This is a genomic window from Thioclava sp. GXIMD2076 (genome assembly GCF_037949795.1).
Taxonomy (GTDB): domain Bacteria; phylum Pseudomonadota; class Alphaproteobacteria; order Rhodobacterales; family Rhodobacteraceae; genus Thioclava; species Thioclava kandeliae.
This window is the reverse complement of the sequence record NZ_CP149932.1, coordinates 964,467-1,078,783: the sequence shown is the minus strand read 5'-3', so window position 1 is coordinate 1,078,783 and position 114,317 is coordinate 964,467. Positions and strand designations below refer to the sequence as shown.

General features: G+C 61.1%; 106 protein-coding genes, 5 tRNA genes and 3 rRNA genes (1 of these 114 only partly in view). 49 read left to right on the top strand and 65 right to left on the bottom strand.

All coding sequences use genetic code 11. The features are described 5' to 3' along the window. Window positions 1-149 precede the first annotated feature (149 nt). The 3 genes from WDB91_RS05295 to WDB91_RS05285 all read left to right on the top strand — a co-directional run bounded on the left by WDB91_RS05295 (window position 150) and on the right by WDB91_RS05285 (window position 2,943). Complete coding sequence (locus WDB91_RS05295) at window positions 150-512, top strand: hypothetical protein (protein ID WP_339114094.1); 363 nt, start codon at window positions 150-152, stop codon at window positions 510-512. Window positions 513-1,441: 929 nt separating this feature from the next. Then, a complete protein-coding gene (locus WDB91_RS05290) occupies window positions 1,442-1,741 on the top strand; it encodes a hypothetical protein (protein ID WP_339114093.1) in 300 nt (99 codons plus the stop codon). Between the two features lie 230 nt (window positions 1,742-1,971). Continuing rightward, complete coding sequence (locus tag WDB91_RS05285; protein ID WP_339114092.1) at window positions 1,972-2,943, top strand: hypothetical protein; 972 nt, start codon at window positions 1,972-1,974, stop codon at window positions 2,941-2,943. 355 nt (window positions 2,944-3,298) lie between these two features. On the opposite strand, the gene WDB91_RS05280 is transcribed toward WDB91_RS05285, so the two are convergent. Continuing rightward, complete coding sequence (locus WDB91_RS05280; protein ID WP_339114091.1) at window positions 3,299-5,041, bottom strand: Hint domain-containing protein; 1,743 nt, start codon at window positions 5,039-5,041, stop codon at window positions 3,299-3,301. Between the two features lie 129 nt (window positions 5,042-5,170). Then, window positions 5,171-5,722: a hypothetical protein gene (locus WDB91_RS05275; RefSeq protein WP_339114090.1), complete on the bottom strand. Its 552-nt coding sequence runs from the start codon at window positions 5,720-5,722 to the stop codon at window positions 5,171-5,173. A gap of 594 nt (window positions 5,723-6,316) precedes the next feature. Here WDB91_RS05275 and WDB91_RS05270 point away from each other — a divergent pair. Next, window positions 6,317-9,055, top strand: a complete 2,739-nt coding sequence (locus WDB91_RS05270; protein ID WP_339114089.1) for a DUF3427 domain-containing protein — start codon at window positions 6,317-6,319, stop codon at window positions 9,053-9,055. 283 nt (window positions 9,056-9,338) lie between these two features. On the opposite strand, the gene WDB91_RS05265 is transcribed toward WDB91_RS05270, so the two are convergent. From WDB91_RS05265 to murI, 6 genes are all read right to left on the bottom strand, one after another. After that, window positions 9,339-10,250: an integrase arm-type DNA-binding domain-containing protein gene (locus WDB91_RS05265; RefSeq protein WP_339114088.1), complete on the bottom strand. Its 912-nt coding sequence runs from the start codon at window positions 10,248-10,250 to the stop codon at window positions 9,339-9,341. Between the two features lie 247 nt (window positions 10,251-10,497). Further along, window positions 10,498-10,974, bottom strand: a complete 477-nt coding sequence (locus WDB91_RS05260; protein WP_339114087.1) for a holin family protein — start codon at window positions 10,972-10,974, stop codon at window positions 10,498-10,500. Further along, window positions 10,965-11,576, bottom strand: coding sequence for a holin-associated N-acetylmuramidase (locus WDB91_RS05255; protein ID WP_339114086.1), 612 nt, complete (start codon window positions 11,574-11,576; stop codon window positions 10,965-10,967). Before WDB91_RS05255 ends, WDB91_RS05260 begins: the two co-directional genes overlap by 10 nt. An 85-nt stretch (window positions 11,577-11,661) precedes the next feature. Further along, on the bottom strand, window positions 11,662-12,105 hold the full coding sequence (ccmE, locus tag WDB91_RS05250; protein WP_339114085.1) for a cytochrome c maturation protein CcmE: 444 nt from the start codon (window positions 12,103-12,105) through the stop codon (window positions 11,662-11,664). Between the two features lie 24 nt (window positions 12,106-12,129). Further along, window positions 12,130-13,158 carry an N-acetyl-gamma-glutamyl-phosphate reductase gene (argC, locus tag WDB91_RS05245; RefSeq protein WP_339114084.1) on the bottom strand — a complete coding sequence of 343 codons (1,029 nt, stop codon included), beginning with the start codon at window positions 13,156-13,158 and terminating at the stop codon, window positions 12,130-12,132. A gap of 147 nt (window positions 13,159-13,305) precedes the next feature. Further along, entirely contained in the window at window positions 13,306-14,118 is an 813-nt protein-coding gene (murI, locus tag WDB91_RS05240; RefSeq protein ID WP_339114083.1) for a glutamate racemase, read from the bottom strand. A 245-nt stretch (window positions 14,119-14,363) separates the two neighbouring features. Here murI and WDB91_RS05235 point away from each other — a divergent pair, with 245 nt between their 5' ends. The 6 genes from WDB91_RS05235 to grxD all read left to right on the top strand — a co-directional run bounded on the left by WDB91_RS05235 (window position 14,364) and on the right by grxD (window position 20,678). Next, window positions 14,364-15,266: a LysR family transcriptional regulator gene (locus WDB91_RS05235; protein ID WP_339114082.1), complete on the top strand. Its 903-nt coding sequence runs from the start codon at window positions 14,364-14,366 to the stop codon at window positions 15,264-15,266. 413 nt (window positions 15,267-15,679) lie between these two features. Further along, entirely contained in the window at window positions 15,680-16,306 is a 627-nt protein-coding gene (locus tag WDB91_RS05230; RefSeq protein ID WP_339114081.1) for a hypothetical protein, read from the top strand. Window positions 16,307-16,471: 165 nt separating this feature from the next. After that, window positions 16,472-18,637: a phosphoribosylformylglycinamidine synthase subunit PurL gene (gene purL, locus WDB91_RS05225; protein ID WP_339114080.1), complete on the top strand. Its 2,166-nt coding sequence runs from the start codon at window positions 16,472-16,474 to the stop codon at window positions 18,635-18,637. Window positions 18,638-18,816: 179 nt separating this feature from the next. Then, window positions 18,817-19,833 (top strand): FUSC family protein, encoded by a 1,017-nt coding sequence (locus tag WDB91_RS05220; RefSeq protein ID WP_339114079.1) that lies wholly within the window; start codon window positions 18,817-18,819, stop codon window positions 19,831-19,833. Window positions 19,834-19,905: 72 nt separating this feature from the next. After that, window positions 19,906-20,148, top strand: coding sequence for a BolA/IbaG family iron-sulfur metabolism protein (locus tag WDB91_RS05215; RefSeq protein WP_339114078.1), 243 nt, complete (start codon window positions 19,906-19,908; stop codon window positions 20,146-20,148). A gap of 170 nt (window positions 20,149-20,318) precedes the next feature. Continuing rightward, on the top strand, window positions 20,319-20,678 hold the full coding sequence (gene grxD, locus WDB91_RS05210; RefSeq protein WP_339114077.1) for a Grx4 family monothiol glutaredoxin: 360 nt from the start codon (window positions 20,319-20,321) through the stop codon (window positions 20,676-20,678). A gap of 53 nt (window positions 20,679-20,731) precedes the next feature. Here grxD and WDB91_RS05205 read toward each other — a convergent pair whose 3' ends face one another. Continuing rightward, window positions 20,732-21,100, bottom strand: coding sequence for a hypothetical protein (locus tag WDB91_RS05205; RefSeq protein WP_339114076.1), 369 nt, complete (start codon window positions 21,098-21,100; stop codon window positions 20,732-20,734). A 162-nt stretch (window positions 21,101-21,262) separates the two neighbouring features. On the opposite strand from WDB91_RS05205, the gene WDB91_RS05200 reads away from it, so the two are divergent. Then, window positions 21,263-21,634, top strand: coding sequence for a hypothetical protein (locus tag WDB91_RS05200; protein ID WP_339114075.1), 372 nt, complete (start codon window positions 21,263-21,265; stop codon window positions 21,632-21,634). Window positions 21,635-21,649: 15 nt separating this feature from the next. On the opposite strand, the gene WDB91_RS05195 is transcribed toward WDB91_RS05200, so the two are convergent. The 6 genes from WDB91_RS05195 to WDB91_RS05170 form a co-directional block, all read right to left on the bottom strand. Beyond that, window positions 21,650-22,282, bottom strand: a complete 633-nt coding sequence (locus WDB91_RS05195; protein WP_339114074.1) for a DUF1523 family protein — start codon at window positions 22,280-22,282, stop codon at window positions 21,650-21,652. Window positions 22,283-22,386: 104 nt separating this feature from the next. Further along, window positions 22,387-22,695: a hypothetical protein gene (locus WDB91_RS05190; RefSeq protein ID WP_339114073.1), complete on the bottom strand. Its 309-nt coding sequence runs from the start codon at window positions 22,693-22,695 to the stop codon at window positions 22,387-22,389. Between the two features lie 16 nt (window positions 22,696-22,711). After that, complete coding sequence (panC, locus tag WDB91_RS05185; RefSeq protein ID WP_339114072.1) at window positions 22,712-23,551, bottom strand: pantoate--beta-alanine ligase; 840 nt, start codon at window positions 23,549-23,551, stop codon at window positions 22,712-22,714. Next, window positions 23,548-24,372: a 3-methyl-2-oxobutanoate hydroxymethyltransferase gene (gene panB, locus WDB91_RS05180; RefSeq protein WP_339114071.1), complete on the bottom strand. Its 825-nt coding sequence runs from the start codon at window positions 24,370-24,372 to the stop codon at window positions 23,548-23,550. Before panB ends, panC begins: the two co-directional genes overlap by 4 nt. 176 nt (window positions 24,373-24,548) lie before the next feature. Next, window positions 24,549-25,424 carry a L,D-transpeptidase gene (locus WDB91_RS05175; RefSeq protein ID WP_339114070.1) on the bottom strand — a complete coding sequence of 292 codons (876 nt, stop codon included), beginning with the start codon at window positions 25,422-25,424 and terminating at the stop codon, window positions 24,549-24,551. 326 nt (window positions 25,425-25,750) lie between these two features. Then, window positions 25,751-27,907 (bottom strand): esterase-like activity of phytase family protein, encoded by a 2,157-nt coding sequence (locus WDB91_RS05170; protein WP_339114069.1) that lies wholly within the window; start codon window positions 27,905-27,907, stop codon window positions 25,751-25,753. A gap of 159 nt (window positions 27,908-28,066) precedes the next feature. On the opposite strand from WDB91_RS05170, the gene WDB91_RS05165 reads away from it, so the two are divergent. After that, window positions 28,067-29,083: a Hint domain-containing protein gene (locus WDB91_RS05165; protein WP_339114068.1), complete on the top strand. Its 1,017-nt coding sequence runs from the start codon at window positions 28,067-28,069 to the stop codon at window positions 29,081-29,083. Between the two features lie 68 nt (window positions 29,084-29,151). Here WDB91_RS05165 and WDB91_RS05160 read toward each other — a convergent pair whose 3' ends face one another. Continuing rightward, on the bottom strand, window positions 29,152-29,916 hold the full coding sequence (locus WDB91_RS05160) for a cell cycle transcriptional regulator TrcR (protein WP_339114067.1): 765 nt from the start codon (window positions 29,914-29,916) through the stop codon (window positions 29,152-29,154). A 132-nt stretch (window positions 29,917-30,048) separates the two neighbouring features. Between WDB91_RS05160 and WDB91_RS05155 the strand changes: the two genes are divergently transcribed. Then, window positions 30,049-30,702 carry a ribonuclease T2 gene (locus WDB91_RS05155; protein ID WP_339114066.1) on the top strand — a complete coding sequence of 218 codons (654 nt, stop codon included), beginning with the start codon at window positions 30,049-30,051 and terminating at the stop codon, window positions 30,700-30,702. Window positions 30,703-30,786: 84 nt separating this feature from the next. Here WDB91_RS05155 and rpsU read toward each other — a convergent pair whose 3' ends face one another. After that, window positions 30,787-30,993 carry a 30S ribosomal protein S21 gene (rpsU, locus tag WDB91_RS05150; RefSeq protein WP_083217574.1) on the bottom strand — a complete coding sequence of 69 codons (207 nt, stop codon included), beginning with the start codon at window positions 30,991-30,993 and terminating at the stop codon, window positions 30,787-30,789. A 111-nt stretch (window positions 30,994-31,104) separates the two neighbouring features. Between rpsU and WDB91_RS05145 the strand changes: the two genes are divergently transcribed. From WDB91_RS05145 to lpxK, 3 genes are read left to right on the top strand one after another with little or no spacing between them, the layout of a single operon-like run. Next, window positions 31,105-31,782, top strand: a complete 678-nt coding sequence (locus tag WDB91_RS05145; RefSeq protein ID WP_339114065.1) for a COQ9 family protein — start codon at window positions 31,105-31,107, stop codon at window positions 31,780-31,782. After that, entirely contained in the window at window positions 31,779-32,765 is a 987-nt protein-coding gene (locus WDB91_RS05140) for an NAD(P)H-quinone oxidoreductase (RefSeq protein WP_339114064.1), read from the top strand. Before WDB91_RS05145 ends, WDB91_RS05140 begins: the two co-directional genes overlap by 4 nt. Window positions 32,766-32,825: 60 nt before the next feature. Next, a complete protein-coding gene (lpxK, locus tag WDB91_RS05135; protein WP_339113853.1) occupies window positions 32,826-33,803 on the top strand; it encodes a tetraacyldisaccharide 4'-kinase in 978 nt (325 codons plus the stop codon). A gap of 71 nt (window positions 33,804-33,874) precedes the next feature. Here the strand turns inward: lpxK and WDB91_RS05130 are convergent. From WDB91_RS05130 to msrP, 8 genes are all read right to left on the bottom strand, one after another. Next, a tRNA-Met gene (locus WDB91_RS05130) sits at window positions 33,875-33,951 on the bottom strand. A 58-nt stretch (window positions 33,952-34,009) separates the two neighbouring features. Then, a 5S ribosomal RNA gene (gene rrf, locus WDB91_RS05125) occupies window positions 34,010-34,124 on the bottom strand. Between the two features lie 78 nt (window positions 34,125-34,202). Next, window positions 34,203-37,033: ribosomal RNA gene (locus tag WDB91_RS05120) — 23S ribosomal RNA — on the bottom strand. A gap of 372 nt (window positions 37,034-37,405) precedes the next feature. Continuing rightward, window positions 37,406-37,481, bottom strand: a tRNA-Ala gene (locus WDB91_RS05115). Window positions 37,482-37,496: 15 nt separating this feature from the next. After that, window positions 37,497-37,573, bottom strand: a tRNA-Ile gene (locus WDB91_RS05110). A gap of 143 nt (window positions 37,574-37,716) precedes the next feature. Then, window positions 37,717-39,184, bottom strand: a 16S ribosomal RNA gene (locus WDB91_RS05105). Together the 16S, 23S and 5S rRNA genes with 3 tRNA genes alongside form the textbook arrangement of a ribosomal RNA operon. A gap of 608 nt (window positions 39,185-39,792) precedes the next feature. Next, on the bottom strand, window positions 39,793-40,401 hold the full coding sequence (gene msrQ, locus WDB91_RS05100) for a protein-methionine-sulfoxide reductase heme-binding subunit MsrQ (protein ID WP_339114063.1): 609 nt from the start codon (window positions 40,399-40,401) through the stop codon (window positions 39,793-39,795). Further along, a complete protein-coding gene (msrP, locus tag WDB91_RS05095) occupies window positions 40,401-41,309 on the bottom strand; it encodes a protein-methionine-sulfoxide reductase catalytic subunit MsrP (RefSeq protein WP_339114062.1) in 909 nt (302 codons plus the stop codon). The genes msrQ and msrP overlap by 1 nt, the downstream gene beginning before the upstream one ends. Window positions 41,310-41,461: 152 nt before the next feature. Here msrP and smpB point away from each other — a divergent pair, with 152 nt between their 5' ends. The 4 genes from smpB (at window position 41,462) to WDB91_RS05075 (ending at window position 44,658) form a co-directional block, all read left to right on the top strand. Beyond that, window positions 41,462-41,938: an SsrA-binding protein SmpB gene (gene smpB / locus WDB91_RS05090; protein WP_339114061.1), complete on the top strand. Its 477-nt coding sequence runs from the start codon at window positions 41,462-41,464 to the stop codon at window positions 41,936-41,938. Window positions 41,939-42,040: 102 nt separating this feature from the next. After that, on the top strand, window positions 42,041-42,892 hold the full coding sequence (gene sseA / locus WDB91_RS05085; protein ID WP_339114060.1) for a 3-mercaptopyruvate sulfurtransferase: 852 nt from the start codon (window positions 42,041-42,043) through the stop codon (window positions 42,890-42,892). Then, window positions 42,892-44,073, top strand: a complete 1,182-nt coding sequence (locus WDB91_RS05080) for an amino acid aminotransferase (protein WP_339114455.1) — start codon at window positions 42,892-42,894, stop codon at window positions 44,071-44,073. The genes sseA and WDB91_RS05080 overlap by 1 nt, the downstream gene beginning before the upstream one ends. 147 nt (window positions 44,074-44,220) lie before the next feature. Beyond that, window positions 44,221-44,658, top strand: a complete 438-nt coding sequence (locus WDB91_RS05075) for a MarR family transcriptional regulator (RefSeq protein ID WP_339114059.1) — start codon at window positions 44,221-44,223, stop codon at window positions 44,656-44,658. Window positions 44,659-44,757: 99 nt separating this feature from the next. Here the strand turns inward: WDB91_RS05075 and WDB91_RS05070 are convergent, their stop codons facing one another. Together WDB91_RS05070 and WDB91_RS05065 are read right to left on the bottom strand one after the other, a co-directional pair. Then, window positions 44,758-46,107, bottom strand: a complete 1,350-nt coding sequence (locus WDB91_RS05070; protein WP_339114058.1) for an ammonium transporter — start codon at window positions 46,105-46,107, stop codon at window positions 44,758-44,760. A gap of 27 nt (window positions 46,108-46,134) precedes the next feature. Next, window positions 46,135-46,473, bottom strand: coding sequence for a P-II family nitrogen regulator (locus tag WDB91_RS05065; protein ID WP_339114057.1), 339 nt, complete (start codon window positions 46,471-46,473; stop codon window positions 46,135-46,137). A gap of 266 nt (window positions 46,474-46,739) precedes the next feature. Between WDB91_RS05065 and WDB91_RS05060 the strand changes: the two genes are divergently transcribed. The 4 genes from WDB91_RS05060 (at window position 46,740) to WDB91_RS05045 (ending at window position 53,572) form a co-directional block, all read left to right on the top strand. Continuing rightward, the gene (locus tag WDB91_RS05060; protein ID WP_339114056.1) at window positions 46,740-48,956 is read left to right on the top strand and encodes a transglycosylase domain-containing protein; all 2,217 of its coding nucleotides are present in this window, start codon (window positions 46,740-46,742) and stop codon (window positions 48,954-48,956) included. 118 nt (window positions 48,957-49,074) lie between these two features. Further along, complete coding sequence (locus WDB91_RS05055) at window positions 49,075-50,832, top strand: type I secretion system permease/ATPase (RefSeq protein WP_339114055.1); 1,758 nt, start codon at window positions 49,075-49,077, stop codon at window positions 50,830-50,832. Continuing rightward, window positions 50,832-52,238 (top strand): HlyD family type I secretion periplasmic adaptor subunit, encoded by a 1,407-nt coding sequence (locus tag WDB91_RS05050; protein ID WP_339114054.1) that lies wholly within the window; start codon window positions 50,832-50,834, stop codon window positions 52,236-52,238. Before WDB91_RS05055 ends, WDB91_RS05050 begins: the two co-directional genes overlap by 1 nt. Before the next feature lie 956 nt (window positions 52,239-53,194). After that, window positions 53,195-53,572 carry a hypothetical protein gene (locus tag WDB91_RS05045; RefSeq protein WP_339114053.1) on the top strand — a complete coding sequence of 126 codons (378 nt, stop codon included), beginning with the start codon at window positions 53,195-53,197 and terminating at the stop codon, window positions 53,570-53,572. Between the two features lie 42 nt (window positions 53,573-53,614). On the opposite strand, the gene WDB91_RS05040 is transcribed toward WDB91_RS05045, so the two are convergent. Next, window positions 53,615-54,793, bottom strand: coding sequence for a MalY/PatB family protein (locus WDB91_RS05040; protein WP_339114052.1), 1,179 nt, complete (start codon window positions 54,791-54,793; stop codon window positions 53,615-53,617). 135 nt (window positions 54,794-54,928) lie between these two features. On the opposite strand from WDB91_RS05040, the gene def (WDB91_RS05035) reads away from it, so the two are divergent. The 6 genes from def (WDB91_RS05035) (at window position 54,929) to WDB91_RS05010 (ending at window position 57,696) form a co-directional block, all read left to right on the top strand. Next, window positions 54,929-55,471, top strand: coding sequence for a peptide deformylase (gene def, locus WDB91_RS05035; RefSeq protein WP_339114051.1), 543 nt, complete (start codon window positions 54,929-54,931; stop codon window positions 55,469-55,471). Continuing rightward, window positions 55,471-55,971 carry a peptide deformylase gene (gene def, locus WDB91_RS05030; protein WP_339114050.1) on the top strand — a complete coding sequence of 167 codons (501 nt, stop codon included), beginning with the start codon at window positions 55,471-55,473 and terminating at the stop codon, window positions 55,969-55,971. Before def (WDB91_RS05035) ends, def (WDB91_RS05030) begins: the two co-directional genes overlap by 1 nt. Before the next feature lie 4 nt (window positions 55,972-55,975). Further along, window positions 55,976-56,872, top strand: coding sequence for a methionyl-tRNA formyltransferase (fmt, locus tag WDB91_RS05025; RefSeq protein WP_339114049.1), 897 nt, complete (start codon window positions 55,976-55,978; stop codon window positions 56,870-56,872). Window positions 56,873-56,876: 4 nt separating this feature from the next. Beyond that, complete coding sequence (locus WDB91_RS05020) at window positions 56,877-57,086, top strand: hypothetical protein (RefSeq protein ID WP_339114048.1); 210 nt, start codon at window positions 56,877-56,879, stop codon at window positions 57,084-57,086. Window positions 57,087-57,108: 22 nt separating this feature from the next. Continuing rightward, window positions 57,109-57,312 carry a hypothetical protein gene (locus WDB91_RS05015; RefSeq protein WP_339114047.1) on the top strand — a complete coding sequence of 68 codons (204 nt, stop codon included), beginning with the start codon at window positions 57,109-57,111 and terminating at the stop codon, window positions 57,310-57,312. Between the two features lie 120 nt (window positions 57,313-57,432). Next, complete coding sequence (locus WDB91_RS05010) at window positions 57,433-57,696, top strand: hypothetical protein (RefSeq protein ID WP_339114046.1); 264 nt, start codon at window positions 57,433-57,435, stop codon at window positions 57,694-57,696. Window positions 57,697-57,752: 56 nt separating this feature from the next. Here WDB91_RS05010 and pyrF read toward each other — a convergent pair whose 3' ends face one another. After that, a complete protein-coding gene (pyrF, locus tag WDB91_RS05005; RefSeq protein ID WP_339114045.1) occupies window positions 57,753-58,463 on the bottom strand; it encodes an orotidine-5'-phosphate decarboxylase in 711 nt (236 codons plus the stop codon). Between the two features lie 465 nt (window positions 58,464-58,928). Between pyrF and clpB the strand changes: the two genes are divergently transcribed. Together clpB and WDB91_RS04995 are read left to right on the top strand one after the other, a co-directional pair. Next, window positions 58,929-61,541: an ATP-dependent chaperone ClpB gene (gene clpB, locus WDB91_RS05000; RefSeq protein WP_339114044.1), complete on the top strand. Its 2,613-nt coding sequence runs from the start codon at window positions 58,929-58,931 to the stop codon at window positions 61,539-61,541. Between the two features lie 214 nt (window positions 61,542-61,755). Next, a complete protein-coding gene (locus tag WDB91_RS04995; protein WP_339114043.1) occupies window positions 61,756-63,021 on the top strand; it encodes a DNA polymerase IV in 1,266 nt (421 codons plus the stop codon). A 1-nt stretch (window position 63,022) separates the two neighbouring features. On the opposite strand, the gene WDB91_RS04990 is transcribed toward WDB91_RS04995, so the two are convergent. Further along, window positions 63,023-63,886 carry an N-formylglutamate amidohydrolase gene (locus WDB91_RS04990; RefSeq protein WP_339114042.1) on the bottom strand — a complete coding sequence of 288 codons (864 nt, stop codon included), beginning with the start codon at window positions 63,884-63,886 and terminating at the stop codon, window positions 63,023-63,025. Between the two features lie 192 nt (window positions 63,887-64,078). Here WDB91_RS04990 and WDB91_RS04985 point away from each other — a divergent pair. From WDB91_RS04985 to WDB91_RS04975, 3 genes are all read left to right on the top strand, one after another. Then, window positions 64,079-64,153, top strand: a tRNA-Val gene (locus WDB91_RS04985). A gap of 83 nt (window positions 64,154-64,236) precedes the next feature. Further along, complete coding sequence (gene ykgO, locus WDB91_RS04980; RefSeq protein ID WP_096433353.1) at window positions 64,237-64,362, top strand: type B 50S ribosomal protein L36; 126 nt, start codon at window positions 64,237-64,239, stop codon at window positions 64,360-64,362. A gap of 163 nt (window positions 64,363-64,525) precedes the next feature. Beyond that, a complete protein-coding gene (locus tag WDB91_RS04975; RefSeq protein WP_339114041.1) occupies window positions 64,526-64,759 on the top strand; it encodes a WGR domain-containing protein in 234 nt (77 codons plus the stop codon). A 6-nt stretch (window positions 64,760-64,765) separates the two neighbouring features. On the opposite strand, the gene WDB91_RS04970 is transcribed toward WDB91_RS04975, so the two are convergent. Further along, a complete protein-coding gene (locus WDB91_RS04970; RefSeq protein WP_339114454.1) occupies window positions 64,766-65,416 on the bottom strand; it encodes a pseudouridine synthase in 651 nt (216 codons plus the stop codon). 177 nt (window positions 65,417-65,593) lie between these two features. Here WDB91_RS04970 and WDB91_RS04965 point away from each other — a divergent pair, with 177 nt between their 5' ends. Beyond that, window positions 65,594-65,941, top strand: coding sequence for an STAS domain-containing protein (locus tag WDB91_RS04965; protein ID WP_339114040.1), 348 nt, complete (start codon window positions 65,594-65,596; stop codon window positions 65,939-65,941). Further along, the gene (locus WDB91_RS04960; RefSeq protein ID WP_339114039.1) at window positions 65,931-66,443 is read left to right on the top strand and encodes an ATP-binding protein; all 513 of its coding nucleotides are present in this window, start codon (window positions 65,931-65,933) and stop codon (window positions 66,441-66,443) included. Before WDB91_RS04965 ends, WDB91_RS04960 begins: the two co-directional genes overlap by 11 nt. A gap of 6 nt (window positions 66,444-66,449) precedes the next feature. On the opposite strand, the gene hspQ is transcribed toward WDB91_RS04960, so the two are convergent. Beyond that, a complete protein-coding gene (gene hspQ / locus WDB91_RS04955) occupies window positions 66,450-66,776 on the bottom strand; it encodes a heat shock protein HspQ (RefSeq protein WP_339114038.1) in 327 nt (108 codons plus the stop codon). A 191-nt stretch (window positions 66,777-66,967) separates the two neighbouring features. On the opposite strand from hspQ, the gene WDB91_RS04950 reads away from it, so the two are divergent. Further along, window positions 66,968-67,549: a lytic transglycosylase gene (locus WDB91_RS04950; RefSeq protein ID WP_339114037.1), complete on the top strand. Its 582-nt coding sequence runs from the start codon at window positions 66,968-66,970 to the stop codon at window positions 67,547-67,549. Between the two features lie 9 nt (window positions 67,550-67,558). Here WDB91_RS04950 and WDB91_RS04945 read toward each other — a convergent pair whose 3' ends face one another. The 4 genes from WDB91_RS04945 to WDB91_RS04930 form a co-directional block, all read right to left on the bottom strand. Continuing rightward, window positions 67,559-68,161 carry an outer membrane lipoprotein carrier protein LolA gene (locus WDB91_RS04945; protein ID WP_339114036.1) on the bottom strand — a complete coding sequence of 201 codons (603 nt, stop codon included), beginning with the start codon at window positions 68,159-68,161 and terminating at the stop codon, window positions 67,559-67,561. An 89-nt stretch (window positions 68,162-68,250) separates the two neighbouring features. Further along, window positions 68,251-71,604, bottom strand: coding sequence for a DNA translocase FtsK 4TM domain-containing protein (locus WDB91_RS04940; RefSeq protein WP_339114035.1), 3,354 nt, complete (start codon window positions 71,602-71,604; stop codon window positions 68,251-68,253). Between the two features lie 13 nt (window positions 71,605-71,617). Next, window positions 71,618-72,796, bottom strand: a complete 1,179-nt coding sequence (locus WDB91_RS04935; protein WP_339114034.1) for an aminotransferase class I/II-fold pyridoxal phosphate-dependent enzyme — start codon at window positions 72,794-72,796, stop codon at window positions 71,618-71,620. 120 nt (window positions 72,797-72,916) lie between these two features. Beyond that, window positions 72,917-74,236 (bottom strand): amidase, encoded by a 1,320-nt coding sequence (locus WDB91_RS04930; protein ID WP_339114033.1) that lies wholly within the window; start codon window positions 74,234-74,236, stop codon window positions 72,917-72,919. 124 nt (window positions 74,237-74,360) lie between these two features. Here WDB91_RS04930 and WDB91_RS04925 point away from each other — a divergent pair, with 124 nt between their 5' ends. Then, window positions 74,361-75,587 (top strand): UbiH/UbiF/VisC/COQ6 family ubiquinone biosynthesis hydroxylase, encoded by a 1,227-nt coding sequence (locus tag WDB91_RS04925; protein WP_339114453.1) that lies wholly within the window; start codon window positions 74,361-74,363, stop codon window positions 75,585-75,587. On the opposite strand, the gene WDB91_RS04920 is transcribed toward WDB91_RS04925, so the two are convergent. The 8 genes from WDB91_RS04920 to WDB91_RS04885 all read right to left on the bottom strand — a co-directional run bounded on the left by WDB91_RS04920 (window position 75,584) and on the right by WDB91_RS04885 (window position 81,517). After that, a complete protein-coding gene (locus tag WDB91_RS04920) occupies window positions 75,584-75,742 on the bottom strand; it encodes a Trm112 family protein (protein ID WP_339114452.1) in 159 nt (52 codons plus the stop codon). The genes WDB91_RS04925 and WDB91_RS04920 overlap by 4 nt on opposite strands. Window positions 75,743-75,801: 59 nt before the next feature. Next, window positions 75,802-76,440: an LON peptidase substrate-binding domain-containing protein gene (locus WDB91_RS04915; protein ID WP_339114032.1), complete on the bottom strand. Its 639-nt coding sequence runs from the start codon at window positions 76,438-76,440 to the stop codon at window positions 75,802-75,804. 27 nt (window positions 76,441-76,467) lie between these two features. Continuing rightward, window positions 76,468-77,385, bottom strand: coding sequence for a thioredoxin (gene trxA, locus WDB91_RS04910; protein WP_339114031.1), 918 nt, complete (start codon window positions 77,383-77,385; stop codon window positions 76,468-76,470). 84 nt (window positions 77,386-77,469) lie between these two features. Beyond that, complete coding sequence (locus WDB91_RS04905; RefSeq protein WP_339114030.1) at window positions 77,470-78,258, bottom strand: exodeoxyribonuclease III; 789 nt, start codon at window positions 78,256-78,258, stop codon at window positions 77,470-77,472. Window positions 78,259-78,381: 123 nt separating this feature from the next. Continuing rightward, window positions 78,382-78,464 (bottom strand) — tRNA-Leu (locus tag WDB91_RS04900). Window positions 78,465-78,516: 52 nt separating this feature from the next. Continuing rightward, a complete protein-coding gene (locus WDB91_RS04895; protein ID WP_339114029.1) occupies window positions 78,517-78,981 on the bottom strand; it encodes a cytochrome c-type biogenesis protein in 465 nt (154 codons plus the stop codon). Between the two features lie 9 nt (window positions 78,982-78,990). Further along, on the bottom strand, window positions 78,991-80,949 hold the full coding sequence (locus WDB91_RS04890; RefSeq protein WP_339114028.1) for a heme lyase CcmF/NrfE family subunit: 1,959 nt from the start codon (window positions 80,947-80,949) through the stop codon (window positions 78,991-78,993). A 103-nt stretch (window positions 80,950-81,052) separates the two neighbouring features. Next, entirely contained in the window at window positions 81,053-81,517 is a 465-nt protein-coding gene (locus tag WDB91_RS04885; RefSeq protein WP_339114027.1) for an Lrp/AsnC family transcriptional regulator, read from the bottom strand. Window positions 81,518-81,705: 188 nt separating this feature from the next. Here WDB91_RS04885 and WDB91_RS04880 point away from each other — a divergent pair, with 188 nt between their 5' ends. Then, window positions 81,706-82,119, top strand: coding sequence for an META domain-containing protein (locus tag WDB91_RS04880; RefSeq protein ID WP_339114026.1), 414 nt, complete (start codon window positions 81,706-81,708; stop codon window positions 82,117-82,119). Here the strand turns inward: WDB91_RS04880 and WDB91_RS04875 are convergent. Beyond that, a complete protein-coding gene (locus WDB91_RS04875) occupies window positions 82,103-82,582 on the bottom strand; it encodes an Lrp/AsnC family transcriptional regulator (protein ID WP_339114025.1) in 480 nt (159 codons plus the stop codon). The genes WDB91_RS04880 and WDB91_RS04875 overlap by 17 nt on opposite strands. A gap of 108 nt (window positions 82,583-82,690) precedes the next feature. Between WDB91_RS04875 and putA the strand changes: the two genes are divergently transcribed. From putA to WDB91_RS04855, 4 genes are all read left to right on the top strand, one after another. Then, window positions 82,691-86,086, top strand: coding sequence for a bifunctional proline dehydrogenase/L-glutamate gamma-semialdehyde dehydrogenase PutA (gene putA, locus WDB91_RS04870; RefSeq protein WP_339114024.1), 3,396 nt, complete (start codon window positions 82,691-82,693; stop codon window positions 86,084-86,086). Between the two features lie 87 nt (window positions 86,087-86,173). Beyond that, window positions 86,174-86,554 carry a GFA family protein gene (locus WDB91_RS04865; RefSeq protein ID WP_339114023.1) on the top strand — a complete coding sequence of 127 codons (381 nt, stop codon included), beginning with the start codon at window positions 86,174-86,176 and terminating at the stop codon, window positions 86,552-86,554. Further along, complete coding sequence (locus WDB91_RS04860; RefSeq protein WP_339114022.1) at window positions 86,551-87,246, top strand: YafY family protein; 696 nt, start codon at window positions 86,551-86,553, stop codon at window positions 87,244-87,246. Before WDB91_RS04865 ends, WDB91_RS04860 begins: the two co-directional genes overlap by 4 nt. A gap of 43 nt (window positions 87,247-87,289) precedes the next feature. Beyond that, entirely contained in the window at window positions 87,290-87,646 is a 357-nt protein-coding gene (locus WDB91_RS04855) for a VOC family protein (RefSeq protein ID WP_339114021.1), read from the top strand. Here WDB91_RS04855 and WDB91_RS04850 read toward each other — a convergent pair whose 3' ends face one another. The 10 genes from WDB91_RS04850 to pyk all read right to left on the bottom strand — a co-directional run bounded on the left by WDB91_RS04850 (window position 87,647) and on the right by pyk (window position 96,564). Further along, entirely contained in the window at window positions 87,647-87,916 is a 270-nt protein-coding gene (locus tag WDB91_RS04850) for a DksA/TraR family C4-type zinc finger protein (RefSeq protein WP_339114020.1), read from the bottom strand. A gap of 143 nt (window positions 87,917-88,059) precedes the next feature. Further along, window positions 88,060-90,468 carry a phenylalanine--tRNA ligase subunit beta gene (pheT, locus tag WDB91_RS04845; RefSeq protein ID WP_339114019.1) on the bottom strand — a complete coding sequence of 803 codons (2,409 nt, stop codon included), beginning with the start codon at window positions 90,466-90,468 and terminating at the stop codon, window positions 88,060-88,062. 72 nt (window positions 90,469-90,540) lie between these two features. After that, window positions 90,541-90,834 (bottom strand): YrhK family protein, encoded by a 294-nt coding sequence (locus WDB91_RS04840; RefSeq protein WP_339114018.1) that lies wholly within the window; start codon window positions 90,832-90,834, stop codon window positions 90,541-90,543. Window positions 90,835-90,844: 10 nt separating this feature from the next. Continuing rightward, complete coding sequence (locus tag WDB91_RS04835) at window positions 90,845-91,342, bottom strand: hypothetical protein (RefSeq protein WP_339114017.1); 498 nt, start codon at window positions 91,340-91,342, stop codon at window positions 90,845-90,847. Between the two features lie 222 nt (window positions 91,343-91,564). Next, window positions 91,565-92,647, bottom strand: a complete 1,083-nt coding sequence (gene pheS / locus WDB91_RS04830; protein ID WP_339114016.1) for a phenylalanine--tRNA ligase subunit alpha — start codon at window positions 92,645-92,647, stop codon at window positions 91,565-91,567. 89 nt (window positions 92,648-92,736) lie between these two features. Continuing rightward, entirely contained in the window at window positions 92,737-93,870 is a 1,134-nt protein-coding gene (locus WDB91_RS04825) for an acyltransferase (protein WP_339114015.1), read from the bottom strand. A gap of 158 nt (window positions 93,871-94,028) precedes the next feature. Beyond that, a complete protein-coding gene (rplT, locus tag WDB91_RS04820; RefSeq protein WP_339114014.1) occupies window positions 94,029-94,388 on the bottom strand; it encodes a 50S ribosomal protein L20 in 360 nt (119 codons plus the stop codon). A gap of 18 nt (window positions 94,389-94,406) precedes the next feature. Further along, window positions 94,407-94,607: a 50S ribosomal protein L35 gene (rpmI, locus tag WDB91_RS04815; RefSeq protein WP_339108460.1), complete on the bottom strand. Its 201-nt coding sequence runs from the start codon at window positions 94,605-94,607 to the stop codon at window positions 94,407-94,409. Window positions 94,608-94,741: 134 nt separating this feature from the next. Beyond that, a complete protein-coding gene (locus WDB91_RS04810) occupies window positions 94,742-94,978 on the bottom strand; it encodes a hypothetical protein (RefSeq protein WP_339114013.1) in 237 nt (78 codons plus the stop codon). A 131-nt stretch (window positions 94,979-95,109) separates the two neighbouring features. Beyond that, the gene (gene pyk, locus WDB91_RS04805) at window positions 95,110-96,564 is read right to left on the bottom strand and encodes a pyruvate kinase (protein ID WP_339114012.1); all 1,455 of its coding nucleotides are present in this window, start codon (window positions 96,562-96,564) and stop codon (window positions 95,110-95,112) included. A 155-nt stretch (window positions 96,565-96,719) separates the two neighbouring features. On the opposite strand from pyk, the gene WDB91_RS04800 reads away from it, so the two are divergent. Then, window positions 96,720-97,475 (top strand): N-formylglutamate amidohydrolase, encoded by a 756-nt coding sequence (locus WDB91_RS04800; RefSeq protein ID WP_339114011.1) that lies wholly within the window; start codon window positions 96,720-96,722, stop codon window positions 97,473-97,475. 125 nt (window positions 97,476-97,600) lie between these two features. After that, the gene (locus WDB91_RS04795) at window positions 97,601-99,157 is read left to right on the top strand and encodes a hypothetical protein (RefSeq protein ID WP_339114010.1); all 1,557 of its coding nucleotides are present in this window, start codon (window positions 97,601-97,603) and stop codon (window positions 99,155-99,157) included. A 77-nt stretch (window positions 99,158-99,234) separates the two neighbouring features. Here the strand turns inward: WDB91_RS04795 and WDB91_RS04790 are convergent, their stop codons facing one another. From WDB91_RS04790 to dgcN, 3 genes are all read right to left on the bottom strand, one after another. After that, window positions 99,235-100,098, bottom strand: coding sequence for a D-amino-acid transaminase (locus WDB91_RS04790; protein ID WP_339114009.1), 864 nt, complete (start codon window positions 100,096-100,098; stop codon window positions 99,235-99,237). 20 nt (window positions 100,099-100,118) lie between these two features. Beyond that, window positions 100,119-101,084 carry an N-acetyl-D-Glu racemase DgcA gene (dgcA, locus tag WDB91_RS04785; protein ID WP_339114451.1) on the bottom strand — a complete coding sequence of 322 codons (966 nt, stop codon included), beginning with the start codon at window positions 101,082-101,084 and terminating at the stop codon, window positions 100,119-100,121. Window positions 101,085-101,202: 118 nt separating this feature from the next. Continuing rightward, window positions 101,203-102,228, bottom strand: coding sequence for an N-acetyltransferase DgcN (dgcN, locus tag WDB91_RS04780; protein ID WP_339114008.1), 1,026 nt, complete (start codon window positions 102,226-102,228; stop codon window positions 101,203-101,205). Between the two features lie 302 nt (window positions 102,229-102,530). Here dgcN and WDB91_RS04775 point away from each other — a divergent pair, with 302 nt between their 5' ends. Beyond that, entirely contained in the window at window positions 102,531-103,487 is a 957-nt protein-coding gene (locus tag WDB91_RS04775) for an L-malyl-CoA/beta-methylmalyl-CoA lyase (RefSeq protein WP_339114007.1), read from the top strand. Here the strand turns inward: WDB91_RS04775 and WDB91_RS04770 are convergent, their stop codons facing one another. Further along, on the bottom strand, window positions 103,488-103,955 hold the full coding sequence (locus tag WDB91_RS04770) for a GyrI-like domain-containing protein (protein WP_339114006.1): 468 nt from the start codon (window positions 103,953-103,955) through the stop codon (window positions 103,488-103,490). It abuts the gene before it with no gap. A gap of 123 nt (window positions 103,956-104,078) precedes the next feature. On the opposite strand from WDB91_RS04770, the gene WDB91_RS04765 reads away from it, so the two are divergent. Next, on the top strand, window positions 104,079-105,038 hold the full coding sequence (locus WDB91_RS04765; RefSeq protein WP_339114450.1) for an acetyl-CoA carboxylase carboxyltransferase subunit alpha: 960 nt from the start codon (window positions 104,079-104,081) through the stop codon (window positions 105,036-105,038). Window positions 105,039-105,124: 86 nt separating this feature from the next. Here the strand turns inward: WDB91_RS04765 and WDB91_RS04760 are convergent, their stop codons facing one another. Genes WDB91_RS04760 through WDB91_RS04750 form a run of 3 tightly spaced genes read right to left on the bottom strand, consistent with a single transcriptional unit; the run spans window position 105,125 to window position 107,426 of the window. Beyond that, complete coding sequence (locus tag WDB91_RS04760) at window positions 105,125-105,868, bottom strand: lysophospholipid acyltransferase family protein (RefSeq protein WP_339114005.1); 744 nt, start codon at window positions 105,866-105,868, stop codon at window positions 105,125-105,127. Beyond that, window positions 105,868-106,755, bottom strand: a complete 888-nt coding sequence (locus WDB91_RS04755; RefSeq protein ID WP_339114004.1) for an FtsX-like permease family protein — start codon at window positions 106,753-106,755, stop codon at window positions 105,868-105,870. Before WDB91_RS04755 ends, WDB91_RS04760 begins: the two co-directional genes overlap by 1 nt. Beyond that, on the bottom strand, window positions 106,755-107,426 hold the full coding sequence (locus WDB91_RS04750) for an ATP-binding cassette domain-containing protein (RefSeq protein ID WP_339114003.1): 672 nt from the start codon (window positions 107,424-107,426) through the stop codon (window positions 106,755-106,757). The genes WDB91_RS04755 and WDB91_RS04750 overlap by 1 nt, the downstream gene beginning before the upstream one ends. Window positions 107,427-107,583: 157 nt before the next feature. On the opposite strand from WDB91_RS04750, the gene WDB91_RS04745 reads away from it, so the two are divergent. Further along, window positions 107,584-109,098 carry a zinc-ribbon domain-containing protein gene (locus WDB91_RS04745; RefSeq protein WP_339114002.1) on the top strand — a complete coding sequence of 505 codons (1,515 nt, stop codon included), beginning with the start codon at window positions 107,584-107,586 and terminating at the stop codon, window positions 109,096-109,098. A gap of 25 nt (window positions 109,099-109,123) precedes the next feature. On the opposite strand, the gene WDB91_RS04740 is transcribed toward WDB91_RS04745, so the two are convergent. The 3 genes from WDB91_RS04740 to argH all read right to left on the bottom strand — a co-directional run. Continuing rightward, a complete protein-coding gene (locus WDB91_RS04740) occupies window positions 109,124-111,667 on the bottom strand; it encodes a TIGR02302 family protein (protein ID WP_339114001.1) in 2,544 nt (847 codons plus the stop codon). A gap of 45 nt (window positions 111,668-111,712) precedes the next feature. Next, on the bottom strand, window positions 111,713-112,978 hold the full coding sequence (lysA, locus tag WDB91_RS04735) for a diaminopimelate decarboxylase (protein WP_339114000.1): 1,266 nt from the start codon (window positions 112,976-112,978) through the stop codon (window positions 111,713-111,715). Window positions 112,979-113,122: 144 nt separating this feature from the next. Then, on the bottom strand, window positions 113,123-114,317 hold the 3' portion of the coding sequence (argH, locus tag WDB91_RS04730; RefSeq protein WP_339113999.1) for an argininosuccinate lyase. Its footprint extends 212 nt past the window's final position; the window shows 1,195 of its 1,407 coding nt (coding positions 213-1,407); its start codon lies off the right edge, out of view; its stop codon occupies window positions 113,123-113,125.

Here is a 114,317-nt window from a genome sequence, read left to right as displayed (position 1 = left end):
CAACATTTACGATAAATCTCCACTGGCCATATCCTTTCAGATCGTTTTGATGAGGATCAGTCGAACTCATGTGGCACGATGCCCTCAGAATCGGCCAATCCCTTGGACACAAGATGTGACCGAGCGCCTACCTTAATAGGGGCGTCGTCATGTCTTATGACACCTACCAATTCAGCCTTTTCCCTACTCCAACTCGCGCGAAAGAGCCGTCTCGTGCCACGCCCCAGCCTAGCGCTGTAGCAGGTGCCAAATCGCGGCACATCACGCCTTCCGCACCGCAAGAAACCCGAAAGCAAGCCAACGCTGCTCTCCCTGTGGCCGAAGCGAGCCCGCGCTTTATCTCCGTGGGTGAAGTGGCCCAGCGCTATTCGGTTTCCGTGCGGACCATCTGCCGCTGGCTCAAGATCGATAAATTTCCGCAGCCCTACCGGTTTGGGTCCGGCATGACCCGCTGGGCAATTACGGATCTCGATGCGCATGATCTCCTGCGGGCACAGGAGCGCAAGCAATGAGCCGCAACTATACCAGTATCCGCCCGAAGCTTGATCGCGTTTACAGCGTCGAGCAGGTGGTCTCGCTCTACAGTATCTGTCGCAACACGTTGGGAAATTCGATCGCCAGCGGCCTACTCCCCCCCTGATGCAAATCAACCGCGCATTTTTCGTGGCGCGGAGCTCGCGCGCTTCCATCAGGAGCGCGCTGGGATCAAGACACCGCTCCGGCGCGGCAAATTCAAGTGCATGAGCTGCAAGGCCCGTGTCTTCCCTGACCTCTCGACGCTCCGCTTTCTTGATGCCAAGACCGGCACCGCGTAGGCACTCGCGACCTGTCCGGACTGTGGCGGCGAGATCTCGAAGCTACTGAATAAGACGGATCGAGACGCTTTCGAAAACAGCCTCAAATCCAATACGAGGCTCGTGGCGTTAGACGAAGGAAATGCAGACGCCCAAGCTGGTATTGCGCAAAGTGAAGCCATCCTGTCGCCGCTCACCTCCGCGCCATCCGTCAGTTCGAGATCTATTGCGGGCTCAAGCTCTTTACCGACATCAGTAAAGGAGATGCTGCGGCTTGGCGCGACGCGGTGATTGCCGGGACTTGCGGGCGAATGCACTGGTTATCCTTCGTCCACGCCATGTCGATATGGAGAGGCGGTAAGTCCGCCACGACGGCACAGAGCTGCGCGCCAAAAACGGCAAGAGCTTTGTCGTGAACTGGTTTCCTAGCACAGATGCCTTTCAAACCCTGCTGCTTACATGGCTTACCGACATGAACCGGATCGGCTTGGGACCGGAAGACGCACTGTTCCCTGATCTTGCAGATTTGAAACGAGCGCCCGAGCCAGACCGCCCACCGCTACGCCCCATGCAAAATCGCTCGAGCCGCTACGGAAGCATTTTCGCTCGCGAGCAAACACGCAACAGAACCCTATTCGCCGCATTCGGTGCGCCATACCCTCGCCCAGCTCGGGGATCGCATCTGCCGCAATTCAGAAGAGCGCAAGGCTTGGTCCTTGAACCTTGGTCATAGCACGGAAGAAATCACCTGGACCTATTACGGCAAAGTCCCAGATGTGCGCCGGAGCGAAATCTTCGGACTCCTCGAGAATGAGCACCCCGCCGGTTCGCCGGAGATAGAACTGGTGCTGGCATATCACGAGCATAGCCTGATCTTGGGCGCGCCGGAGTTCAAGCAAGCCGAAAAGCTGGTCGAGCAGCGTCGAAAGGTGTTCAGAAAGAAATAGCAACATAACAGACAAGGACCGACGGTGTGACGATAGCACCTTCGGCCCCAAGCCGACACTCGTCCGAGTAGCCATGCTGGTCGCAGTTTCTCCATACCGGACATCTGTGGTATCCTTCAGCGAGATGTGGCACGCCCAGGTCAGCTCCCCGGACGGAGCGGTCATTGCCCGTTTTTAGTAAGGCCACAATAAAAGAACACAGTCTTTTGGTCCGCACGGGGAGTTCCGGAATGAAATTTGGTCTGTCTTTGTTTCTTATCCTGGTCGCAGGGCCTTCTCTTTCTCAAACCGTTCCAGGACTTGCCCATCTCCTGGACACATCCGAAGACGCGCGCCCTCTGTTCGTGTCGATCTGGTATCCGTCCGAGGCAAAAGCATCGGGCTCTGTCGGTGGAAATCCCGTGTTCGAGGGGGTTACAGCAGCACCAAATGCGGAGTTCACGCATAGCGCGCTCCCGCTGGTGATTGTGTCACATGGCGGCCTGCGATCCGCGACTGATTCAGGTGCCTGGCTCAGTTCCGCCATCGCTCGGGCAGGCTTCGTTGTGGCCGAAGTCAATGCACCGCACCTGGACAACGCGGCTGCTGCCCTGAATGCAATCTGGCAAAGACCCCGGGACATCCGCCGCGCGATTGGCCTGGTGCTGACCGATATGACTTGGGGGCCGCGAGTTAATGAAACAATGGTGTCAGTCGCTGGATTCGCACTTGGCGCGACCGCTGCCCTGTCCGTCGGCGGAGCAGATCTTGATGTCGCCAGCTACCTTCACTCTTGCGCGCCAGACAGGAAACAGCACGGACCGGATTGCGGGTGGTTCGCTGCCCAACGGGTCAACATGTCGGCCACCAATCCGGACGGCCTGGCTGGGATGGCGCGAGACCCCCGCGTGACTTCGGTAATAGCCATAAACCCGGAATATCCGGAAGACCTGGGCTCGGTGCCGGCGGGTGTGCGGGCGCTATCGATTTCCCTCGGCAAACCCGAGAGCACATCGGCTAATGATCAGCAGACTCCGTCCTTTGTCATGCCCCAAGCATCGATATTCGATGCCTTCTCCGTTTGCACGCTCGCCGGACCGAAGATCCTAATGGAGGAAGAAGGTGATGCATCGATCTGTGGTGTCTCTTCGGACGCACGCCGGGCGATCCACCAGGACGTCTCCGACGCAGTCATATCCTTCCTGAATGGCGGAGCCAAATAAGCTGAAGCTGACGATCAGACCAGCCCTTAAGCCGCCGTTTACAAGAAGGTCTATCGCTGCTTAGCAGCTTATTCAAACCGGCCATCGGCAGAGAATGCAGCGTGGTCTGGCACGCCTAGGTCAGCAGTGCGGCACAAGAATTGACACTCAAGCTGCGTAACTGCCCCCTGCGTATCATGGGGAGAGCTTGCGGCCCAAAAACCAGTTCCGTTGGAACCTTACCAGCTAGTGCGGGTGCCAGCTGCGGACAGCTCCCCGCGATCTCGCGGCAGGTCTCTGGGCCCAGTGACTTTGCCGCAAGATGGCCAGGCCACAGGCTTTCAACAAGGGCGCCTTCGGCACGGATGATCGCATGTCAGGTCAGCAGAAGGTGACGATAGGAAACTTTGCGGCATCCTTTAGCGATCCGAGCGCCAAAACCCCTCGCTGCCGCCAGCCCCCCCGCGGCAACAAGGCGCGGCCCCTCGATTGTGTCGACCACGACCCTGTGCTGGCGCGAGAGACGGAGTTCTCTGGCATTCCCGATGCTGCTAGGGCGGAACACAATCGGCTTGAGCCGCTCACATGTGGCCAGATCGGCGGCGTCGAATGTTTTCCCACCGGCCCATATCACCGTAATGGGCTGGCCCTCGGCGGTCAGGACCTCGTCGCCGGTCCGGATGGTCTCGACCGCTCTGGGGCCCGAGGGGGTATCGATCATTGTTCCCGCGACAAAGCAGGGGATGCCGATGGAATGCAGTTGCGGGGCTGTCGTGACGCTTGCGGGCGCCACGCCGTTGAGCAGGATCGAGGTGCCGTCGGGAAAGGTCAGCAGCGCGTTGCCGCCCACATCCGAAACCGTCACATCCCACGCATTGACCGGATTGCCATCGGCACCGGTCAGACCGGACACATCCAGCTGATCGGTGGTGGTGCTGCCCACCAGCGTTATGTCGAAATCCGCGACAGTATCCGCCCCGCCACCATCGCTTAGGGCATAGGTATCAGCGCCGGCGCCCCCCGATAGGGTGTCATTGCCCGCGCCACTTGCAAGGGAGTCATTGCCGGTGCCGCCGTCGAGATGATCCGCGCCAGAGCCGCCGATCAGCGTATCGGCGCCACTTCCCCCGTGGAGTTCTATCCCCGAAGTGTCGGCGCTGGCATCGATCGAATCGGCGTAATTGCTGCCAACGATCCGTTCGATCTCGGTGAAGCTACCTGTTGAATCTGTGGTGGCGGAGGCGAATGAGCCGGCTTCGGCGCCACTGAAGGTGACCTTGAAGCCCTGATCGGCATTCGAGAAATCAAGCGCGTCGGTATCGCTATTGTCCGGGTCCTCTCCGCCCTGAACAACGTCGATGCCATCACCGCCGTAGAAAGAGAACGTGTCGCTGCCGGTGCCGCCCTTGAGCGTGTCAGTGCCGGTCCCGCCGGAAATCAGATCATTGCCCGCCCCACCATCGACGAGGTCATTCCCGGCCTCACCAGCGATAATATCATTGCCGTCATCCCCATAGAGCGCGTCGTTATCGTCGCCGCCCCAGATCAGGTCATCACCGGTGCCGCCTCTGACAGTATCGGCCCCCGCGCCCCCGTCGATGGAGTCGTTCCCGGCCTCACCGGCCACGATGTCATTACCGGTGCCACCCAGGATCGTGTCATCTCCGGTGCCGCCCCAGATGATGTCATCCTCGGAACCGCCGTCGATATAGTCATTGCCGTCGTCGCCCGCGATGCTATCGGCACCGGTCCCGCCATAGAGCGTGTCATTGCCCATGCCGCCAGCGAGCGTATCGGCGCCCGAGCCGCCGGTGATACTGTCCGCGCCGCCGCCCCCCGAAAGCGTGAGCCCCGAGCTATCGGCCGCCGCATTGAAGGTGTCATCGCCCGAACCACCCTGCACCGCCTCGATATTGTCGAACGTCAGGCTGTCGCTGCCCGAGGCCGCCGTGCCATCCTCGGAGCCGGTGAAGGTGACCGAGACCCCGCTGGCCATGCCCGAGAAATCGAGCATGTCTTTACCGCCATCCTCGGTGCTATCACCCTGATCGCCAAGGATCGTGTCCTGTCCCCAGCCGCTTGCAAAGGAAAAGAGGTCGTTGCCATAACCGCCGATCAACAGGTCGTTTCCGGCGCCGCCGATCAGGCTGTCATTGCCCGCCCCGCCCTGGATCGAGTCGTTGCCCGCTCCGCCATCGACCGTGTAATTGCCGGCGCCCGCATTGATCAGACCGCCGCCGGTCGTGATCTAGTCGCCGTCGCCATCAGTATAGCCCACGCCCATGCTATCATTGCCCGAGGTCCCATCCACGGGGTTCATGAAATGCATGTCAAAGCGGTCGGCCGCCATATTGCTGTCATTGACCAATAGGCTGTTGAAGGTCATGGACCGGATTGGCGCCGCATTAAGGACCGCAACATCGGCGTTATTGGTCATCTCGGGCATCAGATACAGGCGACCGGCCGTATCTTGCATGATGACCGCGCTGATCGTGCCCGTGGTGCCGTCTATATAAGTGACGGTGGCCTGATAGGAGACGACGGAATCGAAGATCTGCGCGGGGCCGCCATCAATGGAAAACGTATCGTTGGTAAGGTTGTTATCGGTGTCATAGACGGTGGCATCCCCCCCCGAATAATTGACCGCAGAAAAATTATGGACCTGCGCATAAAGCGGGCTGTTGGCCGCGCCATATGTCGTGCCGACCAGCGAGCTGGCATTGCCCGCGACTGCATTCCCTTCATTGATGTCAATGTCAGCTGCCGTGCCGAGGAAGATGACTTCGAAAGACGTCGCCATATCAACCGCCAGACATCGCCGACGTCCCTGTCACGCGCGAGGCCTTGTGCAGGCGATGAAGGGTAAACCTGCCGCGTGATCCCATTGTCCACCACCCGCATTCTGAAGCACATGTCACCCGGATAATTTGGTAAAACGCTGCGAATCGGGCGTGCATCCGTGACACCCCCCATCATGCGCGTTGAAACGTTAAGGTTTACGTTAAAGGGCTGACTGCGCGTGCATGGAAATGGATAAGATTGAAACAAGCCCGCTCGGCCTGAGCAGGAGGGCAACCTGTTCACGGCACAAGTCTGTAGAGAGCGCCCGGTTCTAAGATGCGGCGCGTGATCGAAATGTCCGTTTATGGATATATCGAGATTGATTTTCCCACGTGCAGTGAGCGACCGCTTCCCGCCCATCATGTTTGCACTCGTTCCTCCTGGACAGTCGCGGTGCGTTAGGTCAAGCTTCCTCTCGATTTAAACGTCCGGTTTCAGCTTGAGCTCCTTATCCACACTGTGCCCTGTTTGCGCGAAAACCGTGGTCGGCATCATTCCTGCCCCGCGCCATGTACCTGAGTGGGGCGGCCTGAATGCAGCGGAGCAAATGCAGATGCTCGCATCTGTCGCGGATGCGTTGTCGAATGGCGTTTCAAGGCTTAGGACCTCTACCGCCTATGACCATTTCCACTTCGTTCTAAACGAGCAAGATCGCCTGACGACCGGCGGGACAGACCCTTTACTGCCACTCCTAGGCGAGCATATCGACAAGGCAATCTCGGTCGATCTGGCTGTCGCCTTCGCGATGGATAGCGGCGTCTCGCTCCTGGAGCCTTGGCTGCGGGAGCTTCTTGAGCGTGGCGGGCGCCTGAGGATCATCATTGGCGATTATCTCGACACGACCGACCCAGCCGCACTCCGTCGGTTGATGGATCTGGAGGGCGCGGAGCTTTATGTCTTCGAGACAGGCGGGCTCAGCTTCCATCCCAAAGCCTGGCTTTTCAGAGCCGCCGATACCTCGGGAATGGGGGTGGTGGGCAGCTCCAATCTCTCGAGATCTGCGCTGGAGACGGGTGTGGAATGGAACCTGCATTCCGAAGCCGCCAGTGATCAAGTCGCAGAGGCCTTTGAGGACTTGCTTTCCCGTCCTCAGGTGTCGCGCCTGACAGCCGACTGGATCGAAGTCTATGCCAAACGCCGACGCGCCCGGCCTCTGCCGGATTTCTCGCGCGGCATTGTCGAAGCAGAGGGCCCGCCGCCCGAACCACATCCGATCCAGATCGAGGCGCTCGATGCTCTGCGTAGAACGCGCCAGACTGGCCACCGTGCGGGGCTCGTCGTGCTAGCAACGGGCTTAGGCAAGACCTGGCTCGCGGCGTTCGACACCATACGCGCCAAAGCTGCGCGCATTCTCTTCGTGGCGCATCGGGACGAGATCCTGACCCAAGCCATGTCCGCCTTCCGCAAGGTCCGGCCCGATGCGTGCATGGGGCGTTATACGGGCACCGAGAAAGAAACCGAGACCGAGATCCTCTTTGCCTCGATACAGACCCTTGGCCGCGTCGAGCATCTGCGCCGCTTTGCGCCGGACCATTTCGATTACATCGTTGTGGATGAGTTTCACCACGCGGCAGCCCGCACCTATCAGAACCTGATCGAGCATTTCACTCCGCGCTTTCTTCTCGGCCTGACAGCTACCCCCGACAGGACCGATGGCGGTGATTTGCTGGGGCTTTGCGGCGAGAACCTCGTCTATCAATGCGACCTCTTCCGCGGGATCGATGCCGGCCGCCTCGCGCCGTTTCACTATTTCGGCGTACCGGACAATATCGACTATGCGCAGATCCCGTGGCGCTCGGGGCAGTTCGACCCGACCGAGTTGGAAGCGCAGCTCGCCACACAAGCTCGCGCCGAAAATGCGCTGGAGCAATTCCGCAAACGCGCCAGAGGCCCAGCCATCGGCTTTTGTTGCTCCAAGCATCACGCCGACTACATGGCGCAATTCTTCCGCGAAGCCGGGCTGCGGGCGGTGGCTGTCCATTCGGGCGACGCTTCCGCCCCGCGCGCCTCTTCGCTGACACAACTGGGCGCGGGCGAGCTGGATATCCTCTTTGCGGTCGATATGTTCAACGAAGGTGTCGACGTGCCCGAGATCGGCACCGTCCTGATGCTGCGTCCGACCGAGAGCGCGATCATCTGGCTGCAACAGCTGGGCCGCGGCTTGCGCAGGGTCGAGGGCAAGACCCTGCAAGTGATCGACTATATCGGGAACCACAGATCTTTCCTTACGAAAGTCGCGACGCTGACACGCGCGGGCAGTGGCGATCGCTCGATCACCCAGAAACTCGACGAATGGGAGCGCGGTGCTTTGGTGCTGCCGCCAGGCTGTGAGGTCACTTACGAGCTCGAAACCATCGATATCCTCCGTGCGCTCCTGAAACCGAAAGACGGCGCGAGCGAGCTCGAAGCCTTCTATCTGGAGTTCAGGGCACAGCAGGGCATCCGCCCACAAGCCATCGAGATGTTCCGCAACGGGTTCGATCCGCGGGCAACAGGGCATGGCGGCTGGTTCAATTTCGTGCGGGATATGGGCGATACATTACCCGAAGACGCCTTCACGACGCATGCCCGCCTTCTGGCGGATATCGAAAAGCCGAAGCGCTATGCGCCCGAGACACTCAAGGCGCTTGAGGCGATACTTGCCGGCAGGCAGCCGACCGGCAGCACCGAAGCACTGGCCTTCGATCCGCATGTGAGGAACGGCCACAATGGCTGGCAGCTCGCCCGCCCCACGCGCGGTGCGGCGCTGCAAGACCTTGCCCAAGAGCTCATCGAGTGGCGGCTGGCAGAGGTGCCCAATACGCGGCCCGAGGCCGATGACGGCGCCACGCCATTTGTGCATCGCTCCAAAGTCTTGCAACTCTGGCAGCGTTATCTTGCCCCCGAGATCGCAGAAGCCTTCGGGGTCGCGTACAAGCAGAATGTCTGGCGCACCGGCATTCTCCCGATCCTCGAGAAAAACGCGCTCATTCTTCTGGCAAATGTCTCGACACAGGATCTTGTCTACGAGAACGGCTTCCTCGCGCCCGACCGCATGCGCTGGTTCAGCCAGAACCGCACGACGCAGGACGGTCGGCATGGCCGGATCATTTCGGGCAAAGAACGAGACACTGTCCATCTCTTTGTCCGCCGCGGCAACAAGCTGAACGGCAAGGTCAATCCATTCATCTACTGCGGCCAGCCGCGCTTCCTTGCGTGGGAGGGCGAAAAGCCGATCACGGTAACATGGCAACTGCCCGAACCCGTGCCGCTGGGGTTGCAAGCCGAGCTAGGCGTGCCGAAGGCCTTCTAACCGCAGAGAACCTCCGTCCTCGCCCCCGTAGCCAGCGAGGCGACAACCAAGCCGCCCCACCACCATCTCGTTGCCAGATAAAATCTGCCCAAGCCTGCTTCATCGCGCGACGCTGCTCAAGTTGATCCGTGCGGTGATAGGCCGCCTCAACAGCATTCGCGACAGAATGGGCCAAGGCGCGCTCGGCCACATCACGCGAATATCCGTTCTCCGATGCCCAATCTCGGAAGCTGGACCGGAACCCATGCGCCGTTGCGTAGCGACCTGGAACATCACTTTGGAACTATTGAAGGCGCAGAACCTTGGTCAAAGTCATGTCGCTCATCTGCATCATAACGCGTGCCGAGAAGATCCAATCGCCACCAAGCCGCAAAGACGATTGGGCCGTAAGTAGATCAATCGCTTGTCGCGAGGGCGGAACACGATTCTGTTGCCCCCCTTTCATCCGCTCGGCTGGAATGGTCCAGATGGCCGCATCAAAATCAATCTCATCCCAAATTGCCCCGCGGACCTCTCCAGAACGCGCGGCCGTCAGGATGAGAAACAGGAGAGCTTGGCGACTGATAGAGAGCTTATTCTGACCAGTAAGGGTCGATATCAACTCGGGCATGTTGCGCCACGGTGCTGCCGGATGGTGCTGCACACGATCTGCGGTCCCACGCTGCTTGGGCAGTAGCGCCTTCACGGCTGAAAGCGGGTTCGCATCACAAGAGCGATGCGCCACAGACCAAATCATGACGCTCTCGCACCGCTGCTTCACACGCTTTGCGGTTTCTTCTTTGTCGAGCCAGATCGGTTTAAGAACTTGCGCAAAATCACCGATGGTCAAGCTATTCACCTCGCGCGCCCCAAGCTTTGGGAGGACGTAAGCCTGTAGGGGTGAAATCCACTGATCACGGTGCTTGGCGTTGCGATATCCTGGCGCCAAGGTTTCAAACACTGCGCGAGAGGCCTCTTCAAAGCTGGGCATACGACGCGCCGCTTGCTCTTGCGCCAAACGCCGTTCTTCTATCGGGTCGAAGCCGTTGACGATCTGACCACGCGCCTCCATCGCCAGGCGGCGTGCATCAGCCAACCCGAGTTCAGAGAAAATCCCCAGCCCCATATCGCGGCGCCTACCGGAAACCGGCGACTTGAACCGAAACGTGAATTTTCCGGTCCCACTTTTCGCATTTGCCGAAATGTAGAGGCCCAACACACCTCCCACAGCGACCACCCTTCTTCAGGTTTGAGCCTCTTCGCTTGCGCATTGGTCAGCAACTCTCATGCCTCCGCCATACTTTCCAGCCCCACACGAAACACGGGATTGGATGATACGGGTTGAAACAGATAAAAACCGCTGCGTGAATATTTTCATTTTTATATCAGAAACATACGCGACAATTGAAGCCGAGATGATTTTATATGAGACGTTTATAGGTCGCCCCCCTCCGCCATATACCCTACACCTTTTTCCATTCCTCCAGCGCAGGGTTGGACGGCACTGCCTCTGCCTTGGCCGCCGCTGGTGGCGTGGCCGGTTTGGGCGTGCGGAAGTAATGGGCCTCGCGGGCGCCGAAATAGAACCCCACGATCGCGGCAAGCAGCCACCAGAGCGGCTCCGGCACATAGGACAGTCCCACCATCCGCTCCGCAAAAGACTGCGGATTGACCATCGCATAGATGAAAAGCCCGAGCGTCCCGAGCGCAAGAAACGGGCGGGGCAGACGGTTAAGCCCGTTCACGAAACTGTCGAACCAGCAGGCGGGCTTGGCAGCGAATTCCTCGCCATAGGCACGCTGCGTCGCCGAGAAGGCCTCATGCGAGGCCTCCATCTTCTTGGTCGCGTTCACGTTGAAGATTTCGGCCATCTCGCTGGCCGCCTGACCGATGGCCGCCACGCCTCCCGAAGCGCCAAATACCTTACCAATCAACCCCATGCGGCCACCCTTGCGCGATGCTCGGCCTCACTCAGATGGAACCGCGCCGAGATGAACTCTTCAGAACGCGTGATCCATCCACCCTTGCGCCCCTTGCGGGTGGTGGCATATTTGCGGCTCGCCGGACGGCTATCCGCCAGTGAATAATAATAATTCCGGCGCGCAATCCCGTAAGCATCGGCGATCAGCTCGGGCGATTTGCGCGCAGCGGCCTGCGCGGCGGCCGCCGTCCGGGGCCCCAGAACCCCGTCGACACTGACCTCCTGGCCCATATCGTTCAGGAGCCGTTGCAGGATCTTCACCGCATTGCGGCCCGCATTCACATACATATCGAAAACGGAAGCCTGCAGCGCCTCCGGCAACTGCCCGAGACCGGGTTCGTCGAAATAATGGCGGATGAAGATATCGACGGCCTGCTCACGGGTCAGGCGGCGGACATCGGCCTCGGTGATCTTGCCGTCACGATCCAGATCCAGACCCAGGCGGCGCATGGTGTGAATCGTCACGCCATAATTGGTCGCACCGCCCGGGTCGGAGGGGTCATTCACATAGCCGCCTTCGCGGGCAACGATGGCTTCGGCAATCTCTCTAACATTGGGCATGGATTTCTCCCGATTGATCTATCGGGAGAAATCCTCACAGCCGGAGGTTAAGCACCGGCAGCCGCAACGTCCGCCGGCATCCGCATCAGCTTTTGGGCGGCTCGTAAACGCCCTGTTCCTTCAGTGCGTCAACCACTTCCTTGGGCATGTAATTCTCGTCATGCTTGGCAAGGATCTCGCTGGCCACGAAGACACCGTCTTCCATCTCGCCGGTGCCGACCATGCCCTGCCCTTCCTTGAAGAGATCGGGCAGGACGCCGTTGAAACGTGCGGGCACCGTGGCCCCCCCATCGGTCACCTCGAAATGGATGGTGCCATCGGGATCGCGCTTGATCGACCCGTCGGCGACCAGCCCGCCCAGACGAAACACCTCCCCCGGCTTGACCGGCTCGCTGGCCAGCTGCGAAGGCGCACGGAAATAATTGATCCCGTCGCGGAACGCATAGCCGATCATCGCGACCGCCACGACAAGCGCGACAGCGGCGGCAACCAGAACCTGAATGCGGCGTTTCTTCTTGAGGCTTTTCATCGCGTCCCCGTTTCTCCGCTCCCCTTACGGGAAGAGCGGTGCCAGCGTCAGGCCGGCCATTTCATCGTTACCAAGCATGAGGTTGGCGTTCTGCATCGCCTGCCCCGAAGAGCCTTTGCACAGGTTGTCGAGCGCCACGACCACCATCGCGCGGCCCGGAATACGGTCCGCACTCACACCGACATGCACATAGTTCGAACCGGCGATCGAGCGGGTCGAGGGCAGGCCACCAAAGGGCAGAACCTCGATGAACGCCTCGGATGCATAACGGTCAGAGAGCGCCTTATAGACCGCCTGCGGATCGCCTTTCACATAGGCCGAAGCCAGAATACCGCGGTTCATCGGTGCCAAATGCGGGGTGAATTGCACCAGCACCGGACGACCGGCCAGCTTCGAGAATTCCTGATCGAATTCGCCTAAGTGGCGGTGTTTACCGCCCGCCGAGTAGGGATAGGTGCCGCCCGACAGCTCGGCATGCAGAAGGTTCTCCTTCAGCGAGCGCCCTGCCCCCGACACACCGTTTTTCAGATCCAGCAGAATGTCATCGAGATCGATCACTCCCGCCTCGATCAGCGGACGGATCGCATACTGTCCTGCCGCCGCGTTACAGCCCGTGCCCGCGCAAAGCCGCGCGTTGCGGATCTCGTCGCGGTAGAATTCGGTCAGGCCATAGACCGCCTCTTTCTGCATCTCCACGGCGCAATGCGGTTTGCCATACCATTTCTCGTATTCCGCCGGATCGCGCAGACGGAAATCGGCCGAGAGATCGACCACTTTCAGATCGAGCGGCAACTCGCGGATCACCTCCTGCGAGGTGGCATGCGGCAGCGCGCAGAAGGCCAGATCGACGCCGGAGAAATCGATCTCCTCGATTTTCACGAGAGCCGGAAGATTCAGATGGCGCAGATGCGGGAACACATCCCCCATCGCCATGCCTGCCTTGCGCTCGCCCGACAGCGCCACGATCTCCATGCTTGGATGGGTAGCGATCAGGCGGACAAGCTCGGCACCGGTATAGCCCGAGGCTCCGAGGATGGCGATTTTCTGGGTCATATGCGATCCTTTCAGCAGGTGATCCATGCAGGCAACAAGCCACGAAGACACCCCGAGCGGCACATCCGCGCGGTTTGATGCTGTTTTCTGCGCTCGGGCCCCTCGCGTCAAGCTGCCACGCGGGAAATTTACCAGCGCGGGTGGGCCTCAGGCCCGCTCGAACACCACCTTGCGGCGCAAGAAACGGGTCGCGTTATTGGCTACATGCGCCGGATCACCGGTGGTCAGGAATTTCGTCTCCGTGCCCGCGCCGATAAATTCGGGACGACGCTCCAGGTAATCGGCCAGACTTTCGGCGACCAGATTGGCCTGACTATAGACCTTCACATCCGGTCCCAGCCCTTCCTGGAAGGCTTTCTGCATGATCGGGTAATGGGTGCAGCCCAGAATCGCCGCATCGGGGCGCGGCATCCGGCGGCGCAGTGCCTCCACATGGGATTTCACCAGCGCCTCGGCCAGAATGTCATCGCCATCCTCGATCGCATCAACCACGCCGCCACAGGGCTGCGCCTCGACATCGACACCGATCGCACGGAAGGCCAGCTCGCGCTGGAAGGCGCGGCTTGCAACGGTCGCGGGCGTGGCAAAGAGCGCCACATGTTTCACCTCGACCTCGCGCGGCGGCGAATTATCGCCCCACTGGCGCTCGGTCAGAGCCTCGATCAGCGGGACAAAAACCCCCAGAACACGCTTGTCCTTGGGCAGCCATGTCTCCTGCATCCGCTTGAGTGCCGCGGCGGACGCCGTATTGCACGCCAGAATGACCAGATCACATCCTTCGGCCCAGAGACGCTCGACCGCTGCGGTGGTCAGCTCGTAGATGTTATCGGCATCACGCACCCCGTAAGGCGCATTGGCGTTATCACCCAGATAGACGAAGGGCACGTCGGGCAGGCGCCGCGAGACCGCGTCCAGAACCGTCAGCCCGCCAAGACCACTATCGAAAATGCCGACCGCCATTGATATTCCTCCCGCTCTGCCCGCTGCGTCTTGCAGTTGTTTTACGCCTGCGCAAGCCCGGATGAAAAGACGTAATCATGCAAGGCACCGACAATCGACCAATTAACGGAACCGACCTAAAGGACACGGTTTTTCGATAGTTTGCAGCTGCGGCATCGTTTCCCTTGGAGAACCCCCTGCCCTGCCTTTAAAAGCATAGCTGTTATGCGTATATAGTAAGACGGACCAAGAAGGCAGAGGGCGCGATGGACTGGGACAAACTGCGAATCTTTCACGCGGTTGCGGATGCAGGGTCGCTGACCCATGCAGGCGATGCGCTGCATCTGTCGCAATCGGCCGTCAGCCGCCAGATCCGGTCGCTCGAGGAAATGCTCGGCACGACCCTTTTCCATCGACATGCGCGAGGGCTGATCCTGACCGAACAGGGCGAGCTTCTGTTTGATGCCACGTCCACCATGGCCAAGAAACTCGACGCCGCCTCCGCCCGCATCCGCGATTCGGAGGAAGAGGTCTATGGCGATCTGCGTGTCACCGCGACGACCGGTTTCGGCACGATGTGGCTCGCGCCGCGGCTTAACAAGCTTTACGATAAGTATCCCGAACTGAAGATCGACCTGATGCTCGAGGAGCGCGTGCTCGATCTGCCGATGCGTGAAGCCGATGTGGCGATCCGCATGAAAGAACCCGCACAGGCCGACCTGGTCCGCAAGCGCCTGCTCAATATCCGGATGCGTTTCTACGCGACCCCGCAATATCTGGAGCAGCACGGTCATCCGCAAACGCTGGAAGACCTGAAGAACCATCGGCTGATCTGTCAGAGCCCGTCTGTGCCGCAAGTCGCGGCAGGAGCCGCCTTGGCACAGCGCGCACTTGCCCATGAGATGCCCAACACCCTGACAGTGAACAACTATTTTGGAATCCTTCAGGCGGTTCTCAATCATGTAGGCATTGGTATCCTGCCCGATTACCTTACCGTCGATAATAATATCGAACGCGTGCTGCCCGATATCGATTCGAATGAGGTGCCGGTCTTCCTCGCCTATCCGGAAGAACTACGCCAATCACGCCGCGTGACGGCCTTCCGTGACTTCATTCAGGAAGAGATCCAAGCCTATCGCCGCATACAGGCAAACGACAACCAAAGCTAAACTGCTGAAATAAAGCACATGTTCAGGCGCTCTCGCCGACACATGCCTTGGGCGCATAGCGGCTCTGCAAAAACTTTCTCAGAAATCCCTTGAACGGTTTATAAACTGCACATATTTGAGGCGCAGAAGCAGATGATTTGCGGAAACGCTCATCAGCTTCTACCTCCCTGTTGGACTATGGCCGAGCTCTGCTCGGCCTTTTTTTTGGGCCAAAATTCCAGACTATGGAATATGCCAGAGTCCAGAGGGCTAACCAGCCTGAAAAAACCGACACTGCGTCAAAGGGTTAGCGCCGTCACGTCAGGCGACTGGCAAAAAATCACGGATTTTCCGGAACTATCAGGCGGCTCTCTAAGTTGATTAGCCATGAACCGCAACGGTTGAAAAACACGACTTCCGATAGGAGCCACGCTATGAAAACCACTAACAAATTCCTGACCGGCACCATTCTGACCGCAACTATGGCATTGCCGATGGGCGCATTCGCCCAGTCCGCGCCGGATGCTGCAGATACGCAGGCCGATAGCCCTGCAGGCTTGATCGACTATAAAATGGGTATCGTCGAAATGCAAGACGGCTCGACCTCGGCAGATGCCGCCGCAGCCGCGACCGCGAGCATCAACCAGACCGGTGGTCCCGATGGTCGCAAGGGTCTGGCCGAGATCAAAACCGAAGCCAATTCCGGTGTAACGACGGCCAATGCAGGCACCATGGGCACCATGGAAGACAACAACACCGAAGCCTCGGTGCCTGCCGAGTATGAATACAAGAACGGCCTCGGTATCGCCGAGAGCAAGACCGCCGCGATGGACATGGGGTCGGCCATGTCGAGCGATGGCGAGAATATCGGCCAGATCGAGCGCGTTGAAAAAGGCGACGCAAGCGACACCGTCTACATTCGCATCTCGGACAAGCTTGATACGCCTGTTTCGATGTTCAAAGTCACCGTTCCCTCGTCGGATCTCGAGGATGGCATCGTGACCCTGCCATGGACCCTTACCGGTCTCCTCAGCTCGCTTGAAGAGCAACAGGACGCCTGATTTCGGCAGACTCATCCCTAGAAAGAGCCAGCCACGCGCTGGCTCTTTTCGTATTTCGTCCCCGAACACCGCATTTCGGGCGGCACTTGCGGCAGAAGAGGCCTTCCCCCAAGCCGCTCAATGTTCTAATGCATGCGCAACCGATGCGCCCGCCGGAGAACATTTATGACCGAACCCGCACTCACCCCCGACCTGATCGCCGCTCACGGGCTCTCGCCCGACGAATATGAGCGTATTCTGGAAATTATCGGGCGTGAACCGAGCTTCACAGAACTTGGCATCTTCTCGGCCATGTGGAACGAGCACTGCTCGTATAAATCATCCAAGAAATGGCTGCGCACACTGCATACCAAAGGCCCGCAGGTCATCTGCGGTCCGGGCGAGAATGCAGGCGTTGTGGACATTGGCGACGGTCAGGCGATCGTTTTCAAGATGGAAAGCCACAATCACCCCTCCTATATCGAGCCGCACCAAGGCGCGGCGACCGGCGTGGGCGGCATCCTGCGCGATGTCTTCACCATGGGTGCGCGCCCGATTGCCGCGATGGACAGCCTGTCGTTTGGCATGCCCTCGCACCCCAAGACCAACCATATCGTCAAGGGCGTGGTCGAAGGCGTGGGCTCCTATGGCAACTGCTTTGGCGTGCCGAATGTGGGCGGCGAAGTCCGCTTCCACCCCTCCTATAACGGCAACTGCCTCGTGAACGCTTTTGCTGCGGGTCTCGCGGATGCCGACAAGATCTTCTACTCGGCCGCATCCGGCATCGGCATGCCCGTCGTCTATCTGGGCGCCAAGACCGGCCGTGACGGTGTGGGTGGCGCAACCATGGCCTCCGCCGAATTCGACGACACAATCGAGGACAAGCGCCCGACCGTGCAAGTCGGCGACCCCTTCGTCGAGAAATGCCTGATGGAAGCCTGCCTCGAGCTGATGGCGTCGGGGTCGGTGATCTCGATTCAGGATATGGGGGCTGCCGGCCTCACCTGCTCGGCTGTGGAAATGGGCGACAAGGGCGGCCTCGGTATCCACCTCAAGCTGGAAAACGTTCCCCAGCGCGAGACCAATATGACCGCCTACGAGATGATGCTCTCGGAAAGCCAGGAGCGGATGCTCATGGTGCTCAAGCCCGAGAAAGAGGCCGAGGCCCGCGCCATCTTCGAGAAATGGGATCTGGACTTTGCCATCGTGGGCGAGACCATCGCCGAAGATCGCTTCCTGATCGAGCATAACGGCGCGATCAAAGCCGATCTGCCGCTGTCGAAACTGTCCTCGACCGCGCCCGAATATGACCGTCCGTGGGTCGAGACCCCGAAACCTGCTCCGGCCGCCGCCCTGCCCGCAATCGGCGCAATGGATGCGCTCAAGGCGCTGATCGGCTCGCCGAACTACGCGGCCAAGGATTGGGTCTTCGAGCAGTATGACACGCAGGTGATGGGCGACACCGTCCGCCGCCCCGGCATGGGCGCAGGCGTGGTGCGCATCCATGGCACACCGAAAGCCGTGGCCTTCACCGCCGATGTGACCCCGCGCTATGTCAAGGCCGATCCGTTCGAGGGTGGCAAACAAGCGGTCGCGGAAAACTTCCGCAATCTCTGTGCCGTGGGCGCACGCCCCTTGGCCACCACCGACAACCTCAACTTCGGCAACCCCGAGAAGCCCGAGATCATGGGTCAGTTCGTGGGCGCGATCAAAGGCATCGACGCAGCCGTGAAAGCGCTCGACATGCCGATCGTGTCGGGCAACGTCTCGCTTTATAACGAGACCGACGGTCAGGGCATCCTGCCGACGCCGACGATCTGCGCCGTGGGGCTCTTGGAAAACCTCGAGGACGAGCTGATCGCGGGTCTTCCGTCGGAGGGCGATATCGCACTGGTGATCGGAGCCACCAAAGGCCATCTGGACCAATCCGCGCTTGCCTTCGAGGCCTTTGGTATCGAAGCCGGTCAGGCACCGGAAGTCGATCTGGACGAAGAGCTGAAAAACGGCACCTTCCTGCGCGCCAACCGCAAATCGCTGACCTCGGCGACCGACCTTTCGGATGGTGGCGTGGCTCTGGCAGCCTTCGAGATGGCCGAAAGTGCCGCTCTGGGCGTCTCGCTGGACAGCGCCGAGATCGGCCTGCTCTTCGGCGAGGATCAGGCGCGCTATCTGGTCACCGCGACCGAAGCCGGCGCAAGCGCCCTTGAGGCCGCCGCTGCCAGCGCAGGCGTGACCATCGCCCGCGTCGGCCGCTTTGGAGGTGATACGGTCAGCTTCGGCGGCGACAAAGCCCCGCTTGCCGATCTGGCCAAGCTCTATCGCAGCACCTTTGCCGCAGCGATCAACGGCTGAGCCTTACAACAGAGCTGACAAAAAGGCCGCCTTCGGGCGGCCTTTTGCATGTTCATAGTTCTGCGCGCCAGATCGGCGAGGGTGCGACACCAACGCACAGCCGAATACCCATGCCTGCCTTTTGCCCGCCACCCACCACCGCTATGATGCCCTAAACACAAGCAAAGCACTGATCTTCCATGCCCCAACTCACCGCAGATAGCGTCCTTCCCAAAGCGTTCAGACTGTTCATCGCCGCTCTGATCGCACTGAGCCTCTCCGAGCTTCTGGGCTTTCACAATACCTACTGGGCGGCAATGCCGGTCTTCGTCATCGCCCAACCTGTCCGTGAGGATATGCTGATCCGCGGGCTCTTGCGTGTGGCGGGAACGATCGCCGGTGCGGCCATTGGCATTCTGACCCTACTCTATCTGCATAACCCGCTCTCCATCGGGCTGGCCGTCGGTGCGACAGTCGCCATAGGCACCGGCATCGCCTATCGGATCGGCACGACCTATAGCTACGGCTTCACGCTCATGGCCTTCAGCTGCGGGGTGATCGTGATGCCCTCACTCGGGCTGGGCGCAGACGGCGTCACCCTGGCGCTCGAGCGGTTGTGGTCCACCCTGATCGGGGTGGCCTCCATCACGCTGGTTTCGTGGTATTTCACCCCGAGCCGCAACGGGCCAGTTCCACCGCGCCCCGTGCCCCACTCGACGCGCCAGATGCTGATGCGCATGGCCTTTGTCGGCGGGCTCTGCACGCTCACCACCACCGCCACCGGTCTTGCCCCGCATTTTGCCGTGATGTCGGCTGGGCTTGCGACCTCGGTCTTCTGCGCGGTGATCGGTTCGATGAACGACCCGCGCCCGATCATCCGCTGGCTGGTGCCCGGCGTTTTCATGGGCGTCTGCGCCGCCATCCTCTACCGGTTCATCATCAGCCAGTTCGGGCTGGATCACACCCAGATCTACATCCTCGCGATCATTTTCATCGCCATCGGCAGCCTGATCCGCGCCCATCCCAAGACGGCTGCACCGGGGCTCGATATCAATATGTGCTTCCTGCTGGCGGGCGAGGCAGGGGCGGTCGGGCATTCCTTCGAGCTGACCGCCTATGGCGCGTGCGGGTTGATTGCGGGCAACCTTCTGGTGGCAGGTGTGCTGCATCTGATCGCCTCGCTGCGCGACCGCGAGGGTAAATCCGCGCTAAGCTGAATGGGGGATGCCCCTTGCAGCGGCCCAACCCAAGGCTTAGTTTACAAGGGAAGCAGTAGGAGTGCCTATTTTATGCCCATGGAAGCCCAGGACATCGAACACCTGATCCGCGCGTCGTTCCCCGAGGCCCAGATCACCATTACCGACCTTGCCGGTGACGGGAACCACTGGGCCGCCGAGGTGATCGACGAATCCTTCCGCGGCAAGAACCGTGTGCAACAGCAACGTGCCGTCTATGCCGCCCTGAAGGGCGCGATGGACGGCCCGAATGGCGCTCTGCATGCGCTGGCGCTGACGACCAAAGCGCCGGACTGATCGCATCCCTTGCGCCATCACGGGTTTATGGATGGCGCGGGACACGGGTTTTATGGCATTCTACCGGCAATCTTAGACCGGACCGCCCTCCCCATGGGCGCCATGCCAGAACCTTGGCAAAACTCAGACATGGCCTGCCCCTCCGCAGCGCCCCAGAAAGGACCTTCGCCATGAGCGCGCAAGACCAGATCCAGAAAGACGTCACCGAAAACGACGTGGTGCTTTTCATGAAAGGCACCAAGGAAATGCCCCAATGCGGTTTCTCCAGCCGTGTCGCTGGCGTGCTGAACTTCATGGGGGTGAGCTATAAGGACATCAACGTCCTCGCCGATGCCGAGATCCGTCAAGGCATCAAGGACTTCTCCGACTGGCCGACCATCCCGCAGCTTTACGTCAAAGGCGAATTTGTCGGCGGCTGCGATATCGTGACCGAAATGACCCTCTCGGGCGAGCTGGACCAGCTCTTCGCCGATAAAGGCATAGCCTATAACAAGGACGCAGCAGACCAGATCCGCGCTGCAAACGCCTGATCCAGCAGCAAAATCATAAGAGAGCCCCGCCTGTCCCGCGGGGCTTTTTCGTGTCAGGCGGGATCCAGAAACGGGGTCTCGCGCCAAATCGCCAGGAGCTCTGCGCAGGTGACAACAGGTATCCCTTGGAGGGCCAATGCCTTCATCTCCAAAAGCAGAAGCGCTGCCAGCTTGTAGCCATGGCGCGCTGCATCCATCGAGGGGCTACTCGGGACAAAACTCTGCTCGATTTCGGTGGCGGCACGAGTCAGGGCGATCGCGATATCGGTCGGGTCCGCTTCTGGGCCCAGCTGCGCGAGTTCGGGCACCAGCCCGACCCATCCGGCTTCACGGGTCAGCAACGCATCCAGAGCATAGGCCAGAAGCCTGTCGGGCATCTGTTCTGCGACACTTTCTGTTCCCAATGCCGAATCGTCTTTCATCTACCCGCCATACCGTTAACGGCACCATCATATCAGATTATGTCCGCAACGTCGTAGAAAGAAAGTTCTGGACTTTGTGATCGTTCGAGCCAGTTGGTATTGTTTATTTGAAAACCCTTTTCTGCTATTCAACTGGGACCACAGCCCCATATGAGCAGAAAAATGCCCTATATTCCCCAAGCCCGTGAACTCGCGCTCGGCCTGTTCACCGCCATTTTCGCCATGATCATCTTTCAGGCCGCACGCGGCGCCGGCCAGTTGACGCCGCCGGAACTGGTGCTGCTGTCCACCGCGGCCGCCTGTGCCCTGCGTGGTTTTATCGCCAATTTGCGCGAGACCGTGGCCGCCCCGCTGCGAGCCGATTGCTGGCGCACTACGTTCATTTGCGCGGCGCTGACGACCAAGCTGGTCTGGGCCGAGGCCTTGACGCGCCATACCGATGGCGCGGTGACCGCGGCAAGCCTTGCGGCCATCCTGCTCGCCCTGACCCACAACCTGATCTGCCAGTCGCGCGGGGCAATGCGCGGCAACTGAGACCGGAAGGGCGGGTTATTTCCCGCCCCGACGCCGCCTCAGCCGCGTCCAGAGCCCTTCGGCACGATCCTCGACACCATCCCAGGCCTCCTCCATATCCTCCAGCACCGGATCGATTGAACGGCGGCGGAACTGCTTCCACAACGCGCGCAGGAACAGGATCACGACCACGAGGAAAACCAGGATGATGATGTTCGCCCACGGGATGATCGTTGCATCCGGCCCCGAGACGACCTTGATTGCGACCGCATTCGGGTAGATCGAGATCCATTCATTCCGCCAGCCGTAATGGGTGATCGACACCCAGACCGGATCGGCCTTGGTCGAGATCAGATCCTGTGCCACCGCCTGCAGGTTCGAGCTGTCAAACTTGAAATAGGGCGGCCAGCGCCAGCCGGTATCCTCGTTACGATAGACCATCGGCCTGCCATTCGGGCGCTGGGTTTGGATGAAGAACACATCGCGGCTGCCTGCGGCCAGCGCGGTCTGGCTGGGTGACGCCCAGAAGATCGAGTGCTCGCCATAATCGATACGGCGGTTCTCGGTGCCGACGATGCGGACGATATCGTGCTGCGGCAGGGTGTAGTGGAAGAAGGCGAAACCCAGCAGCGCCAGCACTGCGAAAAAGCCCCATTTGAAATACCGCATCAAAGCCTCATGTGTCGTTCATCAGATAGACGATAGAGATGACCACGCGCACCGGCAGAATAGAGACCAGCACCAGCAATCACTTGGGTAAACTGCGCCCCCCCTCAGGACGCGCGCGAACCGCGCCACAGCTTGAGGGCCCGCAGGACCAGCCCCGACAGGAGCACGGGGATCAGCGCGACCACATAGGCACCCGCAAAGGTCTGCGCTGCGCTATGGTTGTTCTTGCACATATAGGTAGGGTCGGCCAGATGCAGCGGAAAGCCCGCGCCACACAGGGTCCCTGCCCCGTAGAAGACCGGCACCAGCGTAGCCAGCGGCACCAGCATCAAAAGCGTGGCAAAGGGACGTTTGGACAGCCAGCCGCCCATCGCGATGCACAGGATCAGGCCGAAAATCAGAAAGAAATTCATCAGGTCATTCCTCGGGTTACACGGCGATATTGTCGATCATGCGCACCTGACCAAGCGACAGAGCCACCAGCAGCCGCCCGTTCTCGGCAAATGCCTCAAGCGGCGCAAGGCTCTCGCCCGACCGGAAATCAAGATAATCTACCGCACCGAAACCTTTCGCGGCGAGTTCGGCGCGCGCTTCGGCGAGCGCGCTTTCCACGGCATGTCCCGCGCGTAGTTTGGCAGCAACCTCCTGCAATATCCGGTGCAACTCTGGGGCAAGCGCGCGTTCCTCGGCGCTCAGGCGGACATTGCGCGAGGACATCGCGAGCCCGTCCTCCTCGCGGATGGTCGGACAGCCCACAACGTTGATCGGCAGATTGAGATCGCGCACCATGCGTTTGACCACCTGCAATTGTTGCCAGTCCTTCTCGCCGAAGAAGGCAGACCCTGCCTGTGTCATTCCGAACAGCTTGGCCACCACCGTGGCCATTCCGTCGAAATGGCCCGGACGATGCTCGCCCTCCATCGGAGCGGTCACACCGCTGACAGAAACGGTCGTGGCAAACCCGTCCGGATAGACCTCGGTCACATCAGGCGCAAAGAGCACATCGACCCCTGCCGCCTCCAGAAGCGCCAGATCGCGCTCCTCATGGCGGGGATATTTTGCCAGATCGTCGGTATTGTTGAACTGCATCGGGTTCACGAAAATCGTCACGATCACACGGTCCGACTGCGCCCGTGCGGTTTTCACAAGGCTCAGATGGCCATCATGCAGCGCACCCATGGTAGGCACCACGCCAACCAGCATCCCCGAGCGCTTCCACGCGGCCACTTTCTCCTGTAATTCCGTGGAGTTACGGATGACCAGCGTCATTTCTTCACCTCATCGGCAAACATATGTTCGGGTGCGGGAAACTGGCGCGCGCGCACCTCTGCCGCATAGGCAGCCACGGCTTGGCCCGCATCATCGCCCAGTTGCGCATAGCGTTTGACGAATTTCGGCTTGAACGCGGTGAAGAGGCCCAGCATGTCATCCACCACCAGAACCTGCCCGTCGCAGTTCACGCTGGCACCGATCCCGATCGTCGGCACGGCGATTTCCCGGGTGATCCGCTCGGACAGCCCCTGCGGCACTTTTTCGAGCGTGACGGCAAAGGCCCCTGCCTCTGCAACGGCCTTCGCATCGGCCATCAGCCGCGTGCCGGCATCTCCGCGCCCCTGCACCTTGTAGCCACCAAACACATTCACCGATTGCGGCGTCAGCCCGATATGGGCCACCACCGGAACGCCGCGCGCCACGAGGAAGCCGATCGTTTCGGCCATATGCACGCCGCCTTCCAGTTTCACCGCCTGTGCGCCGGTCTCGGCAAGGATACGGGCCGCGTTGCGGAAGGCCTGCGCGGGGCTTTCCTCATAGGATCCGAAGGGCATATCGACCACGACACAGGCCGCATCGGACCCGCGCATCACGGCCTGCCCATGCAGGATCATCATCTCCATGGTCACGCCCAGAGTGCTCTCGAGCCCGTGCACCACCATGCCGAGGCTATCGCCAACCAGCACCAGATCGCAATGCGGATCCATGATACGGGCCATCGGCGTGGTATAGGCTGTCAGACAAACGATAGGGCTTTTGCCCTTCATTGCAGCGATATCGCTTGGCATCTTGCGCGAGATCTTTGCAGCGGCGCTCATGGGCGATCCTCCTTTGCCCTGCGCATCCTTTGGCGCAGGTGCCAGAGCAATAGCCCCCAAGTTGCGCAATTGCAAAGAAAAGAGGACAACTCTGCCCGCGCAAACCAAAGCGCGGCAGACCATCTGGCCTACCGCGCTTCGCCTTCCCCACCCAAGGGAAATTCCTATTTGGAGATTCAGTTGCCGGACAACGCCGCGTCGCGCTCGGCCTCGGTGGTGGTCGCAGGGTAGATCTGCGCGTCAGCTTCCTCGGCAGCCTCGGCAGCCGCAACAGGGTCCTCGCCTGCCGCCTGCGCCTTGGCGGCGGCTACTGCGCGGTCATGCGCCTCGGCATCCGAGATCGCGGGATCCTCGATCTTGCCCTCGTCCCATGCCTTGGCATCCGCCTCGATGGCGGCAGTGTTGGAGGACGATACCACATAGCCCGAATGCAGCTGTGTGACGGGGCCTTCATATTCGAGGCTCTCGGCGAGGGTGCGGACCTTCACCTTGGTGCCGATCTCGGTCTCGTCGAACATGTCCATGATGTCCTGATTGAAGAACCGGATACAGCCCGCGGAGGTCGCCTTACCGATGGAGGATGGGTCCATCGTTCCATGCAGGCGGTAATAGGTATCGCGGCCATTCTTGTAGAGATAGAGCGCGCGCGCACCGAGCGGGTTTTCCAGACCACCCTTCAGACCACCGGCCAGCGGACCGTAAAGATCGGGATCGGTACGGATCATGTTATTTGTGGGCGTCCAGCTGGGATAGACTTCCTTACGGCGAATCGTTGCGGTCCCGGAGAAGCCCTTGCCGGCCTTGCCGACGGCCACACCCATGCGCATCGCGCGGCCGGGTTCCTTGATGTGATAGGCAAAGCGCGCATAGGGGTCGATCACAATGGTGCCGACGGGTTCGGGACCGTTGTAATCCACCCATTGGCGCCGATTGCGATCGTTGAGATATTTGGCGGAAATCGCAGGTACGGTAATGTCGGGTTCCAGCTCGTCCTTGCGGGCGCGGTAGACGGCGGGCACAGAGGCCGTCGATACGGTAGGCGTCGGGGACATGCCATCATGTGGTTGTGCCGCACAACCGGCCAAAGCAATCAAACCCGCAGCCGCGATTACCGGCAAACGAAAACGAACAAGTGTAGTCGACACGACAGCAAATCCTTTCGGAACTTCTCTATATACCCTCACTTTACCGGGCAGATCGGCAAGCGTCGGGCAGACTGAAACCAGTTTTCAAAGCTCCAGTAAGCTGACAAGGCGCGAAACCTCAAGTCGGTTCCCTGTTCCACGAGAAAAAATAAGCCAGATTGCGAATAAACGACAACAGCACCGGAAATCCGGTGCTGTTGGGGTCACGAAATAGAGAGAACGGTTTTTTATGTTCAGCCCTGCGGGTCGATCTGCCCCAGAGGCAGGAACAGGGTCTCGCCAGAGCTATCATCGACACCGTCATTATCGGTCACGATATAGGTCAGCCCCTGCGCATCCATGGCCATCCCTTCCACCTTATCAACGACAAAGCCACCCGTAGACCGCAGATCGGGGATCAGATCACGGACCTCTTCCTTGGTCACGACCGGCAGCTCCCCGCCCAAGGGTGCGGGCTGCAGCTGGTCCAGCGCAACGCGGGTGATTTTCTTGATTCTGGCGTCTTGCGCGATCTGGTTATCACGCTCGATGAAATAGGCGTAATCTCCATGCACGGTGATTTCCGAAAGGCCGACCCAGCCCTTGCCCTTGGGGTCGAGCGGGTAATGCACCGCGCCCCACTCCTCGGTCTCGGTGTTATAGGCCACCAGTTTCACCAGCCCCGCAGGGTCATCGCCCCATTCACGCTGGGTCGCCATCCAGAGCGTATCACCGACTTTCGCCACGCCTTCAAAGCCGTAGCGGGTCGCCTGCGTGGCCAGTTCCGGCGGCAGACCGATCTGTTCCTCGATCTCGCCCTTGGCATCCACATGTAGCAAACCATGCGGGACCATCTTGGCCGCGTTACCCTCGGAGGCGAGCCAGAAGCCGCCCGCCCCATCCAGCGTGATCCCTTCGAGATCGGTGAGCTGCGCCGGCGCCCCGTTAAGGTTGATATCGATTGCGCCAGTGATCTGCGCGGGCTGCTGGCGGACATCGATGGTAAAGATCCGCGGCGCGGCCCCGTAGAAGCTGTCAGCCACGGCAAAGAGCTGCCCCTGCCCGCCTGCGGCCAGCCCCGAAAGCGCACCCCAGCCGATCAGCGGGTCGGTGCCTGCGGAGGTGATCATCGGATAGGCGGCGGGCTTGTCACTGCGCTCGTAGATCATCACATGGGCGGGGGCGTTACCATCCTCGCGCGCATCGGTCTCGTTGGCCGAGACCAGCAGATTGCGCTGCGGGATCGAGACATAGCCCTCCGGCCCGATCCCCGAGGGCAGCATCTGCAACAGCTCGGGCGCTGCGGGATCGGTCACGTCATAGACCCCCACAACCGAGCCCCGCTCGGACCCGATGAACAGAAGCGGCGTGCCGCCATAAATGTTGAATTCGACCGATTCAGGCTCGACGCCCTTCTTGCCCGCGCGTTTATCGGGGAAATGGCCGATGGCGGCGACAGCGCGCTCGAAGCTGTTGCCGCTGTCATAGACGATGGTGCCGTCTTTCCTGAAAATTGTGAAGCCGCGCGAGCCACCCTTCCAGTCGCCCTCGTTGGCGGTCGCGAAATGATCGTCGTCGATCCATTTCACGGCATCGGGCTCCCGTGGGATATCGCTCAGCGTGCCGGTAAACTCCAGTTTTCCGTCTTTCTTGGTATCGACGCCATCGAGTGAGACCTTGCCCGCCGAGAAATGGCTGGCCACCTTGCCATCCGCGCCGATCACGACGAGATGGTTGTTTTCCTGTAGCGTGACCACGATCTCGCCCGCTCTGTTCACATCGACGAATTCCGGTTCGGGATCGGTGCCGCCCACCTCCGCCAGACCGGTCAGGTCGATCTTCTGCAGGCCGTCGCAGGCCAGAGTGCCATCCCGCACGGGGATCTTCACCACGAAACCGGCGGGCATCTGCGGCAGATCGCCATCGCCCAATTCCTCGTCGCGTTCGTTCTCGATCGCCACGGTGACAAAGCTGCCATCCTTGGCCACCGCCACCGAATCCGGCTGGCCGCCCAGATCGCAGGTCGCAAGCTGCGTGCCTTGCGCCATGTCGATCACATGCATCTTGCCCGAGGGTTTGGTGTAGCTTTCGGAGGTGTTCACGCCCACAAACGCCGTCTGGCCGACGACTGCGACCGAGGTGGGTTCGCCCTCCATCGCGATCGTGCCTTTGGGCGCGGGATTGGCAGGGTCGGTAATATCGATCAGCCCGATCACGCCTAGCGGGCTGTCGGTATAGACGAGCGTATTGCCATCGGCACTCGCCGCGATGATCTCGGCAGAGGTCTCCTCATCGGTATTGTCGGCATTCGACATGACCGGAAAGGCGGCAATACGGTTGAAGGTCATCTCGGCCAGAGCAGGCAGAGCGGTGGTCAGTGCCAGAACAGCACCCAGCGATAGTCGCAGCATGGAAATCTCCCCAGATATTTCCCCCTGCTTTCCAACGGAAAGGTAACGCCCGCGCGACCCGAGCGTGACGTTTCCGTGAAGCCATCCGCTCAGCCGGAATAAACCTTACCTAAAACAATCTGGCAGATACTGGGCGACAATCCGCAAACCGAGCATGCCATGGCCATTTTCGACCTCAACTTTTTTGACCTCAGTTATGCGTCCACCACTGCGGCGACCTTTGCGGATAATGGCGGCTATCAGTTCAATCTGGGCGTTGACACGATTACCCTCTCTCCGTCATCGACCAGTTCGCTTGTGCAAGTCGATGATGTCGACAACACGACCTTCGACGATGATAACACCACTCAGACTCTCGCCAATGACTACACTCTGAACGGCATATTCTACGCCGCTGGCACCGAGATCGAATCCGAATATGAAGTGACGGTGCAGGACAGTTTCGGCAATAACTATGTGCTGCAATTTGTCTCGCTCAACAATGATGCGTGGAACATCCAGGGCTTCATCATTCAGGGGACGCCGCCCCCCTATGGCGAGGCGCTGACGGTTGTCGGGCGACAGGACATGACCTATGGCAGCTATGCCTACTCCACCTCCACGCCCTCCTGTTTCGGGCCCAAAACACGCATCCTGATGGCCGATGGGCGCGAACGACCGGCCGAGGCGCTCAGATCCGGCGACAGGCTGCGGCTGGCCGATGGATCGGTGGCGCCGGTGATCATGGTCCTGCGCGCGCGCGTTCCGCTGGAAGCGGGCGGTAACAAGCGCCCGATCCGCATTCAGGCAAACGCGCTCGGAGAGGGGCTCCCCCGACAGGCGCTGATCCTTTCGGCCCAGCACCGTATCTATCTCACCGACGCCGATGCGCTCGCTCCGGCGGTCGCGTTTCTGCCGCGCCCCAGGGTCGGCCGGATCGCCCCGCTGTCAGAGCCCTATGTCCATATCGTGCTGCGGTGCCATTCCCTGATCGTCGCGAATGGCCTGCCCTGCGAGAGCTTCTGGCCCGGCCCGGTCGCGCTCTCGCTTTTGCCGGGGTTGGTTGCGCGGCGCATCAAGCGGATCATGGGGCAGGCCCCCACGCCGGCGAAGCCTTTGCTGCGGATGCGCAATGCGCAAGGGATGGTCCTGCAGGCGCTGGCGCGGGAACTCTCGATCACGCTGCCCCGTCTCTAGGAGGCCATATAAAAAAAACCGCCACAGAAGATGTGGCGGTTTTCATATCCCGAAGAGGCAGCGCGGAATTAACGGCGCTCGTCCTCATCCTCATCATCATCCTCGCCATGCGGCAGGTTGAAGAAGCTGTCGGCGTCCGAATAATCGGCGGGCGATTTATCGTCTTCGGTCTCGTCCGATTTCGACAGCGAGAAGTTCTCGAGGCCCGCGATCGACGAGGGCAGACGCGGCTCGTCCGACATCTCGAGCGATTGCTCGGTCGACACCAGCTTGCGGCGCTCGTCATCGGTCATGACGCCCATCGCAGCGGCCTTCTTCGCGGCCTTCTGCACTTCCATATCCAGCTCGGTCTGGCGGCAGAGCCCCAGCGCCACCGGATCGATGGCGGTCATGTTCTGGATGTTCCAGTGCGTGCGCTCGCGGATCGAGGCAATCGTCGGCTTGGTGGTTCCCACGAGGCGCGCGATCTGGGCATCCGCCAGCTCGGGGTGGAATTTCACCAGCCACAGGATCGCGTTCGGACGGTCCTGACGCTTGGATAGCGGCGTGTAGCGCGGGCCACGGCGCTTGTCCTCGCCAACGGCCGCCTTGTTGAATTTCAGCTTCAGCTTGTAGAGCGCGTCTTTCTCGCCCTTCTCGATCTCGCTGGCATCCAGCTGGCCATGCGCCACCGGGTCCTGACCCTTCACGCCTACCGCCACATCACCATCGGCGATGCCCTGGATCTCCAGCTCGTGCATACCGGTGAAGTCACCGATCTGCTTGAAGCTCAGCGTGGTATTGTCCACGAGCCACACGGCGGTCGCTCTTGCCATCAGGGGCTTGTTGGTCATCTCAGCCATCCTTTACAAATCTCTCCCGTGCCGAGAAATCGGCTGCGGGCGGGGATTCCCTGCGCCGCGATCCATTTCTGGTGGGGAATTGGAGCCGTATATACTCAAATCCACAGCTCGGGAAAAGAGAAAATGACGAAACTTCGCGCATTCCTGATGATCATGGCCCTGTCGGGGCTGGCTCTGCCCGCACGGGCCGAGGGCGAGAAGGCGGGGCAATTCGATTATTATGTGCTCGCGCTCAGCTGGTCCCCTACATGGTGTGCGCTGACCGGCGATGCCCGCAACTCGCCCCAATGCGACACGGCCCGCAACGGAGCGCATGATTTCGTCCTGCACGGGCTCTGGCCGCAAAACGAACAGGGCTGGCCCAGCTATTGCACCACACCCGCCCGCGATCCGTCCAAGCGCCAGACAGCCGCGATGGCCGATATCATGGGCACAACAGGGGCCGCATGGTATCAGTGGAAAAAGCACGGGCGCTGTTCGGGGCTCGGGGCGCAGGCCTATCTGGATCTGGCACGCCGCGCCTATGACGGCGTGGAAATCCCCGATGTGTTCGAAAAGCTTACCAAGGATGTCACCCTGCCCGCCCATGTGGTGGAGGAGGCCTTCCTCGAAGCCAATCCCGCGCTCACCGCGAATGGCGTGACGGTGACCTGTCAGGCAAACCGCATTCAGGAGGTCCGCATCTGTCTGGATAAGGATCTCTCGCCGCGCAGCTGCGGTGCCGATGTAATCCGCGATTGCACCCTGACGGATGCGCAGATGGACGGGATCCGCTGAGCCCGAGACACCAAAAAACCCCCAAGGAAACCGAGGGGGTTCAAGGTGCGGGCAAACCCGCCAGCTTTCTCAACACGTCGAAACTCAGAGAGCCCCTTCACGCTGTGCTTTTTTACGCGCCAGTTTACGGGCACGGCGAACGGCTTCCGCCTTCTCGCGCGCTTTCTTCACGGACGGCTTCTCGAAATGTTGCCGAAGCTTCATTTCACGGAAAACGCCTTCACGTTGAAGTTTCTTCTTCAGGGCACGAAGCGCCTGATCGACGTTGTTATCGCGAACGCTGACCTGCATGGTGTCACCACCTTCCTAAGTTAGAGTTGCATCGGTTTGCAGGAGCGCTTCATATAGCTATAAACCTTCCATTTGTCTACCACCTGAAAGGGGGCCCGAAAGGGAAAGGCCATGAAAAACGATCATCTCGACGTCGATCGCGCCAAGGCAGAGCTGCTGGAGGCCATCCTGCCGCATGTTCCCTTCGATGGTTGGGCCAAACCCGCCTTCGATATGGCGGTAAGTGATTCGGGTATGGATGCGGGTGTGGCGAAGCTGATCTGCCCGCGCGGCGCGATGGATCTGGCGGTGGAATATCATCGCCAAGGCGATCGCGCGATGGTGAAGGCGCTGCAAGAGGCCGACCTTGGCGAGATGAAATTCCGCGAGAAGGTTGCTTTTGCGCTGCGTGCAAGGCTGGAGGCAGTTGACCCCGAACTGGTGCGCCGCGGGGCGGCGCTTTTTGCACTGCCGCAAAATGCCGCCACCGGCACCAAACTCGTCTGGAATACCTGCGATCTGATCTGGACCGCCCTTGGCGACAGCTCCACGGATTATAACTGGTACACCAAGCGCATGACCCTGACCGGCGTCTACTCGGCCTCCGTGCTGTTCTGGATGGGCGATGAAAGCGAAGACCATGCCGAGACATGGGCCTTCATCGACCACCGCATTGGCGATGTCATGCAATTCGAGAAAGTGAAGGGCAGCGTCATGAAACTCCCCTTCCTCAAGACGATGCTGTCGGGCATCCGCGCGCCCAAGGGTTGCGACGACCTGCCCGGCCGCACGGAAAGGACAAACGAATGAGCCTCCCGCATGAAATGCAGGTGATGGAGATCACCCAATCCGGCGCTCCCGAGGTGCTGAAACCCGCCCATCGCGCGGTGCCCGTTCCGGGCTATGGCGAGATCCTGATCGAGGTGGCCTATGCGGGCGTCAACCGTCCCGATGCGCTGCAACGGGCCGGTCTCTACGACCCGCCGCCCGGTGCCTCCGACCTGCCCGGCCTCGAGGTCTCGGGCCGCGTGGCGGCCTGCGGACCGGGGGTCAGCGACTGGACGGTAGGAGATACGGTCTGCGCACTCGTGCCGGGTGGTGGCTATGCCGAATATGTCACCTGCCCTGCCGCCCATGCGCTGCCGGTGCCTGCGGGTCTGGACCTCCAGCTCGCGGCCTGCCTGCCCGAGACCTGTTTCACGGTCTGGTCCAATGTGGTGATGCGCGGCGGACTAAAGGGCGGCGAGCGGTTTCTGGTGCATGGCGGCTCGTCCGGTATCGGCACGACCGCGATCCAGATCGCGCGCGCCCTCGGCGCGACCGTTTATGCCACGGCAGGTTCGGAGGCCAAATGCGAGGCCTGCGCGGCATTGGGCGCCAAGGCCATCAACTACCGCGAAGAGGATTTCGTGAAGGTTCTGGCGGCGGATGGCGGTGCCGATCTGATCCTCGATATGGTGGGGGGCGACTATATCAAGCGCGATCTGAAGGCGCTTGCGATGGATGGCCGTCTGGTTTTCATCGCCTTCCTGCAAGGCCCCAAAGCCGAGATCAACTTCGCGCAGGTGATGACCCGCCGCCTGACGATCACCGGCTCAACCCTGCGCCCGCAGACAGACGCGCAAAAGGCCGCCATTGCTGCGGAGCTGCGCGAGAAGGTCTGGCCGATGGTCGAGACCGGCAAGCTGAAGGTGCTGTTGGATTCGACCTTCGAGCTGACAGAGGCGGCCAAGGCACATGCGCATATGGAAAGCTCGACCCATATCGGCAAGATTGTCCTGCGGGTAAAGTAACATGGCGCCAATTCTTTACGTCCCGCACTGCACAGCGTGCAACAGCTTGCGATCATTCTGATGCGTGCTCCGTTATTCTGGGAGTCCAAGCGCTCCCTATTGTCACTTGCTTTGTCCCCGCTTGGTTTGGTTACGGCCTATGCGACTTCTCGTCGCGTTTGTCGTGAGGGGTTGCGTTTGAATATTCCGGTTATCTGCGTTGGTAACATCAATGCGGGCGGGACGGGGAAGACGCCGACGGTTATGGCGGTTGTGCAGCTCCTTCAGGCGCTCGGTCACGCACCGCATATTGTTTCTCGCGGGCATGGTGGGCGGTTGATTGGTCCTGTGCGGGTTGATGCGCGTGTGCATGATGCCTCGGCTGTCGGGGATGAGCCCCTTTTGTTGTCGTCCTTCGCGCCTGTCTGGGTGTCGAAGGACCGTGCGGCGGGCGGTGTTGCGGCCTGTGCTGCGGGGGCGGATGTGATTGTGCTTGATGACGGTCACCAGAACCCTGCGCTTGTGAAGGATCTGAGCATTGTGGTTGTGGATGCGGGTCGAGGTTTTGGGAACGGGCTTTGCCTTCCAGCGGGTCCGTTGCGGGAGCCTGTATCTGCGGGTCTTTCGCGGGCTGATCTTGTTGTTTCGATCGGGGAGGCTGCGGCGCAAGAGCGTTTTGCGTCGCGCTGGGGCGCTTATCTTCCCTGCCCTCATTTTACTGGCCACCTGGCCCCGTTGCCGACGGGTATGGACTGGCGTGGATTGCGGTGTTTGGCGTTTGCGGGGATTGGTTATCCAGAGAAGTTTTTCGATACGCTACGAGGCTTGGGTGCGTCGGTTGTTCGGACGGAGTCACTTGGTGACCACCAGCCTTTCACGGCTGCGCTGTTGTCGCGTCTTTTGCATGATGCGCAGGCGGATGGTTTACAGCTTGTGACGACGGAGAAGGACGCTGCGCGTTTGCCTTCATCCTTGCGTGGTGAGGTGCTGACATTGCCTGTGCGTCTGGAGATTTTGCAGGCGGAGGCTCTTGATGCCCGTCTTCATTCGCTCTTCTGAGCGGATTTTCCGGTCTATTTTTGCTGTGTCAAGAATGCGCGAAGCCGCCTCTGATGAGACGGCTTTTTATTTGGTTGCGGGAGTAGGATTTGAACCTACGACCTTCAGGTTATGAGCCTGACGAGCTACCGGGCTGCTCCATCCCGCGTAAGGATGTGTCTGATTGGGGGGGTATCGTTATAGAGATGATTGACGCTCTTTATTAGGTTTGGCGGTGACCTACTCTCCCACGTCTTGAGACGCAGTACCATTGGCGTGTTGGCCCTTAACGGCCGGGTTCGGAATGGGACCGGGTGTATAGCCAGCGCTATGACCACCAAACCGAATAAAGAGCGTCCAAGTCAAGTTGTGTTCGTATGCATGATTTTGATCTGTAGGAGTGTCTGTCTACTACTGGATCAAATCAAGCCAATCGGGCAATTAGTACTGGTCAACTGAATGCATTACTGCACTTACATCTCCAGCCTATCGACGTGGTGGTCTTCCACGGCCCTCAAGGGATACCTAGTTTTGAAGGGGGCTTCCCGCTTAGATGCTTTCAGCGGTTATCCTGTCCGGACATAGCTACCCAGCACTACCGTTGGCACGATAACTGGTCCACCAGTGGTCCGTTCACCCCGGTCCTCTCGTACTAGGGGCAACTCTTCTCAAGTATCCTACACCCACGGCAGATAGGGACCGAACTGTCTCACGACGTTCTAAACCCAGCTCACGTACCTCTTTAAACGGCGAACAGCCGTACCCTTGGGACCTGCTCCAGCCCCAGGATGAGATGAGCCGACATCGAGGTGCCAAACGGTGCCGTCGATATGGACTCTTGGGCACCATCAGCCTGTTATCCCCAGAGTACCTTTTATCCGTTGAGCGATGGCCCTCCCACTTGGGACCACCGGATCACTATGGCCGACTTTCGTCTCTGCTCGACTTGTCAGTCTCGCAGTCAGGCAGGCTTTTGCCATTGCACTCAACGACCGATTTCCGACCGGTCTGAGCCCACCTTCGCGCGCCTCCGTTACTCTTTGGGAGGCGACCGCCCCAGTCAAACTACCCGCCACACAGGGTCCCGGATCCGGATAACGGACCGCGGTTAGACATCAAGAGTGCGAAGGGTGGTATCTCAAGGATGCCTCCACCGGAACTAGCGTTCCGGCTTCAAAGGCTACCACCTATCCTGCACATCACAATCCTGATGCCAGTGTGAAGCTGTAGTAAAGGTTCATGGGGTCTTTCCGTCTAACCGCGGGTAGTGTGCATCTTGACACACAGTTCAATTTCGCTGAGTCCACGTTTGAGACAGCGGGGAGATCGTTACGCCATTCGTGCAGGTCGGAACTTACCCGACAAGGAATTTCGCTACCTTAGGACCGTTATAGTTACGGCCGCCGTTTACCGGGGCTTCAATTCAGAGCTTGCACCCCTCCTTTTAACCTTCCGGCACCGGGCAGGCGTCAGACTGTATACGTCGCCTTACGGCTTCGCACAGCCCTGTGTTTTAAGTAAACAGTCGCCACCCCCTAGTTTGTGCCCCCCACCTATAGTTGCCTACAGATGGGGCCTCCTTCTCGCGAACTTACGGAGGCATTTTGCCGAGTTCCTTAAACGTGGTTCTCTCAAGCGCCTTGGTATTCTCTACCAGTCCACCTGTGTCGGTTTCGGGTACGGTCTTATAGAGAGGCTATTTCCAGGGACCTGTAGGCTGCCCGACCAATCCGATAAGGTCGAACAACGGTTCAGATCCGTCACCATCTCACGGCCCAGGAATATTAACCTGGTTCCCATCGACTACGCCTTTCGGCCTCGCCTTAGGGGCCGGCTTACCCTGCTCAGATTAGCTTTAAGCAGGAACCCTTGGACTTTCGGCGACAGGGTCTCTCACCCTGTTTGTCGCTACTCATGTCAACATTCTCACTTCTGATCACTCCACCGGATGCCTTACAGCCCGGCTTCACAGTCAGAACATTGCCTCCAATACTCCCGAAGGAGATAAGGAGGCAGCGTTCTATATCACAGAACGCTCCGCTACCACGCACTTCACAGTGCATCCAAAGCTTCGGCTCGTGGCTTGAGCCCCGTTACATCTTCGCCGCAGGACCTCTTAACTAGACCAGTGAGCTGTTACGCTATCTTTAAAGGATGGCTGCTTCTAAGCCAACCTCCTGGTTGTTTTGGAAGTCCCACATGCTTTCCCACTTAGCCACGAATTGGGGGCCTTAGCTGTTGGTCAGGGTTGTTTCCCTCTCCACGACGGACGTTAGCACCCGCCGTGTGTCTGCCGATCAGTTCTTCCCGGTATTCGGAGTTTGCTTAGACTCAGTAAGGCTGTGGGCCCCCATCATCCATGCAGTGCTCTACCCCCGGGAGAATACAATCGACGCGCTACCTAAATAGCTTTCGCGGAGAACCAGCTATCTCCGAGTTTGATTGGCCTTTCACCCCTAGCCACACGTCATCCGGACCCTTTTCAACGGGTGTCGGTTCGGACCTCCAGTTGGTGTTACCCAACCTTCATCCTGCACATGGCTAGATCACTCGGTTTCGGGTCTGATCCCACGAACTCGACGCCCTGTTAAGACTCGCTTTCGCTGCGCCTACACCTATCGGCTTAAGCTTGCTCGTAAGACCAAGTCGTTGACCCATTATACAAAAGGTACGCCGTCAGAGCTCGAGGCTCCTCCGACTGCTTGTAGGCGTCCGGTTTCAGAAACTGTTTCACTCCCCTCGTCGGGGTGCTTTTCACCTTTCCCTCACGGTACTGGTTCGCTATCGGTCAGTAAGGAGTACTTAGCCTTCGAAGGTGGTCCTCCGATCTTCAGACAGGATTTCACGTGTCCCGCCCTACTTAATTCGTCCCGTTGAGCTTCGTATACGGGGCTATCACCCATATTGCTGGACATTCCAGACCATTCTACTCACTCTCAAGGCTCGGCTGATCCGCGTTCGCTCGCCACTACTAGCGGAGTATCATATTGATTTCCTTTCCTCCGGGTACTTAGATGTTTCAGTTCCCCGGGTTCGCTCTTAAAACCCTATGTATTCAGGTAATAAGTCCCTGGTTATGCAAGTTGTAAGCTACCGAAGTAATTACAACGAACATTCAGGTGGGTTTCCCCATTCGGAGATCCATGGATCAAAGCTTATTCTCAGCTCCCCATGGCTTATCGCAGAGTATCACGTCCTTCATCGCCTCTTACTGCCAAGGCATCCACCAAACGCCCTTCTCGCGCTTGATTTGATCCAGAAGAAGATAGACTTCTTCCTGTATCAAAAGCATGCATACTATATCCCGCTGACGATCCCGAAAGATCATCAACATTGGTTAGTGTACTTGACTTGAACAACATCGTTGCTTGCAGATCAAACTGCTGTCACCCGTACTTGGGCGACCCACGATGCTGATGTTTAATTTCATCTCTATATACGATATCAAACCGTCCAATCGGACGAGCAAACCGTTCAAGCTGAACGTCTTGCTGATCTGATTGGATCCAGGCCATTTTCTGGTTTCTTGCGTCGGAAGTTATGGTGGAGCCATCCGTCCAATCGTCTTGACGATTGGCGAAGCATAACTCTTAGGCTTCATCATAACAAAGCGTAGCGAGTTATGGTGGAGCCTAGGAGGATCGAACTCCTGACCTCCTGAATGCAAATCAGGCGCTCTCCCAGCTGAGCTAAGGCCCCATAAACTGTGGAAAGTGGTGGGTCGAGGAGGACTTGAACCTCCGACCTCACGCTTATCAGGCGTGCGCTCTAACCACCTGAGCTACCGACCCATTCCTGGACCGAAGCCCTTGGCATTTTTCCGACTACTGAAGAGATATGAGGACGGCCTGGCCGTATTTTGCGAGGCTCTGACTGAGCCTCATGCTAAGTGTTTCACGAGCAAGGCAAGCCAAGCTACTAGAAACATCCTTAGAAAGGAGGTGATCCAGCCGCAGGTTCCCCTACGGCTACCTTGTTACGACTTCACCCCAGTCGCTGAGCCTACCGTGGTCCGCTGCCTCCATTGCTGGTTGGCGCACGGCCGTCGGGTAGACCCAACTCCCATGGTGTGACGGGCGGTGTGTACAAGGCCCGGGAACGTATTCACCGCGTCATGCTGTTACGCGATTACTAGCGATTCCGACTTCATGGGGTCGAGTTGCAGACCCCAATCCGAACTGAGACGACTTTTTGGGATTAGCCCATTGTCATCGCCATTGTAGCACGTGTGTAGCCCAACCCGTAAGGGCCATGAGGACTTGACGTCATCCACACCTTCCTCCGACTTATCATCGGCAGTTTCCCTAGAGTGCCCAGCCGAACTGATGGCAACTAAGGACGTGGGTTGCGCTCGTTGCCGGACTTAACCGAACATCTCACGACACGAGCTGACGACAGCCATGCAGCACCTGTCACTGATCCAGCCGAACTGAAGGAAAGTGTCTCCACTAACCGCGATCAGGATGTCAAGGGTTGGTAAGGTTCTGCGCGTTGCTTCGAATTAAACCACATGCTCCACCGCTTGTGCGGGCCCCCGTCAATTCCTTTGAGTTTTAATCTTGCGACCGTACTCCCCAGGCGGAATGCTTAATCCGTTAGGTGTGTCACCGACAAGCATGCTTGCCGACGACTGGCATTCATCGTTTACGGTGTGGACTACCAGGGTATCTAATCCTGTTTGCTCCCCACACTTTCGCACCTCAGCGTCAGTATCGAGCCAGTAAGCCGCCTTCGCCACTGGTGTTCCTCCGAATATCTACGAATTTCACCTCTACACTCGGAATTCCACTTACCTCTCTCGAACTCAAGACTACCAGTATCAGAGGCCGTTCCGGGGTTGAGCCCCGGGATTTCACCCCTGACTTAATAGTCCGCCTACGTGCGCTTTACGCCCAGTAATTCCGAACAACGCTAGCCCCCTCCGTATTACCGCGGCTGCTGGCACGGAGTTAGCCGGGGCTTCTTCTGTCGCTACCGTCATTATCTTCACGACTGAAAGAGCTTTACAACCCTAAGGCCTTCATCGCTCACGCGGCATGGCTAGATCAGGCTTGCGCCCATTGTCTAAGATTCCCCACTGCTGCCTCCCGTAGGAGTCTGGGCCGTGTCTCAGTCCCAGTGTTGCTGATCATCCTCTCAAACCAGCTATAGATCGTAGACTTGGTAGGCCATTACCCCACCAACTATCTAATCTAACGCGGGCCGATCCTTTGCCGATAAATCTTTCCCCCGAAGGGCGTATACGGTATTAAACCCAGTTTCCCGGGACTATTCCGTAGCAAAGGGTACGTTCCCACGCGTTACTAACCCGTCCGCCGCTAGATCCGAAGATCTCGCTCGACTTGCATGTGTTAGGCCTGCCGCCAGCGTTCGTTCTGAGCCAGGATCAAACTCTCAAGTTGAAAGCGATTTGCATCGCTAACCTTGACGTATGAACCACTGCACATCGTCTATCCATAAAGAATAAACGCTTCTGCTTATCGTTCCACTTGCGTGATACCGACAAACAGTGAAGCTGACACTCACATCATCGAGCCGAAACCCTAGTGAGCCGATATACAGACGTTCATTTAGTCGATCATAGACCAAACCGCCCGCATATCTCTTCAGTAAAACCATCAATGTCAAAGAGCCGAAGACAAAAATCAACAGCAGCACCCAATCCCTCAGGTGCGAACCGCAAACCTCATCTTCCGAATGTCTATCGCTTTAACCACCCCAAACCGTCTCTCTCGATCCCGTCTGCCGCGGCCTCCGCGCCCCGCTGCGTCGTCTGCCGCTGCGGTGAAGCGGTATTTACGGACAACACCCAAACACCGCAACCCCTTTTTCAACGAAAATCATAAATTCATACAAAAATTCAAATAACATACTGAAATTTATGTATTTATTTTAAAGCACCCCATCGAGAGCCTTGCGAACGACCGCTGCCAGCGAAGAAACGGCGCCGATGGATCACAGCCAGATCTCCCGATCTCTCATCCTTCCCCCGTCAGAGCCGATAAGGGGCTCAGCGTCCCCGAAACCGCCAGAAGAGGCGCGCGCCCAGCAAGGCCACAAACACCAAAGTCCAGATCCAGCCCTCGCCAGAGATGACCTTCATCTGCCAGAGATAGTGCAGGAGCCCCAATCCCACCGCAGGATAAACGAGCCAATGCAGGCGGCGCCAATTTTTCCCCAAACGCCGGATCGAGGCGTTGTTCGACGTCACTGCCAACGGAATCAGCAACGCGAATGCAGCGATCCCGAACAAGAGATAGGGCCTGCGGTAGAGGTCAGGCAGCAGCTGGCTCCAGAGAAGCGCCATATCGAGAACGATCCACGCCATGAGGTGAAGCGCCACATAGAAGAAGCCCAGAAGACCGGCCGCACGACGGTAGCGCAGAAGGTTCACGCCCGTGATCCGCCGCAGGGGCGAGATCACCAAACCGCCAATCAGGAACCACAACGCGATCTTGCCCAGACGGTGCTCGATTCCCTTGACCGGATCGACGCCGATCCCGCCCGAGAGAACCAGCCAGACGACCCAGGCCAGCGGGATCAGCCCCGCAAGGTAGACGACCCAGGTCGGCAGATGCCGCGTCGCGCGATTGATCGGGGATGCGATAGCCAGTTGCATCAATAGAACTTCCGGAGATCCATACCGTCATACATGGCGGCGACCTGATCTCCATAGCCGTTGAACATCAGTGTCTCCTTGCGGCCACCGAACAGGCCTGCGCCGATGACGCGCTCCGTCGCCTGCGACCAGCGCGGGTGATCCACCTGCGGGTTCACATTGGCATAGAAGCCATATTCGCTGGGCTGCAGCGCCTGCCAGGTATTGAGCGGCTGATCCTTCACCAGCGAGATCTTCACGATGCTCTTGGCGGATTTGAACCCGTATTTCCATGGCACGACCAGTCGCATGGGCGCGCCGTTCTGTTTGGGGAGATCCTCGCCATAGAGCCCCGTCGCCATCAGGGTCAGGGGATTCATCGCCTCATCCATGCGCAGCCCCTCCTGATAGGGCCAGTCGATACCGGAATAGCCTTTCTGGCCGGGCATCTCCTCGGGGCGCAGGACCGAGGTGAAGGCCACATATTTCGCCTCCGGCTGCACGCCGACCCTTTTCAGCAGCTCGGACAGCTGGAAGCCCGACCATGGGATTACCATCGACCACGCCTCCACACAGCGGAAGCGGTAGATACGCTCTTCCACGGTGACCATCTTCATCAGATCATCGAAAGCATAGGTGCCGGGCTTGTCGACCAGACCGTCGATCTCGACCGGCCATGGCGAGGTCGTCAGCGCGCTGGCATATTTGGCGGGGTCGGATTTATCCCAACCGAATTCATAGAAGTTGTTGTAGGAGGTGATCTCCTCGAATGTGTTGGGCTTGAGCGCCTCCTCGGCCCGCGCGCCCTTGGGCAGCGCCGCCACGAGCCCCGCCCCCAGCCCTCCTGCCATGATCTGGCGGCGCTTGAGGAACATCTCCTTGGGGGTGACGTCCCTATCCTTGTAGATATCCCACTCTCTGCGCGTCATACTCGGTCCTCCGGGATTGCGGCCTTTGGAGAGTATACGGGCAGAAGCGGGGAGAAGTTTCAGCGTTTCCGCAAAAAAGCCTCACGTTTTGGTCAGACAGGACGATTGGGGATCTTTACTCAGACGCCCGCCCGCCCTATCTCTGCGCGACCATGGCAAAGAAACCGAGTTCAGAAAATAACGGCCTGATCGCCGAAAACCGTCAGGCACGCTACCATTACGCAGTCGAGGATACGCTCGAGGCGGGCATCGTGCTGACGGGCTCCGAGGTCAAGTCCCTGCGCAATGGCCGCGCCAACATCGCCGAGAGCTACGCCTCGGTCGAGGAGGCCGAGCTTTGGCTGATCAATGGCAATATCGAGAAATATGCCCAGGCCAAGACCTTCGGCCACGAGGAACGCCGCAAGCGCAAGCTGCTGGTGTCCAAGCGGGAACTCTCGCGCCTGTGGAACGCGACCCAGCGCGAGGGCATGACCATTGTGCCGCTGAAGATGTACTTCAACGACAAGGGCTTCGTGAAGCTCCTGATCGGTATCGCCAAGGGTAAGAAAGTGGCCGACAAGCGCGCCACCGAAGCCAAGCGCGACTGGAACCGCCAGAAACAGCGCCTGCTCAAGCAGAATATGTGAGTCGGGGCGGGCCCTAGATCCCCGCCCTGCCCTATCCCTACTTGCACCGCCGAGCCCCTTCCGTTTAATCAAGGCAATGACCGCAAGGGAGGACGTGGCACGATGGATAATCCCAAGACTCTGGTATCGACCGAGTGGCTCGAGAACCATCTGAAGAACCCCGACCTGCGGGTGATCGACGCGTCCTGGTTCATGCCCGGCTCCGACAGGGACGCCAAAGCGGCCTATGAGGCCTGCCATATCCCCAATGCGCGGTTCTTCGATATCGACGAGATTTCCGATCACCGCTCCGATCTGCCGCATATGGCCCCGCCCGCCGAGAAGTTCATCTCGCGGATGCGGGCGATGGGTGTGGGCGACGGCCATCAGGTAGTGATCTATGACCAGAGCGGCATCTTCTCGGCACCGCGCGTGTGGTGGCTGTTCCGCCTCTTTGGCAAAACGGATGTGGCCGTGCTCGATGGCGGCCTGCCGAAATGGCTGGCCGAGGGACGCCCGACCGAAGATCTGCCCCCCGTCTTGCGCGAGCGCCATATGACCGTGCAGCGTCAGGCGCAGCTGGTGAAGGATGTGACGCAGGTGGCGCATAGCTCGAAACTGGGTGATGCCGTGATCATCGACGCCCGCGCACCCGCGCGCTTTGCCGGCATCCAGCCCGAGCCGCGCCCCGGCCTGAGGGCGGGCCATATCCCCAATGCGCGCAATGTGCCCTTTGGCGAGGTGCTCACCGGCAATGGCACGATGAAATCCCCCGACGAACTGCGCGCCGTTTTCGAGGCGGCAGGCGTCGATCTGGCGAAACCCGCCATTACGTCCTGTGGATCGGGTGTCACCGCGTCGGTGTTGGCGCTGGCGCTCGAATCGATGGGCAAAACCGACTGGTCGCTCTATGACGGCAGCTGGTCCGAATGGGGCATGTATAACGACCTCAGGGTCGCAACCGGAGAAGCATGATGTTCAGCAATCTCAAACCGCAACCGGCAGACAAGATCCTTGCCCTGTCCGGCCTCTATCGCGCGGATCCGCGCGAGGACAAGATCGACCTCGGCGTCGGCGTCTATAAGACTGCTGAAGGCAAGACCCCGATCATGACCGCGATCTCGAAGGCAGAAAAGATCCTGCACGAGACCGAGACCACCAAAAGCTATGCAGGCCTTGCGGGCCAGCCCGACTTCCACGCGGCGATGGCCTCGATGGTTCTGGGCGAGGGCTATCCCGCCGACCGTCTGGCCTTCCTGTCGACCGTGGGCGGCACCGGTGCCTGCCGTCAGGCGTTCGAACTGGCACGCGTGGCCAATCCCGACATGAAGGTCTGGGTGTCGGACCCCACCTGGCCGAACCATATCACCATCCTGAATTTCATGGGTGTCGAGGTCAAACCCTATCGCTATTTCGACAATGACGCCCGCGCGGTGGCTTTCGATGCGATGATCGAGGACCTCAAGCAGGCCAAGAAGGGCGATGTCGTCCTGCTGCATGGCTGCTGCCATAACCCGACCGGCGCCAACCTGACGCTGGAGCAATGGGCCGTGGTTGCAGAGACCCTGCTCGAAACCGGCGCGACCCCGATGATCGATCTGGCCTATCAGGGCTTCGGTGACGGTCTCGAGGCTGATGCCGCCGGCACTCGCCTGATGGCCGAAAAAATGCCCGAACTGATGATTGCGGCCTCCTGCTCGAAGAATTTCGGCATCTACCGCGAGCGCACCGGCTGCCTGATGGTGCTGGGCGATGCGGCCAATACCGCCGTCACGCAGGACAACCTCAGCAAACTCAACCGTCTGGCCTATTCCTTCCCGCCCTTCCACGGGCAGGCGCTGGTGGCCAAGGTCCTCACCGACCCGACCCTGCGTCAAGAATGGGAAGACGAGCTGGAAGCCGTGCGCAACGGCATGCTGGGCCTGCGCGAGCAACTCGCCTCGGAACTGCGCCAGCTGACCAATTCGGACCGGTTCGACTTCCTGGCCCATCACCGCGGGATGTTCTCGCGCCTGGGCGCGACCGAAGAGCAGGTTCTGAAGATGCGTGAGGACAATGCGATCTACATGGTCGGCGATAGCCGCCTGAATATCGCGGGCCTGAACAAGACCTCCGTGCCGCTTCTGGCCAAGGCGATTGTTGCCGCCGGCGTTTAACCGCGTATAGGCTCCGCAAACATGAAAGGCAGCCTCCGGGCTGCCTTTTCGCATATTGTAACCAGAATATGTTGAAGTTAATTTGAGCGGACTTATAAAATCATAACAATTTCGCCCTAGATTGGCGTTGTACAACAGAGGTCCACTATGCCCAAAGCCCGCCTAGCCTATCTTCTTCATGATGCGTCGCGCGCCGTGCGTAGCCGCTTCGAAACCCATACTGCCGAAATCGGGCTGACTTCCTCGCAATGGCGTCTGATGTCGATCCTGATGCGGGAAGGCCCGTTGCCACAGGCGCGGCTCGCCGAACTGATGGAAATCGAGCCGATCTCGGTCTCGCGCCTTGTCGACCGGATGGAACAGGGCAACTGGGTCGAACGTGCGCCCTCGCCCAATGACCGGCGCGTGCGCCTCGTGGCACCCACCGAAAAAGCCCAGAGCACCTTTGCCGATGCCCGCAGCGCCGCCGATAAGGTCTATGCCGAATCGATGACCGGCATGCCGGAGGGCACCTATGAACAGCTGACCGACATCCTCGAGACGCTGATCAAGAATCTCAATACGCTCAACAACCAGAACCGCTGAGGCGGTGGCGGGAGGGACCTCGGGTTCTGCCATCCTTTGTCCAATGCAAAAGGCCCGGATCGATGATCCGGGCCTTTCTTGTTCACACTGCACCTGAAATCAGGAGCGGAATTCCGGATAGGCTTCCATGCCCAGCTCGGCCTTGTCGAGACCCATGGTCTCGTCTTCGGCGGAGACGCGGATACCCATTACAGCTTTGAGGATCAGCCACAGGATCGCCGAGACCACGAAGACGAAGACGCCGACGATGATGATCGAGATCAGCTGGCCCATGAACGTCGCATCGGGGTTGGTGATGCAGACAGCCAGGGTGCCCCAGATACCGCAGAACAGGTGGACCGGGATCGCGCCGACAACGTCATCGATCTTCAGCTTGTCGAGGAACGGAACCGCGAAGACCACGATGATACCGCCGATGGCACCGATGATGCAGGCCCAGCCGAGACCCGGGGTCAGCGGCTCTGCGGTGATCGACACGAGGCCGGCCAGCGCACCGTTAAGCACCATGGTAAGGTCGGGCTTCTTGTAGAGGATCTGGGTCAGAACCATTGCCGCGAAAGCACCGGCACAGGCGGCCATGTTGGTGTTTACGAAGATACGCGACACGTCGGCTGCGTTACCGATCGAACCGAGCGCCAGCTGCGAGCCACCGTTGAAGCCGAACCAGCCGAGCCATAGGATGAAGGTACCGAGCGTGGCAAGGGTCAGGTTGGAGCCCGGGAAGGGGGTCACGCGGCCGTCTTTGTATTTACCGATACGCGGGCCGAGGATCAGACAGCCAGCAAGAGCTGCCCAGCCACCGACGGAGTGCACGACGGTCGAACCTGCGAAATCGAGGAAGCCGAACTGGCTGTCGAGGAAGCCGCCGCCCCATTTCCACGATGCCTGGATCGGATAGATCACGCCGGTCAGGATCGCGGTGAAGATCAGGAAGGGCCACAGCTTGATACGCTCGGCCAGAGCCCCCGACACGATCGAGGCGGTTGCGCCACAGAACATGACCTGGAAGAAGAAGTCCGAGCCGGTCGAGGCATAGGAATAGTCGTCAACCGCATCCGCACCAACGCCAACGGCTTCGAGAACTGCGGTCGCGAACGCGCCCAGATAGCCGCCGGTCTCATCGGAGCCGATCGACCAATTGCCCAGCGGATACATCAGGTTGTAGCCGATCAGGTAGTACATGATGCAGGCGATCGAAAAGAGCGCGATGTTCTTGAGGCACTGCATCGCCACGTTTTTCGAGCGAACAAGGCCCGCTTCGAGCATGGCGAAACCTGCCGCCATGAAGAACACGAGGAAGCCGCCCACGAGGAACAGCAGCGTGTTCAGGATCCAGACGCTGTCGGTCGGCACTGCGGAGGGAGCCGCCGGTGCATCCTGAGCCAGCGCGGGCATAGCCACCAGCGCGGCCGCGGCCGCAAGGCCGGTAAGTCTTCCGAAGTTTTTCATCAGTAATTCCCCTGTCCCACGGACGCTTTAGAGAGCGTCTTCGTTGGTTTCGCCGGTACGAACGCGAACCGATTGTTCGACGTCGAGCACGAAGATCTTGCCGTCACCGATCTTGTCGGTTTTTGCAGCCTTGAGAATCGTATCAACGACCTCGTCTGCAAGACCATCCGTCACGACGATTTCCAGTTTCACTTTCGGCACGAAATTCACCGCATATTCAGCACCGCGATAGATTTCCGTATGGCCGGACTGTGCGCCGAAACCCTTGATTTCGGTCACCATCATGCCACGCACGCCGATGGAGGTCAGCGCTTCACGCACCTCTTCGAGCTTGAAAGGCTTGATTGCTGCAATAATCAGTTTCACGTTCGATTCCTTCCTGTCTCCTCAGCTCCGCTTATCGGAACCGATAGGCGGCATGCCGCCACAAAGCCCAATACTTAGGCATGTTACAAGGCAACCTTGCCGTCAGCCTCACATTCCCGTGGCCCAGCGAACCGGCAAAGCACACTTTTTGGACAGTAAGTATATTTTTTAATCACGCAATATACCGAATCGTGAGAACCCTAACCTCCACAAAGACCAACAATCCGTGTAAATTGGCCAGAACGATCAAGAACGGATACGAGCAGATGGCAAATAATGGCGGCCCGCGCAAACCGCTGGTAGCGGAGCGACGCTACACAGGCGGCGGCAAACCTGGACCGAAGAAAACCCCTCCGAAAAAGCCCGCCAAAGTGGCGCGCAAACGGCCCCCGCGCAAGCATGGACCGATCCTGGGGTTCATTCTTGGCATCCTTGGCTTCTTCGGTCGCCTGATCTTCAAGGCGACATGGCGCGTGCTGGCGGTGATTGCCATCATTCTCGGGATTTCGGTCTATTATTATTACAGCACCCTCCCCCCGCTGACCCAGCTTCTGGACGGTCGCACACGCGGCTCGGTTACCATGCTCGACCGAAATAACGACGTCTTTGCATGGCGCGGTGAGACCTTTGGCGGGCAGATCACCGCCCAAAACGTCTCGCCCTATCTGCGCGAGGCCGTGGTCGCCACCGAGGACCGCCGCTTCTATCACCATTTCGGGGTCAGCCCGCGCGGCATCGCTTCGGCCATCCGCATCAACCTCAGCGAGGGGCGCGGCCCCTTCTCGGGCAATGGTGGCTCGACCATCACCCAGCAGGTTGCCAAGCTCCTGTGCCTCGGTGTGCCCTATGATCCTAAGACGTGGAAGAACGAAGGCGAATACGAGGATGACTGCCGGTCGGGCGGTCTGACCCGCAAGATCAAGGAAGTGCCCTATGCGCTGGCGCTCGAGGCCAAATATACAAAATCCGATATCCTGACGATCTACCTCAACCGCGCCTATCTCGGTGCGGGCGCGCGCGGCTTCGAAGCCGCTGCCCAGCGGTATTTCGGGATTTCGGCGGCCAATGTGAACCCGCAGCAGGCGGCGATGCTGGCAGGGCTATTGAAGGCCCCGACCCGCTATGCCCCCACCAATAATCTCGCGCGGTCGCAGGCACGGGCCGACACCGTCCTGTCGCTCATGCACGAGCAGAAATTCCTGACGGATGCGGAATACAAGGAAGCCAAAGCCAACCCCGCGACCCTGTCGGAAGCTGCACAGAAACGCGCGGGCGGTTACTTTGCCGATTGGGTCATGGATGACATCCCGCCCTTCCTGTCGAATGACACGACCGAGGATGTGATCATCCATACCACCTTCGACCAGCGCATCCAGACCGCTGCCGAGACGGCGCTGAAGGATGTGTTCGACACCAAGGTAAAAGACGGCTCGACGGCCGAGGCTGCGGTCATCGTCATGAGCGCCGATGGTGCGGTGCGGGCCATGGTCGGCGGACGCCAGACCAAAGTCTCGGGCGCGTTCAACCGCGCGACAATGGCGTTGCGCCAACCGGGCTCCACCTTCAAGCCCTTCGTCTACGCGGCAGCGATGGATATGGGGATGACGCCCGATACCATCGTCGAGGATACGCCCCTGACGATCAATGTCCCGGGCTCCGGCCCCTGGTCGCCCCAGAATTACGAGAAAGGTGTCTTCCGCGGTCCGATCACGTTGACCACCGCACTGACCCATTCGGTCAATGTGGCGACGGTACGCCTGCAGGAAGAGGTGGGCCGCGATGCGGTGCGCAAAGTGGCCGAGGATTTCGGCTTCGGGCATAACCTCGCCAAAGGTCCGGCACTGGCGCTCGGGGTCTCCGAATCGACGCTGATCGACATGACCGGCGCCTATGCGGGCATCCTGAATGGGGGCTCTTCGGTGAAGCCCTACGGCCTGACCGATCTGCGGATCAAAGGCGACAAAGAGCCGATCTTCACCTCGGGTGGCGGTATCGGCGAGCGGGTGATCTCGGAAGATGCCGCACGCAAGCTGATCTATATGATGCATAACGTGGTAGAACAGGGTACGGGCCACCGCGCGAAGCTTGATGGCTATGAGGTTGCGGGCAAGACCGGTACCACCCAGTCGGCGCGCGATGCGTGGTTTATCGGCTTCACCGACGACTATGTGACCGGTGTCTGGATGGGCAATGACGACAACAAGCCCCTGACCGGCGTGACCGGCGGCGGCCTGCCCGCCGAGATCTGGCACGAGGTCATGACCCGGGTCGAGAAAGGCCAGCCCGCGAAACCGTTGCCGATGGCCAACCCGTCCGAATGGCAGGCCCAGACGCAGCCCTATGCCGGCCAGACCTATAATAGCGACGGCACGACGACATCGGGGTGGAATGCGCAGAACGCCCCGGTCCAGCAACGGCGTGAACCCAATATCGCCGAGAAGATCATCAACGATGTCTTGGGGGCAATTACCGGAAACCGCTAGATTTTTATCTAGATCAACCCTAACGGTAAAGGTTCCGAAACACCTCGCGGTAAAAATGAAAACCGGCCTCATCTTTGGTGGGGCCGGTTTTTCGTTTCCGACTGTCTGAGAGTATCCCATGCCGGACCGCCGCTCCCCTTTGGGCAAGAAAAGACTGAATGACGAAAGCAAGCGCGAATGGGGCCTGTTCCTGAGCGTCGGCCTGTTCTCGGCTTTTGTGAACATCCTGATGATGACCGGCCCGATGTTCATGCTGCAGGTCTATGACAGGGTTCTGGCATCACGCGCCGAGGAGACCCTTGCCAGCCTGTTTCTGCTGGTGGTCTTTCTTTTCACCGTCATGGGCCTTCTGGATTTTGTCCGCTCCCGCCTGATGTCGCGCGTGGCCAAACGTCTGATGGGCCGGCTCGAGGAGCGGGTCTTCGCAGCCGTCCTGCGCCGCAATGCCCTCAATCCCGAGGATCTCGTCTCGAGCCTCGGCTTGTCCGACCTGGACGCGGTGCAGAAGCTCCTGAACTCGCGGGTAGTGCTGGCCCTGTTCGATATGCCGTGGTCCCCGCTGTTCTTTCTGGCAATCTTCATCTTCCACCCGCTGCTGGGGCTCTTGGCTTTGGGCGGCGGGGCGGTGCTGATCGCGGTGACCCTGCTCAACCGCGTGGCCACCCGCAGCCTTTCGCGCGAGGCGGCGCAGGCCCAGACGGTCTCCGGCAGGCTGGGGGATTACCTGCGCGACGAGGCCGAGCTTTTGCAGGCGCTCGGCATGCAGGGCGCCGCCTTCAACCGCTGGCGCGAGAGCCGCGGAACGGCGCTCCGCGCCGAGGCGCGCGCGGCAGACCGGACGACAGGATTTACCACCTTCACCCGCAGTTTCCGCCAGTTGCTGCAATCGGCCATGCTGGCCCTTGGTGCATGGGTAGTGCTGCGCGGAGAGATGAGCGCCGGTGCGATGATTGCGGGCTCGATCCTGATGGGCCGTGCGCTCAGCCCGATCGAGACCGTCATCGGTGGCTGGAGCGTGATCGCCCGTGCCCGCGATGGCTGGCTGAGGCTCCCCGACCTGCTCGACAGCCAGACCGACGAGATACATATCACCCCCTCGCGCCCCGCTGCACGGGTCATCGCCAAGAACATCACGGTGGTCCTTCCAGGGACCCGCAGGCCCGCGCTGCGTGCGTTGAGCTTCCGGCTGGAACCCGGACAGGCTCTGGGCGTGATCGGCCCCTCGGGGTGCGGCAAGACCACGCTGGCCCGTGCCCTCTGCGGGGTGCGCCCCCTTGCCGATGGCAGCCTGCGCCTCGACCAGAGTGACCTGCACCGCTTCCCGAGCGACACATTGGGCCAACTCTTGGGCTATCTGCCGCAGAACGTGACCCTTTTTCAGGGCACCATTGCCGAGAACATCGCACGCATGAAAGCCAACCCCTCCCCCGAATCCGTAATCGAGGCGGCGAAACGGGCCGATGCACATGACATGATTCTCGATCTGCCCGACGGGTATGATACCCGAATCCACAGTACATCGGGGCCGCTTTCGGGCGGGCAGATCCAGCGGATCGGCCTGGCGCGAGCCTTGTTTGGCGACCCGCTGCTACTGATTCTCGACGAGCCCAATGCCAATCTCGATGCCGACGGGAATGCCGCTCTCAACCGCGCCATCCGCGAGATGAAAGACCGGCGTGGGGCCGTTATCGTCATGGCGCACAGGCCCGCGGCCATCTCCGAATGCGAGACCCTTCTGATGCTGGAGAACGGGCAATGCCGCGCCTACGGTCCGCGTCAGGAGGTGCTTGCCAAGACCGTCCGCAATGCCAAGGATATTAGCCATATCGGTAAGACCGGTATGTCGGGTGCCACCCAGAGGAAGGAGGCGCCCTGATGCTTCGCAACAATTCCCGCCCGCCACTGCGCGCGGCAGATCTGACCAGAAGAATCGGTGCCAAGGCGCATTCTGGAGGCGCGCAAACTCCCCGCCCGCAGCCCCAGATCGCGGCCAAGGACCGCACGACCTATAATCTGCTGGTCCTGGGCTATGCGGCCCTCTTCGTTCTGGTGGTCATTTTCGGCAGCTGGGCGAGCCTGACAAAGATCGCGGGGGCCGTCATCGTCTCGGGGCGGCTTGAATTCGATACCAACCGGCAGGTCGTACAGCATCCGGAAGGCGGGCGTGTCGAGGAGATTTTCGTGAATAATGGGGATAAGGTCTCGGCGGGCGACATCCTGATCAAGCTCGACGGGCAGGATCTCCAGCCCGAACTGACCATTCTCCAGGACCAGCTCTTTGCGCTTCAGGCGCGGCGGGCGCGGCTGAATGCCGAACGGTTGCGGCAAGACCAGCTGACATATCCCGAGACACTAACCCAGCGCGCCGAGAGCAAGCCCGGCCTGCAGCAGATCCTGTCCGGCCAGACAACGCTGTTCGAGGCGCGCAATACCGCCTTCGCGCAGATGCTGATGCAACTCGACCGCAAGGCCATTCAGGCCGAGGACCGGATCATCGGCATCGATGCGCAGATCAAATCCGTTCAACAACAGCAGGTTCTTCTGGCGGAAGAATTACAAACACAGGGCGGGATCGCGGATACGACCTCCCAGCAACGCGCCCGCCGGCTTTCCTTCGAGCGCGAACTGGCCGTGCTTTACGGGCAGAACGGCCAGCTGATCGCCAAACAGGCGGAGACACGAGAGGATATCACCACGATCGAGTTGCAGAAATTGCAGATCCTGTCACAGAGGCAGGTCGAACTCGAAAGCGAACTGCATGACATAGATCGGCAGGAACTGCAGCAGATGGAGCAGGTACGGAATCTACGCAACAAGATCAAACTTCTCGACATCCGCGCACCGATCGACGGCATCGTACACGAGATGGCCACCACCACCCGTCTTTCCGTGCTGCGCCCCGCGGATCCGGTTCTCTATCTCATTCCGCAGGATCGACCTATGATGATCGAGATCCGCATCCCGCCCATGAATATCGACGAGATCCGGCAGGGTCAGCTGGCGACCCTCCGCCTGCCGGGCCTCGCTGCGCGCGATGTGCAGGAGCTGACCGGATCGATCCAGAGGATCTCGCCGGATGCCTCGATCGACCCTGTCACAGCGACCGCATATTACCGCGCAGAGGTGATGCCGGATGCCAGAACCGAAGCGATTATGGCGCAGATGCCGCTATTGCCAGGCATGCCCGTCGAAGCCTATCTGCGTACGACCGATCGCACCCCGCTGACCTATATCCTTGCGCCCTTCCTGAGCTATCTCGACCACGCCTTCCGCGAAAGCTAGATCCTGCGCAGATATAACACGCCAGCCGTCTGTCGGGCGCCCCACCGCCCAGGCCTTCTGAAGTGCCCCCGCATTTCGCGGAAGAGTTTTTTCTGGCGCATAGCCTGCCTGTTGATCATGCTCCACAAAACGTCCAATGGAGGTGTCTGATGTTGCAAAAGATCTCCCGCAGACGCTGGTCTCGGACAGAAACTCGGCATCCGGCTTTCAGACCACATCCATCCATCAAGAGACGCGGAGGCCGGGCAATGACCTCGCCATCGCGGATGCTCATAACGTCATTACCGCAGACCCAGAGGGCAAGGCGACCACCGGCCAAGGGCATCGAGCACTCATTGGCCTTACGGCGCAACAACGCTTGAGGCACCGCCCCGCCCAGTGCGCGTCCCAAGTCGCGGAACAGCTAAATGCGTCACTCGCTGGCGCATTCTGTCTGACAGAATCTTTCCGACAGGGCAGCAGTCTTTACCTTACAAGAGCGATGGGGGCCCGTCCGAAGAACACGACAGCGGAATGTGCCGATCCATCCGGAGTGTCGCATGCCAACGGCAGGCTCATCCCGTCGTTACCATGGCCAGCTTATCCAACGCCGTTCTGAACGCCGCCCCGATATCCGACACGCATCCGATCCTCGCCCTCTCGCCAGAACCATCTCTAATCGGGATTCATCTAATCCAACCATGCGTCTGGCCAGTGATTGCCGTGCAGTGGCGCCGCTGAAACATTTCTCGGACGGTTTGAGCGCAAACAGGGTGCGTGGTCCGGCGCGAAATTTCTGCACGCGGATCAAAGGGCGCGCTCCGACCGCGCGCAGGTGCATCGCATGGGTAAGGCTACCATTGTCTTCGGAAAAACTCCCCTATCTTCTGACTGGAGAGTCACCCACACCACAAATATCTTCTCAAATCCTCTCGGGGTTTCACTTGATTTTCATGATTAAGAGAACAGAATTGTGAATGAGAAGACTCATCTGGAAGGAGGACCTGATGGAGTTCTTGCCGAAAGATATCGCCCAGGCGATGCGCGATGCGCAAATCAAGACAGCGGGCAAACGCACGAAGCTCAGCCTTAGATCGGGCGACAAGAACTGGCCGATCCTGCGCCGCTGGGAAGGCGGGCTTGCGCTCAATGCCGACGAGATCGATCATCTCAGAGGTGAGGTCTATCTCTATGACGGCATCCGCCATGTGGCGACGGGGCTGATCATTGCCTCCGAGGTCGAGAATGGCGAGCTGATATGTGCGATCAAACGGGAAACGCCGGTCAGAGACCGCGCGCCTGTGGATTTTGTGCGCGATCCCGATGCGCCAGTGGGCTATCTGCCAAGCGCCTGATGGCACAAAGTCAAAAAGGCCCCGCATTCGGGGCCTTTTCTATTACTGCAGATCTTCAAAAGCCTTTTTCAACCGCGCCACAGCCTCTTCGACCCGTGTCCGCGGCGTGGCCAGATTGAAACGAAGATAGGTTTCGCCGCCCGTGCCGAAGGTCGTGCCGTAATTCGCGGCGATCAGCGCCTCTTTTTCCACCCGACGGGTAAATTCGGCCCGCTCCATCCCCGCGCCGGAAAAATCGACCCATGCCAGATAGGTCGCCTCCAGTGGCATCGATTTCAGGCCCGGAATGGCATTGACGCCCGCGTCGAAAATCTTGCGGTTGCCATCCAGATAGGCACAAAGCGCGTCCACCCAGTCGGCCCCCTCGGGGCTGTAAGCCGCCGTCGCCATCGCCATGCCGAAACTATTGGGCGAAATCCCCAGCGCATTCATCCGCGCGGAAAACTTGGCGCGCAGCGCAGGATCGGCGATGATCACATTGCCCGAATGCGTGCCCGCGATATTGAAGGTCTTGGTGGTGGCGGTCATCATGACCACAGGGTAGTTGCCCGCAACATTGGCCATGGGAGTATGCACCTGCCCCGGCATGACCAGGTCATGGTGGATCTCGTCCGAGACCAGCACCAGGTCATGCTTGCGGGCAAACTCCACAACACCTTCCAGCTCGGCGCGGCTCCAGACACGCCCGCCCGGATTATGGGGCGAACAGAGCACCAGCATGCGGGTCTTTTCATCCACAATGCTATCCCATGCGTCGAAATCCATCTGGTAGCCGCCATCCACCAGCTTCAGCGGGCATTCCACCACATCGCGCCCCGCCGCTTTGATCACGCGGGCGAAGGCGTGATAGACTGGCGTCATGAGCATTACCCCGTCGCCTTCCGCCGTGAACGCATCCACGCACAGCGCCGTGCCATTTACCAGACCATGGGTCGTAAAGATCCAGTCGTCCTGCACCTCCCAATCGTGGCGCGTCTTCATCCACCAGCGGATTGCGGCGTTGTATTCCGCATTGCCGCCCCAATAGCCGTAGACGCCCTGACGGGTCATCTCCTCCAGCGCCTCCTGCACACAGGCGGGCGGACGGAAATCCATATCGGCCACCCACATCGGGATACCCGTCGCGGCGGGCACGCCATAGATGTCTTCCATGCTGTCCCATTTGGCGGAATGGGTGCCGGTGCGGTCAATGATCTCGTCGAAATCGGGCGCTTTGCTCATCAGATGTCTCCTGCGTCTTTGCGCGCATCAGATCACCTCTGGCGGCGGGATACAAATGCCTGATTGTATCCTTATAATGCACCGCCAAGCCGCTGCCCCATTGCCTTGGAACCAACCATCGCCTAAATCGGCCTTATGACCCTACGCCCGATCCTCATTCACCCCGACCCGCGACTGAAGAAGACCTGTGATCCGGTCGTCTCGGTCGATGCCGAAATCCGCAAGCTGGCTGACGATATGCTGGCCACGATGTATGACGCCCCCGGTGTCGGCCTTGCCGCGCCACAGATTGGCGTGCTACAGCGTGTCTTCGTGATGGATTGCGTGAAGGAAGAGAACGCAGCGCCCCAGCCAACGGTGATGATCAATCCCGAGATCACATGGTCCTCGGAAGAGACCAACACCTATGAGGAGGGCTGCCTGTCGATCCCCGATCAATATGCCGAAGTCACCCGCCCGAAACTGGTGCGGATGAAATGGCTGAGCGTGGATGGCAAGGTCATGGAAGAGGAATTCGACGGGCTCTGGGCCACCTGCGCCCAGCACGAGCTGGATCACCTCGATGGCAAGCTGTTCATCGACTATCTCGGACCGATGAAACGCAAGATGATCACCTCGAAGATGCAGAAGCTCAAACGCGAGCGCGCCCGCGCGCCGAAATCCGACGGGATCATCTGATGACCGTGCGCAAGTTCATCCCCTTTGACGACAAGCGTCTGCGCACAGCGGCCGAGCCTGTGGCCGAGATCACCGAGACGGTGCGGATGATCTGGGATGACATGATCGAGACGATGGATGCGATGCCGGGGGTCGGTCTGGCCGCCCCGCAGATCGGGATCATGATGCGTCTGGCGGTGGTGGATGCCTCCGACAAGCGTGGCGAGGCCATCCGCATGGCCAATCCCGAAGTGCTCCATGCCAGCGTCAAGATGCGCAAACATGATGAGGCAAGCCCCAATCTTCCGGGCGTCTGGGCACCGGTCGAGCGTCCGCGGGCGGTTACCGTGCGGTTCCTCAATGCCGATGGCGAGATGGAAGAACGTGATTTCGTCGGGCTCTGGGCGACCTCGGTCCAGCACCAGATCGACCATCTCAACGGCAAGACCTATGTGGACCATCTCTCGCCCCTGCGGCGCAAGATGCTGATCCAGAAATCGAAAAAACTGAACAAAGGCTAAGGTCATGCGCGTCGTCTTCATGGGCACCCCCGAGTTTTCAGTCCCGGTGCTCGAGGCACTGGCGCGCGAGCACGAGGTCGTGGCGGCCTATTCGCAGCCGCCGCGCCCTGCAGGTCGTGGCAAACATCTGCGCCCCTCCCCCGTTCAGGCCCGCGCCGAGGAACTGGGGATAGAGACGCGCACCCCGCTGAATTTCAAGGATGAGACCGACCGTCAGGCCTTTGCCGATCTGAAGGCCGATGTGGCTGTGGTAGTGGCCTACGGGCTGATCCTGCCACAAGCGATCCTTGATGCGCCCGAAAAGGGCTGCCTGAATATCCATGCCTCGCTGCTGCCGCGCTGGCGCGGGGCGGCGCCCATCCACCGTGCGATCATGGCAGGCGATGCCGAAACGGGAATTTGTATCATGCAGATGGAAGCGGGGCTCGATACCGGCCCCGTGCGCCTGCGTCGCGCGACCGAGATCGGCGCGACCGAGACCACCGGAGAGCTGCATGACCGGCTGTCCGTCATGGGGGCCTCGATGATCATCGAGGCGCTGGCGCATCTTGATACGCTCCCCAGCGAGGCCCAGCCCGACGAGGGCGTGACCTATGCCGCCAAGATCGACAAGGCCGAGGCGCGGATCGACTGGACTGCCCCTGCAGCCGATGTAACCCGCAAGATCAACGGCTTGTCGCCCTTCCCCGGAGCGTGGTGCGAGATTGCGGGGGAACGGGTAAAGCTTTTGCGCGCCCGCCAGACCGACGGTCATGGCGCTGCCGGAGATGTTCTGGGCGGGTTCACCATTGCCTGCGGAGCAGGCGCCGTGCAGGTGCTGGAGGCGCAGCGCGCGGGCAAGAAGCCGATGGCAGCCGCGCAGGTCTTGCAGGCCCTGACCCTGCCCGAGCGCCTCGACTGATTCCATGTTCGGCCTCCTGATCGCGCCCCTGACCACCATGACCTCCCGCCTGATCGGCATGATGCTGGTCGTGGCGATCTGGCTGCTGTCGCGACCGGGCGGCTGGGCGGTGCTGGTGGTGCTGGTTCTTGTGGGGGTGAAGCTGCTGCCCGAGCCCGACACTCACTCCGAAGTGACCTCCCCGCCCCCTGTCACCGCGCCTGCTTCGCGTTAAGTCGGAGCCAAAGGAGCGGATCATGCCCATTGCCATCATTCTCGTTATCGCCGTTTTCATCGGTCTCCTGTGGTATCGCAAGCGCAATCCCTGCCGGTGGGAACGTATCGGCGGCAAGGGCGCACTGAAGGAATTCCGATGCAAGACCTGCGGCGCGGTGGCCTATTCAGCCCGCTATGACGGCCCCGAGCAATGCAAGAAAGGGCTTGAGCCGCCCGCGCCGTAAGTGGCCGCGCCGGCTCTATCGGCAGGCTCCCGCCCATGCGGGCGAGCGGCGCCACCGCTCAGGGAACAGCCCCGTCATCCCCGCGTTCTCTCTTCAAATCGAATGTCGAAGGAGACGAAGATGACCGAGAATAACACGCCTCCGCCGCGCCGCGACAACGGCCTCTATTTCGTTCTGGGGGCGATCGTCGTCGCGCTTGGCGTGCTGGTCTGGTATGTGATGGGCTCGCCCGGTGACACCACAACCCCTGCACCTGCGGGCAACGAGGTGTCGATCACCAACGAGGCCCCTGCCTCCGAGCCGGCCCAAGAGCCTGCGTCGGACGCACCGGCCGAGGTCGAGGTGGCTCCGGGAGCCGATGACGCCCCTGCCCCCCAGCAGTAATGTAAAAGGCCCGCCAGTTGGCGGGCCTTTTACATGACACGTTTCTCGTGAAACACTCAGATCGCTTTGATCTCCGCCAGAATGGCCTGCGCGGCCGCCTGCGGATCCGCCGCCTGCCAGATCGGGCGGCCAACGACAAGGTGATCCGCCCCCGCCGACAGCGCCGATGCGGGTGTTTCCACACGCTTCTGGTCTCCCAATGCGGCCCCTGCGGGCCGCACACCCGGCGTGACGATCAGCTTGCCCTCGGCCTGCGGCAGTGCCCGGATCATCGCGGCCTCACGCGGCGAGGCAATAACGCCATCAGCTCCGGCCTCGAGCGCGCGCGCGGCGCGCTCTGTCACCAGATCCGCAATATCGCCCGGCTGGATCAGCGCGGCATCCAGATCGGCGCGATCAAGCGAGGTGAGGATGGTCACAGCGAGGATTTTGAGATCCTTACCCGAGGCGCCTTCCTTCGCGGCGCGCACCACATGGGGGTCGCCATGCACGGTCAGGAAGTCCAGATCGAATTGTGCGATCCCGCGCACCGCAGCCTCGACCGTGGCGCCGATATCGAAGAATTTCATATCGAGGAAGATGCGCTTCCCATGCTCCTGTTTCAGCTCGTTGGCAACGGCCAGACCGCCCCCCGTGAGCATCCCCAGACCGATCTTGTAGAAAGAAACGCTATCGCCCAGTTTCTGGGCCAGCTCGAGCGCGGCCAGCGCGTCGGGCACATCCATGGCAACGATCAGGCGGTCATCGGCGGGCAAAAGGGCGGTCATGCAGCATCTCCTGTGGTTTGCACCCCGATGCGCAAGACGGCACGAAAAATCAACCCCTGAGGAACCACAGGGGGAACTTTCCCGCAATCACTCCGGTATCGGCAGCCCCGCGGACAGGTCTTCAATCCCGAGATTTGACCGGTATCAAGGCACGCACACGCGCACGGTGCATCATGACGATGCCCAGAAGGGTCAAAGCAGCGAGGAAGGGCAGATAATGCAGCACAGTCATGGCGTCTCTCCTGTTCCTTGGGGTCTCACCTTACAGGCGAGACATTTACGGAACCTTGCACGGTGCCTGCGAGTTCCCTAGGCGCTTCGCAAAAGCCAAGATTTTCGTTTCAGGCGTGGTCTGACATCTTGAATAGCCTGACCCACCTACCCAATTATTCGATAAGACCCGACCAGACATGTGCCGCTTACGGGCATGTCGATTTGCGGGGGCTTTAGAAAAGGAGATACCCGATGAACATGGAAAAGTTCACGGAGCGTTCGCGCGGCTTCCTTCAATCCGCGCAGACAATCGCAATGCGGGAAGGCCATCAGCGCGTGGTCCCCGAACATCTGCTCAAAGCATTGATGGATGACGATCAGGGACTTTCGTCCAACCTGATCAATCGCGCCGGTGGCGATGCCGCCCGCGTGGCCGATGCCGTCACCCAAGCCGTCGGCAAACTTCCCAAAGTGTCCGGCACGGATAGCCAGACCTATATCGACCAGTCGCTCGTGCGCGTGCTCGACGAGGCAGAGAAGATCGCCAAGAAAGCCGGTGACAGTTTCGTGCCGGTGGAGCGTATCCTGATGGCGCTGGCCGTGGTCAATACCCGTGCGAAAGACGCGCTTGATGCAGGTGCCGTGACCGCGCAGAAGCTGAACACGGCCATCAACGATCTGCGCAAGGGCCGCACCGCCGATAGCGCCTCCGCCGAGGACGGCTATGAGGCGCTGAAAAAATATGCCCGCGACCTGACCGAGGCCGCCGAGCAAGGCAAGATCGACCCGATCATCGGTCGTGACGACGAGATCCGCCGCACGATGCAGGTGCTCTCGCGCCGCACCAAGAACAACCCCGTCCTTATCGGGGAGCCGGGCGTTGGGAAAACCGCGATCGCCGAAGGGCTTGCGCTGCGCATCGTCAATGGCGATGTGCCGGAGAGCCTGCGCGACAAGCGGCTTCTGGCGCTCGATATGGGCGCGCTGATCGCAGGGGCGAAATATCGCGGCGAGTTCGAGGAGCGGCTGAAATCCATCCTCAAGGAGATCGAAACCGCAGCCGGTGAGATCATTCTCTTTATCGACGAGATGCACACGCTTGTGGGCGCGGGCAAATCCGATGGTGCGATGGATGCGGCCAACCTGATCAAGCCGGCGCTGGCGCGAGGCGAGTTGCATTGTGTTGGCGCCACCACGCTTGATGAATATCGCAAATATGTCGAGAAAGACGCGGCTCTGGCCCGGCGCTTCCAGCCGGTAATGGTCGAAGAGCCCACCGTCGAGGATACGATCTCGATCCTGCGTGGCATCAAGGAGAAATACGAGCTCCATCACGGGGTTCGGATCTCCGATTCGGCGCTCGTGTCGGCGGCGACGCTCTCGCATCGCTATATTACCGACCGCTTCCTGCCCGACAAGGCGATCGATCTCGTGGACGAGGCCGCCTCGCGCTTGCGGATGGAAGTCGATTCGAAGCCAGAGGAACTGGATGCGCTGGATCGCCAGATCCTGCAGGCGCAGATCGAGGCCGAGGCGCTGAAGAAAGAAGACGACGTCGCAAGTCAGGACCGTCTCGAGAAACTCGAGAAGGAACTGTCGGAACTGCAGGAACGCTCCGCCGAGATGACCGCCAAATGGCAGGCCGAACGCGACAAGCTGGAGAGCAGCCGCGTGCTGAAAGAACAGCTGGACCGCGCGCGCGCCGAATTGGAAACCGCCAAACGCGAAGGCAATTTCGCAAAAGCGGGCGAGTTGCAATATGGCCGCATTCCGGATCTTGAAAAGCAGCTCGAACAGGCGGAATCGGCAGAGGATGTCATGGTCGAAGAGGCCGTGCGTCCCGAACAGATCGCCGAGGTGGTCGAGCGCTGGACCGGTATCCCGACCTCGAAAATGCTCGAGGGCGAGCGCGAGAAGCTGCTGAAAATGGAGGAAGAGCTCCATAAGCGGGTGATCGGGCAGGATGCCGCAGTGAAGGCGGTGGCCAATGCGGTGCGGCGTGCGCGTGCGGGTCTCAATGACGAGAACCGTCCACTGGGCTCGTTCCTCTTCCTCGGCCCGACCGGCGTGGGCAAAACCGAGCTGACCAAGGCTGTCGCCGAATATCTCTTCGACGATGATCAGGCGATGGTGCGGATCGACATGTCGGAATTCATGGAGAAACATGCCGTCTCGCGGCTGATCGGCGCCCCTCCGGGCTATGTCGGCTATGACGAGGGCGGAGTACTGACCGAAGCCGTGCGCCGCCGCCCCTATCAGGTGGTGCTGTTCGACGAAGTCGAGAAGGCGCATCCCGATGTGTTCAACGTGCTGCTGCAGGTGCTTGATGATGGTGTTCTGACCGATGGTCAGGGCCGGACGGTGGACTTCAAGCAGACGCTGATCATCCTGACCTCCAATCTGGGGTCTCAGGCGCTCAGCACCTTGCCCGATGGCACGGATGGAGCACAGGCCAAGGCGCAGGTCATGGAAGCGGTGCGGGCACATTTCCGCCCCGAATTCCTGAACCGTCTGGACGAGATGGTGATCTTCGACCGCCTGTCGCGCGACAATATGGACGGGATCGTTACCGTGCAGCTGGCACGTCTGGAGACGCGTCTGGGTCATCGCAAAATCGGGCTTGCGCTTGATGATGCGGCCCGCACATGGCTCGCCGACAAGGGCTATGATCCGGTCTATGGCGCACGCCCGCTGAAACGGGTGATCCAGCGCTATCTACAGGACCCGCTCGCCAATCTGATCCTGTCGGGCGATGTGCTGGACGGATCAACGGTTACGGTCACGGCAGGGCCGGACGGTCTGTCTGTCGGCGGGCATATCGTCCCGCCTTCGGAAGCCACGCCCCTCGGCGCGGCTTTGCACTGAATGCAAGCGGGCGGCGGCTCCGGCCACCGCCCGCTGATACGACGCATGGAGGGGGCTCTGCCCCCACTGCCTTGCGGCAGCCCCCCGGGATATTTATGGACACTGGAAGCCATTCTCCCACTTCCAGTGTCCATAAATATCCTCAGGGGTGAATTGGCACGACGTGCCAAGAGGGGCGCGAGCGCCCCTTTCTGTCTCGCTATCGGAAAGAGGTATGGCCAGTCTTTGCAGATCCTGTTTCGCCTCCTTCGCCGAGGCTCCAAAGCGACGGTGCCCGCGGTGCAGGCATGACGGGCTGGTGAGCCATAACGAACTGCTCCAGCTGGGCCTTGCCCATATCGACTGTGACAGTTTCTATGCCTCGGTCGAGAAGCGCGACAATCCCGAGTTGGCCTCGCTGCCGCTGATCGTTGGGGGGGGCGCACGCGGGGTGGTGACGACCTGTTGTTATGTCGCCCGGATCTACGGTGTGCGCTCGGCAATGCCGATGTTCCAAGCCCGCAAGCTCTGCCCCGATGCGGTGATCCTACCGCCGCGTATCGGCTATTACGCCGAAGTCTCTCGCGAGATCCGCGCGAAGATGGCGCGTCTGACGCCCTTGATCGAGCCGCTATCGCTGGACGAAGCCTTTCTGGACCTTCGTGGAACCGATACGTTGCATGGCATGCCACCCGCCGAAAGCCTTGTGCGGCTGGCCGCCGAAATCGAGAGCGATATCGGAGTAACTGTTTCAGTCGGGCTCAGCCATAACAAGTTTTTGGCGAAAATCGCCTCCGACCTTGATAAGCCACGTGGATTTTCCGTGATCGGTCGGGCCGAGACGCGCGATTTTCTACGCGACAAGCCGGTAGGCATTCTGTGGGGCGTAGGGGCAGCAACACGACAGGCCCTAGGGCAGGCAGGCATCCGCACGCTCACCGACATCCTACGGATCGGGCGCGACGATATGATCCGCCGCTTCGGTGGACAGGGCCTGCGGCTCTGGTCGCTGGCGATGGGCGAGGATGATCGCCGTGTAACCCCGGATGCGCCGGTCAAAAGCGTTTCGAACGAGACGACCTTCTCGCAGGATCTCAGCGACCGCGAGGCGCTTCTGGCACAGCTATGGCATATGGCGGAGAAGACGGCAGCGCGTATGAAGGCAAAGGACCTATCGGGGAGTATCGTCACTCTGAAATTGAAGAAATCGGATTTCTCCACCCTGACCCGCCAGTCGCAGCTCACAGATCCGAGCCAGCTGGCAGATACGCTTTTTCAGGTCGGAAAGCGGCTGTTTGACACCCTGCCCGCAGGCACGCCCTATCGGTTGATCGGTATCGGTTATTCGGGGCTAAGGCCCGCACGCGAGGGCGATCCGGTGGGCGATCTGCTGGACCCCGATGCGGGGCGGCGCGCCAAGCAGGAGCGCGCGATGGATGCCATCAGGGCCAAATTCGGCGTGGATGCGATCCGGATGGGGCGGGGGTTCCGGAAAGACTGACCTACTCCGCTGCCATGGTATCTGGCTGGTCCGACCGCCCGATGGCCGCAATCCGCGCCAGAACCCCATCCATCAGGGACTGGAACTCGGCGAAATCCGCACGCCGTTCAATTCGCGCTTCATCCATATAAAGCGCTCGGTTGATCTCGATCTGGATGGCGTGGCGATGATTGGCAGGCTGGCCATAGGTCTTGGTGATATAGGCTCCTGCGAAAGGGGTATTGCGGCTCACCGAGAGGCCTGTCGCGGCAAAAGCGGCCTCGATCTTTTCGACGATATGCTCCGAGGCGGAACTGCCGTAGCGATCGCCGATCACGATTTCCGGTCGTTTAAGGCCGAATGCCTCGATCGCCTCGCTGGGCATGGAATGCAGATCGACGAGAATCGCCTCCCCGAACCGTTTTTTATTGGCCTCCATCAGCAGATCGATCTGACGGTGCCATGGGGTCCAGATGTCATCGAGACGGGTCTCGGCCTCCGCGAGACTTATTTTCCCGCGCAAGATCGCCCGCCCGCCAGAGACCACGCGGGGAATCACGCCCAGACCGGCTGCAACACGGCTGCCACTGCCGCGCTGACGCAGTCCTTCGACGATTCCCGGGTCGAGTTCGTCACGCGCTCGATTGAGGTCGAGATAGGCGCGCGGATATGTTGCGGCGATGCAATAGGCCCCGAGCTGCGCCCCCAGATGCATGAAATCATCGACAAACGCGTCCTCGGATGACCGCAGGCGCGCCAGATCCAGAACAGTATTTTGTTGAAAATCAGTTGGATAGTAACTTCCAGAATGGGGGGATGAGAAAATAACAGAGGTCCGGACTGGATCGGGTTCGCAGAGCCGGAAAGCCGGTCGATCATGTTTCATGGACGGTCATGAACCTCCTTTGTGATGACCTCAGTGTAGCGCAATGCATTTTCTCGTCAAAACCCCCTTGCGCGTCGTGCGAACACCTTTTATAGACCCCTCCACACCGAGGAGGTGAACCGAAAGGTTGCAGACCGGATCAAGCAACAGCTTGAGACCAAACGCAATCCAAGGCAAATCATTTCGGAGCGTGGGCGGTTAGCTCAGCGGTAGAGCACTACGTTGACATCGTAGTGGCCACTGGTTCGATCCCAGTACCGCCCACCATTCTATTCCGCCGCCCCTTCGGCCTGGCTGTCGGGGCTTTTTGCTTTCAAGGCGCACGCGCGCCGCGACAAGGAGATACGACCATGAAGGTTCGCAACTCGCTCCGCTCGCTCAAGCAGCGTCATCGCGATTGCCAGATCGTGCGCCGCAAGGGCCGCGTCTACGTAATCAACAAGACGCAGCGTCGTTTCAAAGCCCGTCAGGGCTGATTCGACCGAGCCATCGGCAAAGACAAGACCGCAAGGGAAACCTTGCGGTCTTTCTTATTGGGCGATCACCATGCCGGATTACCCTGCGGTCAGACTGGATTTCTGTAGCCTGCGGCACAAAGTTCTGATTCTATGGATTTGTAGCGTTTCGGAAGGCACTGCCATGCTGACCCTTCTTCTCCACCGCCCCTCGGCGCAAGAGTTCTACCGCGTCGAGGTGAGTGACAATCTCTTCGGCGAATATACAGTGCAGCGCGAATGGGGTCGCGATGGCCGCGCCCGTGGCATGCGCAACGTGCTGTTCACCAACCTTCGCGACGCCGTGCAGGCGGCCGATACATGGCGCCTCAAGGCCGCCCGCAGGGGTTATGCCCTGACCGAGGCTGTGGCCGCCTGAAGCCCCTCAGAAGGGCGTATCGGCGGTAAATGCCAGAGGCTCGCCGCCATCGGGATGGCGCAGCCGCAGCGTGTGGGCATGCAGCATCAGCCGTGGAAAGTCCTGCGCCGCGCCCTCGGCATAGAGCGGGTCTCCGAGAATCGGATGCCCTAGCGCTTGGCAATGCACCCGCAACTGATGGCTACGCCCGGTCACCGGCATAAGCCGCACACGCGTCGTTCCATCGGGATCATGCTGCAGCACCTTCCAGTCGGTCTGGGCGGGCTTGCCGGTTTCATGGTTCACATGCTGGCGCGGACGGTTGGGCCAGTCCACGATCAGCGGCAGGTCCACCCGGCCCGTCTTGGGCTCCAGATGCCCCCAGAGACGCGCGAGATAGGTCTTCTTGGTCTGGCGATGCTCGAATTGCAGTCCCAGATGGCGCTGCGCATGAGGCGTCAGCGCGAAGACCATCACCCCCGAGGTGTCGCAATCCAGCCGGTGCACCAGCAGCACCTCCGGATAGGACTGGCGCAACCGCGCGATCAGGCAATCCGCTTTCTCCGGCCCCTTCCCCGGCACCGAAAGCAGCCCTGACGGTTTGTCGACCACGAGAATCTCGTGATCGGCATGCAGGATCTTGGGCGGGTCGGAGGGCGGATCATAGCGATACATCATCGCCACCGATTGCCCGCGATGTGCCAGCCGGTCAAGTCTTCCTTGCGCATGAGGGGTTAAAATAGACATCTCGGCCACTTCCGTTGGGGAATGGAGCGAAATCGATTCGGAATTACGGTTTGGTAAGTTTTAGCCCCTACTCCTAGAGAAAATTGAGTGACGAGCCGGAGACCGCAGATGAACCTCTATGCCGAAGCCCGCCAGGATGCACTGTGGGTCCGCGTCGACGAGAATCGACTCGATGCAGCCATTGCCATCCGCTTCAAGGACCAGATGCGCGAAGTCTGCATGCAGCCGTCACAACGCGTCATTCTCGATCTGGAATCTGTCACCTTCCTCGATAGCTCGGGATTGGGGGCGATTGTCGCCGTCATGAAAGCCCTGCCCAAGGACCGGAAGCTGGAACTGGCCGCGCTGAACATGAACGTCGCGAAGGTGTTCCGGCTGACCCGCATGGACACGATCTTCAAGATCCACCCGACCCTAGAGGATGCCTTCCTACCGGAGGTGCGGAATGCTGGCTAACCACGACGCACATGCGTTGAAAAGTGGCACGGCTGTTCCGCGTGGTGAACGGCAGCCAAGGATCTTCCATCATAGTTTTCCGGCCACTCCGCTGGCCGTGCGCGAAGCCCTGCGCAATGCGCTCGCGAGATTCGTGCTGCATATGAGTCAGGACGAGGCCGGAACGCTCGAGCTGTTACTGGCCGAGATCCTGAACAATATCGTCGAACACAGCTATCAGGATAGCGGGGTCGGCACGATTACCCTCTCCATGGTGATGGATAAGCGCGGGCTTAACTGTTCGGTGACCGATGACGGCCTCGAACTTCCTGCCTTCGTTCTCGAGGACCCCGCGACATTCGACACGGTAGAAAACGCCCTTCAGACGCTGGATACCGAGGAGCTTCCGGAGGGAGGATTCGGCTGGTTCCTGATCCGTGATCTTGCAGAAGATCTGGGCTACAGGCGCGAGGATGGTCGCAACATGCTCGCTTTCCGCCTGCCTCTGAAACAGGACGGCTGATCCGGCTCAGTTCATCTGGAATTGCAGAGGATAGGCCCCATCGGCAAACTCGCCAAAGAGATCCGGCAGGTCCGGATGCTCCACAGGCTCGCCAGTCTGATCCGCCAGAAGGTTCTGTTCGGAGACATAGGCGATGTAATAATCATCATCCGTCTCTGCAAGCAAATGGTAGTAGGGCTGATTCTTTGTCGGCCTGCTGTCTTCGGGGATTGCGTCATAGAACTCCTGCGAATTCGCAAAAGTCGGATCGACATCGAAGACCACACCACGGAACGAGTCCTTACGGTGGCGCAAAACCTGCCCGATATGGAATTTGGCTTGAGTGGCAAACATGTTCGCCCTTCCCTAGTCTTTTCGATTTCTTAATGCTTCTACAAAGAAACTAGGGCTTTTTCCACAAATTCGCAGGAAACAATCTGTATTATTGGTGCAGAAGGCTCGCTGATAGGCTTTGTGATTTTCGTTTGGGGCATTTTCAGATACAATTAACGACAAAACGAGAGCAAAAATCAGGCAAGAGCAGTATGAAGAAATTCGCCTTTCTGGCGCTGGCCCTTCTGGTCGCCTCCTGTGGTGGGGGCAACTACCAGGCGCCACAAAATCTAGACGACGCATGCGCCCTGTCGCGTGAGCGGCCTGCCTATTTCCGGGCCATGAAACGCACCGAATCGCGCTGGGGTGTTCCCGTCTATGTGCAGATGGCCACGATCCATCAGGAATCGCGGTTCGTCGGCAATGCAAAAACCCCGTTCAAATACGCTCTGGGTGTGATTCCCCTCGGCCGTCAGAGTTCGGCCTATGGTTATAGCCAGGCCCTTGATGCCACTTGGGAGGAATATCGCGCGCAGGGCGGCAGCCGCGGTGCAAGACGCAACCGTATCCAGGACGCGACCGATTTCATCGGTTGGTATATGGACGGCACGACAAAGAGCCTCGGTATTCCGAAGACCGATGCGATGAACCAGTATCTCGCCTATCATGAAGGGCGTGGCGGCTATTCGCGTGGCAGCCACAAATCCAAGCCGTGGCTTCTGGCCGTGGCCCGAAAAGTGCAAAGCCGCGCGCTGATGTATCGCGCGCAGCTTGCTTCTTGTGGTCGACTGTAACGAAAGAGCTCAGCCGCCTCGGCGGCTGATTTCCTGATTGATCGAGAAGACCGACGGCGCCAGCGCCTTACCGTTCTGAAGCCCGTTGAGGATAACGGTGGTCTTCGCTCCCGCATTATCGGTGATCACCCATTGGCGCAGCTGCGTCGGGCCATCCGTGAAAACCATCTGGATATTGCCATATTCCGGATGCTGCGGATCATGTGCGGTGACAGTGGTCTTTGTGCCATCGGAGGTGTGGCTGGTCACCATACCCGATTTCGCCAGATTTACATCCGCCGCCAGAATAAGGCTCAGAGGCGTTTTGGACAGCGGATACTGTTCTGGCCGGCCCATATTCGACTTCGGATCGAAGATCGCCACCTGACCGGCCGAAGCCAGCACCAGCGTGTTGTCATTGTCATATTCGAACCGCACGCGATTCGGACGGCGGATATAGATCGTGCCCGTCGAGATCGAGCCGTCGGAGTTCACCTGTGTAAACTTGGACGACGCCGATTGCAGGCTGTTGAGATAACTGGACAAAGTCCCAAGCGGGATCGCATCGGCAAATGCCGGCACGGCAAGAGACAGGGCGAGGACGGGCGCAAGCGCGAAGCGAAGTATGTTCATAGACGAGAATTTAGGCGCTTTTTGAAAAAGGAAAAGCCCCACGCAATCAACTTGCGCGGGGCGTTCATCACAGTTCAGCAGAAAGCCGCTCAGGCCTCGGGGATCAGGATCTCGCGTTTGCCGACATGGTTGGCCGAGGAGACCACATGATTTTCCTCCATCTGCTCCACCAGACGCGCGGCCTTATTGTAGCCGATGCCCAGTTTGCGCTGGATATAGGAGGTCGAGCATTTGCGATCCTTCGCCACAATCTGCACCGCCTGATCGTAAAGCGCATCCTCATTGCCGGTATTGCCACCGGTGTTGAGGCCCAGCACCGCGTCAATATCGGAGGCTTTATCATCTTCCGGCCCCTCGACCACACCCGACATATAGCTGGGCGGCCCGAAGGATTTCAGGTGGTTGACCACCTCCTCGACCTCTTCATCCGAGCAGAACGGGCCGTGGACGCGGTTCAGACGCGAGCCGGTGCCCATATAGAGCATATCGCCCATGCCCAGCAGCTGCTCGGCGCCCTGCTCGCCCAGAATGGTGCGGCTGTCGATTTTCGAGGTCACCTGGAAGGAGATCCGCGTGGGGAAGTTTGCCTTGATCGTGCCGGTGATCACATCCACCGAGGGGCGCTGGGTGGCCATGATCAGGTGGATGCCCGAGGCCCGCGCCATCTGCGCCAGACGCTGGATGCAGGCCTCGATCTCCTTGCCCGCGACCATCATCAGGTCGGCCATCTCGTCGACGATGACGACGATATAGGGGAAGGGCTCGGGCTGGAACTCGTCGGTCTCGAAGATCGGCTCGCCGGTTTCTTCGTCAAAGCCGGTCTGCACGGTGCGCTTGAACATCTCGCCTTTGGCCAGCGTCTCTTTCACGCGGCCGTTATAGCCCTCGATATTGCGCACGCCCATCTTGGACATCTTGCGATAGCGGTCTTCCATCTCGCCCACGACCCATTTCAGTGCCACTACGGCCTTCTTGGGGTCGGTCACGACCGGAGACAGCAGATGCGGAATGCCGTCATAGACCGACAGTTCCAGCATCTTCGGGTCGATCATGATCAGACGGCACTCATCCGGCGTCAGGCGGTAGAGGAGTGACAGGATCATCGTGTTGATCGCCACAGATTTCCCCGACCCCGTGGTCCCCGCGATCAGCAGGTGGGGCATCTTGGCAAGATTTGCTACAACCGGCTCGCCGCCGATATCCTTACCCAGCGCCAGCGGCAGGCGCATATTACCATCCGAGAAATCACGCGCCGTCAGGATCTCGCGCAGCACGACCTTCTCGCGATGGTCATTGGGCAGTTCGATCCCGATCACCGTCCGGCCCGGCACGGTGGACACACGCGCCGAGAGCGCCGACATGGAACGCGCGATATCATCAGCCAGACCGATCACGCGGCTGGCCTTCAGGCCCGGCGCCGGTTCCAGCTCGTACATGGTAACCACAGGGCCCGGACGGACCGACACGATCTCGCCCTTCACTCCATAATCCTCCAGCACGTTTTCCAGCTGACGGGCATTTTCTTCCAGCTGCTCGTCGGGCAGCTGGTGACGCGGGATCGAGGCCGGATCGGTCAGCAGGTTGATCGGCGGCATCTCGTAATTCGCATGGGTCGCAGGCGGCATTTTCGCAGGCTTCTGGATCGCGCTGCGGTTCAGGCTCTCGCCCTGTGCCACAGTTCGGGCATTGGCCATCGGCGCCTCGGCTGCCACAGGACGGGCGGGTTCGGCTGCGATCGGGGCAAGATCCTCCATCTCGTCATGATCGTCGCCGCTGAGCGTCGCATCTTCGGCATAGGCCTCACCGCGCTGGATGGTGCGATAGGTGGCCGCAGACATATCGGTCTCTTCTGGCTCATCCTGGGGGGCGTCATAGGGCTCGACAGGAGCCGAGAAACGCGCACGCGGCGCCTCTTCCGGCTCGGGCGACACGCGGGCGCTGCCATAGCTCTCATCCAGCTCGCCAAAGGCATCCACATCGAAGGGCTCGAATCCTTGCGGCTCGGCCTCTTCGACTTCGTCCATATGGTAGCCCTGATCAAGCCATTGATCTTGCTTCGCGAACTCATTGCGCGGCTCGGCCATCAGACGGGAGCGAGCCTGCGAGACCTCCTCGGGCCGCGCGGCATAAACGGGCGCCTCGGCACCGGCATGTGCCCCGCCGAAGCGCGGCATATAGCGCGGTTCGGCGCGAAGCGGCGGCTCGATCCGCGCAGGTTCTGCCTTCAGCTGCGGTTCGACACGCTCGCGCGGTTTAGGCCCACGTGCCAGACGGCGGGCAACGGCGGCCATCACCGAGCGCGGGGCCTCGGGACGTGCCGGCTCATAGGATTCGACCTCTTCCAGTTCGGGCTCCGCATAACGCTGCGGGGCGCTGCGCTGCACGCGCGGCGCAGGCGGGGCCTGACGGCGCTGGTGCACTGCCTCGGCGATACGCGCCTTGATCCTGTCGGGGCTCGGAGCTTCGGCAGGTTCGGCACGCAGGTCGTCATACCCGAAATCGACAATCTCGGGCTCCAACTGCGGCTCGGGCATCGTGTCCGTGGGGCGGATAATCCGCGTCAGGAAATTGCCGCGTGGCGGCTCCTGATAGGGTTCCTCGTCATAAAGAACCTCGTCCTCTTCCTCGAATACGGGTTCCTGATATGCCACGCGGCGCGCAGGGCGGGCCACCGCTTCGGCCTGATATTCCTGCTGCGCCTCCCATGCGGCCAGCTCCTCGGCATGGGCCTGCGCTTCGGCGCGGCGCGAACGGTGGCGCTCGGCGGCACCCCGTGCCGCCAGCACGGAGGCCGAAGCCCCCTGCCCGACCATCCGCATGATCGTGTCATAGATCGCCAGCAACCCCAGCAGCAGGAACCGCAGGATATTCTGCAGCTCCGGCTTGATGAAACCGGTGACAAACAGCGTCATCGCGATGCTCAGCGCCACAAAGACCAGCGACAGGAATTTCACAACAAACGCCGAGGCCCCGACGATGCCCAGCATCATTCCCGCGATCATATCGCCGAAATGGCCGCCAAGCCCGAAATTCGCCGTCCATTCGGCGCCGGGCACTAGAAGCGCCGCATGGACCGAGGAGACCGCAATGGCAATCGGCAGGAAGATCAGCCGTGGCAGAGCGCGTTCCTCGCCACGATGGGTCATGAACCGCACCCCCCAGAGCGCCGCCGAAACCGGCAGCAGCCACGCACCGCGCCCGAAGATCACATAGAGCGGCGAGGCAAGGCCCGCACCGATCCGGCCCAGCCAGTTATGGACCTCGCCATCTGTGGCGGCCATCCAGCTGGGATCTTCTGGCGAATAGCTGGCAAGCATCATGGTCAGCAGCGCCGCCAGAACGATCAGGCCCGCTCCGGCGAGTTCCTTACCGCGACGCTCGAGAAGAGCCTGCGTATTCTGGTCGAGAAGGGGGTCGCGCTGTCTCATCTGATACAATGCCATCTGCTGCTCGTCCTCAAAGGTAAAGGCAATCGCGGAGCCTGATCAGCCCCCGCTGCGTTTCTTCTCTCGGGGCGACCAGAGCCACCCGGATATAGGATCTGCCGGGATTTTCGCCCGCGACGTCACGCGAAAGATAGCCGCCCGGAAGCACCCGGACGCCCGTCTCGCGCCAAAGTTTCATAGCGGCGGCCTCGCCATCCTCGACCGGAAGCCACAGGAAGAACCCCGCCTCCGGCATGGCGACCGAATTGATACCGTCAAACACCACGGCCGCATCGTCAAATTTCTCTTGGTAGAGCCTGCGGTTCTCGACCACATGGTCCTCGTCGACCCAGACCTTTTCCGCCACCCGCTGGAGCGGCTGCGGCAGCGGCGCGCCCGAATAGGCCCGAAGCTGGCGGATATAGGACATGCTTTTGGGCCCTGCGGCCACAAATCCCGACCGCAGTCCCGGCAGGCTCGAGCGCTTGGAGAGCGAATGGAAGATCACCACCCGCTCGGGATCGGCCCCCACCTCCTGCGCCACCTCGATCAGACCGGGGGGCGGATCGTGGCGGTAAAGCTCGGAATAGCACTCATCGGCGAAGACGCGGAAATCGTGTTTCTCGGCCAGCGCCAGAAGATCGGCCAGATACGCGCGCGAGGCCACGGCGCCCTGCGGGTTGGCCGGCGAACAGATGAAGGCGATCGCCGTGCGATCCAGCACCTCGGGCGGCAGCGAACGGTAATCGGGCATATAGCCCGTTTCCTTGGTCGCGGGCACAAACACCGGCTCTGCGCCGACCATCATCGTGGCGATGGCATAGACCTGATAGAACGGGTTCGGGATCAGCACGGCGGGTCGCTTGCCGCCCTTCGTTTCGGGGCAAAGCGCCAGAAGCGCGTTGAACAGCCCCTCGCGCGTGCCATTGAGCGCCATGATCCGGTCGTCCCCGACCTCCACGCCATAGCGGCGCTTGATCCATGCGGAAATCGCCGACAACAGCTCGGGCGTGCCATTATTGGCAGGGTATTTGCCGAACTCGGCCACAGAGGCTGCCAGCACATCCCCCACAAACCCAGGCATTGCATGCCGTGGCTCGCCGATGGTCATGTTGATCACTTCCCCGCCCGGCTGGTGGGAATCGAGCAGCGTCCGCAAACGCGGAAACGCGTATTCGGGCAGGTTCGAGAACCGCTCGGGATAATCCATTATGTGCCTCATCTGCCGGAGTCATTTATCGCCCCGTTCGGGACGACGTTACCCAAAAACCACATCACCTGTCTAGATCATGGCAAGAGAGGGGCGCGGTCGCCTCAGGATTGTGGCATTTCAGCCAAGAGCCGATTCCACCGCCGCCGCGACGCAGAGAAGTTTTTCGTCATGCCCATTTTGTCCAAGCAGGCTTAGCCCGACCATGTCCTGCCCTGTCGGCAAGGTGATGGCTGGTCCGCCCGAGAGCGCGGCCAAACGGGCATTCCGGCAGGCCAGCTTCCGTTGCGTCGTGAATAAATCGTGATCTATCAAAAGGCTATCATAGGTGGGCGGCAGCTGCGCGACACTCGGCATGATCACGCCGTCATAGCCCGAAACCAGCCTACCCCAAACCCGCCGCAGCTCCTGAAGCTGGCGCATTCCCTGTAGATAGCGCTCCGCCGTGACCCCGCCTGCCTTCTCGAAGACACGCATCAGATCCGGCGTGACTTTCAGCGGATTCGCACTCGCCAGTGCCTGCCAGCAGGCATGGATCTCGGTTTCGATCAGAAAACACAGCCCCATCAGCGCCTCGACGACCGGCGGGCTTTGCGCCGTAATCCGTGCCCCCGCCCGCGACAGGACCCCGAGCGCCTTGCTGGTCGCCTCGAGGCAGGCGGGGTCGGCATCATCATAGACCGGCCCCTCCAGCAGCAGGAAATGCGCGCCCGACAGGGTGGCCCCGCGCAGATCCGGCGCGCGCCCGCCTTCGATCAAAGCCAGCCCCTCGGCGCAGTCCTCCACGCGACGCGCCATGAGCGCGGGCGTGTCGAACTGCGTGGCGCAGACCATTCCCGCTTGCGGCAACCGCCCGACGCTGGGCCGGAACCCGACCAGATCGTTCCATGCCGCAGGCACAAGCACACCACCGCCACCATCCAAACCCACAGCCATCGCACAAAGCCCCAGATTGACCGAAAGCGCCGCCCCCGAGGCCCCGCCCCCCGTTACCCGCGCCGGATCATGGCGGTTGGGCGGGGTCACCCCGATGGAATTTACCCCCAGAAGATCAATCCCCAGCTCGGTCATCTGGGTCTTGCCCAGACAGACGCCGCCCGCAGCACTTGCCTGCGCCAGAACAGCGGCATCACGCTCGGGCACCCGCCCTGCAAACAGCCGCGTGCCAGCCTCGCTCACCCGCCCCGCGCTATCGAAACTGTCCATCCAGCTGATCGCCACCCCGTCGAGCCGGGAGCGCCCCTGCCCTACCTTGGTGCGGGTGCGCGCGGCCATCGCCTCGAACCGCGCCCGATTGGGGGTCAGGCGGGTAAAGGCCATCCGCCCGTCGCGCCCTGCCGCGGTTTCAAGATACAACTCCACCTGTGCCACCGGATCCAGCATACCCGCCGCAATCAGACGGCCCTGTTCCGCAGCAGGCAGATAACGTGTCGAGGTCATCACACTGGCTCTCCAATCATCAACCCCGCAAGGCTAGCCCCGATTTTATCGTTCTGACAATGGGGCTTAGATCAATCATGCACAGGGAATGGACAAGCCGCGCGAAAACGCCATATTTAGCGGCATGAAAACCGATTGCGATATCCTGATCTCCGGTGGCGGGCTCAACGGCCCCACCTTGGCGCTGGCCCTCGCCCAAGCGGGGCTGCGCGTGACTGTGGTCGATGCGACGCCTGCACGGGCGCGGGCCGATCTGGGCTTTGACGGGCGGGCCTATGCGCTGGCTACAGCCTCGCAGCGCCTGCTGAAGGGGCTGGGTCTCTGGGCAGGGCTGGCGCCCGATGCGCAGCCGATGATGGATGTAAAGGCCTCGGACGGTCATGCCGGCGAAGGGGCCGCCCCCTTCTTCCTGCATTTCGACTCGCGCGAGACGGACCAATCCCCCGTGGGCTGGATGCTCGAGGACCGCTACCTGTCGCGCGCGTTGCACGACGCGATGGAGGCGGAACCCGATATTACCCTGATCCCCGCGACCTCGGTCACCGGACAGGAGGTCGACGCGGGCCATGTCACCGCGACCCTGTCGGATGGCCGGAGCCTCACCGCCCGCGTTCTCGTGGGGGCGGATGGCCGCAAATCCGGCGTGGCCGAGCGTGCGGGAATTGCCCGCGAGGGATGGGATTACGGCCAGACCGCGCTGGTGGCCGCCATTGCCCATGAAAAACCGCATCACGGTATCGCGCACCAGTATTTCATGCCGACGGGTCCTCTGGCGATCCTGCCGCTGACCGGCAACCGCTCCTCCATCGTGTGGAGCGAGACACGCGAGAATGCCGAGACGCTCAACGGGCTGTCAGATGGCGATTTTCTGGGCCTCCTGCGCCCACGGTTCGGGGATTTTCTGGGCCAGATTTCGCTCGCGGGGCCGCGCTTCAGCTATCCGCTGAACCTGACGCTTGCCAAATCCTATGTCCAGACGCGGATCGCGCTGGTGGGGGACGCGGCACATGGCGTGCATCCGATTGCGGGACAGGGGCTGAACCTCGGGCTGCGCGATGTGGCAGCGCTGGCACAGGTGCTGGTGGATGCGCACCGGCGTGGCGACGATATCGGAGCGCTGAATGTGCTCGAGGATTATCAAAGCTGGCGGCGGTTCGATTCCACCTCGCTCGCCTTGGGGATGGATACGGTCAACAGACTGTTTTCCAACCATAATCCGATCCTGAAACTCGGGCGTCAGCTGGGAATGGGGGTCGTTCAGGCCCTCCCCGGCCTGCGTCGCGGGTTCATGGCACAGGCGGCGGGCCTAGGCGGGCCATTGCCGCGCCTTCTGAAAGGCGAGCCGCTTTAATCGGCCTCGAGTTCGCGCGCCTCGGACGGAATGAGGATCGGGATACCGCCACGGATCGGGAAGGCCAGCTTGGCCGGTTTCGAGATCAACTCTTGCGCCTGCGCATCATAAAGCAGGATCGCATGGGTCAGCGGACAGACCAGCACCTCGAGCATCCGGCGATCAAAGGCCGGACGTTCGGGGGCAACGCGGTCGGGATTGTCCTCGGGCTCGCTCACTGCAGGCTTTCCTCGCCATCCCCGCTACGCAGGGCGAAATCGATCAGCGTCAGCAGGGTTTCGCGACGCACCGTCAGGTTGGGCGTCTCCAGAAGCGCCTGCTTGTCTTCGGGCGAAAGCGGCATCAGCATCGAGAGCGAGTTGATCAGCAGCTCGTCCTCGGCATCCTCGAGACTGTCCCAATCCGTCTCCATGCCATTGGCCTCGAAGAAACGGCTCAGGATCCGGAAGAAGCTCTCGCGTTCGAGCCCGGCATCATGTTCGGGCCCGCGCAGGTCGCCAGCAAATTCCTCCCAGTCGACCTCGCCCACCACATAAGGGGTAAAGCCGTCCCGCGCGCCCATCAGACGGAAGCGTGACACACCTGTCAGCGTGATCAGGTAACGCCCGTCCTCGGTCTCCGAGAATCCGGTCAAACGGCCAGCGCAGCCGATGGGCGCCAGCTCGGCCTCCTCGCCATGCTCGCGCGGCAGGATCATTCCGATCAGCCGCTCGGGCGTCTTGAGGCAATCCTCGATCATCTGCAGATAGCGCGGCTCGAAGATATGCAGGGGCAAGGTTCCCCGAGGCAGCAGAAGCGCCCCGGGCAACGGGAAGAGCGGAATGGCATCGGGCAGGTCGATGAGGTTATACATGAGCCACCAGTTAGGCCGAAACGCGCATCAAGCAAATATCATCGATGCGAGTTTCCGGCGGCCTTTGGAGACCAGCGGATCATTGGGTTTGAGCGCCTCGAAAATGGTTTGAAGCTGGGTTTTGGCCGCCCCCTCGTTCCATTCGCGGTCACGGCGGAACAGCTCCAGAAGCTGGTCGATCGCGCCTTCGGCATTGCCTGCCGCAAACAGGGCTTGCGCCAGATCGAACCGCGCCTGATGGTCGGACGGATCGGCATCGACCTGCGCCTGCAGCTCGGCCTGCGGACCGGCATTGGCCGATTGCCGCGCCAGTGCCAGCTGGGCGATTGCGGCCTCGACGGGCGCGGCCTTGGCCAGTGCGGGCGAGGCACCTTCGGCCACGGCCTGCGCCTGATCCAGCTGACCTGCCGCAACATGCGCGCGGATCAGCCCGCCAAAGGCCTCGGCATTCTCGGGCTCTTCTTCGAGAATGGCGGCAAAGGTCTCGGCCGCGTCTTCCGCTGCCCCCTCGGACAGCATCTCTTCGGCGGCCGCAATCGCATCGGCCAGACCGTTATCGGCGCCCGGCCCCATCTCTGCGATCTTGGTCACGAATTTCTCGATCTCCGAGCCGGGAAGCGCGCCGTGGAAGCCGTCAACCGGCTGGCCCTGATAGAAGGCATAGACCGTCGGGATCGACTGGATGCGCAGCTGGCTGGCGATCATCTGGTTCTCGTCCACATTGACCTTGGCCATGACCACAGCGCCCTTGGCCTTGGTTACCGCCGCCTCCAGCGCCGGACCGAGCGTTTTGCACGGCCCGCACCACGGCGCCCAGAAATCGACGATCACCGGAACGGTCTGCGATTTCTCGATCACCTCTGCCATGAAATCGGCTTCGGTTACGTCTTTGATCAGGTCTGTGGCCGGAGCGGTTCCGCCCCCGATAATGTCATTGCCGAGCATGCTGTCTTCCTTTCGGAGTTCTGTCGGTTTCTATATGCGTCCAAGGCAGCGTCCCGCCAAGGGGCGCTTGCCGCCGGAACGAAATTAAAGATCGAAGGTCGCGAAGACCGGCGCGTGATCGGAGGGCTGCTCCCAGCCGCGCACATCGCGCAGGATCCGCGAGCCGGACGCCGCGCCCGCGATATCGGCGGTGGCCCAGATATGGTCCAGACGGCGTCCCTTGTCGGCGGCATCCCAGTCCTTCGCGCGGTAGCTCCACCAGCTGTAAAGAAGCCCGTCGGGAATATCCTTGCGGGTCACATCCACCCAGTTGCCCGCCTGCATCACATCGGCCAGATGCTCGACCTCGACGGGCGTGTGGCTGACGATCTTGAGAAGCTGCTTGTGCGACCAGACATCATCCTCGCGCGGCGCGATGTTGAGATCGCCCACCAGAATGGCGCGCTCGGGCGCGCGGGCGGCAAATTCGTCGCGCATATGGGTCAGGAAATCGAGTTTCTGGCCGAATTTCTCGTTCACACTGCGGTCGGGCACATCGCCCCCTGCCGGCACATAGAAATTATGCACCGTCACGCCGTTGGCCAGTCGTCCCGCGATATGGCGGGCATGGCCCAGATTGGCGTAATCCTCGGCGCCCGCTTCCTCCATCGGGATCTTCGAGAAGATTGCGACGCCGTTATAGCCTTTCTGGCCACGGGCAACCATGTGCTCGTATCCCAGCGCACGGAAGGTCTCGAAGGGGATCTTGTCCACAGGGCTCTTGCACTCCTGCAGACACAGCACATCGGGTGCCTCCTCCTGCATCAGACGAGAGACCAGCCCCTCGCGCAGGCGGACCGAATTGATGTTCCAGGTGGCAAGGGTAAAACTCATGATCGTCTCCGTTTAACGCGCGCGGATAGTGGCGATAACGGGGATCGGGCGCAAGGCGAAAGGCTGGACGCACAAGGGGGAAGACGGCAGGCGCATCGTCTTTTGCATATCGTGGGGAAACCGTACGGGCGACCGGACTCGAACCGGTATGGGCCTAGGCCCCAGGGAGTTTAAGTCCCATGCGTCTACCATTCCGCCACGCCCGCAACGACGCCTTCGCTAAGCGAAACGCCCACCCCGCGCAAGAGGCAGGCGCGGTTACCCCCGCAGAATTTCGTCCAGACGTGCCTTTTCCTCGACACTGAGCGCCTCGGGTCCGGCGTCCTTTGCGCGGTTGCGACGGCGCACCCAGACGAATACCCCGCCAAGCGCCAGCAGGAAGATTACGGGAGCTGCGAAATAGAGGATCAGGTTGACCCCCGTCGCCTGTGGCGAGAACAGGACATATTCGCCATAGCGCGCCTCGACATAATCGAGCACCTGCTGGTCGGTATCCCCCGCCACCAGACGCTCGCGCACCAGAACGCGCAGATCGCGCGCCACGGCGGCATTGGAATCGTCGATATTCTCGCCCTGACAGACGGGGCAGCGCAGCTCGGCGCTGAGATCGCGGGCACGCGCCTCGAGCGCCGGATCGGACAGCATCTCGTCGGGCTGGACGGCCAGGGCCGACACAGATTGCACTAGGATCAGGGAAAGAACCAGAAAGACCTTACGGATCATCGCTCTACCTCATTCCGCCGGAGTGGCTGCCACGGCCTGTTTGCGCGCACCCACCGCCACGCGGTAGCGGCGGTCCGACAGGCTGAGAAGCCCGCCAAGCGCCATGATGATCGCGCCGCCCCAGATCCAGATCGCGAAGGGTTTGATATAGGTGCGCACTGCCCAGCCGCCATCCTCCTGCGGATCACCGATCACCAGATAGATATCGCGCAGGAAGCCGGTATGGATCGCGGCCTCGGTGGTGGGCATGCCCTCGGTCGGGAAGACCCGCTTCTCGGGATGCAGCACGGTCACGATATCGCCGCCGCGTTTGACGGTCATGGTGGCGGTGGTCGCGGTATAGTTGGGGCCTTGGCGGCGGTGCACCTCGTCGAGCGAGATCTGGTAGCCCGAGACCTCGAAAGGCTGGCCGATCTGGGCCACGCGGATATCCTCGGTCTGGCCCGCGGTCAGAAGACCAACGCCCATGATGGTGACGGCAAGCCCCGAATGCGCCAGCGATTTTCCCCAATCGGCGCGCGGCAGGCGGGTCAGGCGGGCGGGCGTGCGGCCCGCGCGTTGCCACAGCTCGGCCATAGCCCCCAGAATGATCCATGCGCCAAGGAAGGTCGCGATCAGCGCCATCATCGAGCGTCCGGTCTCGAAGGTCCAGGCCAGCCCCGCAATCGCCAGTGCCAGCACGAGCACGGGGATCAGCGGCCGCAGCACCCGACCCATCTTGGCGCGTTTCCACGGCATCATCGCCCCCACCGGCAGGATCAGCGCCAGCGCGATGAAGAAGGGCGTGAAGCTCTTGTCGAAGAAGGGCGCGCCCACCGACAGCTTGCGGCCCCAGAACATTTCGGCCACCAGAGGCCAGATCGTGCCCACAAAGACCACGAGCGCGGCAATCGCCAGAAGGATATTGTTGAGCACCAGCACATTCTCGCGCGAGAGCAGGGAGAACACGCCGCGCGCCTGCATCGCCCCCGCACGGAAGGCATAAAGCGTGAGCGCCCCGCCGATGAAGATGCCCAGAATGATGAGGATATAGATGCCGCGCTGCGGGTCATTGGCAAAGCTATGCACAGAGGTGATGACACCCGAGCGGACGATGAAGGTCCCGATCAGCGAGAAGCCGAAGGCCAGAATCGCCAGAAGGATCGTCCAGCTTTTCAGCGCCTCGCGCTTTTCCACCACGATGGCACAATGCAGAAGCGCCGCCGCCAGAAGCCACGGCATGAAGGAGGCGTTTTCCACAGGGTCCCAGAACCAGAAACCGCCCCAGCCCAGCTCGTAATAGGCCCACATGGAGCCAAGCGCGATACCGACAGTCAGGAAAATCCACGCCGCCAGCGTCCACGGGCGCACCCAACGCGCCCATGCCGCATCCACGCGCCCCTCGATCAGGGCCGCCACCGCAAAGGAGAAGGCCATCGAGAGCCCGACATAGCCCAGATAGAGGAAGGGCGGGTGGAAGGCCAAGCCCGGATCTTGCAGGAGCGGGTTCATGCCGCGCCCGTTCATCGGCGGATTGGCCATGCGCAGGAAGGGGTTGGAGGTGAAGAGGATGAAGATCAGGAAGGCCACCCCGATAAGCCCCTGCACCGACAGCACCCGCGAGCGCAGCTGCGCGGGCAGGTTGCCGCCAAACCATGCCGCCGCCGCCCCGAAGAGCGACAGGATCAGCACCCATAGCAGCATCGAGCCCTCGTGGTTCCCCCAGACGCCCGAGATCTTATAGAGCATCGGCTTGTCGGTATGGCTGTTCTGGTAGACCAGCGAGACCGAGAAATCCGACACGACAAAGGCATAGGTCAGCGCGAAAAACGAGGTCGCGATCAGCAAAAACTGCACGGTCGCCGCCGGCCCAGCCACCGCCATCCAGCCGCGCCAGTTCTTCTGCGCCCCGATCATCGGCACGACGGATTGGATAATGGCGACGAACAGCGCCAGAATGAGGGTGAAATGACCGAGCTCGGCAATCATACGCGGGGGCCTCCTATTGCGCGGGCACCTTACCGCTCACGCATGGTCAGGGAAAGCACCCGACAGATCACAACCGCGAATGCAGGGTTGAAATACGCGCCGCCTATCCGAGGGCGGTCGGGCGATGCGTCCCCAGAAGCAGGCTGGTCTCGCTGCGGCGCACCCCGTCAAAGGCGCGGATCACCAGCAGAAGGTCATCGAATTCCGGCAGAGCGGGCGCTCCGACTTCGACCAGAAGATCCCATTGGCCATTGGTGGTATGCACCGCCTGCACCAATGGCAGGCCCAGCAGATTCTGCACGATCTGATCGGTCTGGCGGCCATCGATCTCCAGCATCATGATGCCCCGCACCGCCGCCTGCGGCGCATCCGAACGGGTGGTCACCGAAAAACCGGTGATCTCGCCGCGCGCGACCATCTTCTCGATCCTCGAGCGCACCGTGGCACGCGACAGATTGAGCTGGATCGCCAGTTCGGACACCGCCGCGCGACCATCGCGACGCAGTGCCGCAATCAGACGACGATCCGTCTCGTCGAGCGGATCCGTATGGACGCTCTCACCTTTCATGAACCACCTCGGGGTCTTATGGATTTTGCAACAGACACCGCATTCGCGGGCTGTCCTTGCACAAGCAGGGCTTCTTACGCGGCGTATCTGCTGAATTTACGAGCATTAAGCAAGCTAATTCTCTTCCCCTCCCCCGCTGCCGGATCTAGCCTGCCCCGACCCGTCTTGTTCAACCGGAGTGAGCCTCCATGCGCCCTGTCCTGACCGCCCTTCTCCTCCTCCCTCTCGCCGCCTGCCAGAGCACGCCTGCCGCCGATCCGCTCGCGCCGCTGGTCGTGGGAGAAACATGGCAGATCACGCAGATCGGCGGGAGCCCCGTGCCGGAGAGCGCCGACGTCACGCTCCTGCGCGCCGAGACGGGACAGATCGCGGGGCGTTCGGGATGCAACCGCTACAGCGCGCCGGTCGAGGCCCGCGCGGGCAAGCTGCATATCGGGGCGCTTGTTGGCACCCGCATGATGTGCCCCGCCCCGCAGATGCAGATCGAACAGGCGTTCCATACGGCTCTTGGCCGTGTGGATGGGGTCCTCCCTACGGCGGACGGAATCGCCCTTCAGGCGGATGGTGAAACGGTGATGGCCGCAGTCAGACCTGCGGGCTGATCGCCGAAGCGTCCATCACCGTCTCCATCGCGACATAGGTCGTGGTCGAGGACACATGCGGCAAGGCCGAGATCTTCTCGCCCATCACGCGCCGGTAATCGGAGATATCACGGGTGCGGACCTTCAGCAGGTAATCGAACCCGCCCGCGATCATGTGGCACTCCTCCACCTCGGGCAGCGCACGCACCGCGCGGTTGAAGGCCGCCAGCGAGACCTCGCGCGTATCCAGAAGCCGCACCTCGACAAAAGCCACATGGCTCAGCCCCATCCGGATCGGGCTGAGCACGGCGCGATAGCCCTTGATCACGCCCAGTTCCTCGAGCCGTTTCATCCGTGCCTGCACTGGCGTTTTGGTCAGCCCGACACGGCGGGCCAGTTCGGTCACCGAGATCCGGCCCTCCTCGGAAAGGGCCGCGAGAATCTTCTGGTCGTAATTATCGAGATCCGGCAGATCATTTGGCATGTCAATTTGCTTATCTTTGGTTTCTTCGTCCAATAATCACCAATCAATAGGCAAAACAAAAGGCATATTCGCGCTACTGTGGATCAAATCCCTTGTTCGAGGCCCGCCATGACCAAAATTTCATCTCCCCTCGCCGAACCGGCACTGGATCTGCGCCAGATCGACGCTCTGACCCTGCAACCCGAAGAACCCCTTCTGGACCGTCTGATCGCACAGGCCGCGCTGGACGAGGCCGCACGGGCCAAGATCACCGCACGCGGGGCCGAGCTGGTGCGCCGCATCCGCGCCGATAGCCGTCCGGGCCTGATGGAAGTGTTTCTGGCGGAATATGGTCTCTCGACCGAGGAAGGCATCGCGCTGATGTGTCTGGCCGAGGCGCTGTTGCGCGTGCCCGATGCCGATACGATGGATGCGCTGATCGAAGACAAGATCGCGCCCTCGGATTGGGGCAAGCACTTGGGCCATTCCGCTTCGCCGCTGGTCAATGCCTCGACTTGGGGGCTGATGCTGACGGGCAAGGTGCTCGACGACCGCCCGCCGGGGATGGCAGGCCATCTGCGCGGCGCGATCCGCCGTCTGGGCGAGCCGGTGATCCGCAAGGCCGTGGGCCGCGCGATGAAGGAGATGGGCCGCCAGTTCGTGCTGGGCGAGACCATCCATTCCGCGATGGAACGCGCCAAGAAACAGGAAGCCAAGGGCTATTCCTACAGCTATGACATGCTGGGCGAGGCCGCCCGCACCATGAAGGACGCCAAGCGCTACGAGGAAGATTACTCGAACGCCATCGACGCCATCGCCACCAACTGCCGCAAGGGTCACCTCTATGACAACCCGGGCATCTCGGTGAAATTCTCGGCGCTGCATCCGCGCTACGAGATCGCCAAGGAAGAGCGCGTGATGGCCGAGCTGGTGCCGGTCGTGCTGCGTCTGGCGCAAAAGGCCGCCGCCGCCGATATGAGCTTCACCGTCGACGCCGAAGAAGTCGACCGCATGACGCTGTCCTTCAAGGTGATCGAGGCGGTTCTGGCCGATCCCTCTCTTGCGGGTTGGGACGGCTTTGCCGTGGTGGTGCAGGCCTATGGCCGCCGCTGCGCACAGGCGCTCGATTGGCTATACGATCTGGCGGGCCGCCACGACCGCAAGATCATGGTCCGTCTGGTGAAGGGCGCCTATTGGGATGCCGAGGTGAAGCGCGCGCAGGTGATGGGGCTCAGGGATTTCCCCGTTTTCACGCGTAAGGCCTCGACCGATGTCAGCTATATCGCCAATGCCCGCAAGCTGCTGAGCCTGCGCGACCGCATCTATCCGCAATTTGCCGGCCATAACGCGCATACCGTGTCCGCCGTTCTGGAAATGACCGAGGGCGAAGACCGCCGCAATTTCGAGTTCCAGCGCCTGCATGGCATGGGCGAGCGTCTGCATGATATCGTGCTGGGCGATCTGAAGACCCGTTGCCGGATCTATGCACCCTGCGGCGCGCATCGCGACCTGCTGGCCTATCTGGTGCGTCGTCTGCTGGAAAACGGCGCGAATTCCAGCTTCGTGAACCAGATCGTCGATGAGGATGTGACCCCCGAGGAAGTGGCCGCCTGCCCCTTCGCGCAGGTCGAGACCACCCGCCATGTGGAAAACCCGATCCTGCGCAAGCCCGAGGCCCTGTTCGGCACCCGCAAGAACTCGACGGGCTTCGATCTGACCGAGCGCGAGGCTCTGGCCACCATTGATGCCGCCCGTGCGCCCTTCAAGACCGCCCGTTTCGAGGCTCACCCGCTGATCGCAGGCACCGCCCAGCCGCTGGCCGCCGTGGCCGCGCGCAACCCCGCAAGCGGCGAGGTGATCGGTCAGGTGCTTAATGCCTCGGAGGCCGATGTCGAGACCGCCCTTGCCGCAGCCCAGCCTTGGACCGCCTCCGAGACCGAGCGTGCCGAGGTGCTCAACCGTGCCGCAGCGCTTTACGAGGCGCATTACGGCGAGCTGTTTGCGGCACTCGCCCGCGAGGCCGGCAAGATCCAGCTCGATGCTGTGGCCGAACTGCGCGAAGCGGTCGATTTCCTGCACTTCTATGCCCATAACATCCCGATGAATGCGCAGGCGCGTGGCATCTTCACCTGCATCAGCCCGTGGAACTTCCCGCTGGCGATCTTCACCGGGCAAGTGGCGGCTGCTCTGGCCACCGGCAATGCCGTGCTGGCCAAACCCGCCGAGCAAACGCCGATCATCGCGACCCTCGCCGTGAAACTCCTGCATGAGGCCGGTGTGCCGCGCGAGGCGCTGCAACTTCTGCCCGGCGATGGTGCCACGGTGGGCGCGCGCCTGACCTCGGACGCGCGGATCAATGGCGTGGCCTTCACCGGCTCCACCGAGACCGCCAAGATCATCCGCAAGGCTATGGCCGATACGATGGACCCCGGTGCTCCGCTGATCGCGGAAACCGGCGGGCTGAATGCGATGATCGTGGATTCCACCGCCCTGCCCGAACAGGCGGTGCGCGATATCCTGGTCTCAGCCTTCCAATCGGCGGGTCAACGGTGTTCCGCCCTGCGCTGCCTCTATGTGCAGGAAGATATCGCGCCGACCATCCAAGAGATGCTGTTTGGCGCGATGGACGAGCTGTCGGTGGAGAACCCGTGGGATCTGGACACCGATGTGGGCCCCGTCATCGACGATGAGGCCGCAGGCATCATCCGCGCCCATGTGGCACAAGCCCGCGCCGAGAACCGCGTGCTGAAGGAAATCAGCGCCCCCGCCCAAGGTCATTTCTGCGCGCCTGTCGCCATTCGTGTGAACGGCATCGAAGAGATGACGCGCGAGATCTTCGGCCCGGTGCTACATATCGCGACCTTCAAATCCGCCGACCTGCATAAGGTGATCGACGCGGTCAATGCCACGGGCTACGGGCTGACCTTCGGGCTGCATACCCGCATCGACAATCGCGTGCAGGAAGTCACCACCCGCATCCATTGCGGCAATATCTACGTCAACCGCAACCAAGTGGGCGCGGTCGTGGGCAGCCAGCCTTTCGGCGGCGAGGGCCTGTCGGGCACCGGCCCCAAGGCGGGCGGCCCCGACTATCTGTGGCGCTTCACCACCTCGGCGCCCTCGGACAAGCCACAAGAGGCGCGCTCGCTTCCGGGCCCGACAGGCGAGTCGAACCGCCTGACGCTGCATGCCCGCGCGCCGCTTCTGTGCATGGGCCCCAGCGCCGAGGATGCCCGCAACCAGAAAGCCGCCGTCGAGGCGCTTGGCGGTGTGGCCGAGGTCGCGACCAATGTGACGCCTGACGGGCTGACCGCGAAACGCGGCATCTCGGGCGCGCTTTATTGGGGCAAGCCGGAAGAGGCGCGCAAATATGCGCAGGCGCTCGCCCGTCGTGACGGCCCGATCCTCGCGCTGATCACCGGCCATCCCGATGTGGGCCATGTCTGGCACGAGCGCCATATCTGCATCGACACCACGGCAGCGGGCGGCAATGCCCAGCTTCTGGCCTCGGCAGGCGCCAAATAACCACAGATGGCCTCCCCTCGCGGGAGGCCATTTTACTTGCAGCCCCCCTGATGCGGGCTACTCTGGACCGAACCGGAGGAGCCACCCATGATCATCGACCCCAAAGCCCCGCAAACCGTCAGCTGCCATTGTGGCGCCGTGACACTCGACATCGTGCTGGCTGACGGATTGAACACCGCCCGGCGCTGCGACTGCTCGTTCTGCCTCAGACGCGGCGCCGCGGCCGTGTCGGTGAAGCTCGATGATTTGACGGTCACGCAGGGCGAGGACAACCTGACCGTCTACCAGTTCAACACCAACACGGCGGTGCATTATTTCTGCAAGACCTGCGGGGTCTACACCCATCACCGCCGCCGGTCGGACCCCACGCAATATGGGGTGAACCTTGGCGCGATCGAGGGCGTGAACCCGCGCGACTGGGAGCCGATCCCGTGGGTGGACGGCATCAATCATCCCTCTGACAGATGACCCGCTCCGAGCGGCTGCTCCAGCTTCTGGATATCCTGCGCCGCCATCGCCATCCCGTCACGGGCGTCGCTATGGCGCAGGAATTGGGCATCAGCCTGCGCACGCTTTACCGTGATATTGCAAGCCTTCAGGGCCAAGGCGCGCCGATCGAAGGCGAGGCGGGCCTCGGCTATGTTCTGCGTGAAGGGTTCCTGTTGCCGCCGCTGACATTTCCGGTCGAGGAACTGGAGGCGCTAGTAATGGGCGCGCGCTGGCTTGCGACCAAGGGCGACGAAGATATGGCACGCGCGGCCGAAAGCGCGCTCGCGCGGCTGCGCGCCGTGGTGCCGCCTGCGCTGCGCACCGAGATGGACCTCACCACATTGGTGGTGGGTGGCCCGCGCCCTGCCCCCGATCAGGTCAGATCGGACGCGCTGCGTCAGGCGATCCGCCAGCAGCAGAAGCTGCACATCACCTATCGCACGGGCGAGGGCGCCCTCTCCGAGCGGGTGATCTGGCCGGTCGCTCTGGCGTTTTTCGACCAGTCGCGCGTGCTCCTCGGCTGGTGCGAGCTGCGCGGGGATTTCCGCAGTTTCCGCACCGACCGGATCATGGCGGCAACCGCCACGGGCGCGACCTACCGCCCGCCGCGCAAGAAACTGTTCGATGACTGGCGCCGCGCACATGGGCTGATGGCTGCTGACAGAAACTGACACAGGGACGCGCTAGGAAGGCTTTATTCACAAGGAGCACATCATGCGAACCACCCTCTTTCTCTATGTCAGCGATATCGCGCGGTCCTGCGCTTTTTACGAGGCGGTTTTCGGCCAGAAGCCCGTCGAGCAACGCGATCTTTTCGCGCTGTTCCTCCTGCCCGACGGACAGACGCTGGGGCTTTGGCAGACGGGCAATGTCATGCCTGCCCCCAATGGTCAGACCGGAGGCTGCGAGATCGGCTTCAGATGCGAGGCCGGGGATCTCGAGGGAGAGTTCCTCCGCTGGCAGACGCTCGGCCCTGTCCTGATGGCACCGACAGACCTGCCCTTTGGCCGCAGTTTCATGATCGCCGATCCGGATGGCCACCGTCTGCGGCCCTATGCGCTGGCCGCCTGATCACTTCAGCAGGCTGTCCTTCGACGCGCGGCGGTTCATCCCGCCGCGATTTGCCCGACGGGTATCATGCCCGCCCTGACAGTCGACGCAGAGCTTCACACCCGCAATGGCCTTGCGCCGCGCCTCGGGGATCGGCTCGTCGCATTCCACGCAGAATTCGGCGCTCTCGCCCACAGGACCGCGGCGCTGGCGCATGCGGGCCAGTTCGTCCTGAACCGACGCCTCGATCTGTTCGTTCACGGCCCCGTCGCGGGCCCATCCTCCTGCCATGGCGGATACCTCCTGCACTCAAGATGGTCAGGATAGGGGCGTGGCTCAAGGGCGCAGGCCTGCGGCAGACACCCGATGTTCGAATATCGACATAAAAATGCCCCCGCCAAAGGCAGGGGCGTCGATCAATGTTGCAAAAAGGATCAGCTGCGCAGGCTGCCTTTGGTCGCTTTGGTGACCTTGTCGATGATCTTGGCGGAGACCGCCTCGATATCCTTATCGGTCAGGGTCTTCTCGCGCGGCTGCAGGCGGACGCTGAGAGCGATGGACTTCTTGCCCGCCCCCATCTGTTCTTCCGCTTTCGAACCGGTGAACTGGTCGAAGACATTCACCGCCTCGATCAGTACCTTATCCGCGCCCAAGGCCGCATTTACCGCCGTCAGAACCTCGGTCTTGGCATCCACGACAAAGGCGAAGTCACGTTCGACCGCCTGCAGGTCGGACATTTCGAGCGCCGGACGCGAGGGGCCCTTGGCTTTCGGGAAGGGCACATTTTCCAGCCAGATGGTGAAGGCCACCGCCGGACCTTTCACGTCCATTTCGCGCAGGACCTTGGGATGGATCTCGCCAAAGGCGCAGAGCGCGTTCGGACCGAGCGCCATCACACCCGACCGTCCGGGGTGCCACCAGCCAGCGAGCTTGCGGTTGATCTGCACCCGCGCGGGCGCACCGATGGCCGCCAACACGGTCTCGGCATCGGCTTTGGTATCGTAAAGATCCACCGGACGGCGCGAGCCGAAGGGGTCACGCGGGCCTGCTTGGCCCACCAGAAGCCCCGCTACCTGCAGATGCTGCTCACCCGGCTCGCCGCCGGTGAAGGCGGGGCCAACCTCGAAGAGCGCCAGATCGCCCGCTCCGCGCGCCTGGTTGCGGGATGCGGCCTGCAGCAGACCCGGCAACAGGTCGGGGCGCAGATGGGTCATTTCGGAGGAAATCGGGTTCTGCAGCTTCGTCGCGTCCTGACCGCCGCCGAACAGCGTGGCGGAGGCCGCATCGATGAAGCTATAGGTCACGCATTCATTGTAACCCGCGCCCGCAATGGTGCGACGTGCCATCTTCTCGCGGCGCTGGAGCGGCGTGAGAATGGCCTCGGGGACACCTGCGGTCTCGCGCGCCATCGGCTTGCCTTCCAGCTGCGAGAGCGAGGCGATACGCGCCACTTCCTCGACCAGATCGGCCTCGCCAAGAATATCGGGACGCCAGCTGGGCGGGGTCGCCATATCACCATCCAGCGTGAAACCGAGCGCCTCGAGCGTTGCGCGTTGGGTCGCCTCGGGGATTTCCATGCCCACAAGGCTGATCACGCGGGCGGGGTCGAGCTTGTAAGCGCGCTCCACCTGCGGCATCGCGCCATCGAACACCACATGGCTCGCCTCGCCGCCGCACAGGTCGAGCACCATCTGCGTGGCCAGCTCCAGCCCGTCCAGCGTGAAGGCCGGATCGACGCCGCGCTCGAACCGGTAGCGCGCATCGGAATTGATCTTCAGCGCACGGCCCGTGGCCGCCACGGTGATCGGGTCCCAATAGGCGGATTCGAGGAACACATCGACGGTCTCGAACTCTGCGCCCGAGGCCGCTCCGCCCATCACACCGGCAAGGCTCTCGACGCCATTGTCATCAACGATCACCATCTGGCCTTCGCGCAGGGTATAGGTTTTCTCGTCGAGCGCGGCAAAGCTCTCGCCCCCCTTGGCGGGCTCGATACGCAGGCCACCGACCACTTTGGCGGCATCGAATACATGCAGCGGGCGGTTCAGGTCGAAGGTGAAATAGTTGGTGATATCGACCAGCGCCGAGATCGGACGCAACCCGATCGCCTCGAGGCGCTTTTTCAGCCAGTCGGGGCTCTCGCCGTTTTTCACGCCACGGATCACGCGACCTGCGAAATAGGGGCAGCCCTTGGATTTCAGTCCCGCGTCGATCGACACGGAGACGGGGCTGTCGAAGCTGCCCGCAACCGGCGTCACCACCAGCGGCTTCAGCTTGCCCAAGCCGCGCGCGGCCAGATCGCGTGCGATCCCGCGCACGCCGAGTGCATCGGGGCGGTTCGGGGTGATCGCGATATCGATCACCGGATCGACCGCCGCGGGATTGTTCACCGCCAGCCAGTCGACGAATTTCTGGCCGACCTCGCCCGAGGGCAGTTCGATGATGCCGTTATGCTCGTCCGACAGCTCCAGCTCGCGCTCGGAGGCCATCATGCCGAAGCTCTCCACGCCACGGATCTTGCCGACCGACAGGGTCACATCGAGGCCGGGCACGTAATCGCCAGGCTTGGCCAGAACAACGGTGATACCTTCGCGGGCATTGGGCGCGCCACAGACGATCTGTGTCTCGCCCTCGTCGGTGGCCACTCGGCACACACGCAGGCGGTCGGCATCAGGGTGCTGCTCGGCATGGACCACTTTGGCGATGGTAAAGCTGGCCAGCTTGGAGGCGGGGTCGATGACCTCTTCCACCTCGAGTCCCAGATCGGTCAGTGCATAGAGGATCTCGTCAAGGCTTGCCTCGGTGTCCAGATGCTCTTTCAGCCAGCTCAGCGTGAATTTCATGGGTCAACCCTTCGTCTATTCCCCGTACGGGATGCGGGCCTGTCCTAGCCGATAAGGGACCCGATGGGAAGGTCAGTCCTGCCGCTTCGCGACATCCTTTGCATCGCCCATCTGCAAAAGCCGGATTTCGCGGACCAGACGGATCGTCGGCTTGGCGGCAAACAGGATCGAGCCGATCAGGAACAGCCAAGTGCCGGGTGTCATCCATGCCTCGGAGAAGAACATGACCGACCCCACAACAAAGCAGAATGCCGCCCCGAAATCGACCAGCGTATAGGCGAGTTCATAGGCGGCATAGAGCTTGCGTTTTTCATGTGAATCACCGCGTTGATCGCGGTGAAACAGTGGCTTTCCGGATATTTTCATCGAGCACCCGTTAGTGGGCGTGCTCTCCCGCCTCGCTGGCAGCGGCCTTGAAGACCGAGCGGAAGATCACGCTGACCAGAACGATCACCAGCTCGACAAAGATTAGGCTGAGCATATCGAAATTCCAGCCGAACGACCCCATCATGATCCCGAAGACCACATGCATCGCGGCCACGACAAACATCACGGCGTCATATTTCATGCCCAGATCATAGTTGCGCTCGTTCATCGTCTGGCGTGTATCGGCCCAGGCAATGACCAGCGTGACACAGATACCGGTAGCGAAGGCCATATAGCTTGCCAGCGGCGAGATGTTATCCACCCCAATGGCCAGCAGGAAGATGAACAGGATTACCCCGCCAAGGCTTGCCGCACCGATGCGGGTGATCCCCGCCTCATACTCCGCGTCGCGCGTGCGCGTCGGGCCCTTGCCCCAGACATATAGCTGGCCCGCGAGGCTGACGACACAGCCCAGCACCATCAGAAATATCAAACCACCCCAGCTCATGAGATCCCTCCGGTTCGTCAATTTGCGTTTCCATCGACCATAGCGGGCCATGGCGGTGCGGCTAGCCACTTGGCGTGAAGTTGATGACCAAGCTGTTAATATCGGGGCAAACCGTCGGCGGGATGCTGCTCGTTGCCCATTTCTTGGGCAGAGCTTTCGCCTGGGTAGAAATGCGCAATGCCGCTCCCGAAGGCGCGGCATTGTGCGAAAGCGTAAGGAAGATCAGCGGCTCAGGCCGCCCAGAACGCTGGGCATATCCTGCGGCGCAAAGCCGTAATGTTTCAGCCAGCGCAGATCGCTATCGAAGAATGCGCGCAGATCGGGGATACCGTATTTCAGCATCGCCAGACGGTCGATCCCGATCCCGAAGGCAAAGCCCTGATATTGGGTAGAATCCACGCCAGCAGCCTCGAGAACCTTGGGGTGGACCATGCCGGAGCCCAAGATTTCCATCCAGCCGTCGCCTTCGCCGATCTTCAGCTGTTTGCCTTCCCACGAGCACCGGATATCGACCTCGGCCGAGGGCTCGGTGAACGGGAAATGCGAGGCGCGGAAGCGCAGCTCGACATTATCGACCTCGAAGAAGGCCTTGCAGAACTCTTCCAGCACCCATTTCAGGTTCGCCATCGAGATGTCGCGGCCGATCGCCAGCCCCTCGATCTGGTGGAACATCGGCGTATGGGTCTGGTCCATATCCATGCGGTAGACACGGCCCGGCGCGATCACGCGGATCGGCGCGCCTTTTTCCTGCATCGCGCGGATCTGCACGGGGCTAGTATGGGTGCGCAGCACATGCGGCGGGCGGTCATCGCCCTCGTCGCGATGCATGAAGAAGGTGTCATGCTCTTGGCGGGCGGGGTGCTCGGGCGCGATGTTGAGCGCGTCGAAATTATGCCAGTCATCTTCGACCTGCGGTCCTTCGGCCACCGAGAAGCCCATATCCGCGAAGATCGCGGTCACCTCATCCATCACCTGAGAGACAGGGTGGATGGTGCCCTGGCGGCGCGGACGGCCCGGCAGGGTAACATCGAGCCACTCGTCTTGCAGGCGCGCCTCGAGAGCCGCATCGGCCAGCGCCTGTTTCTTCTCGCGCAGAGCGGCGTCAATCTCGTTTTTCAGCTCGTTGAGGGCCTTGCCGAAGGTCTGCTTTTCTTCCGGACTCATCTTGCCCAGCTCGCGCATCATCAGGCTGATTTCGCCCTTTTTGCCAAGCCCAGCCAGACGCAGCTCTTCCAGAGCTGCCTCATCCGCGGCATCCGCCACGCCGGAAAGATACTTCGTGCGAAGCTGGTCGAGATCGTTCATCTGCCTCTCCATAATGTCGGGGCCGTTGCTAGCCCTGTCAGGGGCGAAATTCAAGCGGCTCTCGCGCAGAACCCCGCCCGAAGCCGCATTCACTCTGCCGAGGCGATGGTCTGGGGAAGCTCGGCATGCGGACCATAAGTATACATCAGCACGCCCGAAAGCATTCCAACGGCAAAAAGCGCGTAGGCCGCAAGCATCACGCGACGTCCGACCACTGCATTATACCAGCCCGACCGGCGCTTCATGACCACGCAATCGATCATCAGATACATTGGCAGCGTAATCGCGAAAGCCGCTGCATATTGCACGAAGGGCAGCCAGAGCGCATCCCCCTGCCCGAACTGATTGGCAATCCCGTGGCAGAGCGCCAGCCCCAGCCAGTGGTTCAGATACAGCGGAAAAGAAATCCCGCCCAAGAACTTACCCACAGAAGACCGCGGGCCGCTTTGCGACAGCGCCAGCACAACCGATACACAGAACAATGCCTGCACTGCGGGCGGCACAGAGACATCCACAGGTCCAAACAACAGGAAACCAAGCCCGAGAGCCACTAACACTGTCAGTCGCCGCACCCACGGACGCTCCGTGAGGTCATAGTCGCGCTGCAAGATGGCAGCCAGAACGCCCAGAGCAATATTTCCGAAATAGGGGTAGACCGACAAAAGCACCGCCGAGACCACAACCCAAGTCAGTGCTTTACGCCCCCATGGCAGGCCAATGATCACCAAGGGCGCCCAAAGATAGAATTGCTCTTCGACGGCAAGGCTCCAGAACTGGTTACCGGACCCGTCGAGCGGCATTTCGAATTTCGCCACGGGGAAAATGGTGAAAATCTGGTGGGTGAAGGTCAGATCCATCACCAGATATTTCAGCCAGAAAAAGCCGGTGCCCTCGCGCACAGCGGCGGCGGTGTAAAGCAGTGCGACTGCCGCAGCGTAGGGCAGCCAGATCCGCGTCGCGCGATTGAAGAAGAAATGTGGCAGATCCGTCACCGAGATCCGAAGCAGGATCGACCCGATCAGCCAGCCGCTCAGCGCAAAGAACACCCCCACCGACAGGCCTCCGGCGTGTCCCGGTATACCTGGCAGATGCGCATGGACCATGACCACCAGCGACGCCAATACAAAACGCAGCCAGTCGAACATCGGGTAAGAAGCCAGCTTCGTCGTTTCCGAATTGCCGGCTGCAAGGAAATTTTTCCGGCCTAGACCACTAGCGAGCATAATCACTCCTGCGGGGCTGAAATGGAGAAAATAAATTAAAATTAAATAAAGCACGTTTGCTGCGCTGCAGCAAGCTTCTGTCGGAAACGACGCTTAACACATGCAAAAGCCCGCACCTTTCGGTACGGGCTTTCAAGAACTCATCGGTGCGGCAGCGATCAGGCTGCTGCTTTTGCCTGTGCAACGATTGCAGCGAAGGCTTCCGGCTCGTGGACGGCCAGATCGGCGAGAACCTTGCGGTCCACTTCGATACCGGCAACTGCGAGCAGGTTGATGAATTTCGAGTAGGTCATTTCGGCGTCGATTGCGCGGACACCTGCGTTGATACGCTGGATCCAGAGCGAGCGGAAATTACGCTTGCGCGCCTTACGGTCGCGGGTTGCGTACTGGTTTGCCTTGTCGACGGCCTGAGTGGCGGTGCGGAAGTTACGCGAGCGCGAGCTGTAGTAACCTTTTGCGGCCTTCAGGACCTTCTTGTGACGGGCGTGGGTGACCTTACCGGATTTAACGCGTGCCATAGTTCAAGTCTCCCAGTATCAGCGGTTGTACGGCATGTATTTTTTGACGATTTTCTCGTCGGAGTCGCACAGGACCATGGTGCCAGCGGTGTTACGAATGAACTTCGTGGTCCGCTTGATCATGCCGTGGCGCTTACCTGCGTGACCGACTTTGACATGGCCGTTCGCGGTGAACTTGAACCGCTTCTTGGCAGCGGATTTGGTCTTCATCTTGGGCATTTCCGTCTCCTTAACGTAAGAGGGGTTTACGCGCGACTCGGCATGCCTCGTGGCCGGCCGCGCGGCCGTCTAGAACGCGCCTTCTAGAAAGGTTCGGGATCTATTGCAAGCCTTATTTCAAGCCCTCCGCCCCTTCAGGAGCCTACTCCCGAAAGAACCTGCGCCACCACACGGGCCACGGCATCGGGGATATCGCCCCAGCCATAACCCTCAGGCGCGATGAGGAATGCCACAAGAACCAGAACGCCGCCCAACACCGCCGTAACCGCCGCAAATCTGGGCGGCTGCATCTCGGAATAGGCCGAAACCCCCGCTGGAGCAGCAAAGACCAGAACCAGCAGACCGAAGGTCAGACATATATCCGCCAGCATCGACGCACCCTCACGACCGTCCCTGTAAAAGAGACCCACCCCGGACAGCGTATGTCCGGGGTGGGGATTAGGCTAGAGGGTTTCGCGCGCCGCGGACGCGCCGTCAGGCGCGCCGGGCGACAATGGTGGCCTTATTCCGGCTCGGTGCGGAATATCTGGCGCTCGTCGCAGGGCGCCACGCGCAGGATGTTGGTCGTGCCTTCGACATTGAAGGGCACACCCGCCACCACGACGATCTGGTCGGTTTCTTCGGCCAGCCCCACATCGCGCACCGCGCGGACCGCATTGACCACGGCCATCTTGAAGCGACCAACCTCTTCGGATTTGATCGCATGCACACCCCAGGTGAGGCAGATCTTGCGCAGTGTCTTCGTCACCGGAGACAGTGCGACGATCGGCACCTGCGGACGCTCGCGCGCCACCAGACGCACCGAGGTCCCCGTCTGGGTGTAGCAGCTGATCGCCGCGATATCGGTGGTCTCCGCGATCTCGCGGGCTGCGGCCACGATCCCGTCCGCAACGGTCTGACGACGCGCAGCGGTGAAGGTCCGGCTGGAATTGATGACCTCTCGATAGGTCGAATCGCCTTCGACCTGCTCGGCGACATTGTTCATCGTCTTGACCGCTTCGATGGGATAGCGGCCCGCCGCAGATTCCGCCGACAGCATCACCGCATCCGCACCTTCGTAGATGGCGGTCGCCACATCGGAGACCTCGGCGCGGGTCGGCATCGGGCTCTCGATCATCGATTCCAGCATCTGCGTCGCGACGATCACGGGCTTGGCTGCCGCACGCGCCTTGCGCACCAGCTTCTTCTGGATTGGCGGCACGTTCTGCACAGGCAGTTCGACGCCAAGGTCACCCCGCGCGACCATGATCCCGTCGGAGACCTCAAGGATCTCGTCATAGGCTTTCACGGCGGCCGGTTTCTCGATCTTGGACAGAATGAGAGCACGGCCCTGCGCCATGGCTCTCGCCTCGAGCACGTCATCGGCACGCTGCACGAAGCTGAGCGCGAGCCAGTCGGCGCCCAGCTGGCAGGCGAATTCCAGATCTTTCTTGTCCTTGGGCGACAATGCGGGGATCGGCAGAACCACATCCGGCACGTTCACGCCCTTGCGGTTGGAGATGGTCCCTCCCACTGTCACGGTGCAATCGGCGAAATCCGGACCGCATTTCTCGACCTTCAGGCGGATCTTGCCGTCATTGACCAAAAGCGTGGTGCCAGCCTCGAGAGCTGCAAAAATTTCGGGATGGGGCAGACAGACGCGGGTCTTGTCCCCGGCGGTCTCGTCGAGATCTAGACGGAAGGCATCGCCCTCCACGAGATCTTCCGACCCCTCTGCGAACACCCCGACGCGGAGCTTGGGACCCTGAAGGTCCGCCAGCACGGCGATCGGGCGCCCCAGATCTTCTTCAACCTGACGGATGATGTCGTAGCGCGCGCGCTGCTCGTCATGCGTCCCGTGGCTCATGTTCAGGCGGAACACATCGGCTCCGGCTTCGAACAGACCGCGAATGGTTTCATAATCGGAAGATGCAGGGCCCAGAGTGGCGACGATCTTTACTTTGCGAAGGCGTCTCATGCGACCTCGTTGGCTAGGAATTACAATTTAGTCGTGGGCCGGCCCAAGGTATTGCGCAATTTTGTCGCAGGATCAACTGGCACTTCGGGGCAGGCTCGCTTATTCACGTCAATGCAGTAATAAAACTAAGAATACGTGACATCGGACGCTTCCCCATGACCGCACCCCCGACCAACCCTGCCTTCCTTATCCACGGCATCGACCGAGCGTCGCGCTGGCTGATTACCTGTGATCACGCCACCAACCATGTGCCCGACTGGATCAATGGCGGCGATCTGGGGCTGCCGCCCGAAGATATGGGGCGCCATATCGCCTATGATCCGGGCGCGCTGGGGGTGGCCCGTGCACTGGCCGATCTCATGGGCGCGCCGATGATCAGTTCGGATTTCTCGCGGCTCGTCATCGACCCGAACCGCGGCGAGGCCGACCCCACGCTCCTGATGAAGCTTTATGACGGGACGATCATCCCCGCCAACCGCCATGCCGACCGCACCGAGAAGGCCCGCCGTCTGGAGCGCCTGCACCGCCCCTATCACGCGGCGCTGGAGACACTTGCCGCGCGACGCGAGGATACCGTGATCTGCGCGATCCATTCCTTCACACCGCAGCTGCGCGGACGCCCGCCGCGGCCGTGGCAGGTGGGGATCCTGTCGGACCCGCGCGACCGCCGTCTGGCCGAACCGCTGATCGCGGCGCTACATGCCCAACATATCCCGACCGGCGATAACGAACCCTATAAAGGCCATCTCGCGGGCGACTCCATCGACCGCCATGCGCTGCAATCGGGACGCCTCAATACGCTGATCGAACTGCGGCAGGACCTGATTGTAACGGAAGAGCAGCAGAAGGGTTGGGCCGCGCGGCTTGCTCCGCTTCTGACACAGGCATTGGACAGCCTCCAGAACCCATAACAATCATACCCGAAGCACCCAACTGTTTCCATAAGCTGCGATTTTTACCCCTGTATTCGATTAAGATTGACTAAACCATAAACGAAGTGCTCCAAAAGGTTCCATTATAGTTTGTGGAACAGGTTATGGGCGCGCTTTTACTTCTCTCGCTTCTTCCGATGGCATTCACCTGGGGCGTTTACGATCACTTCAAGGATGATGAGGACGATGACGACCATCATCAGCAGCTCGATTCAGGCGCGGATGAGTCCGACGACAACGTAGTCGCGAATGATACTACGACAGATACCGACAGCTCCGGCGCAGACAGCTCGGACGGGGACGCAAGCGACGCGGACGACACAGCCACCGATGATGACGTGACTGACGACGACAGCGTAGCCGTGGATGACAGCACCACAGGTGACGACAGCTCCGACGGGGATGCGAGCGACGCGGAAGACACAACCTCCGACGATGATGCGACCGATGACGACAGCGTAGCCGTGGATGACAGCACCACTGGTGACGACAGCTCCGACGGGGATGCGAGCGACGCGGAAGACACAACCTCCGATGATGACGCGACCGATGACGACAGCGTAGCCGTGGATGACAGCACCACTGGTAACGACAGCTCGGACGAGGATGCGAGCGATGCGGACGACACAGCCACCGATGATGACGTGACCGATGACGACAGCGTGGCCGTGGATGACAGCACCACAGGTGACGACAGCTCGGACGAGGATGCGAGCGATACGGACGACACAGCTACCGATGATGACGACAGCGTGGCCGTGGATGATGGCACCGGCGACAACACCGCCGCTGAAGAAACCGTCGAGGACACGAGCCCCGTCCTGCAGGTGAGCGCCTCCGGTGAGGTCACGCAAGGCACTGCGGGGCGCGACCGGATCCACGGCAGCGATGGCAGCGACACGATCCTGGGCAATGATGGTGACGACACGCTCATGCTCGAAGGCGGCGATGACAGCAATGCGGACGCGCTCGACACGCTCGATCTCGACGCGCTCGATCTCGACTCGGTCGACCCCGGTGATCCGGATGCCGTGGGCGATGCGCTCGGGGATCTGGTCAATTCGCTCGAGGACGAGGGCTTCTTCGGCGGCTCGGGCGGAGATGGCGACGACTATATCGATGGCGGCGCGGGGAATGACGCCATTCTGGGCGGGGATGGCGATGACACACTGCGCGGCAATATCGGCAGTGACGTTCTGGTCGACACGAGCGGCGAGGACTCCCTCAATGGCGGCTATAACGATGATCTTCTGGTCGCGCTCGATCAGCAGGCTGGCCAGTCCGATACGCTGGAAGGTGGCGCGGGCGATGATCTGCTTGTGGGCGATGACGGGGACGAGATGACCGGCGGGGCTGGCAACGACGCGTATATCGTCAGCACCGTCACGGGCGGCGGCGACCCTGTGACCATTACCGATTTCGGCACGGCTGCCAGCGGGGATGACCCCGAAGCTCTGGAACTCGTGTCCGATGAGGCGCCGAACGGCTTCACGATCTCGGCGGATTCGAACGGCACAAGCGTGAAGATCGATGGCGAGACCGTGGTCTATCTGGATGGCGTGACGGAAGACCTCGAAACGCTGAGCCAGCAGATCTCGCTCTACAGCGTCACAGCGGACGAGTATTACTCGCCGACAATCGAAGTGACCTCGGCCATCTGACCCCGCGCAGCAATGCAAAAACCCCGGTCTTGCGGCCGGGGTTTTCTTTTGTCTGAAGATATGCGGATCGCAAAGGATCAGATCGCCGATTTGGCGCTTTCTTCCAGATAGATCTCGCGCAGGCGCACGGCGACGGGGCCGGGCTTGCCGCTCGCAACCGGCTTGCCATCCACTTCGACGACCGGCGTCACGAAGGCCGAGGCCGAGGTGAAGAAGGCCTCATCGGCGGCTTGTGCTTCCTCGATGGTGAAGGGGCGCTCCTCGATGGTCATCTGCGCTTCGCTCGCATAGCGCAGCAGCGCCGCACGAGTGATCCCGTGCAGGATGTCATTGGAGAGCGGGCGCGTGATGATATTGCCGTTTTTCACGATATAGACGTTATTCGACGAGCCTTCGGTCACGAAACCGTCCTCGACAAACCAAGCATCATCGACATGCGCTTTCTTGGCCGCCATCTTGGCCAGCGACGGGTAGAGCAGCTGCACGGTCTTGATGTCGCGACGGTGCCAACGCAGATCCGGCACGGAAATGACCTTGATGCCTTTCTTGGCCTTGGGGTCATCCAGCAGGCCGTTCTTGGCTTGGGTATAAAGCACTACGGTCGGCTTCACATCGGCGGGCGGGAAGGCGAAGTCGCGGTCACCGGCATTGCCGCGCGAGATCTGCAGGTAGATGCCGCCGTCGATGAACTCGGGATTGCGTGCGATCAGCTCGCGGTGGATCTCCAGAAGCTCTTCGCGGCTGAGCGGGTTCTGCATCTCCAGCTCGTTCAGCGAACGGGCAAGACGCTTCACATGGCCCTCGAAATCCCACAGCTTGCCGCCGATCACGGCAGTCACCTCATAGACGGCATCGCCCATGACAAAACCACGGTCGAAGATCGAAACCTTGGCCTCTTCTTCGGGGATATACTCACCGTTGAGATAAACAATACGGCTCATCGGCCTTACTCCTTCTTCCCTCAGCCCCAAAGCGACGCTTCGGGCGGATAAACTTTACCGTCTTCGTAATGCAGCGGCTGGTCACGGTCTTCTGCCAGAAGCAGCGGGGCGTCAAGATCGACGATGTCCGCCCCCTGCGCCACGAGCGTCGCGGGCGCCATGCCCAGAGACGAGCCCAGCATACACCCGACCATTACCTTATAGCCTTCGGACAGAGCCAGATCGCGCAGCGCAAGCGCCTCGGTCAGGCCGCCGGTCTTGTCGAGCTTGATGTTGATCATATCGTATTTGCCGCGCAGATGCGCCATCGAGGCGCGGTCATGGCAGGCTTCATCGGCGCAGATCGGCACCAGACGCTCGACGCCCATCAGGCCCTCATCAGCGGCGGCAGGCAGGGGCTGCTCGACCATCGCGATATTGAGGCGCACCAGATGTTTCTGGATATCGAGGAATGTCTCCATCTCCCAGCCTTCATTGGCATCAAGGATGATCTTGGCCTTGGGCGCACCTTCGCGCACGGCCTCGAGACGCGGAATATCGTCAGGTGTGCCGAGCTTGATCTTCAACACGGGGCGATGGGCGTTTTTCGCGGCCTTCTCGCGCATCGTCTCGACTGTATCGAGCGAGAGCGTATAGGCGGTCACTTCCGGCTTGGGTGCAGCAAGCCCCGCCAGCTCCCAGACGCGCTTGCCGGCCTTCTTGGCCTCCAGATCCCACAGCGCGCAATCCACGGCATTGCGCGCGGCACCGGCGGGCAGTGCCTCCTGCAGCTCCATACGGGTGATACCGGCGGGCAGCGAATTGATCTGCGCGGTCACACTATCGAGCGTCTCGGCGTAGCGGGCATAGGGCAGGCACTCGCCCCAGCCGGTCAGGCCATCGCGGTCGATCCGCACGGTCAGCACGTCGGATTGCGTGCGCGAGCCGCGCGAGATGGTGAATGCCTCGGCGAGTTTGAAACTGTCGGGGGTAACTTTGATCATGATATCTTCCTCACTCTGGCTCTGGCCATGCGTTCTGACGGCCCTTCGACCGGCAAGCTAAGACTTTTTGCGAGAGTGTCAGTAAAAACCCGCCGAGACGTGATCCCGGCGGGTATAGGGCTTACTCGGCGGCGACGGCGTCGAGAGCTTCGAGCGCATCAACCAGCGGACCGGCACCGAAGCGGAAGGGGTCGGTTGCGGGAAGGCCCATTTCGGCTTCGACCTTGGCCAGATAGGCTTTGGCTTCGGCTTCCGGCATATCCTTGGTGTTCACCGAGACACCGACAACCTTACAGTCGGAGTTCGCGACCTGCGCCAGTTGCAGCGCCAGATCGGCCACGGCCTGGATCGACGGCAGCTGGTAGCCCGGCAGACCACGCATATGCGCACGGGTCGGCTCGTGGCAGATCACCAGCGCATCGGGTTGGCCGCCATGGATCAGCGCCATGGTCACGCCCGAATAGGACACATGGAACAGCGAGCCCTGACCCTCGATCAGATCCCAGTGATCATCGTCGTTATCGGGGGTCAGATATTCGACCGAGCCGGCCATGAAATCGGCGATCACGGCATCGAGCGGCACACCGTCACCGGTGATCAGGATACCGGTCTGGCCGGTGGCACGGAAGCTGGCTTTCATGCCGCGCTCGCGCATCTCTTTTTCCACGCAGAGCGCGGTATACATCTTGCCGACCGAGCAATCGGTGCCCACGGCCAGCATGCGCTTGCCGCGGCGCTTCTCGCCATTGGCGATCGGATATTTCACCGAAGGAATACGCACGTCATGCAGCTGACGGCCGTGTTTCTCGGCAGCGGCCACCAGATCGGCTTCTTCGCGCAGCAGGTTATGGAGGCCCGAGGCCAGATCCATACCGGCTTCAAGCGCCTTGATCAGAACTTCTTTCCATGCAGCGGAAATTACGCCACCACGGTTGGCCACGCCGATCACCAGCGTCTTGCAGCCTGCCGCAACAGCCTCTTCCAGCGTCATGTCGGTCAGACCCATATCGGCCTTGCACCCGTCCATACGGAACTGGCCCACGGCGAACTCGGGACGCCAGTCCTTGATACCTTGCGCCACTTTCGCGGCCAGAGAGTCCGGCGCGTCACCAAGGAAAAGCAGATACGGGGTTTCGATAAGCGCCATAACAAGGCCTCCAAATTAGTCGTTGATCCTAAGCTAGGCTCTTTTCGATGAAATTTCTTTGGTATTTGGGGATCATTCGAATGATAATTCTGAAATATATTTCGTCAAAAGGCCATTTGGCCGATTTTATTTGCACGATGCCGGAAATTCGTCGGAGATTGAGCGGTGATTTTAATGATTCAAGCAAGACTGTGCCGCATAAACGAGTCGTTCATTCTGCAATGCAGAAAATCATTGAAAATCGGCGCGCAACAATATACCAAACGAAGCATCAGGATAGAAACATCATTACCGGAGGACCGATGAGTTTCCGCATCCAGCCCACCCCGCCTGCCCGCCCGAACCGGTGCCAGCTCTTTGGCCCCGGTTCCAACACGAAGCTCTTCGCCAAGATGGCAGCCTCTGCGGCGGATGTCATCAATTTGGACCTCGAAGATAGCGTCGCGCCCAATGATAAGGCGGTTGCCCGCAAAAACATCATCGCCGCCAGCCACGAGATCGACTGGAACACCAAGTATCTCTCGGTGCGGATCAACGCGCTCGATACGCCCTACTGGTATCGCGATGTGGTCGAGCTTTTGGAGGAAGGCTCGGAGCGCATCGACCAGATCATGATCCCCAAGGTCGGCTGCGCAGCGGATGTCTATGCGGTGGATGCGCTGATTACCGCGATCGAAGCCGCCAAGGGCCGCCAGAAAAAGGTCAGCCTCGAGGTGATCATCGAATCTGCCGCCGGTATCGCCCATGTCGAGGAGATCGCGGCCTCCTCGCCCCGCCTGCAGGCGATGAGTCTCGGTGCTGCTGATTTTGCCGCCTCGATGGGGATGGCGACCACCGGTATCGGGGGCACGCAGGAAAACTACTATATGCTGCATGAGGGCGCGAAATACTGGTCCGACCCCTGGCATTGGGCGCAAACGGCGATTGTGGCGGCCTGCCGCACCCATGGGCTCCTGCCGGTGGACGGGCCATTCGGCGACTTCTCCGACGACGAGGGCTTCCGCGCACAGGCGCTGCGCTCGGCCACGCTGGGCATGGTCGGCAAATGGGCGATCCATCCCAAACAGATCGCGCTCGCCAACGAGGTCTTCACGCCCTCCGAGGCAGCGGTGACAGAGGCGCGCGAGATTCTGGCGGCGATGGAACAGGCAAAATCCGAAGGCGCTGGCGCGGCGGTCTATAAGGGCCGTCTTGTCGATATTGCCTCGATGCGTCAAGCCGAGGTCATCGTGCGGCAGGCCGAGATGATCGGCGTGTGATTACGTCAGCGGGAGCCGGATCTCTGTCCGCAGCTCCCGCTCGGGCACTTCTTCGGGATTGTTGAGATAGACCTCATAGGCCACCAACCCGCGATGGGTCTCGCCCGAGGCCGGATACCATTCGTCGCCCAGCTTGGCATAGGCCTGCGGTAGTTGCCGGTAGGAGCCTGTCACTTCCAACACCGCATAACGGCCCTCGGGATAATGGATTTCCCTGAGGGGGGCGACGATGGGACAGCCCTCGGACACGATGAAACAGGCATCCGAACGCAGCTTGTCCACAGGGGTCACACGCGGATTGTCGTAACCTATAGCCGCCGCCCCCAGAACATGGCGCCACAACAGCCCCTCCTCGAAGACATTGACCAAGCGCCCGAACGCCGCCTCCAGATCCTCATAGGCTCCGCGATGCGCGATCGCCGCCAACCGGACGGCCGCCACATCCCGAATAGTGACCTCGCCAATCATCCTGCTCTCCTCACCACCTGAGGCTCATGTAGCATAGGTTTCACATCGTCACAGCCCTACCGTTGCATTTCCATGCGCACGAGGTCATATAGGCGCCATCGAGCCAACCGGAGGGTCACGATGATCAGCTATCTCGAATTCGAAAAGCCCCTTGCCGAGATCGAGGGCAAAGCCGAAGAGCTGCGCGCCTTGGCACGGGCAAACGATGAGATGGATGTAGAGAAGGAAGCAGCCGCGCTGGACAAGAAAGCCGCGCAGATGCTGAAAGACCTGTATAAGGATCTCTCGCCCTGGCGCAAATGTCAGGTCGCCCGTCACCCCGAGCGTCCGCATTGCAAAGACTATATCGAGACGCTCTTCACCGAATTCACGCCGCTTGCAGGCGACCGCAACTTTGCCGATGACCATGCCGTCATGGGTGGCCTTGCGCGCTTCAACGACCAGCCGGTGGTGGTGATCGGCCACGAGAAGGGCCATGACACCGCCTCGCGCATCGCGCGCAATTTCGGCATGGCGCGCCCCGAGGGCTACCGTAAGGCGATCCGCCTGATGGAAATGGCTGATAAGTTCGGCCTGCCGGTAATCTCTCTGATCGACACCCCCGGTGCCTATCCGGGCAAGGGCGCGGAAGAGCGCGGCCAATCGGAAGCGATTGCACGTTCGACCCAGACCTGCCTCAACATCAAGGTTCCGATGATCTCCATCGTAATCGGTGAAGGTGGTTCGGGCGGGGCCGTGGGCTTTGCCGCAGGCGACCGCGTCGCGATGCTCGAACATTCGATCTATTCGGTGATCTCGCCCGAGGGCTGCGCCTCGATCCTGTGGAAGGATGCCGAGAAGATGCGCGAAGCCGCCGAGGCGCTGCGCCTGACCGCGCAGGATCTGAAAAAGCTCGAGGTGATTGACCGGATCATCAAGGAACCGATGGGCGGTGCCCAACGCGACCGCGCGGCCACTTTTGACGCCGTATCGAAAGAAATCACCGCGATGCTGAAAGAGCTTTCGGGCCGTGACGGTGCCGCGCTGGTCAAATCCCGCCGCAAGAAATTCCTCGATATGGGGTCCAAGGGCCTCGCGGCCTGATCCCTGCCGGCCTGACAGATACCGGACAGTCAAAAGCCCCCGCCAGTCCTGCTGAGCGGGGGCTTTTCTTTTGGCGCGGAGCGGGATCAGCCCTTCGGGTCGAGCGCGGCCACGATCGGCATCCCGGCTTCGGCCATCAGCATATTGGACCGCGTCTCGATCTGGCTCTCGATCTCGGCCATGAAGGCATCGACCTTGAGGCCGGGCTCGATGGCGGGCAGGAACTCGATCACCGCCAGTCCGGGTTTGCGCAGGATCGCATGTTTGGGCCAGAATAGCCCCACATTCACCGCCACCGGCACTGCCGCCGTCTTGAGCGTGGAATAGAGCGCCCCCGCCCCGATCTTGTAGGGCCTGACATCGCCGGGCGCGACACGGGTGCCTTGCGGGAAGATCACCAGCTGGCCGCCCTTTTCCTGCCCTTTCTTGGCGGCTTTCAGCATCGCCTTCACCGCCGCGCCGCCCTTGCCACGGTTGACCGGAATGCAGCCGATGGCCCAGGCGAACCACCCCAGAAACGGCATATAGGCCAGCTCGCGCTTCATGATGAACTTGCCCTTCGGCAGGGCCGAATAGATTATCAGGATATCCATGAAGCTCTGGTGTTTGGCGCAGATCAGCACATCACCTTCGGGCACCGTGCCACGCACCTCGGTGCGCAGCCCCACGAGCCAGCGCGCGGTAAAGCGGATCCAGTGGCAATAGGTCCGGCAGATCATCACCGCCACATTCCGCCCGCCGATCAGCGCGAACGGAAACAGGCAGACCGTCATCACGGCCATCACCAGATACATCTGGACGATAAAGACGATAGAGCGGAGATATTGCATCAGCGGATCCCTTTCAGCATGCGCATTGCGGCAAATTGCGTGGCCCCGAAGGCCACGAAGGCGGCAAGCACCGGAATGAGGAGCGGCCAGAGCCAGCCCGCCCCCGTGAAGCCGAGCCCCGTGAGGAAGGCGCCTGCGGGGCTCGCATCGGGCAGCATCGCCACAGCGGCCATGCCCAGAAGCGTCCCGATCACCGCTCCCGCCAGCCCGCGGGCGGTGAAGCGGCGCACAAAGGCGCGGGCGATGAACTGGTCGCGCGCGCCCACAAGGCGCAGCGTGCGGATCACCTGACCATTGGCCGCCAGCGCCGCTTGCGCCGCCAGCGTGATCATCCCTGCCATCGCCCCGCCGATCAGGACAAGCGACACCAGCCCCAGCATCCGCAGCCGGCCGGCCGCCTGCACCAGCGGACGCCGCCAGCGGGTATGGTCATCGAGCACCGCACCGGGGGCCTCGGCCTGTAGCCTGAGCCGCAGCCCTTCCACATCGATCCCCTGCCCGCTTTCGGTAATCTCGACAAGGCGCGGCAGCGGCAGCGTATCCACCGGCAGGTCGGAGCCGAACCACGGCTTCAACAGCTTCAGCATCTGGTCATCATCCAGCGCCTTGTAGTCCGAGATACCCGGCGTCTCGCCCAGCACCTTGAGAACCGCATCGACCTGCGTCTGCATCTGGTCCTCGGGCGCCGAGATCCGCACCGTGGCGGTGCGCGCCAAGGCATCGGCCCAGCGATGCGCCAGCCGGTTCGTCGCCAGCGACAGCGCCAGCGCGAAGACCGCCAGAAAGGCCATTGCGGCGGCCGTGATCAACGTCAGCCGTGCGGTAAAGCCGGTGGGCGGGACGACCCGCCCCGCCGTGCCCTGCTCGATCTTGAGGAAATTCATCATCACAGGTCCGCCCCCGCCAATTGCAACCGCCGCCCCGAAATCCGCAAAACCCGCGCCTGCACCTGCGCCTTGGCCTGCCGGATCAGGTTGAGATCATGGGTGGCAATCACCACCGTCTTGCCCATCCGGTTCAGCTCCACCAACAGCCCCAGCAGCCTGAGCGACATTTCCCAATCGAGGTTGCCGGTAGGCTCGTCAGCCAGAATGACATCGGGGCTCATCATCACCGCGCGGGCCAGCGCCGCACGCTGACGCTCGCCGCCCGAAAGCTGGGGCGGCAGGGCATTGGCCTGCGCCTTCAGCCCGACCCAGGCCAGAAGCTCGCCGATTTCCTGCGGATGCGCGGGCCGCCCCGAGACGGTCAGCGGCAGCGCGACATTCTCGATCAACGGCAGATGGTCGAGAAACTGGCAGTCCTGATGCACCACGCCGATCCGCTGGCGCATCATCGCGCGGTCATCGCGGGTCATGGCGCGCACATCCTGCCCCATCAGGCTGATATGGCCCGCCACCGGCAACAGTTCGGCATAGCACATCTTCAGAAACGAGGTTTTCCCTGCGCCGGACGGGCCCGTCAGAAAATGGAACGATCCGGGGACGAGCCTGAGAGAGACCTCCGACAGAAGCTCGATCCCGTTATAGCCAATCGCGACATTTTCTAATTCGATCACCAAAGGCCCCCTCGCATCGTCATTTTTGCTCTGATCGATGCTAATACTTGGATATTGATTGGCTGCTTGCTACAACATCGTAAAATGAATTGCCAGATTGGCGGTAACGTCCCGAGCGGACATTGGGCCCATATATAGTGACCGAGGCATATCCCCAATGCGATTGACCTGCCCCAAATGCGCAGCCCAATACGAAGTCAGCGACAAGGTCATTCCCGATGGCGGGCGCGATGTGCAATGCGCGAACTGCCAGACGATGTGGTTCCAGCCGTCGGCGCGCATGCTGGCCATGCCCCATCCGGCCGAGGATCCCCGTTATGCCAGGGCCCCGGGTTTCAGCGAGGCCCCACAATCCGAGTGGCAACCGGGCGGCACGATCCGCAATCTGGCCGATGCCGACCGCGCGCAGGATCTCCACGACGATGCCATTGCCGCCGAAATCGCCAAGGCGCTCGAGGATAACAAGGCCCTGCCGGAAGAGCCCGTGATGGCAGAGAGCTCCGAGCCCGAGGAGCTCTCTGGCGATCCGGACAACGAGATCGGGGAGGAGCTTCGCCCCGCACCCCAACCGGGCCTGATGCCGCGCCGCAAGCTTGATGACGGGCTTCTGGCGATCCTTCGCGAAGAGGCAGAGCGCGAGGCGCAAGCCCGCCGTGCCGAGGGCAGTCTGCTGCAGACGCAAGAAGAAATGAACCTCGAGCCGGTCGCCAAGGCCGCCGCCAGCCGTGTGCAGGCCAAGCTGGCTCTTCTGCGCCAGACACAGGAAGCCGAAACCGCGCAGCCGGTCGAGGACAGGACCGTCGAGGAAGGTAGCCCGGCGGACACCGTCTCCGGAGAGGAGGATAACTTCTGGCCAGAGGGCACGCCATGTGCCGAAACCGAGGACGGCTTGGAAGACAGATCCGCGGAATACGAGCCCGACGAGGCGATCCCCGAGGACGAGCTATCCTTTGGGGAGGACGCATTCGAGGCCGTCCTTCCCGCACCCGAATTCTCGCAGGACGACCCCGAGGACATTCCCGTCGTGGCGGCCTATGCAGAACCGCTGAGCCCCGAGGAATTTGCGAACGAGGATCCCGATTACCATATCGGCGCGACGCTGGACGAGGATGATTTTCTTGGTTCCGAAGAGCCGGAACCCGAAGCTTCCGAACCCCAAAAGCCCGAGGAAGCTGCCAAGGACAAGGCCCATGTCTCGGTCAGCTATACCGGAAACACCGCGACCGAGCCCGAAGCGCCACAAGAGCCCGAACCGGAAACGCCGGAGGAAGAAACCGAACTCCTGCATGTCGAGCCAGTCCTCGTGCCGCCTGCGCCGCCTCTCCATCCGGTCGACAAGGTCAACCATTTCAGCCGTCGCGACCAGTTGCCCGATATCGAGGAGATCAACTCCACGCTGCGCGCCACTTCTGATCGCGGTCGTCATGCCGCCGCGTTCGATGCGCCGCAGACACTGGCACGCCAGCGCAGCGGGTTCCGGCTGGGCTTCGGGCTGGTGGTAGGGTTGGCAGTGATCATGGCGGCGCTCTATCTGGCCTCGGACCAAATCTCGGCCACGATCCCCGCACTGCAGGTGCCTCTGGCAGGCTATGTCGCGGCTGTCGATCAGGCGCGTCTGGCACTTGATATACAGCTTGAGAAGCTGATTGTCTGGCTGGGCGGCACGAACTGAACGCCGCGCCGCCAAATCCCGCCCGTCAGAACCGGTCCAACAGCCGGTCGAGATAATCGCGCTCGTCCGCGCTGCGGTCGCGTTCGGCCTGACGGCGGCGGATTTCGTCCAGCAGATCGCGCGCGCGGCCATAGGGGTTCTCCCCTTGGAGCATATTCTCGTCGGTGCCCACGCGGTTGCCATCGCCCGCCGAGCGGCCGAGTGGATCCCTCGGCACCTCGCGCTGGCCATTCTGTCCGCCCTCGCCGCCGCGTGCCTCGCCCTGTTCGCCCTGCTGGCCCGCCTGACGGCGTTCCTCGCCGTTTTGTGCATTGTTCAGCGCCTGCATCCCGTCGCGAAGGGACTGGATCGCCTCGGCCTGATTATCGAGCGCACGGCCATTATCCCCCTCGCGCAGCGCCTCCTCGGCACGTTCCATCGCCTCGCCAGCGTCATTGAGACGCTTCTGCGCGCGGTCGCTTTCTTCCGAGCCCAGATCGGGTAGCAGGCCCTTCTGGCGGTCGAGTTCCTGCCGCAGCGCGCGCTGGCGCTCGGACAGGCTCTGACCGGAGCTGCCATTGCCCTGGCCGGGTTGACCCTCTCCGCTCTGCTGGCCCTGCCCATTCTGCTGACCCTGCTGACCTTGGCCCTGTTCGCCATTCTGCAGATCGCGGAAGGCTTCGTCGGACAGTTCCTGCTGGTCGCGCAAAGTGTCGCGCAGGCTCTGCATCTGTTGGTTGCCCTCGCCCTGGCCCTGCGTGACCTGCATGTTCTCCATCATGCGGTTGAACTGTTCCAGAAGCTCCTGCGCCTCGGCCATGCGGCCTTCCTTCATCAGGCGCTGGATCTCGTCCATCATCTGCTGGAGCTGGTCACCGGTGATCTGCTGGCCCTGCTGCTGACCGTCCTGCGGCGGCTGGTCGCCCTGATCCTTGTTCCGCTCGGCCAGCATGCGGATATAGTCGTCGGTCGCCTCTTTCAGCTCCTGCATCAGCTTGTCGATCTCGTCCTGCGAGGCGCCGTTGCGCATGGCCTCCGACAGACGCTCCTGCGCGCGCTGCATCCGTTCGAGCGCATTGGACAGCCCGCCATCCTCGACCAGCTCGGCCATCTGCCAAAGCATATCGGCCAGCTCATCGCGCACCCCGGGCGTCTCGAGCCCCTGATCGAGCCGCCCGATCACGCCCCGCAGCAGAACCCGCACCTCGGTCGAGCGGATCAGATCGGTGGCGCGATTGTTCAGGGCCTTCAGGATCTCGGCGACATAGGGGCCATTCTCGCGGTTCCACAGCAGGTCCTGCCGCATCTCGATCAGCGCCGAGGCCAACGGATCGAAGAAGCGCCGCCCCGGTAGGGTGATCTCCTGCCAGCCGCTGCTGCCGGTCTGGCCGCGCCCGTCGGTCACATCCAGCTCGAGCTTCACCGGCAGGTTGGCCCAAGGGTGCTTCTCGGCCTGCTCGACCAGTGAACCATCGAAATCGCTGCGCGAACCGGTATAGGGCATCGGCAGATCGAAAATCAGGGTCTCGCGCGGTTCGGGATCGATTTTCAGCCCGAATTTGCGCGGGATGGCCGCCAGATCCAGCTTGATCTTCGCCTGCCCACTGGTCACGGCATAATCATCGGAGGCATGGAAGGGCAGAACCATCGTGCCATCGGCACGGCGTTCCACGCTGCCCGTCAGCGCCACTTCGGGGGCGTTATCAGGGGCAATTGTGATGTCGAACTTGCGCCCGCCATTGGCAGATATCTCGACGATCCCGTTCTGCACCGCCTCGAAATCGCGGCGCGAGACATCGGTGGTGGCCTCGGATTGCGGGACCGCCGCAGGACTGGACACGCTTTCGGTAAAACCGATCGCGCTTGCATCGCCATAGAAGCGGAAAGAAAACCGCGTGCCCTCTGGCAACGTGAGCGTATCGGTCTTGAGATTGTTCAGGTAGAGGCCGGGCTGGCCGGTATAGCGCGGCGGCTCGGCCCAACCTTCCCAGCTGGGGCCCATCGCGGCGAGGGCGGGCGCGGTGCCGCCCGGCACAGCGCCCGGATTGAACATCCGCGCGGGCGCGCCAAAGACGAGCGCAACAACCAGCAACAGGATCGCCGTCATTCTGAGCGCGTAAGGGTCGCGCGGTGCGAGATCGGGATCGGGGCGTACTGCCTTGGCCGCCTTGGCACGCTCGGCCATGCGGGTCATATGGGCCTGCCACAAGGCCGCGGTGGCCGGATCGTCCCCGCCCAGAGCCATACCATCACCCAAAGCGGTCAGTGGACGACCTGGGAGGGTTTCATCAACCCGCGCGAGGGCCTCGGCACGGCTGGGCCAATGGAACGCTCTGAAACCAATGGCTAATGTGGCACAAAGCGCCAACGCCCAGAGGAGCACGATCCCCCAGAACACACCCGCAGGCAGTTCAGCCATCCCGAAGGCAAGCGCCGCCACCGCAACGGCCAAGAGCGAAAGCGCGGGCCAGAAGGCACGCAAACCACGTTCGACCACAAGCCCGAGGCGGGTCTGCGAAATCTTGCGGGACACCTTCCGCAGAGCGGGATCGGTGGATGAGAGGACGGGATCAGGCTTGCGCTTTGTCATCGGTCCTTTCCGGGCGTGTCGGACACGCCCGAAACAGGGTCGTGCTTAGAGCCACTCTGGAATGCTATCGCGAGAAAGCATTTCCTCAAAGCTTGGTCGTTGGCGGATAACAGCGAAGTGATCACCACGCACCAGAACCTCGGGGATCAGCGGGCGCGAGTTATATTCGGAGGCCATGACCGCACCATACGCCCCTGCCGAGCGGAAAGCTACAAGATCTCCGGCACCTACGGGTGGAAGGTTGCGGGCCTTGGCGAAAGTGTCGCCGGTCTCGCAGACAGGGCCCACAATATCGAAGGACTCCTGCTCGACGCCGGCTTGTGCCTCGACCACCGGAATGATGTCGTGATGCGCGCCATACATCGACGGGCGCACCAGATCATTCATCGCCGCGTCGAGAATCAGGAAGTTCCGGCCCTCGCCCTCTTTCAGATAAATCACCTCGGAGACCAGAATACCGGCATTGCCCGAGATTAGACGGCCCGGCTCGATCTCGATCTCGCAGCCCAAATCACCCACCGCACGGCGGATGACATCGCCATATTCGATCGGCAGGGGCGGTGCGTTATTATCGCGCTGATAGGGAATGCCCAGACCGCCACCCAGATCGAGACGACGGATATCGTGACCGTCGGCGCGCAGGGCGCGTGTCAGTTCGGCCACCTTGTTGAAAGCGGCTTCGAAGGGTTCGAGATCGGTCAGTTGCGAGCCAATATGCACGTCAATACCCACGACATCGATCCCCGGCAGCTTTGCCGCCATCGCATAGACAGCCTGCGCCTTAGCGATCGGAATCCCGAATTTATTCTCGGATTTGCCGGTGGCGATCTTCTCATGGGTCTTGGCATCCACATCGGGGTTCACGCGGATGGCGATGGGGGCCTTGAGCCCCTTGGCCGCCGCGATGTCCGAAATGGCCAGCAATTCAGGCTCGGATTCCACGTTGAACTGGCGGATACCACCGTCAAGCACCAGCGCGATCTCCTCGCGGGTCTTACCCACGCCCGAGAACACGATCCGCTCGCCGGGGACGCCCGCAGCCTTGGCGCGACGATATTCCCCACCCGAGACCACATCCATACCCGCGCCCAGATCGCCCAGCAGTTTCAGCACCGCCAGATTGCTGTTCGATTTGATCGCGAAACAGATCAGATGATCGGTCCAGCCAAGCGCCTCCTGGAACAGCTTGAAGTGACGTTCCAGCGTGGCGGCCGAATAGATATAGACCGGCGTGCCGACCGATTTGGCGATCTCCGATACGGGCACATCCTCGGCATGCAACGCACCATCTTTATATGTGAAGTGATCCATGAGGTCTTTCCGATACCCTGTAAGAGGACCGCCCGTGCCGGGCGGCCTGATATTATTGGTTCTGCTGTGCTTCGGCAGGCGAGACCGGCGGACCTTCGACCCCGCAGGCCGCCAGCGCCAGAAGCGCTAGGACAAGTGCAGCCTTCATGCCAGCGCCTCTTTCCAACGGGTGATCTGGGCGCGCACCTGCGCGGGCGCGGTGCCACCATATGACATCCGCGAGGCAACAGAGTTATGCACACCCAGCACCGTGAAAATGTCCTCGGTGATAGCTGCATTGACCGACTGCATATCGGCAAGCGTCAGATCCGGCAGATCGCAGCCCTTGTCCTCGGCCATTGCAACCAGAGTGCCGGTCACATGGTGGGCGTCGCGGAAGGGCAGACCCGCCTCGCGCACGAGCCAGTCGGCCAGATCGGTCGCGGTGGAAAAGCCGCTCGATGCCGCCGCTTCGAGCTTGTCGGTCTTGACGGTCAGATCGGAGATCATGCCCGCCATCGCCGCCAGCGACAGCATGAGGTTGTCGGCGGCATCAAACACCTGCTCCTTGTCTTCCTGCATATCCTTGGAATAGGCGAGCGGCAGGCCCTTCATGATGGTAAAGAGGGCCACTGTCGCACCGAGGATACGGCCGATCTTGGCGCGGATCAACTCGGCCGCATCGGGATTGCGCTTTTGCGGCATGATCGAGGAACCCGTCGACCATTTGTCCGACATTGCGACAAAACGGAACTGCGCGGAGGACCAGATCACCAACTCCTCGGCCAGACGGCTCATATGCACGGCGCAGATCGAGGACGCCGAGAGGAATTCGAGCGCGAAGTCACGATCCGATACCGCATCGAGGCTATTGGCCATCGGACGGTCGAAATCGAGCGCCTTCGCGGTCGCATGGCGATCGATATCGAACCCGGTGCCAGCCAGCGCCGCCGCCCCCAGAGGTGATTCGTTCATACGTTTGCGGGCATCGGTGAACCGGCCCAGATCCCGCGCGAACATCTCCACATAGGCCATCATGTGATGGCCCCAGGTGACCGGCTGCGCGGTCTGCAGATGGGTGAAGCCCGGCATAACCCAATCGGCGCCAGCTTCGGCCTGACCGATCAGCGATTTGATCAGCCCGTCAAGCCCGTTGATTGCTGCGTCGCATTGATCGCGCACCCAAAGGCGGAAATCGGTCGCAACCTGATCATTGCGCGAACGCGCGGTGTGCAGGCGGCCCGCTGGTTCGCCAATGATCTCTTTCAGCCGCGCCTCGACATTCATGTGGATATCTTCGAGCGCTGTGGAGAAGGTGAACTTCCCCTCTTCGATCTCTGACAAAACGGTGAGAAGACCT

Coding starts and splice junctions, on each gene's coding strand:
- ccmE (WP_339114085.1), bottom strand. CDS start 12,105: ATGAAAAGCCTCAAGAAGAAACGCCGCATTCAGGTTCTGGTTGCCGCC.
- WDB91_RS05190 (WP_339114073.1), bottom strand. CDS start 22,695: ATGAATTTCTTTCTGATTTTCGGCCTGATCCTGTGCATCGCGATGGGC.
- WDB91_RS05270 (WP_339114089.1), top strand. CDS start 6,317: ATGCTCGCATCTGTCGCGGATGCGTTGTCGAATGGCGTTTCAAGGCTT.
- WDB91_RS04800 (WP_339114011.1), top strand. CDS start 96,720: ATGACCGCACCCCCGACCAACCCTGCCTTCCTTATCCACGGCATCGAC.
- WDB91_RS04890 (WP_339114028.1), bottom strand. CDS start 80,949: ATGATTGCCGAGCTCGGTCATTTCACCCTCATTCTGGCGCTGTTCGTC.
- fmt (WP_339114049.1), top strand. CDS start 55,976: ATGCGCGTCGTCTTCATGGGCACCCCCGAGTTTTCAGTCCCGGTGCTC.
- WDB91_RS05155 (WP_339114066.1), top strand. CDS start 30,049: ATGACGAAACTTCGCGCATTCCTGATGATCATGGCCCTGTCGGGGCTG.
- lpxK (WP_339113853.1), top strand. CDS start 32,826: ATGCGTGCTCCGTTATTCTGGGAGTCCAAGCGCTCCCTATTGTCACTT.
- WDB91_RS05195 (WP_339114074.1), bottom strand. CDS start 22,282: ATGCGGTATTTCAAATGGGGCTTTTTCGCAGTGCTGGCGCTGCTGGGT.
- panB (WP_339114071.1), bottom strand. CDS start 24,372: ATGAGCGCCGCTGCAAAGATCTCGCGCAAGATGCCAAGCGATATCGCT.
- grxD (WP_339114077.1), top strand. CDS start 20,319: ATGAGCGCGCAAGACCAGATCCAGAAAGACGTCACCGAAAACGACGTG.
- WDB91_RS04930 (WP_339114033.1), bottom strand. CDS start 74,236: ATGACCTCGACACGTTATCTGCCTGCTGCGGAACAGGGCCGTCTGATT.
- putA (WP_339114024.1), top strand. CDS start 82,691: ATGACCAAAATTTCATCTCCCCTCGCCGAACCGGCACTGGATCTGCGC.
- panC (WP_339114072.1), bottom strand. CDS start 23,551: ATGACGCTGGTCATCCGTAACTCCACGGAATTACAGGAGAAAGTGGCC.
- WDB91_RS04740 (WP_339114001.1), bottom strand. CDS start 111,667: ATGACAAAGCGCAAGCCTGATCCCGTCCTCTCATCCACCGATCCCGCT.
- WDB91_RS04875 (WP_339114025.1), bottom strand. CDS start 82,582: ATGCCAAATGATCTGCCGGATCTCGATAATTACGACCAGAAGATTCTC.
- WDB91_RS04840 (WP_339114018.1), bottom strand. CDS start 90,834: ATGAAAATATCCGGAAAGCCACTGTTTCACCGCGATCAACGCGGTGAT.
- WDB91_RS04745 (WP_339114002.1), top strand. CDS start 107,584: ATGCGATTGACCTGCCCCAAATGCGCAGCCCAATACGAAGTCAGCGAC.
- WDB91_RS04965 (WP_339114040.1), top strand. CDS start 65,594: ATGAACCTCTATGCCGAAGCCCGCCAGGATGCACTGTGGGTCCGCGTC.
- WDB91_RS05040 (WP_339114052.1), bottom strand. CDS start 54,793: ATGAGCAAAGCGCCCGATTTCGACGAGATCATTGACCGCACCGGCACC.
- WDB91_RS04860 (WP_339114022.1), top strand. CDS start 86,551: ATGACCCGCTCCGAGCGGCTGCTCCAGCTTCTGGATATCCTGCGCCGC.
- WDB91_RS04925 (WP_339114453.1), top strand. CDS start 74,361: ATGAAAACCGATTGCGATATCCTGATCTCCGGTGGCGGGCTCAACGGC.
- WDB91_RS04865 (WP_339114023.1), top strand. CDS start 86,174: ATGATCATCGACCCCAAAGCCCCGCAAACCGTCAGCTGCCATTGTGGC.
- WDB91_RS04915 (WP_339114032.1), bottom strand. CDS start 76,440: ATGTATAACCTCATCGACCTGCCCGATGCCATTCCGCTCTTCCCGTTG.
- WDB91_RS04970 (WP_339114454.1), bottom strand. CDS start 65,416: ATGATGTATCGCTATGATCCGCCCTCCGACCCGCCCAAGATCCTGCAT.
- WDB91_RS05080 (WP_339114455.1), top strand. CDS start 42,892: ATGTTCAGCAATCTCAAACCGCAACCGGCAGACAAGATCCTTGCCCTG.
- rplT (WP_339114014.1), bottom strand. CDS start 94,388: ATGGCACGCGTTAAATCCGGTAAGGTCACCCACGCCCGTCACAAGAAG.
- WDB91_RS05260 (WP_339114087.1), bottom strand. CDS start 10,974: ATGGGGTTGATTGGTAAGGTATTTGGCGCTTCGGGAGGCGTGGCGGCC.
- trxA (WP_339114031.1), bottom strand. CDS start 77,385: ATGCTCGGCAATGACATTATCGGGGGCGGAACCGCTCCGGCCACAGAC.
- WDB91_RS04990 (WP_339114042.1), bottom strand. CDS start 63,886: ATGAAACATGATCGACCGGCTTTCCGGCTCTGCGAACCCGATCCAGTC.
- WDB91_RS05215 (WP_339114078.1), top strand. CDS start 19,906: ATGCCCATGGAAGCCCAGGACATCGAACACCTGATCCGCGCGTCGTTC.
- WDB91_RS04995 (WP_339114043.1), top strand. CDS start 61,756: ATGGCCAGTCTTTGCAGATCCTGTTTCGCCTCCTTCGCCGAGGCTCCA.
- sseA (WP_339114060.1), top strand. CDS start 42,041: ATGGATAATCCCAAGACTCTGGTATCGACCGAGTGGCTCGAGAACCAT.
- WDB91_RS04760 (WP_339114005.1), bottom strand. CDS start 105,868: ATGCAATATCTCCGCTCTATCGTCTTTATCGTCCAGATGTATCTGGTG.
- WDB91_RS04895 (WP_339114029.1), bottom strand. CDS start 78,981: ATGATCCGTAAGGTCTTTCTGGTTCTTTCCCTGATCCTAGTGCAATCT.
- WDB91_RS05220 (WP_339114079.1), top strand. CDS start 18,817: ATGCCCCAACTCACCGCAGATAGCGTCCTTCCCAAAGCGTTCAGACTG.
- WDB91_RS04770 (WP_339114006.1), bottom strand. CDS start 103,955: ATGATTGGCGAGGTCACTATTCGGGATGTGGCGGCCGTCCGGTTGGCG.
- WDB91_RS04940 (WP_339114035.1), bottom strand. CDS start 71,604: ATGGCATTGTATCAGATGAGACAGCGCGACCCCCTTCTCGACCAGAAT.
- WDB91_RS05055 (WP_339114055.1), top strand. CDS start 49,075: ATGCCGGACCGCCGCTCCCCTTTGGGCAAGAAAAGACTGAATGACGAA.
- WDB91_RS04755 (WP_339114004.1), bottom strand. CDS start 106,755: ATGATGAATTTCCTCAAGATCGAGCAGGGCACGGCGGGGCGGGTCGTC.
- WDB91_RS05205 (WP_339114076.1), bottom strand. CDS start 21,100: ATGAAAGACGATTCGGCATTGGGAACAGAAAGTGTCGCAGAACAGATG.
- smpB (WP_339114061.1), top strand. CDS start 41,462: ATGGCAAAGAAACCGAGTTCAGAAAATAACGGCCTGATCGCCGAAAAC.
- WDB91_RS04975 (WP_339114041.1), top strand. CDS start 64,526: ATGCTGACCCTTCTTCTCCACCGCCCCTCGGCGCAAGAGTTCTACCGC.
- WDB91_RS05165 (WP_339114068.1), top strand. CDS start 28,067: ATGGCCATTTTCGACCTCAACTTTTTTGACCTCAGTTATGCGTCCACC.
- WDB91_RS04855 (WP_339114021.1), top strand. CDS start 87,290: ATGCGAACCACCCTCTTTCTCTATGTCAGCGATATCGCGCGGTCCTGC.
- WDB91_RS05145 (WP_339114065.1), top strand. CDS start 31,105: ATGAAAAACGATCATCTCGACGTCGATCGCGCCAAGGCAGAGCTGCTG.
- WDB91_RS05285 (WP_339114092.1), top strand. CDS start 1,972: ATGAAATTTGGTCTGTCTTTGTTTCTTATCCTGGTCGCAGGGCCTTCT.
- msrP (WP_339114062.1), bottom strand. CDS start 41,309: ATGACGCGCAGAGAGTGGGATATCTACAAGGATAGGGACGTCACCCCC.
- argC (WP_339114084.1), bottom strand. CDS start 13,158: ATGACCCAGAAAATCGCCATCCTCGGAGCCTCGGGCTATACCGGTGCC.
- def (WP_339114051.1), top strand. CDS start 54,929: ATGACCCTACGCCCGATCCTCATTCACCCCGACCCGCGACTGAAGAAG.
- WDB91_RS05230 (WP_339114081.1), top strand. CDS start 15,680: ATGAAAACCACTAACAAATTCCTGACCGGCACCATTCTGACCGCAACT.
- hspQ (WP_339114038.1), bottom strand. CDS start 66,776: ATGTTTGCCACTCAAGCCAAATTCCATATCGGGCAGGTTTTGCGCCAC.
- WDB91_RS05160 (WP_339114067.1), bottom strand. CDS start 29,916: ATGACCAACAAGCCCCTGATGGCAAGAGCGACCGCCGTGTGGCTCGTG.
- pyk (WP_339114012.1), bottom strand. CDS start 96,564: ATGAGACGCCTTCGCAAAGTAAAGATCGTCGCCACTCTGGGCCCTGCA.
- WDB91_RS05010 (WP_339114046.1), top strand. CDS start 57,433: ATGACCGAGAATAACACGCCTCCGCCGCGCCGCGACAACGGCCTCTAT.
- WDB91_RS05075 (WP_339114059.1), top strand. CDS start 44,221: ATGCCCAAAGCCCGCCTAGCCTATCTTCTTCATGATGCGTCGCGCGCC.
- WDB91_RS04885 (WP_339114027.1), bottom strand. CDS start 81,517: ATGAAAGGTGAGAGCGTCCATACGGATCCGCTCGACGAGACGGATCGT.
- WDB91_RS05050 (WP_339114054.1), top strand. CDS start 50,832: ATGCTTCGCAACAATTCCCGCCCGCCACTGCGCGCGGCAGATCTGACC.
- WDB91_RS04825 (WP_339114015.1), bottom strand. CDS start 93,870: ATGCTCGCTAGTGGTCTAGGCCGGAAAAATTTCCTTGCAGCCGGCAAT.
- WDB91_RS04810 (WP_339114013.1), bottom strand. CDS start 94,978: ATGCTGGCGGATATATGTCTGACCTTCGGTCTGCTGGTTCTGGTCTTT.
- rpsU (WP_083217574.1), bottom strand. CDS start 30,993: ATGCAGGTCAGCGTTCGCGATAACAACGTCGATCAGGCGCTTCGTGCC.
- WDB91_RS05255 (WP_339114086.1), bottom strand. CDS start 11,576: ATGCCCAATGTTAGAGAGATTGCCGAAGCCATCGTTGCCCGCGAAGGC.
- WDB91_RS05175 (WP_339114070.1), bottom strand. CDS start 25,424: ATGTCCCCGACGCCTACCGTATCGACGGCCTCTGTGCCCGCCGTCTAC.
- WDB91_RS04960 (WP_339114039.1), top strand. CDS start 65,931: ATGCTGGCTAACCACGACGCACATGCGTTGAAAAGTGGCACGGCTGTT.
- WDB91_RS04850 (WP_339114020.1), bottom strand. CDS start 87,916: ATGGCAGGAGGATGGGCCCGCGACGGGGCCGTGAACGAACAGATCGAG.
- pyrF (WP_339114045.1), bottom strand. CDS start 58,463: ATGACCGCCCTTTTGCCCGCCGATGACCGCCTGATCGTTGCCATGGAT.
- WDB91_RS05015 (WP_339114047.1), top strand. CDS start 57,109: ATGCCCATTGCCATCATTCTCGTTATCGCCGTTTTCATCGGTCTCCTG.
- WDB91_RS05140 (WP_339114064.1), top strand. CDS start 31,779: ATGAGCCTCCCGCATGAAATGCAGGTGATGGAGATCACCCAATCCGGC.
- def (WP_339114050.1), top strand. CDS start 55,471: ATGACCGTGCGCAAGTTCATCCCCTTTGACGACAAGCGTCTGCGCACA.
- WDB91_RS05070 (WP_339114058.1), bottom strand. CDS start 46,107: ATGAAAAACTTCGGAAGACTTACCGGCCTTGCGGCCGCGGCCGCGCTG.
- WDB91_RS05020 (WP_339114048.1), top strand. CDS start 56,877: ATGTTCGGCCTCCTGATCGCGCCCCTGACCACCATGACCTCCCGCCTG.
- WDB91_RS05060 (WP_339114056.1), top strand. CDS start 46,740: ATGGCAAATAATGGCGGCCCGCGCAAACCGCTGGTAGCGGAGCGACGC.
- WDB91_RS05045 (WP_339114053.1), top strand. CDS start 53,195: ATGAGAAGACTCATCTGGAAGGAGGACCTGATGGAGTTCTTGCCGAAA.
- ykgO (WP_096433353.1), top strand. CDS start 64,237: ATGAAGGTTCGCAACTCGCTCCGCTCGCTCAAGCAGCGTCATCGCGAT.
- WDB91_RS04945 (WP_339114036.1), bottom strand. CDS start 68,161: ATGAACATACTTCGCTTCGCGCTTGCGCCCGTCCTCGCCCTGTCTCTT.
- WDB91_RS04920 (WP_339114452.1), bottom strand. CDS start 75,742: ATGCTCGAGGTGCTGGTCTGTCCGCTGACCCATGCGATCCTGCTTTAT.
- murI (WP_339114083.1), bottom strand. CDS start 14,118: ATGGCGGTCGGCATTTTCGATAGTGGTCTTGGCGGGCTGACGGTTCTG.
- lysA (WP_339114000.1), bottom strand. CDS start 112,978: ATGGATCACTTCACATATAAAGATGGTGCGTTGCATGCCGAGGATGTG.
- WDB91_RS05235 (WP_339114082.1), top strand. CDS start 14,364: ATGGACTGGGACAAACTGCGAATCTTTCACGCGGTTGCGGATGCAGGG.
- WDB91_RS05200 (WP_339114075.1), top strand. CDS start 21,263: ATGCCCTATATTCCCCAAGCCCGTGAACTCGCGCTCGGCCTGTTCACC.
- WDB91_RS04790 (WP_339114009.1), bottom strand. CDS start 100,098: ATGAGCCGTATTGTTTATCTCAACGGTGAGTATATCCCCGAAGAAGAG.
- dgcN (WP_339114008.1), bottom strand. CDS start 102,228: ATGGCGCTTATCGAAACCCCGTATCTGCTTTTCCTTGGTGACGCGCCG.
- WDB91_RS05275 (WP_339114090.1), bottom strand. CDS start 5,722: ATGGCGACGTCTTTCGAAGTCATCTTCCTCGGCACGGCAGCTGACATT.
- WDB91_RS04795 (WP_339114010.1), top strand. CDS start 97,601: ATGGGCGCGCTTTTACTTCTCTCGCTTCTTCCGATGGCATTCACCTGG.
- pheT (WP_339114019.1), bottom strand. CDS start 90,468: ATGAAATTCACGCTGAGCTGGCTGAAAGAGCATCTGGACACCGAGGCA.
- msrQ (WP_339114063.1), bottom strand. CDS start 40,401: ATGCAACTGGCTATCGCATCCCCGATCAATCGCGCGACGCGGCATCTG.
- WDB91_RS05295 (WP_339114094.1), top strand. CDS start 150: ATGTCTTATGACACCTACCAATTCAGCCTTTTCCCTACTCCAACTCGC.
- WDB91_RS04950 (WP_339114037.1), top strand. CDS start 66,968: ATGAAGAAATTCGCCTTTCTGGCGCTGGCCCTTCTGGTCGCCTCCTGT.
- rpmI (WP_339108460.1), bottom strand. CDS start 94,607: ATGCCCAAGATGAAGACCAAATCCGCTGCCAAGAAGCGGTTCAAGTTC.
- purL (WP_339114080.1), top strand. CDS start 16,472: ATGACCGAACCCGCACTCACCCCCGACCTGATCGCCGCTCACGGGCTC.
- WDB91_RS04935 (WP_339114034.1), bottom strand. CDS start 72,796: ATGGATTATCCCGAGCGGTTCTCGAACCTGCCCGAATACGCGTTTCCG.
- WDB91_RS05170 (WP_339114069.1), bottom strand. CDS start 27,907: ATGCTGCGACTATCGCTGGGTGCTGTTCTGGCACTGACCACCGCTCTG.
- pheS (WP_339114016.1), bottom strand. CDS start 92,647: ATGAACGATCTCGACCAGCTTCGCACGAAGTATCTTTCCGGCGTGGCG.
- WDB91_RS04835 (WP_339114017.1), bottom strand. CDS start 91,342: ATGAGCTGGGGTGGTTTGATATTTCTGATGGTGCTGGGCTGTGTCGTC.
- WDB91_RS04880 (WP_339114026.1), top strand. CDS start 81,706: ATGCGCCCTGTCCTGACCGCCCTTCTCCTCCTCCCTCTCGCCGCCTGC.
- clpB (WP_339114044.1), top strand. CDS start 58,929: ATGAACATGGAAAAGTTCACGGAGCGTTCGCGCGGCTTCCTTCAATCC.
- WDB91_RS04905 (WP_339114030.1), bottom strand. CDS start 78,258: ATGAGTTTTACCCTTGCCACCTGGAACATCAATTCGGTCCGCCTGCGC.
- WDB91_RS04775 (WP_339114007.1), top strand. CDS start 102,531: ATGAGTTTCCGCATCCAGCCCACCCCGCCTGCCCGCCCGAACCGGTGC.